Below are 113192 nucleotides of genomic sequence, written 5' to 3' on the forward strand. Positions count from 1 at the left end.
TTCGAGGGCGGGTTCAACGTCACGATCATGATCAGCTTCCTGGACCGGCTGGTGCGGCACCTGGACCGCAAGATCCATCTGATCGTGGACGGTCATCCCTCCCATCGGGCGGGAGTGCTCAAGACCTGGCTGACCGAGCGGGAAGAGCGGATCGAGATGCACTTCCTGCCCGGCTACAGCCCCGAACTCAACCCCGTCGAACTCCTCAACGGAGACCTCAAACACCACGTCACCGCAACACAAAGCCCCCGATCCAAACAGGACCTCGCCGCAGGAGCCCGCACCCACCTACGCCGCCGCCAGAACCAACCCGACCACGTGAAAGCCTTCTTCGGCAAGGAAGAAGTCCGCTACGCCGCAGACTGACCACGCCACATTTGCCTTACGGATCAATAGAACGACCCACATCACTCACGACCCCCTCGCCACACCCCGCAACTCGCCCAAATCAGGCACATTTGTCCCGAGAAGTGTCCCTTATGGACAGTCGGGAGCCAGGTGAGGCCCCTTTGCGTGAACCCGCTCCCGCCGGGTCCGCCACGACACGTTCGCCTTGACCCACGCTAGCAATGGAGCCGACCAGCAGTTATGCGACTTTGCCGGGACCCTGTACCTAGGCGCAAGGAAGGGGGCCTTCATGTACTTGAGTCAGCCCTTCAGGGCCTCGGTCAGCTTGATGCGGCTGCCGACCCGCAGGACGCTGTTCTGGTAGATCCGCGCGCCCAGCCAGGTGAACAGGGCGATCGCGCCCACGGTCAGCCCCAACGACAGCGCGACTTCCCACATCTCGACGGTCCCGGCCGCGATCCGCGCGGGCATCAGCACCGGGGAAAGCAACGGCACCAGCGAAAGGATCTTCGTCCCTGTCCCGTCCGGCGCCTGCGCCAGCAGGTTGAACCCGACGATGAAACCGAGGATCAGCACGATGTTGACCGGGCCGATGACCGACTGCGTGTCCTCCTGGCGGGAGACCAGTGAGCCCATCGCGCCGTACACCGTGGCGTACAAGAGGAATCCGAGCAGGTACCAGAGCACGCCCCACAGCAGCGCGCTCGTCGCGACGCCGGACAGCGTCAGGACGTCGGTGGCCGAAGCGACGATCAATCCGGCGCCGCCGATGATCACCAGCTGGGCCAGCCCGACCAGGCCGAGCCCGATCACCTTGCCCAGCAACAGATGCCACGGCCGGACGGTGGACAGCAGGATCTCCACGACCCGGCTGGACTTCTCTTCGACCACGCCCTGTGCGACCAGCGTCCCGTAGGTCACGATGCTCATGTACAGCAGCACGGCCACGATCAGTCCGATCACCATCCGCTGCGACTTCTCGGGGTCCGGCGGTTTGATCGAGTCGACCTCGACCTGGGTCTGCTGGACCGTGCGCATCACCTGCTCTGGCGACTTCTGGGCCTCGGAGAGTATGCCGTTCAGCACTTCCTGCTGCGAAACGCCGTTCAGCACGGTGCGGAGCTTGTTGTCCAACTCGGACTTGACGACCACCTTCAGCTCGGTGGCGTTGCCGGACACCAGCGCGTCGAGGTCACCGTTCTCGACCTGCGAACGGCCCTGCGCCGGGTCGGCGACCGTGACGGTCTCGATCTTCTCGCCGAGTGCCGCGCCCGCCGTCTGCAGCTGTTGCGCGATCCCGGTGGCCTGGCCGGTGAGCCCGATCTTGCTCTTGTCCTCGTTGCTGATCAGCGTGGACTGCAGCAGGACGTAGCCCATCAGCATGACCAGCAGCACGGCGGTGCCGATCACGAAGGACCTGGTGCGCAGGCGGGTGTTCAGCTCACGTTTGGCGATGAGCCAGACCGCGCGCCACGAAGAGACGGTGTTCATGCGGAAACTCCTTGTGCGGCAGGCCGTTCGGCGGCGGGCTTCTCGGCGACGGCGTCGCGGAACAGCTCGGTCAGCGATCGCCTGCGCTTGCTGAATTCGGTGACCGGGCCGGTTGCCAGCGCCGCGGCGAGCACGGCCTGATCGTCGGCGTGGTCTTCGAGTTCGAGGACCGTCGTCGGCCCGTTCTGCTCGACCACCCGCGCGCCGGGCACGACCGACGCCCAGCCGGGTGCCGCGTTCGGCGCGGTGACGACGAGGCCGTTGCCCGCGCCCGCCGTCAGGTCCGCGACGGTGCCGGAGGCGACCATCCGTCCACTTCGGATGATGCCGACCCGGTCGCACAACCGCTCGACCAGATCCAGCTGGTGACTGGAGAACACCACCGGAACACCGGTCGCGGCCTTCTCCCGCAACACGCCGCTCATCACGTCCACGGCCAGCGGGTCGAGTCCGGAGAACGGCTCGTCGAGCACCAGCACCCTGGGGTCGTGCACCAGCGCGGCCGCCAGCTGCACACGCTGCTGGTTGCCGAGGCTCAGTTTCTGGACCTCGTCCTTGCGGCGTTCGCCGAGACCGAGCCGGGAGATCCAGTTCTCCGCGCTGCGGTGGGCGTCGTTGGCCGACATCCCGTGCAGCTCCGCGAGGTAGACCAGTTGCTCCAGCACCTTCATCTTCGGGTACAGCCCGCGTTCTTCCGGCATGTACCCGATATGGGTGCGGGTCTCGTGTGTGATCGGTGTGCCACCGAACCGCACCTGCCCGGAATCGGCGGCCAGCACCCCGAGGACGATCCGCATCGTGGTGGTCTTGCCTGCCCCGTTGCTGCCGACGAACCCGAACAGTTCGCCGGGCTGGACCTCGAAGCTCACCTGATCCAGCGCGACCTTCGCGCCGTAGTTCTTGGAGATCCGGTCGATCTCCAGTTTCCCCTCGCTCATTTCCATTTCCCCTCCTCGAAATACCGCACCAGCGCCGTCAAACCCCGGTGTACGCCGGAGAACGTGCGGTTTCGCTGGATCACTCCATCCAGCTTGACGTTGCTCACCACCGAAGTGGCCCGATACACCAGGACCGCCCGTCCCGCGCCGGTGACGATCCCGCCCGCCACCAGCGCGACGGCGACCACCCCGATGGACACCTTGTAGCGCTTCTTGCCCCCGGTCATCCCGGAGCCACCCCCTCGTCGAAGTCTTCGGGATCGTCGTCCGGCAGCTTCCAGGCGAGCCAGAGCGCCGGCAGCGACGTTCCGAAGACGAGCAACGCCGCCGTCATCGCGGCCAGCAGGGAACCGGCATCCGGTTGCGCCGCCGCGTAAAGCCCATAGCCGAGGTCCACCACCATAAGGAGGCAGATCCCCTGGAAGGCGCTGTAGTGCGCCCTGTCACGCAAAAGCAGCTCACGCTCGTCGAGGTCGCCCGCCGCGGAACCGGGTCTGCCGACGGCCTTGCGCAGTACCGCGGCGGTGGCGACGCAGAGGCAAAGGCCGGGCACCATCAGGCCGACGGCGAACCACAGTGTCGGTTCGCGGAGCAGGGCCGCCCCGACGATCACCACGAGATGGCCGATCACGGCGGAAACGGCGAGGCGACGGCGGTCCGACCGCGTCCGGGTGACGGTCACGTGGGGTTCACCTCTTCGAAGTCTTCGGGATCGTCGTCCGGCAGCGTCCAGCCGAGGATGACGCCGGACAGCGTGGTGCCGGTGACCAGCAGCGCACAGGTCATCATCGCGCCGCGGGCACCGCCGTGGTCGGTCCCGGCGATGATCAGGCTGTAGAGCACCGAACCGAACATCAGCACCACCAGCACCTGGTAGCTGACGAAGGTGACACGGTGGCGCCATTCCCGCTCGCGCTCGTCGAGCCGTAAGGAGAAGCCGCCGCTCATCTTGCCGGTGAGGATCCGCAGCAGGTAGTGGGCGAGCCCGGCGATCACCGCGCCGCCGAACCAGGCCAGGACGAAGTACAGCTCCGGTTGCCGGTGGAACAGGGTCGCGCCGACGATCAGGATCAGGTCGCCGACCACCACCAGCGCGCTCAAGGTCCGGCGGCGTTTGCGCGTGCGCCAGGCAGGCAGCCGCCGGGCACGTTTGTGTTCCACTTCCTCCCAGCGTTCCTGCTGACGTTCCCAGTAGGCCGCGAGGCGGCCCTGCTTGTCGCTCATGTTCCCCCCTCCCGGTAGACCTGAGTGGACAGTGGCGTGAACGGTTCGCGGCTGAACACGGCCTCGACCGGCAGGTCGAAGACCGCGCAGATGCGGAACGCCAGGTCCAGGCTCGGGTAGTGATCTCCCCGTTCGAGCGCGCCGATGGTCTGCGGGTTGACTTCGACCGCCGCCGCGAGGGCGGACCTGCTCAGCCCGCGCTCCGCCCGGAGCACCGGGAGCCGGTTGTAGATCGGCAGCTCTTTGCCGCGTCTGACCGGGCTCATAGAACATACTGTTGCAAAAACCCAACGACTCGTCAAGCTGAGGGCACACCGCGCCCGCATTTAGAGGACTAAATGCGGTAGTTGGCGATACGAACCACCGCGTTTAGAGGACTAAACGCGAGGTCAGGTGAGGCCGGCGAGCGACTTGTCGACAAGTTCCTGGACGCGGGGCCGGGCTGCCTCGGTGTCCGCGGTGATCAGGCCGAGCCGGGTGCGGCGCTCCAGGACGTCCTCGACGTCGAGTGCGCCTTCGTGCCGCACGGCCCAGACGACCTCGGCCGCGGTGATCTCGGTGCCGTCGAACAGCGGCAGACCCAGTTCCGGGTCGACCTCGCCGAGCGCGGCGATCCGGGGCGCTTCGGTGCCGTACTTCGCGACCAGCCGCGCGGGCGCGTCCACAGTGGACAGACGACTCCGCAGGGCCGCGCCGAGCAAGGGAAGCCGGGAGGTGGTCGACGGCCCGGCATGGAGTCCGGACCGTTCCAACGCGGCATCGACGGCGTCCTCGGCCATCTTCCGGTACGTCGTCAGCTTGCCGCCGACGACGGTGAGCACGCCGTCGGCGCCGGTCACCACGGCGTGTTTACGCGAAAGATCCGCACTGCGTCCGCCGTCGCCTTCGACCAGCGGTCGCAGTCCGGCGAAGGAGCCGTCGACGTCGTCGCGGGTCAGCGGGCGGGTGAACGCCGTCGACGCCACTTCGAGCAGGAAGTCCACATCGGACTCCGGCACGGAAGGTATACGCGGGATCGGGCCGTCGATCGGTTCGTCGGTGACGCCGACGAAGACGCGCCCGTCCGGTTGCGGCAGCAGGAAGACGAAGCGGTTGTTCTCGCCGGGGACGGGCACGTTGACCGACGTGGCGCCGATCCGGGCGGCCCCCGAAGCCAGAATGAGGTGGGAACCGCGGGACGGCCGCAGCCGCACCGACTCCGCCAGTTCGCCTGCCCAGACACCGGTCGCGTTGATCACCTGACCGGCCTGGATCTCCACTTCTGCTCCGGTGAGCCTGTCACGGGCCAGTGCCGAACCCGCGTCGAGCCGGAGCGCCTCGACCCTGGTCAGGATCTTCGCGCCGCGCGACGCCGCCGTGCGGGCGAGGTTCACCACGAGCCGCGCGTCGTCGGTCAGCGCGCCGTCGTAGGCGAGCAGCGCGCCGCGCAGGCCTTGGGGCGACAGGCCGGGAGCGAGTGCCAGCGCCTCCGCGGCCGGGATCGACCTCGGCCGGGGCAGCACCGACGCCGGGGTTCCGGCCGCGCGACGGAGTCCGTCACCGGCGACCAGCCCGGTCATGATGAACGCCTGCTGACCGCGGGAGGTCTTGCGGTACATGGGGAACAGCTGCGGGATCGCCCTGGTGAGATGCGGCGCGGTGCGGGTCATCAATATCCCGCGTTCCACGGCGCTTTCGTGCGCCAGCGCCAAGTCGCCCTTCGCGAGGTAGCGAAGCCCGCCGTGGACCAGCTTGCTCGACCAGCGCGAGGTGCCGTAAGCCAGGTCGTACGCCTCGACGAGGGCCACCGAAAGCCCGCGCGCGGCCGCGTCCAGCGCGATCCCCGCGCCGGTGACGCCGCCACCGATCACCACCAGGTCGACCCGCTCACCGCCGGCCAGTGCCGCGAGTTCCCGTTCGCGGCGGCGGGCGTTGAGCGAGCCCGGGGTCACGGGCGCAGCGCCGCGTCGAGCACCTGCGCGAATTCCGTCATCAGGTCGTTCTCGTTGACGTCCGCGGTCGCGGGGCGCAGCGAGAAGGCGAAGGACTGGATGAGCAGCAACAGGGTGCGCGCTTGCGCGGGCAGGTCGCCCTTACGGATCGAACCGTCTTCGTGGCCGGACTTGAGCAGGTGCAGGATCACACCCTCGGCGAAGCGCTGGGTCTTGCCGAGCCGCTCGACGATGTAGGGCAGGACGAGTTCGGGATCGAGGTCCAGCAGCGTGCGGAACAGCGGGTCGCCCGACAGCGCGGCGACGGCGGCCGCGGAACTGTGCACCAGCCGTTCGCGGAAGTTGGCCGGTTCGGCGCCCGGTTCGGCGGCGCCTTGCAGCAGGCCGCCGAACTCGCGGGTCATGAGGGTGGCGAGCACGCTGCGCACGTCCGGGAACCGGCGGTAGACGGTCATCCGGCTGACCTTCGCGGTCCGCGCGATCTCGGCGAGCGTGGTCCGCCTCACGCCGACGGCGAGCACGCATTTCTTCGCCGCGTCGAGCAGAACGTCGTCGGACACGCGGGTCGAGGCCTGGCGGGATCGGGTATCCGCCAGTGCCGAACCGCCTGTTTCCGCAGGTGAGTGACGTTTTACGTCCATATGTAACACTGTAGTCGTGACGGAGCCTATTGACCACCTGTTAAGACGAGCGTGGACGCCCGAGGCCGGTGACGCGGCCCACCTTCCGTCGAAGGCGCTCAGGTGGCTCGTCCAGCGTATCGGCCCGCTGGGCCCGGTGGCGCCGTTCACGCCGGATTCGGCGCTGTCCGTTCCCGATTCGGCGCTGGGCGAACAACCGAAACAGGACCTCGAGGAGGTCGTCGGCGCCGAGCACGTCCTGCTGGCGCGAGGGGAACGGCTCGCGCGGGCGAGTGGCTTGTCCTATCTGGACCTGATGCGACGCCGGGGGTTCGGTGACTTTCCGGTACCGGACGCCGTCGTCCTGCCGGGAGATCCCGGCGAAGTCCAGTCGGTACTGGAAATCTGCGCACGGCACGACGTCGGTGTCGTCCCGTTCGGCGGCGGGACGTCGGTGGTCGGCGGGGTTTCGGCGCTGCGCGGGGACAAGAGCGCGGTGCTCGCCCTCGACCTCACCCGGCTCGACGACCTGGTCTCGCTCGACCCGGTGTCGCGGATCGCGGTCCTGCAGGCTGGCGTGACCGGCCCGGCGGCCGATCGGCTGCTCGCCGCGCACGGCTTCACCCTCGGGCACGTGCCCCAGTCCTACGAACGCGCCACCATCGGCGGGTTCGCCGCGACCCGGTCCGCCGGGCAGGCTTCGTCGGGTTACGGCCGGTTCGAGGACATGGTCGCGGGTGTCCGGCTCGCCACGCCGCGTGGCGAATGGAAACTCGGTGTCGCGCCGGCGTCGGCGGCCGGACCCGACCTGCGGCAGCTCGCGGTCGGCAGCGAAGGCACGCTCGGCGTGATCACCGAGGTGGCCCTCCGTGTCCGCCCGGTGCCGGAAGTGCGCCGCTACGAGGGCTATGTCCTCGACGGCTGGGAGAACGGCACCGCCGCGGTGCGTGAACTCGCCCAGCGGCACGCGCTCGCGGACGTCACCCGGCTGTCCGACGCGGACGAAAGCGAGGTCTCGCTGGAGCTCAACGGCGGCTGGAAGACCAAGGCGCTGCGCCGGTATCTCCGTCTGCGCGGGGTTTCGAATCCGTGCCTGCTGATCGTCGGCTGGGAAGGCGCGTCGAAACGCGAGGTCGCGCGGCGGCGTCAGGACACCACCCGGGTGCTGGAGCCGTTCGGCGCCGTCCGCATCGGAGCGGCGCTCGGCGAATCCTGGCGCCGTGGCCGGTTCTCCGGCCCTCGGCAGCGGGATGCCTTGCTGGACAACGGCGTCTGCGTGGAAACCCTGGAGACGGCCGCGTACTGGGCCGAGCTGAGCGACCTGCGCGACGCCGTGCGCGCCGCGCTCACCGCCACGCTCGGCAGGGCGATCATCATGTGCCACGTCTCCCACGCCTACGAAACAGGCGCGTCACTGTATTTCACCGTGCTCACCGCGCGAGACGAGGACGACCCGATCCGGCAGTGGCGGCGCGCCAAGGCCGCGGCGTCGGAGGCGATCACCGGGATCGGCACCATCTCGCACCACCACGCCGTCGGTGTCGACCACGCGCCCTACCTGGCGGCGGAAATCGGTGAAATCGGGGTCGAGGTGTTGCGAGCGGCGAAGAAGGCCGTCGACCCCTCCGGGATCCTCAATCCCGGGAAGCTTCTCTGACCAGCGTTCCGGCGTCGACCAGCGTGCAGTCCAGGCCGTGCGTCTCGGCGGGGATGCCCTGCAGTGCCGCGGCCCGGCGTTGTTCGAGGTCGGCGACGCGGATGTGCCTGCCGTCCACGAGGATCGGCAGGCGGATGTCCGCGGCGCCGACGTAGGCCACCACGTCGTCGAGCACGGTGCCGTCGTCGAGGGTGATGGCGGGCGCGGTCAGCCGCACCAGGTTGTAGCGCTGGCCGTTGCCCTCGCATCGGTGGAGGACGGCGAGCTGATCGGGCGTCGCGAACCAGACGGAGTGCTCCTCGACGACCCCCGGTGCCGCGGCGAGGGTGGCGGGCCGCTGCCCGTCACGGAACCGCAGGCCGGATGCCCAGACCGCGGCGAGGTCACTGCAGCGCGCGTGGCAGACGACGACAGGACCGGTCAGGCCCATGTTCTCCCGCAGCCAGGTGATCTTGGCCGGACACGCGTTCGAGCCGTAGGCGAGCACGGCCTGACGTTCGCGCCAGCCCTCCGGCGCGGTGTCGAGGCTGTGCCCCACGCCGTCGAAGTGGACGAACGAATGCCCTGGCCGCGCTCCCGGGTACGGGTCGGCGGGGAAATCGGCGTCGGTGAAGAGTTTCACCACGTCACCACGCTGCGGAGGACGTCACCATGGTGCATGCGTTCGAAGGCCTTCTCGACACCGTCGAGCGGGATCCGCTCGGTGACGAACTTGTCGAGCGGAAGCCTGCCCTGGAGGTAGAGGTCGATCAGCATCGGGAAATCGCGTGAGGGCAGGCAATCGCCGTACCACGACGATTTGAGCGAGCCGCCGCGGGAGAAGAAGTCGATCAGCGGCAGATCCAGGCGCATGTCCGGGGTCGGGACGCCGACGAGCACGACGGTGCCTGCCAGATCGCGGCCGTAGAAGGCCTGCCGCCAGGTTTCCGGCCTGCCGACCGCGTCGATCACGACGTCCGCGCCGAAGCCGCCGGTGAACCCCTGGAGCGCTTCGACGACCTGGTCTTCGTCGAGCCCCTTGCTGTTAAGCGTGTGCGTGGCACCGAACTCCTTGGCCCAGGCCAGTTTCCGGTCGTCGGTGTCGACGGCGACGATGGTCTTCGCGCCGGCCAGGTTCGACCCGGCGATGGCGGCGTCGCCGACACCGCCGCAGCCGATGACCGCGACGGAATCGCCGCGGCTCACCGCGCCGGTGTTCAGTGCCGCGCCGAGACCGGCCATCACCCCGCAGCCGAGCAGGCCGGCGACTGCGGGTTCGGCGGCGGGGTCGACCTTCGTGCATTGTCCACTGTGGACAAGAGTTTTTTCGAGGAAGGCGCCGACACCGAGTGCGGGTGACAGGGCGGTGCCGTCGGCCAGTGTCATCGGCCGGTCGGCGTTGAACGTCGAGAAGCAGTACCAGGGCCTGCCCCGGCGGCAGGCCCGGCAGGTGCCGCAGACCGCGCGCCAGTTCAGGATCACGTAGTCGCCGGGTTCGAGGTCCTGGACGCCCTCACCGACCCGCTCCACGAAACCCGCGGCCTCGTGCCCGAGCAGGAACGGGAATTCGTCGTTGATCCCGCCCTCGCGATAGTGCAGGTCGGTATGGCAGACGCCGCACGCCTTGACCGAGACGACGGCCTCGCCGGGCCCGGGATCGGGCACGATCACGGATTCCAGCGAGACCGGTTCGCCCTTGGCGCGGGAAACGACGCCCTGCACCTCGTACGGCATGCCCACCTCCGAGTAGTCGACTCCGTAGCTTGCCACGGAACGACCCCGGGTCGCGACATCCGCATGGGTGGGGAAACGATTCAGTGCGGCGTGATGATGTAGACGATCCCGCCGGGGCCGCCGGAGACGCCGCCGGTGGTGTTGTACCGCTTGGTGCGCTGCCAGATCGTCTCGAACTGGTGTCGCTTGTAGACATGCCGGACGCGGTCGTTGCTGCTCGCGGCCGGATCGTTCGCGATCACGTCACCGTCCTTCGTGAAGCCGACGACGACCATGATGTGCCCGGCGGTGCCGTAGCCCGCGCCGTCGAGTTCCTCGGCCTTGAACGACTGCGATGTGATCACCGGAATGCCGCGGGCGATGTAGTTTTCGAGTTCGTTCAAGGAGTGCAAACGGGTGATGTGCCCACGCAGACCGAGTGAAGCGGCATACGCGGTGTTGAACGGCCAGTTGCCGGTTCCGTCGTAGGCGTAATCGAAGGTGTGGCGGGCCGCGTACGCGACGGTCGGATCGACGTAACCCTCCGGGATCCACGCCATGTCCTCGCGCTTGGGCCGTTTGCCCCAGTACTCGGCGACCATTTCGGTGGACGTCGGGCTGCACCAGTTCTCCCCGCCGCCGCCGTATTCGGGGAACTGTCCTTTGTGGAGGTTCTGGGCGTACGCGGGCACCTTGAGTTCGATCCCGGTGGCACGGCCCGGTTTCGTCGCCTTGACCTCGAACCGGTCCGGGACCAGCGACGTCATCGCGCCGACCGAGGTCACCGACGGCGTGGCGCGTGACCCGGCCTCGCGGTACAGGCTGACCCGCAGCTGGTACGACCGGAGCGCGACGCCGGCCTTCATGACCAGCGTGTCCACGTCGACGGCCGCGTTGGCGTCGCTCTGGCCGTCGACGCTGGTGCGTTTGATGTCGGTGTCGCCGCTCGCCCAGCGGCCCATGACGTACCAGGTGGTCTCGGCGCCCGTGGCGGTGCGGCCCTTCGCCTCGATCTTGAGCCAGGTCTTGGCCGGTGTCTTCGCGTTCCACGAGGCGACCAGCTGCGAGGCGACGAAGCCCTGCGTGTGACTCCTCGACGTCCATTGGCCGTACTCGTAGGTCTTCGTGGTGCCGAGTACGGGTTCGGTGTGCTCGATGGTGCCGATCGGTCGGTCGATGCGCAGTGCGCCGTGTTCGAGGTCGAGCCCTTCCAGCCTGCCGTCACGGAATCCGTGGTGACCGGACCATTCGTGGTAGTCGATCGACTCGTCGTCGTCCGGGCGACCCGGGCTCGCGTCCGCCGTCTGCGCTGTCACCACGGTCATCGTCGCTATCGTCAGCAGTGTGAGCAGCCCTCGTACGCGCATCCCGGCTCCATCCCTCGTGTCCACCCAGTAGGCAAGAGATTTTCTCGGGTCGCGCAAGCTATGTAAACACTTGCCCACCAGACGTCGGCATTTCGTCCTCTGAATGCAGGGGCCGGCGAGCGGTCGGATCAGGCGAGGGGGTTCGGCAACAGGAGTTCCGTGTTCTGGTCCTGAGCCGTGCCGACCGCGCTCAGCGAAGCGTGGATGTCGTTGTACGAGAATTCCCGGTACAACGACGCAAGCGCTTGCGTCGAGGTGTCGGAGTACTCCACCTCGTAGGGCGCTTCGGCTTCGATCAGGGTCGTGAACAGCGACAACGTGCCGTCGGCGTTGTCGGCGATCTCGATGATCCGTGCGTGCTGCGGGAAGTCGATATGCGACGCGGTGTTGATCTCCCAGAAGCCCTGCTTCGCCGTCTTGCCGGGGTGCGGGGTGATCTTGTTGCGATGCGTGTGCCCGTTGACCCACGCCAGCACGTTCGGGAACCGGTGCAACAGCGAGACGAAGGTGTCGCCGTTGAGCCGCGGCTCCAGTGGATGCCGCGCGTCCGGCAGCACGTTGCCCATCGTGTCGCTGGTGTGGTGGCTGAACAGGATGAACAGCTCGTCCGTCACGTTCTGCGTGACCTTGCGCCCGAAGAAGTCGTAGTACGTCGAGCTGTTGCGCCTGAGCGTGTTCTCCACCCAGGTGAACTGGCCGAGCCCGATCGAACCGTCGGCCAGCCCGGCCATCGTCGTGGTGTCGAGGCTGATCCCGACGACACCCGGTGCGATGCGGAAGGTGTAGTACACGTTCCGGCCATCGGCGTTGTTGTCGCTGAACCCGTGGCCAACCGGACCGGGGCCGGTGTTGGCGGCGTCGAGGTGGTGCCGCACGAACTCCGCGGTGCTGAACGGCCGCCGTCGCTCGTCCGGGGTGATCTCGCGGATCGTGCCCGAACCGCCGAACAGCTCCGTGATCGGGACACCGGAGCCGGAGTCGATCGCGTTGGCGAGTTTCCGTGACGTCGTCTCGTCCTTGCCGATCACCTTGAAACGCCCGGTGTACCAGGCGTCCATCCCCGGCAGATCCGGCAGCGAGCCGACGATGCTGTCGTCGTGGTTGCCGAAGGTGCAGAACCACGGGACGTCGAGACCGGGTGAGGTGAAGGTGTTCGACGCCGCGCCGAGCAGGCCGGGCACCTGCGGGAAACCCTTCTTCGTGTACTCGTCGTCCAGTGCCTTGCCGGGATTCCAGTAGTGCGCCGACCCGGACGTCTGGACACCTTCGTGCCGGTTCGGGTCGCCCGAGGTCGGGGTCACCGTGCCGCCGTTGAGCACCTTGAGGAACCACTCGAGTTCGATCAGTTCGTGGTTGTCGGTGTTGTCGCCGGTGGTCACCATGAAGTCGATCGGCCTGCCGGTGAACGGGCCCGCCTTCAGGCTGTTCACCCGTTCGACGAGCGCCGTCGTCGCGACCGGGCCGAGCGTCTCCTGCGGCCGGTGCGCCGAACCGATGAACGGGTGCAGGTACTCGAACCGCGCCGGGCTCTCGGCGTCGGTGAAGTGCAGGTCGGTGAACTGCGCGAACGAAGCCATCGCGCGGCGGCGGTCGTCGCGGCCGGACTTCGGTGCGGCGAGGTCGCCGCGGACCACGAGCGGCCAGCCGGGACCCGCGGTCAGCCGGGTGTAGCCGGGGCCGCTTTTCAGTGGTGCCGCGGTGGATTCGAGCGTGGTGCCCGCGGTGCGCACCGCGCGGCCGGTGGTGCGCGCCAGTGCCCGGTCGAGCGCGTTGGCGCTCGGAGTGCACAGCAGGAGGCCGACGCCGGCGGCGCCCGCCGCGGTGAAGGTGCGCCTGGAGATGTCGGACATGGCGGTGCCCCCAGTCGTCGCGGGTGGATGTCGTGGAAGGACGATGCCGGAAGACGTTAGCCGTGGGGTGAACGCCAGAAAAGGGTAATGCGAAAATTTGTCACGTTCGGCCGAATATCAAAGCATCCCCGGCCGCGCTCGTTACGCTGGCCGCTTGGCGAGTGAGGAGGTGGCCCGGTGGGAGCTTCGGCCTGGTCGGTCCGTGGCCGGTTCGACGGCGACCCGGAAGCGGCACTGGACGCGATGAAGGCACGCGTCTTCGAGGAGGGTGACTACCTCTGGGAAGAGGAAGAACTTGGCCGCCCGGATTCGCTCGAGGAGCTGTACGAGGTCGAAAGCGTCCAGGAGTCCGGGACCCATTCCGTGCTCGACGTCCACGAGTTCATCAGCGCCACCGGTGAAGACGACTTCGGCACGATCCGGCCCTTGACCGACGCCGAACTCCTCATCGCCTTCGGCACCGAGGAGCCGTCTGTCGCCACCTTCGACGAACTCGACAAGGCGGGACGGCTGCCCTACGAACGCCGTCCGCGCTGGAGCGCGAACTGCGCGCTGCTCTACGAGGACGACGTCGCCGTCGAGCTGGCGATCTGGGGAGTTTCCGGCGACTGAAGGTGCCGTGAGTCCGTGAAGGCTTTGCTCTTCCCGAAGTATGAAGGTCGAGTTTCCTCGGCTGAGCCGAGGAAGGGGGCCTTCACGCGCAGTCGGTGTGACTGGTGGTACTGCTGAGGCTCGTGACGGCCTCCCGGGGCGGGTGAGGGGAACTTTGAGGGACTCTGAGTCCCTCAAGGAGGCCTTCACGGACTTACTTCTGACCTGGACGAGGGTGGTGGTCGTCGCCCCGGTCTCACACCTTGATCAACGGAAGGTCCGGGACACTCAACGTCCCCGATCTTCCGTTGATCAAGCTCGTGTCCCTCACGATCTGTGGACCGGCCACACCGGCCACCCGCACAAGCTCCACACCAGTGGGTAAACAAAGACAAGTCCTCCAAGGAGTCCTTCACGACCCGGCCGCTACCATGCTCACCCGCGTAGACACCCTTGGCCATGACCCTCATTACCGCTCAGGCTCGACGCGAAAGCGGTGGTTCACGCGGACAGGCGACCCAGTTCGGCTTTGACGGCCTCGATCGCCGTCTTCGTCTCGGCGGCCGGGTCGGCGCCGTCGCGGGCGATCCGGCCCAGCGCGTCGACGAGTGCGGTGTTCGCCGCCGGTGTCCACAGTGGACCGGCGGCGCGGCCGTTCTCCTTGACCAGACGGGCGGCGTCGTTCGCCGGGGCGAGCTTGTCGAGGACGCTGAGCCGCGCGGGCAGGTGGAAGCCGAACTTCGTGGCGAACTCCTGCTGGAAGTCGGTCCGTTCCAGCCACAGCCAACTGACGAAGTCCTTGGCGGCGTTGGGGTTCAGGCTCTTCGAATGCACCATCGCGCTCATGCCGCCGACCGTGACCGAGTCCGTTCCGGCCGCGTCGAGTTTGGGGAAGGCCAGAACGCCGACGTCGTCCTTCATGGTGTCTTGGATCTTCGGCAGATTCGCCAGCCAGGTCCACTGCATCGCCGCGAGGCCGTCGATGAACGGGATCGGATCCGCCCAGTCCACCGGGGCGCCCAGCAGCAGCGAACCGTTGAGGTCACGCAGTTTCCCGAACACGGTCGCGGCGCGAGGATCGTCGAAGCCGACGGACTTGCCGTCCTTGACGTAGTCGAGACCCGCGGCCCACAGCAACGGTCCGGCGAGCGCCGCCGCGCCCGCGTCGTTGCCGGCGAACAGCCCTTTGACGCCGTCCTTGGACAGTTTCCGTGCCGCGTCGACGAGTTCGTCGAGCGTCTGCGGCGGCTGTACGCCGGCCTCCTGCAGGAAACTCTTGCGGTAGAAGAGAACCTGGGTGTCGAGCGCCTGCGGGATCCCGTAGGTCTTGCCGTCCACGGTCTGTGCCGCGAGCACCGAAGGATTGAAGTCGCCGCGCACGGGTGCGAGGATGTCGTCGAGCGGGACCAGAAGATTCTGCCGGACGCGGTCGAGGGTGACCTGGCCTTCGAAGATGTCCGGCACCGGGCCGGCCTGCAGTGCCGCGGCGAGTTTCGTTTCGTAGTCGTCGGGATTCCACTGCACCGCGACCTTGGACTTCTGGTACGCGGCCGCGTACCGCGTGACGGCTTCCTGGACCCCGGTTTCGGGATAGGGGTGGTACCACTGCGAAAGGTCGACCGGCTTCGGCTTCGGTCTGGTCGCGGCGGCGGAGAAGGCCGTCGAGGGCGGCGGCTTTCCCGATTGGACGGTGTTGGACCCGCAGGCGGAGAGCGCGGTGGCCCCCGCCAGCGCCAGGAACGCGCGCCTGCTTGTCTTACGCACCAAATGAAACCCTTCGCCAAAGCCGTGAAGCGCATCTTGGGGACAGCGTCCCTCAAGATGCGCTTCACGGAAGGGCAGGCGCGCGGGAGATTAACCCGTTAGAGCTGACTGATGTCGAGCTTTCCCTCGGAGTGGAAGGCCCGCAGCCGCTTCTTGTCGAACTTGCCGACACTGGTCTTGGGGACTTCGTCCACAAAGGTCCAGTTCTCCGGGAGCTGCCACTTCGCGACCTTGTCGGCCAGGAAGGCGCGCAGTTCCTCGGCCGTGACGCTCTGGCCCTCCTTGACCACGACGGCGACCAGCGGGCGCTCGTCCCACTTCTCGTCGGGGATGCCGACGACGGCGGCTTCGGCGACCGCCGGATGCGCCATCACCTGGTTCTCCAGGTCCACCGACGAGATCCACTCGCCGCCGGATTTGATGACGTCCTTCGCGCGGTCGGTCAGCGTGAGGTAGCCGTCCGGGCTGATCTTGCCGACGTCGCCGGTGCGCAGCCAGCCGTCGTGGAACTTCTCCGGGTCGGGCTCTTCACCGCTCGTGCCGCTGTAGTACGACGCCGCGATCCACGGGCCCTGTACTTCGAGTTCGCCGACGCTTTCGTTGTCCCACGGCAGTTCCTCGCCGTTGTCGCCGATCAGCCTGGCGCTGACGGACGCCGGGAACCGGCCCTGCGTGTAGCGGTACTCCCAGGCCTTCTCGCCGGTCGCGGCCGCCGGGGGACGCGCGACGCTGCCCAGCGGCGACGTCTCGGTCATGCCCCAGGCGTGCAGGATCGGCACGTTGTAGCGGTCTTCGAACGCGTGCATCAGCGACGGCGGCGCGGCCGAACCGCCGACCACGACCTCGCGCAGGTGCGAGATGTCCTGAGGGTTCGCGTCGAGGTGCGAGAGCAGGCCCTGCCAGATGGTGGGGACGGCACCGGCGAAGGTCGGCTTCTCCGCGTCGAGCATCTGCGCGATGGGGGCGGGCTGGAGGAACCTGTCCGGCATCAGCAGCGAAGCGCCGACCATCAGCGCCGCGTACGGCATGCCCCACGCCATCGCGTGGAACATCGGGACGATGGCGAGGGCCTTGTCGTGCTGGGCCAGCCGCATGCTGTCGGACATGGTGACCTGCATCGAGTGCAGCCAGATCGACCGGTGGGAGTACGCGACGCCCTTCGGGTCACCCGTGGTGCCCGAGGTGTAACACATCGCGGCGGCCGACCGCTCGTCCACTTCGGGCCAGTCGAAGGTGTCGGGCTGGCCTGCCAGCAGTTCGCTGTAGGAGTGCACCTGGACGCCTTCGGGCGCCGCGAGGGTGGAGGGGTCGCCGTTGGCCACGATGACGTGACGGACCGTCTTCAGCTCGGGGAGCTGCTTGGCCAGCAGCGGGACCAGGGTGCCGTCGACGATGACGACCTGGTCCTCGGCGTGGTTGGCGACGAAGACCAGCTGCTCCGGGAACAGCCGGATGTTCAGCGTGTGCAGCACCGCGCCCATGGCGGGGATGGCCACGTAGGCGGCCATGTGCTCGGCGTTGTTCCACATGAAGGTGCCGACCCGCTGGTCACCCGTGACGCCCAGGCTCCGGAGGGCGTTGGCGAGCCGCGCGGCGTGCTTGCCGAGTTCACCGTAGGTCTCGCGCCGGGCTTCTGAACCGGTCCAGGTGATCACCTCGCTCCCCGAGTGCACCGTCGTGCCGTGGCGGAGCAGCCTGGCCAACGACAGCTGTCCGTCCTGCATCGTGCTCAACATCGCGTACTCCCGTGGTGCTCGCTCTCCGGTGAACTGGGGTTGGGCCGACTCTAATGCGGGTGGGGTGAACTGGTCAGTAACGTCGGAGGCAACCGTTCGGTCACAGTGTCGCGCTAACGGGTGGCGGCCGGTTCGGGGCAAGATCGTCAATAATTCGTCTTTTTCTTACCGTCAAACGAAAAATGGCTGACAGCGCGAAGTGGCGGTATCGCTCATAAGGGTGATGAACGCCATCGAATCGCCGCCCGAATGGCGTGTTTCCGCAGGCTGGGGCGGGTTGCCCAGGGCGTGGTCGAGGGGTAATAAGTGCGTGTCGGTTTCACGGCCACGGAACAGGTGGCGTTTACTGGGGCCGTGGTACAGAGACGGCTGGCCAGCGCTTGCGGCTGCAAGCACGGGTAAATGGCCGTCGGCCGCGAAAGCGGAGACCTGAGATGAAAGGACTACTACGTTGGCTCTGCCCACGTTGACTCCGGAGCAGCGCGCCGATGCCCTCGCCAAGGCGGCTGAGGCTCGCAAGGCGCGCTCCGAGCTGCTTGCGTCGATCAAGTCCGGCAAGGAGAGCATCGACAAGGTGCTCAAGCAGGCCAAGGAGAACAAGACCATCGGCAAGACGAAGGTCACGCAGCTGCTGAAGGCCGTGCCCGGCCTGGGCGCGGTCAAGGTCGCCGCCCTGCTGGAGCAGGCCGGCATCGACCCGGACCGGCGCGCCGCCGGCCTGGGCGAGCGGCAGCGTGAAGCCCTCCTCGAGGCGCTGAAGTAACGCTTCCGCCCAGATCACGGGCTGTCCAAGGGAAGGTGTTGCCGGAGAGGCTGTTGCCCGGGCAACACTTTCCCCTGGTCTCAGCCGGAGCCTGGGAGGCTGGTGGGGTGACGACCAGTACCGCACCGGCGACCCCGGCAGACCTGGCCGCCCGCTACGAGCGGGGCGACTTCCTCCTGGCCACCGCGCGGCACGCGCTCCTCGCGAGCGGGGCCGCGGCCACCGCGACCGAAACCGATCCGGCGCGGCTGTCCCGGGCGCTGCCCGGGCTGTTCGCCGAGTCGGGTGCCCCGATCGCGGTCGGTGTGCTGCCCTTCGACACCAGCGAGGGCACGTCCACGCCGGGACATCTGGTCCTGCCGCGCGCGGTCCATCGCGCGTCGTCCGGCCAGGCCGTCGTACCGCCGCGTACCGCGCTTCCGCAGCCGGTGAAGGTCACTCCGGTGCCTGAACCGGAGGCGCATCTGGCCGCCGTCCGCGCGGCCGTCTCGGCGCTGGGCGAACGCGACCTGCGCAAGGTCGTGCTGGCCCGCGCGCTCGACCTCGATTTCGCCGAAGCCGTTCCGGTCACCGACGTCGTCCGGAACCTGGCGAACGGCAACCCCCGGCACACCACGTACGCCGTGCAGCTTCCCGGCGGGCGCACGCTCGTCGGCGCCACCCCCGAACTCCTGGTGTCCCGCACCGGCGGCTCCGTCCTGTCGCGGCCGCATGCCGGGTCGATGCCCCGGTCGGCGGACCCGGCGATCGACAAGGCCAACGGTGAGGCGCTTCTGGCGTCCGAAAAGGACCACCTCGAACACGCCGTGGTGGTGGAATCCGTCGTCGAGATCCTCCGGCCGTTCTGCCGCACGCTCGACGTCCGCGGTCCCGAACTGGTCTCGACACCGGCGATTTGGCATCTTTCGACGACCGTCACCGGCGAGCTGCTCGACCAGGACGTGACCGCACTGGATCTTGCCGCCGCACTGCACCCGACACCCGCCGTCTGCGGCACCCCGACCGACGCGGCCCGCTCGCTGGTGGGGGAGCTCGAACCGTTCGATCGCGCGTACTACGCGGGCGCAGTCGGCTGGGTCGACGCGGCCGGAGACGGCGAATGGGCCGTCGGGATCCGGTGCGCGGAGATCGCCGACACCTCCATGCGGCTGTACGCCGGTGGCGGCATCGTGCCCGCTTCCGACCCCCGGACCGAGCTGGACGAGACGTCGGCGAAGTTCCGCACCCTGCTGGCCGCGATGGGCCTGGAGGTCTAGCTCCCCGCGCGTTTAGTCCTCTGAATGCGGTAGTTGCACACGCAAGTACCGCATCTAGAGGACGAAACGCGTCTCGCTCACCGAGATCTCGTCGGAAGTGAGGAGCGCGACAGCGGCCCGGTAGCCCTCGGCCGCCTTCAGGTCCACTAGCCGCGTCCGCGCCGGGTCGAGGGCCGGGTCGCCCGAGGAGACCAGTCGCGCCTCCTCGTCGTGCCCGGAGAACGTGATGCTTTGCAGCGGGATCTTCAGGCCCTTCCCGGTGGCCTTCATGACGGCTTCCTTGCGCGTCCAGTAGGTGAAGAACGCCGTCGTCCGCTGTTCGGGGAGCAGACCGGACACCGCCGCCCGCTCGGCCGGGCTCAGCGCGTACTCGATGAGCGAATCGTCGGCCCGCCTGGTGGCGGTCTCGACGTCGAGGCCGACCGGGGTGCCCGCGGTGGCCGCGACGCCGATGAGGTCGCCGGAATGCGAGATCGACAGCATCAGCGGCGCGCCGGGCACCCTGGGGCGGCCGTGCGGTTTGCCGCAGTCGTCGCAGGTCGCGTCGAAGCTCACGTCCTCGACGGCCAGACCGAGCCGCTCGGCGGTGATGGTCTTCGCCAGCACACGGCCGGTCAGGAACCTGCGTTTGTCGATGTCCTGGCGATAGGTGTCGTACCGGCCCTGCTCGAGCCTGTCGAGCAGCTTCATGAACCGGGGTTCAGCGGGCAGGGGCTCCGACCAGCGGACCGCACATTCGATCACGTCTCCTTCTTACCCGATTCCACACCGGCCTCACTCGAATTCTCATCGAGCAGCGTCGCTTCGTCGAACGGCGACTCGCCGTTCAGGGTCCGGTCCAGCTGCTCGCGGTCGATCTCCTTGGTCCAGGTGCCGATGAGCACGGTCGCGACGGCGTTGCCCGCGAAGTTCGTCAGCGCGCGGGCCTCCGACATGAACCGGTCGATGCCGACGATGAACCCGACACCGTCGACCAGTTCCGGCCGGTGTGAGGACAACCCACCCGCCAGCGTCGCGAGCCCGGCGCCGGTGACCCCGGCCGCGCCCTTCGACGCGATGATCATGAACACCAGCAGGGAGATCTGCTCGCCGATGGTCAGCGGTTTGTCGAGCGCGTCGGCGATGAAGATGGACGCCATCGTCAGGTAGATCGCGGTGCCGTCGAGGTTGAACGAGTACCCGGTCGGCACGGTGATGCCGACCACCGGTTTGGAGACGCCGGCGTGCTCCATCTTCGCGATCAGCCGCGGCAGCGCCGATTCCGACGACGACGTCGACAGGATCAGCAGGAACTCGCGGCCGAGGTACTTCAGCAGCTTGAAGATGTTGACCCTGGCCAGTACGCCGATGAGCAGCCCGAGCACCACGAACACGAACAGGGCGCAGGTGATGTAGAAGCCGAGCATGATCACCGCGAGGCTCTGCAGTGCCTTCCAGCCGGTGCTGCCGACGACGGCGGCGATCGCGCCGAACGCGCCGATCGGGGCCGCCCACATGATCATCGCGAGGATCCGGAACACGAGCCGCTGGATGTGCTCGATGCCGCGGCGGATCGGCTCGCCCTTCGTGCCCAGTTTCTGCAGCGCGAACCCGGCGAGCAGGGCGACCAGCAGCGTCTGCAGCACTTCGCCCTCGGTGAAGGCCGAAACCAGTGTCTTCGGGATGATGCCGAGCAGGAAGTCGACCGTGCCCTCGCTCTTGGCGATCTGGTCCTGGCCCTTTTCGGCGATCTCCGGGGTCAGGTGCAGTCCGGCGCCGGGCTGCAGCAGATTGCCGACGACCAGGCCGATGACGAGCGCGACCGTCGACATCACCAGGAAGTAGCCGATCGCGAGCCCGCCGACGCGGCCGACCTTCGCGGCCTTGGCCACCGAGCCGACGCCGAGCACGATCGTGCAGAAGATGATCGGCGAGATCATCATCTTGATGAGGTTCACGAAGCCGGTGCCGAGCGGCTTCAGTTCCTTGCCGAATTCCGGGAACAGGATGCCGACCGCGATGCCGAGCAGTACGGCGGCGATCACGGCCAGGTAGAGGTAATGCGTCCGGTCCCGCTTCGTCGCGGGTTCCTGCGTGCTCATGGGTGCCCTTCGACGAGACGAGAACAGGTTGCGAAAACTTATGACAGGTCCTCGGTGTTCGACAACCTAAGCGGTACGCTGGGCTAAGCAAGCGCTTAGTAATGTCGAGGAGGAGCGGGCCGACCATGGATTTCTCTCTCAGCGTCGAGGAACGCGAAGTGCGCGACTGGGTCCGCACGTTCGTCCAGCGTGAGCTGATGCCGCGTGAGCAGGAGGTGCTGCGCCGCGAACGCGCCGGTCAGCCCGGCCTCACCTCCGACGAGCTTCGCGAGCTGCAGCTGAAGGCCAAGGAGTCCGGGTTCTGGGGCGTGCAGACGCCCGAGGAGTACGGCGGCATGGGCCTGTCCGCGGTGATGACGGCGTTGCTGGAGGCCGAACTCGGCCGCACGTTCGTCCCGTTCCGCTTCGGCGGCACGGCGGACAACATCCTGTACTACGCCAACGACGAGCAGAAGGAGCGCTACCTGCTCCCGACGATCGCGGGCGAGCGCAAATCCTGCTTCGCGATCACCGAACCCGGCGCGGGCTCGGACGCGAAGGCCATCCGGACCTCCGCCCGCAAGGACGGCACCGACTGGGTCATCAACGGCGAGAAGACCTTCATCACCGGCGGTAACGAGGCCGACTTCGTGATGGTCTTCGCCATCACCGACCCGGAGAAGGGTGCGAACGGCGGCGTCACCTGCTTCCTCGTCGACCGCGACGCGGGCTGGAAGTCCGAGTACATCGACACCATGGGCGAATGGGGCCCGGCGTCACTGGTCTTCGAGGACGTCCGCGTGCCGGAGACGCAGATCCTCGGCGAGCTCGGCCACGGTTTCGATCTGGCCATGCAGTGGATCGGCGCCGGCCGCTACCTGCTGCCCGCCCGCGCGATCGGTTCGTGCGAGCGGCTGATCTCGATGGCCATCGAGCACGCCAACACGCGGGAGACGTTCGGGCAGAAGATCGCCGAGCGCCAGGCGATCCAGTGGATGATCGCGGACTCCGGCGTCGAGCTGGAGGCGCTGCGCTGGCTGGTGCTGCACGCCGCCTGGCAGGTCGACCGGAAGCTGGATTCCCGGCACGCGCAGTCGATGGCGAAGCTTTACGGCGGGGTGAAGGCGAACGAGATCGTCGACCGCGTCCTGCAGATCCACGGCGGGATGGGCTACACGCGGGAACTGCCGGTCGAGCGGTGGTACCGCGAACTGCGGCTGCTGCGGATCTACGAGGGCACCGACGAGATCCAGCGCCGGACCATCGCCCGCAACCTGCTGAAGGGGCACGTCAAGGTCGGCGGCACCCTGGGCTGACCCGTGCCCGGCCCTGCCTGAGCCGCCCAAGTGCGATGAAAGGTCCTTTCCTTGCAAAATTTGCAAGGAAAGGACCTTTCGTCGCGTCGGTCTCTCTAGCTCTCGTCCTCGTCGTCGTCCTTCTGGTTCCGCATCGCGATCGGGACCCCGGCCAGGTCCTCTTCGTTGCAGAGAAGTTTCACGTCGTAATACGGCGAACCCTTGCGGTCGTCGTAGTCGAGATGGACGGCCAGTACGTCGACCGGTTCCCCGAGCCACTCCTGAGCCTGGCGTAGCCATGTCGCGCACCGTTCGAGCGCCGTGGGCAGGTCGTCGTCGCGGAAGCCCACCGGGCGGTAGGGGACGTCCTGCACCTGATCACGGGGGTTCGAAGGCACCGGCAACGCCGGCGAGAGACCCGAGTCGTCCAGTTCGAGTTGGATCGTTTGCTCAGTCACCCTTCGAGCGTCCCCCAGACAAGCCGTCTGAGCAAGGCGTACCGGGTAGGAGTCGCCGTTAAACGGGCACTCGCCACACTCCTGAGACCACTTCACGGCAGTTTTGCAGGTGGGCGGGCCCCAGCGGGGCGGCGCAGCCGAGCGCCCGCAGCGCCAGTTCCGCGTAGTGCGAGGCCAGCTGGTCCAGGGTGAGCGGCCCGTGCGGCGAGTACCAGCGCGCGACCCCGCTGCACATCTCCACCAGCGCGAGCCGGGTGACCGAAGGCTGATCGGTGTGGAAGACCCCTGCCGCGACACCGTCTTCGATGGCGTCCGCCCACAGCCGTTCGTAGGCGTCGCGCAGCTCCACCACCTCGGCCCTGGCGCCGGGGGTGAGCGCGTGGACCTCGTTGTCCACCACGCGGGTGTCATCCGGCTGGATGGCGTGCGCGAGGACGTGCAACGCCACCAGGGATCCGAGCCGCGACACGGGATCGGCCAGTCCGGCGGTCGCCTGCTCCGCCGCGTCGAGCAGCCGTCGCAGCGACTCGTTCATGATGGCCACCAGCAGATCCTCTTTGGTGCCCATGTAGTGGTAGAGGCTGGCCGACGACAGCTCGGCCTCCTGGGCGAGGTCCCGGATGCCGGTGCCGTGGAAACCCTTGGTGGCGAACAGTTTCACCGCCGCCTGGCGGACCCTTTCGCGGGTGGTCACAGCCATGAGCCGGTGGTCCTGTCCCACGACCCGGCACGCGGGTCGGCCACCTTCTTCAGCTCGCCCTTGGCGACCCGCTCCGACGGGGTCATCGGCAGTTCCTCCCGCACCGCCCAGAAGCGGGGAACCTTGAAGTAGGCCAGTTTCGCCGAGCAGAACTCCGCCAGTTCGGCCGGTTCGCACTCGTGTCCCTCGTTTTCGTCGAGGACGATGTACGCCTTGACCTCCTCGCCGCGGATCTCGTCCGGTACCGCGACGACGGCGGCGAGCTTGACCGCCGGATGCAGCTGAAGGGCTCGTTCGACCTCGTCGGCGGAGATGTTCTCGCCGCTGCGCCGGATCATGTCCTTGGTGCGGCCCACGTAGTACACGCGGCCCTCGACGTCCATTGTGGCCAGATCGCCGGTGTGGAACCAGCCGCCTTCGAACGCGCGTGCGGTGGCATCGGGGTCGTCGTGGTAGCCGTGCATCAGGCCGACCCCTCGGATCAGGAGCTCCCCGGTTTCGCCGCGCGGCAGGGGTTTGCCGTCCGCGCCGGCGATCATCACCTCGCGGGTGGGCGCGGGCCTGCCGAGGCAGCCGGTGCCGATCGTCTCCTCGTGATCCGCCGGGTACATCCGGATGTCACCGCCGGTTTCGGTCATGCCGAAGGCCTCGTACCACGGCGTGTTCCAGCGGGCTTCGAGCGCGGCGTGCAGGTCGCGCGGGATGGCCGACGCGCAGATCGCGCGGACCTGGTGCGCGGTGTCCAGTTCGCTTTCCGGCTGCCGCAGCAGGAGCGTGGGCATCAGGCCGAGGCAGTAGAACCAGGTGACGCCGTGTTCGCGGACCTTCTCCCAGAACGTGGACGGATGGAAGCGGTCGAGCACCACCAGTGTCGCGCCGCCCGCGAGCCCCAGCGCGACGTTCCACTGTGGATCGATGTAGTGGAACGGTTGCGCGGTCAGGATGACGTCGTCCGCGCCGATCATGGGGAAGTCCGTAGCCAGGCTGATGGACAGGGTCGTCCAGTACCGGTTCGGCAGGACGCAACCCTTGGGGGCGCCCGTGGTGCCCGACGTGTACTGGATGTTGACCGGACGCTCGCCTTCGGTCGCGAAGGTCACGTCGGCGCCGCTCGGTTCGCCGAGTTCGCCGGGGGTGAGCACCCGTTCCAGCGCGGTCTCCGGCGCGATCTTGCCGAGCAGCTCCAGGAACTCTTCGGCGGCGACGGCGAACCTGGCGCCGGAATGCCGGAGCACGTGGGCGCCGTCGAACTCGCGGTAGCCGGTGTTGACCGGGACGAGGACGCCGCCGATCTTGGCCAGCGCCAGCCACAGCAACGGGAACTCCGGCTGGTTCCGCAGCATCACGGCGACCCGGTCGCCCGGTTCGACGCCGAGGTCCAGGAGCGCGCGGGCGAACGCCGTGCTGCGCCTGTCGACGTCGGTGAAGGTGAAGCGTTCGCCGGTGGCGTCGAAGATCCACGCCGTCTTGTCGGGCCACAGTGCCGCGGCGCGGGTGGTCAGTCCGAGAAGGGTGTCGATCCCGGCGAGCGAGGTCATGTGCGGCTCCGGAACGCTTCGGCCGAGGCGAGGACGGCGGCGGAGTGTTCGGTGATCAGCGCGTGGCTGACTTCCAGTTCGAGTGCGGCGTCGAGCGAACTGTCGATGCCGGAATCGAGGGCGCGTTTGGCCATGGTGGCCGCGGCGGCCGGATGGGCGGCGATCCGGCCCGCCCAGTCGAGCGCGGTGTCCATCAGCTCGCCGGCGGGCAGGGCGGCGTTGACCAGGCCGAGTTCGTGCGCCTTGGCACCGCTCACCCGCTCACCCAGCAGGAGCAGTTCCTTGGCCTTCAGCGGGCCGACCAGCAGCGGCAGCAGCCGTGAGGCCGCGCCGGTGACGCTCAGACCCAGTGAGACCTCAGGGAAGGCGAACACCGCGTCGTCGGCGGCGAGGATCAGATCGCAGCCCATCGCGAACTCGGCGCCCGCGCCGATCGCGTAGCCGTGGACCGCGGCGATGACCGGCTGGCGGAGCCCGCGAAGGCGGCGCGTCACGTCCTGTAGCCGGTCGAGTCGCGGGCGTGAATCACCCTCGGGGGTGGGCTCTTTGAGATCGTGCCCGGCGCAGAAGGCGCGTCCGCGACCGGCGAGCACCACCGCTCGCGCGTCGGACCGGGCGACCGCGTCGAGCGCCTCCAGCAGGTCGTCCACCAGTTCGGCGACCACCGCGTTGAGCCGCTCCGGGCGATTCAGCCAGATCACTGCGATGCCATCGTCGAGTGCGTAGTCCACGGTGCTCATGACGCCGAGCCTAGACGACCGATCGATCGATCGATAGGGTCGGATTCATGCGGGTCGACACGGTCTACGAGAACGCTCGGTTCCTCACCGGAGCGGAGGAATCCGTAGCGCTTGCGGCACTGAACGGGCGCATTGTCGCGTTGGGCGAAGATGCGGCAGCGCTTTCCGCAAAACGCCGGGTCGACCTCGGCGGCGCCGTGGTGGTGCCCGGTTTCCACGACGCGCACAACCACATGGCCTGGTTCGGGATGGCGCTCGACGACGTCCCGTTGTCCGATTGCCGCAGCGTGGACGAGGTGTACGACGCCGTCGCGCGGCGCGCGGCCGACACCCCGCCGGGCGGTTGGATCATCGGCAGCGGCTACGACCAAAACAAGCTCGTGGGCGGCCATCCGACGAGGCAGGGGCTCGATCGCGCGGCCCCGGGTCACCTCGTGCGGCTCAAGCACACGTCCGGGCATATGACCGTGGTCAACTCGGCGGTATTGGAGCGCCTGGACCTGGCGAAGGTGCCGGTGGGCGGCGACGTCGTCCGCGACGGGGACGGCTCGCCGACCGGTCTCCTGCGGGAGCAGGCCCAGCTGTTGCTGCGGCCGCTGACCTATCCGACGCCGGTGGAAACCGTCGCGCGCGGCCTGGACCGGGCGAGCGAGCGGTACCTGGCCGAGGGGATCACGAGCGTCCAGGAGGCCGGGATCGGCGGGGGGCTGGTGGGGGAGACCCCCGCCGAACTCGCCGCCTACCAGCTCGCCCGCGACCGCGGGGTGTTGCGGGTGCGGAGCACGGTCATGGTCGCGGCGAGTGTGCTGCACGACCTCGACGCCGGAGCACGCTCCGAGGCACGCTTTCCCGCCGAGGAGCCATCAGCGCTGTACGGTCTTGACCTGGGGATGCGCACCGGTTTCGGCGACGAATGGCTGCGGATCGGCGCGATGAAGCTGTTCGCCGACGGTTCGCTGATCGGCCGCACCTGCGCGATGCACGAGCCGTTCGCAGGTGAGCCGGACAACGTCGGCTACTTCCAGGTGCCGGAGGACGAGATCGCGCGGACGATCGGCGCCGCGCACCGGGCAGGCTGGCAGATCGCGACGCACGCCATCGGCGACCGCGCGATCACGGTCGTGCTCGACGCCTACGAAGCCGCGCTGAAGGCGGATCCGCGGCCCGATCACCGGCACCGCATCGAGCATTGCGCGGTGCTGCGGCCCGAGGAGCTGAAGCGACTGGCCTCGCTGGGGCTCATCGCCTCGCCACAGGGCCGGTTCGTCAACGAGATCGGCGACGGGATGCGGGCCGCGCTCGGCCCCGAACGCGAACCGTGGTGCTACCGGCTCAAGAGCCTGCTCGACGCGGGATGCGTGCTCCCCGCCAGCTCGGACCGGCCGGTCGTCGAAGGCGCGCCACTGCTCGCGCTCGCCGACATGGTGCGGCGGAAGACGGCGTCCGGTGTGGTGCTGGGTCCCGATGAGCGGCTCACCCCGGCCGAGGCGTTGCGGGCCTACACCTACGGCTCCGCGTACGCCGCTTTCGCCGAGAAGGACCTGGGCACGCTGGAGCCGGGCAAGCTCGCGGACTTCGCCGTCCTCTCGGCCGACCCGACCGACGAGTCCACTTTGGATTCGATCCACGTCGTCGCCACCGCCGTCGGCGGCGACATCGTCTACGAACGGAGCTGAAACGGATGCCGGTACGGGACGCCGTCGCGGACGACATCGAGGAGATCTGCGCGCTCATCGAGGAGCACGCGGTCTACGAGGACAAACACGATCTGAAGCTCGACCGCCAGGAGATGGCCGGGTTCCTCTTCGGGCCCGATCCGAAGGCATGGGTGCTGCTCGCCACCCCGCCGGGGGAGCCGGGCAAGATCGCCGGCTTCGCCTTCTGCAGCTGGAACTTCTCCACCTGGGAGGCCAAACCGGGGATCTGGCTCGACGACCTGTTCGTCCGCCCCGACCACCGCCGCTTCGGCCTCGGGCGGGAGCTGCTCGACGAGCTGAGCGCCCGCACGCCGGGCCGGGTCGAATGGGACATGCAGGAGGGCAACGAGAAGGGTGAGGCGTTCTACGCCCAGCTCGGCGCCGAACCCGTCCCCGGCTGGATCCGGTACCGCTGGCGGCCGCACGCGGGGTGAGCCACGCCGTAAACTCCAGGGTATGGGTGAAGGGGCAAGCCGCAGGTCGTCGTCCGTTGAGGACTACGTCCGGGTGATCTACGGGCTGGTGGAACGCGGTGAGGCCGTCACCAACACGTCGCTGGCCGGACGGTTGGAGGTCAGCCCGTCGTCCGCGTCCGGCATGGTCACCAAGCTGTCCCAGCTGGGGCTGGTCGCGCACGTCCCGTACCGCGGGATCGAACTCACCACCGAAGGCAGGCTGCTCGCCCGCTCGGTGCTCCGCCGCCACCGGCTGATCGAGACCTACCTGGTCTCCGAGCTCGGCTACACCTGGGACGAAGTGCACGCCGAGGCCGACGCGCTCGAACACGCGGTGTCGGACAGGCTCGTCGAGCGGATCGCGGCGAAACTCGGCAACCCGGTACGCGACCCGCACGGCGACCCCATCCCCGCCCCCGACGGCAGCGTCGAGGAGCTGCCGATGCGCATCCTCGACGACCTCCCGCCCGGCGCGGTCGGCGAGATCGTCCGCGTCTGGGACACCGATCCGGAGCTCCTGCGCTACCTCACCGAGCACGCCATCGGCCTCGGCGAGCGGATCGAGGTCGTCGAGCGCCAGCCCTTCGGCGGCCCGATGGTGGTCAAGGTCGGCTCGCCGCCGGACGCGGCGACGCACGCCATCGGCAAGGAGATCGCGCAGGCGCTGTCGGTCGAGCTACGCTGATCCGTGTCCACTGTGGACACATTTCGGCCGGGCCGCGCGGTGGGAATTTTCCCTACGTCCCTGCATAATTCGCGCCCGCGACACGTCACCCGCCTGCCGGGCGGATAGGTGATCTAAGGCCCTTCCGATCACGTGTTCGCGCGCCTAGGCTGCGCTATTCCGGGTGGCTAGCGAGCGTACGAAGGCGATGACAATGACCGGTCAGCGGACACACACCATCGACCGGGGGGTAGCGGAAGGACGTGAACTCAGGCGGCTGCTGGAGAACGGGCCGTTCGCGGACGCCCTCAGAGCGGCGATCAGGGCGAGGGGTCTCGGTCTCGACCGGATCCGGTACCGGCTGCGCGGGCGGGGGTGCTCGGTCAGTCTCGCGACGTTGAGTCACTGGCAGTCCGGGCGCTGTCGCCCCGAACGGCCGGAATCCCTGCTGGTGCTCAAGAATCTCGAGGAGGTCCTCGGGGTGCCGTCGGACTCCCTGTCCCGGCTTCTGGGCTCACCGCGGCCGTCGCGCTCGCCGCGCGGGCGCGCGGGCCGGTGTACGGTGCCCGGCGAGAGCCTGGTGATGCAGCGAGGCCGGGAGACGTAGAGGAGAGCCGGTGCGGGCGGTCGTCTTCGAGGAGTTCGGGGTACTGCCCGAGGTACGCGAGGTGCCGGATCCGTCCGTGCCGCCCGGCGGGGTGGTGATCGCCGTCGACGCGACCGGGGTGTGCCGCAGCGACTGGCACTCCTGGCAGGGTCACGACGCGTCGGTGAAGCTGCCGCACGTCGCCGGGCACGAACTCGCCGGCCGGATCGCGTCGCTCGGCGAGGGCGTCCGCGGCTGGTCGGTCGGGGACCGCGTGACCGTCCCGTTCGTCTGCGCCTGCGGCACCTGCGCTCAGTGCGCCGCCGGTGACCAGCAGATCTGCGACCGCGAGTTCCAGCCGGGCGCGACCCACTGGGGCTCGTTCGCCGAGTACGTCGCCATCGAGAACGCCGAGGTCAACCTCGTGGCGCTGCCGGATTCGCTGTCCGCGGCCGAGGCGGCCGCGCTGGGCTGCCGGTTCGGGACGGCGTTCCGCGCGGTGCTGCGCCAAGGCGGGGTCCGGCCTGGCCAGTGGGTCGCGGTCTACGGCTGCGGCGGGGTCGGCGTCTCGGCGATCCTGCTCGCCGTCGCGGCAGGCGCTTCGGTGGTCGCCGTCGACCCGTCTCCGCAGGCCAGAGCGCTGGCGTCGCGCATGGGCGCGGCCGTGACCGTGGACGCGTCCGCGTTCGAAGGCCACGAAGCCGTCGCCGCGCACGTCCGCGACCTGACCGGCGGCGGCGCGCACGTCTCACTCGACTGCCTCGGCTCGCCGACCACCTGCGCTGCCTCGATCGGCAGCCTGCGGAAACGCGGACGGCACGTCCAGGCCGGCCTGATGCCGCCCGCGCAGGGCGTCGCGCCGATCCCGATGCACCGGGTGATCGGCGGGGAGCTGGAAATCGTGGGCATCCACGGGCTGCAAGCGCACGAGTACCCCGAGATGCTGCGGGTGGTGGAGACCGCCGGGATCGATCTCGCCGGGATGATCGGCAAGCGGGTCGGCCTCGACGACGTCCCCGCGGTGCTGGCGGCGATGAACGACCCGGTCCCCGCTCAGGCCGGGGTGACCGTGGTCGAATTCGGTGATTCGCTGTGACCGGGTGAACGCGGTGTGGTCAACCGGCCGATCGGAGTAGTCCGAAAGGTGGCTTCTCTCGGCTAAATGTGCCACCTTTCCCGCTGTGACAGTCACGGACACTCCGTCTCGCCCGCGCTTCTTCCAGCGGGTCCTGAGGTGGTTCGCCGCGGCCGGGGTCATGGTTCGAGGCCACCGGATCATCGGCGCTCGGCCTCGCTCCGACGTTTGACAGACTCGGTGCGTGGACGCGCTGATCCCTCGCCCGCGTGCCGAAGTCGCACCCGGTGCCGTGCATATCCCCGACTGGCTCGATTTCGACGCGCAACGCCGTCTGGTCGAAGCCTGTCGCGGCTGGCGTGGTTACCGGCGGACACGGTTGCCGAACGGCGGCGTGATGTCCGTGCGGACGGTCTGCCTCGGCTGGCACTGGCACCCGTACCGGTATTCGCGGGTGACCGACGACGGCTCCCCGGTGCTTCCGTTTCCTTCGTGGCTGGGCGATCTCGGGCGGCGGGCGGTTTCCGCCGCTTATGGTCCGGCGCCGTACGAGCCGGACATCGCGCTGGTGAACTTCTACGACTCCGCCGCGAAGATGGGACTGCATCAGGACAAGGACGAGGCGTCGCTGGAGCCCGTCGTCTCGCTGAGCCTGGGGGACGCGTGCGTCTTCCGGTTCGGGAACACGGAGAACCGCGGGCGGCCGTACACGGACGTCGATCTGCGGTCGGGGGATCTGTTCGTGTTCGGCGGGGAGTCGCGGCTGGCCTACCACGGGGTGCCGCGGGTGCTGCCCGGGACCGCCGACCCGGCACTGGGGCTGACGGGACGGCTGAACCTCACTTTGCGGGTTTCGGGTCTTGCGTCGCGTCCGTCGGTATAAGTACACGCGAGTTGCGGCCGGGGCACGTGACGTCCGCTCCCGGTCTCTCACGCGAGCTTCACGGAGTCACTTCTCTAGCGGTGGCCATGGTGGCCCGCCATCGAGAGGGTGCGAGGTGTGGCGGCCTCGGTTCCCGGCTCGACGATCACGAACTGGCCCATCATGCCCTTGTCCTCGTGTTTCAGAATGTGGCAGTGGTACATGTACGGCGTCGCGGGATCGACGTGGCGGCCGAATTCGACGGCCAGCCGCACCTTGGTCTTGCCGGGTACGAACACCGTGTCCTTCGGGCCGCGAAGGTGCTCGGGTGGCTGTTCGCCGTCAATGTCGAGGATCCGGAACGTCACCTCGTGAATATGGAAGTTGTGCGAGAAGGTGATGTTGTCCAGCTCCCAGATCTCGTGCGCGCCGGCGGGGACGACTTCGTCGATGCGGGCCATGTCCATCTGTTGCCCGTTGATTTCGTCCCCGCCGAGCCTGAAGCGACGGACCGTCCTGCCCTCGACCGGCAGCCCCGAATCCCCGAGCTTGCCGGGGAGCGCGGCCGACGGGGAGAGCTGCGGCGCTGTGACGAGTTTGAGCAGGTCGTAGTCGCCGTCTTCGATCTCGGAGTCACCGTCGAAGCCCTTCAGCAACACCTGCTCGCCGGGGGCGAACTCGGCCACGATCTCGAACCGTTCGCCGGGACTGATCTGGAACCGTTGCACGGCAACGGGTTTGTCGAGAAGGCCGGCGTCGTTGGCGACGACATGGAACTTGCGTTCGTCCGCGAACCCGATGTTGTAGACGTGCGCGTTGGAGCCGTTGAGAACTCGGAAGCGGACACGGGTGGTGGTGACGCGAAAGAACGGATCGTAGGTGCCGTTGACCAGGATTCGATCACCCAGCAGACCGAAGGTACCGCCGAAGTTTTCCGCCAGCTCGCCGTTCTCGCCGAACTTCTTGTCCTGGAGGATGAGCGGGACATCATCGGTACCGTAGGAATCGGGCAGGCCGCTCGGCCGGTCGTCGTCCAGGATGAACATCCCGGCCAGACCACGGTAGACGTGCCGCGAGGTCAATCCGTGTGGATGCGGGTGGTACCAGGTCGTGGCGGCCCGCTGCTCCACCGTCCATTCCGGACTCCACGTCCCGCCAGGCTGGATCATCTGATGCGGCCCGCCGTCCATCACCGCGGGCAGCCGCATTCCGTGCCAGTGCAGGGTGCTCGCTTCGCCGAGGGTGTTCGTCACCGCCATCGCCACCCGGTCGCCGCGTTTGGCGCGCAGCGTCGGGCCGAGGTAGCCGCCGTTGACGCCCCACGTCCTCGCGGGCTTCCCCGGCAGGAACTCGGTGTGTCCTTCCTGGAGCCGCAACGGGAAACGCTTGACGCCGTCCGGACCGGGGGCCGGGTCGAGCACGGGCGGGATGTGCAGTGGGGTGGCGAAGGTGAGGGTGCCCGCGTTGCCTTCCGCGCCACCGCATCCGGTCAGCGCGAGGCCCAGCACCAGTCCGGACAGGGCGAGGAAGCTGCGTCGTCTCATGGTGACGAATCCTGCGGGAATCCCAGGCCGGGCACGTCGGCCCGGAACGGCAACTCGGCGGTACATCCCCGGCGGTAGCGTCATCCCCTGGAGGTAGGCGCGGGGTGTCCTCGCTGGGCCGACGCGGTTACCGGCTCCCGACCGGCAGTGTCGTCGCCATGAAACGACTTCTGATTCCGCTGCTCGCCGCCTCCCTGCTGGCCATCGCCCCACCGGCGCAAGCGTCCTCCCGCCAGGACGTCGACATCGTGGTCACCCCGGACGGGTTCGACGCACCGCGCACGTTGCGGGCCGGGCGAGTGACCTTGCGGGCGCGGTCCACCGACCCGGCGGGGGCGTGGCTGGGACTGGTCCGGCCGCGACCGGGAGTCACCCTGGAGCGGTACCTCGGTGATCTGGAGCGGGCACTCGGTGACGACCCGGTCGAGGGCGGCAAGGCCGTGACACGGGACGTGGAGATGCTCGGCGGCGTCGCCGTCGCACACGTATCCGCGTCGGCGACACTCCATGTCTCGCCTGGCGACTACTACCTGGTCGACTTCCGCGACGTCGGGCTCCCCGACCTGGCCCGTCGGGTGCGTCCGGTGCGGGTGCTGCCGGGGAACACCGGTGCCGCTCCGGAACCATCGGCGCACATCACCATGGCCGACGGGAGGTTCTTGGCGCCGAGTGTGCTGAACGGCCCGGTCCGAGTGGTCAACCTTTCGCGGCAGTACAACGAGGCGATGCTGATGCCGGTGCGCCCTGGAACCTCGCTGACGGACCTGGACGCGTTCTTCACCGAGGTGGACGCCGGGCGCTACCCGGCCGAATCGCCCTTCACCGGCGGCCCGACGGGCGTGGTCCCGATGTCGCCGGGACGATCCGCCACCCTGTCCACCGCCTTGCCGCCCGGCGCATACGCGGTGGTCACCTGGGTTCGCGATCTGCGGACGAGCACAATGTTCGCGGCGCGGGGAATGCGCGCGCTGATCACAGTGAAGGGGTAGGACGTGCCACGTGCCACCGACATCGCCTTGAGCGCCGGGCTCGTCGTCCTGGTGCTGGCGGCCAGCCTGCTCGAGGTGGGGCCGCCGGGACCGTCCGGCCCGCTGGACTGGGGTGCGGTCCTGCTCACGGTGGCCGCCGGTACCGCCGTGGCGGTACGGCGGCGGTTTCCGGCAGGCTGTTTGATCACGGTCAACCTGATCACGGCGGCGTGGTTCCTGTTCGACTACCACGGCAGGCTGATCACCATCGCGCCGCTGATCGGTTGTTACACGCTCGCCGCGCACCGGGGGTGGAAGGCGGGAGCGGTGGGTGGCCTGCTGACCGCCGCCGTCACGGTACTGACCGTGCGGCTGGCGTTCGACGGGGAATGGTTCGGCGACCAGGTGTTCAACGCCGTCCCGCTGGAAGCCGCCGCGACCGCACTGGGCGCGGCGGTGTTCTCCCACCGGGCCTTCGCCGCGGGCGCACGCGAGCGGACCGAACAGATCGCCGAGGCGCGCTCCGCTGGAGTCCGCAGGCAAGCCGCCGAGGAACGGCTGGAGATCGCCAGGGATCTGCACGACGTGTTCGGTCATACGATGGCGGCGATCAGCGTACAGGCCGGCGTCGCCGTGCACGTGATGCGACGCAAACCCGAGCAGGCCGCCGACGCGTTGCACACGATCAAGCGGATCAGCGATGAGGGGCTAGCCGAGGTGCAGGTCCTGCTCGGCGCGATGCGGTCACCGGATCTGCGCACGGCCACCGGTGGCCTGGCGCAGCTGGACAAACTGCTCGACACCGCCGGGATCGACGTCGAACTGGTGGTGCGCGGCGAGGACCGGGCGGTGCCGGTGGCCGTGGATCTGGCGGCCTTCCGCATCATCCAGGAGTCCTTGACCAACGTCCGGCGGCACGCCCGCGCGACTACCGTCCAGGTGCTGCTGGTCTATGCCGACACCCTGGAGATCACAGTGCGCGACAACGGGAAGCCCGGCGATACGGTCACGACGGTCGGCGGGCACGGCTTGGCGGGAATGCAGGCACGAGCGGAGAAGCTCGGCGGGACACTGACCGCCGGTGCCCTGCCCGAGGGCGGATTCGAAGTACGGTGCGTCATACCGATCCGGAAGGACGTTCCTTGATCAAGGTCCTCATCGCCGACGACCAGGCTCTGGTGCGCGGCGGTTTCCGTGTGCTGATCGAGAACGAACCGGATATGACGGTGGTCGGCGAAGCGAGCGACGGCGCGGCCGCGGCCGAACTGGCCCGTTCGACCGGACCTGACGTCATCCTGATGGACGTGCAGATGCCCGGTGTCGACGGGATCGAAGGTATCCGGCGGGTGGTGGCGGACCCGGCACTGGCGGGCGTGCGGATCCTCATCCTCACCACCTTCGACGAGGACGACTACGCCATTGCCGGCCTGAACGCGGGGGCGAGCGGCTTCCTGCTCAAGAACACCGACCCGGCACAGCTCCTCCACGGCATCCGGGTGGTCGCGGGCGGCGAGGAGCTGCTGTCACCGGGCCTGACCCGGCGGTTGATCGCCCGGATGACCACGCGATCCACGTCGGTCGACCATGAGGTGTTCGGCAGGCTCACCACGCGGGAGCGTGAGGTCGTCGCGCTCGCCGCGCAGGGGTTGAGCAACGGCGAGATCACCGCTGAGCTGGTCATCAGCCCGGCCACCACCAAGACGCATATCAGCCGCGCGCTGGCCAAGCTCGGGGCGCGGGACCGGGCACAACTCGTGGCACTGGCCTACCGGCACGGGCTCGTGCGGCCCGGCTGAACCACCGCTCATTCCCGACGGAACCGGACCCGTTGCCCCGGCCGCACCTGCGCGGCCAGGTCCAGATCCGCCTCCTCGACCACCGCGATCACCGGATAGCCCCCGGTCACCGGATGGTCGGCCAGGAACAGGATCGGCTGCCCTGAAGGAGGGACCTGCACCGCGCCGGGCACGGCGGCCTCGGGCGGCAGCTCACCGTCACGCGCCCGCGAAAGCTCGGGCCCTTCCAGGCGTACACCCACGCGATCGACGTCGGCGGTGGCCACGAACGCGGAAGTGATCAAAGTGGACAGTGCGCCGGGTACGAACCAGGACACCCGGGGCCCGGCGGTCACCCGCAGCACCGGCTCCTCCGCCAGAGGAGCACCGGGTGCGAGGTCTACACCGGGATGAGGCAAAACCCGGTGCCCCACCGGCAAGGTCATTCCGGCGGACAGCACGGGCGGGCCCAGTTTGCCGAGGGTGTCGGTCGCGCGGGAGCCCAGCACCGGAGCGACGTCGATGCCGCCCCGTACGGCGACATAGCAACGCAAACCCCGGGAGGCCATGCCGAGGACGAGTTCGTCGCCAGTGCCGACCGGAATCGGGGAGTCCGGGCCGAAAGCCCGACCACCGACGGTGATCGAGCAGGGCGCGCCGGTGACGGCGACGGTCGCCGGAGCCGAGAACCGCAGGACGAGGCCGCCCAGGACGCACTCCAGAGCCGCGTGGCTCTCGGGGTTCCCTACCAGCCGGTTGGCCAGCCGCAGCGAACCGCGGTCGGCGGCGCCGGACCGGCCGACGCCGATCGCGGCCAGCCCCGGCCGCCCGAGGTCCTGAACGGTGGCGAAGATCCCCGGGCGGACGACTTCGATCTTCGCGGTCATGACGTGAACCGGATCCGCGTGCCCGGCGCCAGCAGGTTCGGCGGATCCCGGTCGACGTCCCACACCGGCAGGGTGGTCCGCCCGATCAGCTGCCATCCACCCGGCGAGGCGTGCGGGTAGACCGCCGTGTACTCACCCGCGATCGCGACCGAACCGGCGGGCACCCTGGTGCGCGGGCTCGACCGGCGCGGCAGGTGCAGCGCCGGATCGAGTCCGGTCAAGTAGGCGAAACCCGGTGCGAAGCCACAGAACGCCGAGACATAGGTGCCGTCCTCGTGCCGCCGGACGACCGCTTCGGCCGACATACCCGCGGCCGCCGCGACGTCGGCCAGGTCCGGGCCGTCGTAGCGCACCGGCACGACGATCTCCGCCGTCTCACGGGGTGATACGTCCACAGTGGACCGATCGAGGATCGCGCCGGCGAGCCGGTCGTGATGCGTCCGGCCGGGGTCGAACCGGACCAGGAGCGTCCGCGCGGCCGGGACCAGCTCCACGACACCGTCCAGCGGATCCTGCTCCAGTGAGGCGTGCAGCCCGAGTACCTCCGACGGATCGTCGAAGTCGACCATGGCCGCACGTGCCCCGTAGGGCTGCACTCGCATCACGCGGCCTCGAGGAACGATCCGAGGTGGACGCCCGACGCGCTGAGTCCCGCGCGGATCCGTCGCGCCAGCTCGACGGCACCAGGCGTGTCACCGTGTACGCACAGCGAATGCGGCTGGAGCGTCAGCTCGCTTCCGTCGTCGGCGATGACCTTGCCGGTGGTCGCCATCGCGACCGCCCTCATCGTCACCTCGTCGGCGTCGTGCAGGACGGCACCCGGCAGTTTCCGTGACACCAGAAGGCCTTCCGGCGTGTACGCGCGGTCCGCGAAAGCCTCGGCGTATGCGGGGAACCCGGCGTTTTCGGCCTGCTTGGCCATTTCCGAGTCCGGCGGGCACAGCAGCGCGAGCGCGGGAAAGAACCGGCGGATGCCTTCGACCACCGCGGCCGCCTGCTCCGGATCCACGGAAGCGGTGTTGTACAACGCCCCGTGCGGTTTGACGTACCGCACCCGCGTCCCCGCCGCCCGTGCGAACGCGTCGAGCGCGCCGATCTGGTAGAGCACGTCGTCGGTCAGATCGGCGGGTGCGACGTCCATCGCCCGCCGCCCGAATCCGGCCAGATCGCGGTAGGCGACGTGGGCCCCGATGACGACACCGCGTTCCGCCGCGCGTTCGCAGACGCGCCGCATCACCGAAGGGTCACCGGCGTGGAAGCCGCACGCGACATTCGCGCTGGTGACGATGTCGAGCATGGCGTCGTCGTCGCCCATCTTCCAGGCGCCGAACCCCTCGCCCAGGTCACTGTTGAGGTCCATCAGAACACCTTGAACTCACTGTCGAGTTTGTCGGTCACGAACATGTAGCCCGGCGCGTGCGTGATCGCGAACGGCGGCCGCGAGGCCATCAGCGCCGCCTGCGGGGTCACGCCGCACGCCCAGAACACCGGCACGTCACCGGGTTCCGCGTCGACCGGATCGCCGAAATCGGGTTTGCCGAGATCGGCGATGCCGAGCGCGCCGGGGTCACCGACGTGCACGGGCGCGCCGTGCACGGACGGCATCGCGCGGGTGATCCGCACGGCGTCGTCGACGCGGTCTTCGGGGATCTGCCGCATCGAGACCACCATCGGCCCGTGCAGCCGCCCGGCCGGGACGCACTCGTGGTTCGTCACGTACATCGCCACGTTGCGGCCCTGGTCGACGTGCCGCAGCGGGATCCCTTCCGCGGCCAGCGCCGATTCGAAGGTGAAACTGCAGCCGATCGAGAACGCGACCATGTCACTGCGCCACAGCCCGCTCGCGTCCGAGATCTCGCCGGACAGCGCGCCGTTCTGCCACACGCGGTAACGCGGCAGGTCGGTGCGCAGATCCGCGCCGGGCGCCAGCCGCGTCGACGGGTCGCCGGGGTCGCTGACGTCGAGCACCGGGCAGGGCTGCGGGTTCCGCTGGCAGAACAGCAGGACGTCGTAGGCCCAGTCCTCGGGGACGGCGATCAGATTGGTCTGGGTGAACCCGTTCGCCCAGCCGGTGGTCGGGCGGGCGGTACCCGCGCGGAACAGGGCGCGGGCCTCGCCGGGGGTCATCGTCGCCGGTTCGTCGAAGGTGGTCATCGCGGTGCCTCCTCTTCCGATTGTCGTCACAGAAGTTCGCGGCCGCGAGTCTCGGGCAGGCCGAGCAGCGCCAGTACGGCGATGCCGTAGCCGACCGCGCCGAACACCATCGCACCGCCGGCGCCGAGGAAACCGACCACGGCGGGGAAGGTCGCGCCGATGGCCCGGCCGAGGTTGTAGGTGAAGCCCTGCCCGGTCCCGCGCAGCGCCGACGGGTACAGCTCGGCGAGGAACGCGCCGAACCCGCTGAAGATCGCGGACATCGAGAACCCGAGCGGGAAGCCGAGGAACAGCACGAGCGTGTTCGCGCCCGCCGGGATCTGCGTGTAGGCGATGATGAGACCCGCCGACAACACGGAGAACAGCAGGAAGGTTTTCTTGCGGCCCAAGAGATCCGTGAGATAACCGCCGGTGACGTAGCCGATGAACGCGCCGGAGATCAGGAACGCCAGATAGCCGCCGGTGCCGATGACGGTCAGGCCGCGAGTGGTCTTCAGGTAGCTCGGCAGCCAGGTCGCGAGCGTGTAGTACCCGCCCTGGACGCCGGTGGCGAGCAGCGCGGCGAAGAACGTCGTGCGCAGCAGATCCGGTTTGAAGATGCCCGCGAGCGAACCACGTTCCTTCTTCGTGGCCCTGGCGGCTTCCGCGACGGGCGCGTCCTGGACGTTGCGGCGGACCCACAGCACCAGCAGCGCGGGGATGACGCCGGTCCAGAACATGACGCGCCACGCGATGTCCGGGCTCCAGATGCTGAAGACGACGGTGTAGACGACGACCGAGAGCGCCCAGCCGACCGCCCACGCGCTCTGCACGAAGGCGACCGTGCGGCCGCGGTACTTCGCCTGCGAATACTCCGCCACCAGCGCGGCACCGGCGGCCCACTCGCCGCCGAAACCGAGTCCCTGCAGGGCACGGAAGATCAGGAGTGTTTCGAAGTTCGGCGCGAAACCGCAGAGCACGGTGAAGATCGTGTACATCGCGATGGTGATCTGGAGGGTGCGGACGCGGCCGATGCGGTCGGCCAGCACGCCGGCGCCGATGCCGCCGATCGCCGAGACCACCAGCGTCGTCGTGCCGAGCAGACCGGCCTCCCCACCGGAGAGGCCGTAGTAGGCGGTGATGGCGGCCAGGCCCAGCGGCAGTGTCTGGTAGTCGAACGAGTCGAGCCCGTACCCGCCGAACGCGCCGACGAAGGCCCGGCGGCCTCGCGAACCGAGCGTGCGGAACCAGGCGAAGGGGCGTGTGTCTTCGGTGGTTGCTGTCGCGTCCATCGGCACCTCCAGTGGGTGGATCTCATCGTGGCACGGGTCACATGGAAAGCCACTGTAGGTATTGTTCAACAATTCCACAAGAGGATCCTTGGCTTGCTCTCTTGTGTGTAGGTAGGATCGGTCACGTGACGATCGCGGAGGGTGGTCCTGCATCGGTGCAAGGACTCGAAGCGGATCGCGGCATGATCAGCCGCACCAGCACCGCCGAGCGGGTCGCGGGCGTCCTGCGCACGCGGATCGCGGAAGGGTTCTTCCTGCCGGGGGTGCGGCTTTCGGAGCACGACATCGGCTCGGCGCTCGGCGTCTCGCGGAACACGCTGCGCGAGGCGTTCCGGCTGCTCACACACGAGCGGCTGTTGACCCATGAGCTCAACCGCGGCGTTTTCGTGCGGGTGCTTTCGGTAGAGGACGTCGTCGACCTCTACAAGGTGCGCAAGGTCGTCGAGTGCTCGGCGGTCCGCGCGGTGACGGAGAAGCCGCCGACGTTCGCGAAGCTCGCGCGCATGGTGGAGGATGGCAGGCTCGCCGAGCGAAGCGAGCGTTGGCAGGACCTCGGCACCGCGAACATCCGGTTCCATTCGGCGATCGCGGAACTCGGTGGCAGCGAACGGATCGACGAGCTGATGCGCGGCATCTTCGCCGAGCTGCGGCTGGTGTTCCACATGATGGCCGACCCCCGGCGCTTCCACGAGCCGTACCTCAAACGCAACGCGGAGATCCTCGAGCGGATCGAGGCAGGCGACGGCGCCGGTGCGGAAGCGCTCCTGGCGCAGTACCTCGCCGATGCTGAAGCCCAGCTCGTCGAGGCCTACGCGGAACGCGCCTGAACGCGTTTAGTCCTCTAAACGCGGCAGTTCGCATCACGAACCACCGCATTTAGAGGACTAAACGCGGTGGTCCGGGATGCGAACTAGCGCATTTAGAGGACTAAATGCGTGGGGTCGGGCGGGTCAGGGCGTGGTCCACTTCTGGTTGGCGGTACCGGCACAGGTCCAGAGCTGAAGCCGGGTCCCGTTCGCCGACGAGTTCCCGGTGGCGTCGAGGCACTTGTTCGCCTGCGGGTTGACGATGTCCCTCGCTCCGCTGACCGTCCACTTCTGCGCGCCGGAACCGTTGCAGTCCCAGAGTTGTACGGGCGCGCCGTCTGCGGTCGAGCCGCCGGAGACGTCCATGCACTTGCCCAGCGCGCGGATCGTGCCGTCGCCGCCGACGGTCCAGTTCTGGGCGGCGTTGCCGTTGCAGTCGGTGAGCTGGATCGGCGTTCCGTTGGCGGTGTTCGCACCGGCGACGTCGACGCATTTGCCGCCGATGCCGGTGATCCGCCCGGTGTTCCCGGCGGTGCCGCTGGAGTTGACGTGCACGTAGTCGACGACGAGGCGCTGCGGGAAGACGGTGCTGGAGTTCGGGTCACCCGGCCAGTACCCGCCGACGGCGAGGTTCAAGATCAGGTAGAAGGGGTGGTCGAAGACCCAGCGGTTGCCGTTGAGATCGGCAGGAGTCCTTGTCTGGTAAAGGTTTCCGTCCACGTACCACTTGATCTGGTTCGGCGCCCAGTCCACGGCGTAGGTGTGGAAGTCGTCGGAGAAGTTCGGGCCGTTGTAGGCCGCGCCGATACCGCCCGCGCCGGAGTAGCCGGGGCCGTGGAGGGTGCCGTGCACCGTGTTCGGCTCGAAGCCGACGTTCTCCATGATGTCGATCTCGCCGCTGTTGGGCCAGCCGACGTTGCCGATGTCGGCGCCGAGCATCCAGAACGCGGGCCACATCCCCTGTCCACGCGGCAGTTTCATCCGCGTTTCGAACCGGCCGTACGTCTGCGTGAACTGGCCCTGCGTGGACAGTCTCGCCGAGGTGTACTCGCAGCGGCCGTACCAGCAGTTGTAGTTGCCGGGGTTCTCCTTCTTCGCGGTGATGACCAGGTTGCCCTGGCCGTCGAGCGCCGCGTTGTCGGTCCCGGACGTGTACCACTGGCGCTCGTGGTTGTTCACGTTGTCGCCGGTCTCGAAGTGCCATTTCGAGGTGTCGATCCCGGCGCCCGCGGGACCGTTGAAGTCGTCGGTGAAGGTGGCGGCCAAGACCGCGGCCTCGGAAGCCGGAGCCTGGGTCGTGGCCGGAAGTGAACCGAGGAGGACGCCGACAGCGAGGAGCGCCGTCCAGCGGATTCGCGATGAGATGGACATCGTTGTCGCCTCTCTGACCGTTGGGGACCCCGCGCGGCAGCGGACGCGGGAGAACGGAAAGCGCGTGGCAGAACTACTTTGTTGTGCCTGGCAACAAAGTATGCATGGTCTCTACCACTGCGACAAGATGTATTTTTCGAACTCGAATTAAGGTCAGGCGGCCGTCCCGCGCTTCGATCCGGCCGTCCGCGGGTCCGCGCCCTGCTCCAGGAGAACCGCGACCGGGAGCGTGGCGGCTCCTATGGCGACGGCGTCCGGTCCGAGCTGGCCGAGTTCGATCTCGGTCTGGTCGAAAACGTGCTTCAGCGCGTGCTCGCCCGCCGCGCGCCGGATCTCGGGCAGGTGCCCCTCGCCGAGCGCGAGCCCTGCCCAACCGCCCAGCACGATCCGTTCCGGGTTGAACAGGTTGATCAGGTTGCCGATCCCGGCACCGAGATAACCCGCGGTCTCCTCGAGCACCTTGGCCGCGGTCTTGGACTTGCCTGCCGACTCCAGCAGGGCGGCGAACTGCGACTGCTCGTCCTCGCCCGCGGCGGTTTTTCCACCACGCGCCTTGCGATAGCGCGCGAGGACGCCCTCCGCGCCGACGTAGGACTCGAGACAGCCCCGCGATCCGCAGCGGCATTCCTGTCCGCCGTAGACGATCGTCGTATGGCCCCATTCGCCCGCGCTGCTGGTGGAGCCGCGGTAGGTGGTGCCGTCGGTGACCACGGCCGCGCCGACCCCGGATCCGATCAGGACGATCACCGCGTGCCGGGCACCGCGTCCGGCGCCGAACCACATTTCCCCCTGTCCCTGGGTTTTCGCGCCGTTGTCGACGAACAGCGGCAGCTCGACCCCCTGCGCGCGCAGCAGATCCGTCAGCGGGACCTCTTCCCAGCCGATGGTGGGCGCGTGTACGCGGAGTGCTTCGCCCTGCTCGACGGTGCCGGGAACGCCGACGCCGACACCGAGCACGGTCGCCTCGTCGACACCCGCTTCCATGATCACTTCCCGGAGCCCGGACGCCACCTGGGCGACGGCCGCCGCCGCGTCGGGCCGCGGCGAGGCGAAGGGATGTTCGACGGTGGCGATCCGGTTCATGGTGAGGTCGAACAGTTCGACCTTCACCCCGGTCTCGCCGATGTCCACGCCGGCGACGTGGCCGTACGCGGGGTCGACGCGGAGCAGGACGCGCGGCCTGCCGCCGTCGGACTCGACCAAACCGGCTTCGACGATGAGGCGTTCTTCGCCGAGCTCGGCGGTCACGTTGCTGACGGTCGCGGCGCTCAAACCGGTCAGACCGCTCAATTCGTGGCGGCTGAGCGGGCCGTCGAAGTAGAGTTTCGACAGCAGGAGGGAACGGTTGTGCCGCCGCAGGTCACGGACGGTGGTGCGCTTGGCAGGCATGCGGTACCCATCTTGTGGCGGCGAAGCTTCCAGGATGCCCCACGACCTTAGCCTCTGCCATGTATTAACTGGTGAAATAAGGCGGCGGACCCACCCGATCGAAGGTGTACCTCGTCCGGGCCGCACGGCGGTAGGGCCTGCCCCACCGCCGGACCGGCGGCTCACTCCATTCTCCGCGGTACCGCCCGGCCCCTAGCGTCAGCACCGAAAAATCCTGCTGGCACTGGGAAAATGTGGGGGATCGGCGATGACCGTCCGACTGGGGCACCGCGACCGACCGGAAACCGAATCGAGGAAGCCCTGGTGGCGACGGCCGTGGCTGGCACCGCTGGCCGTCGTCGTAGTGGTGTTCCTGGCCTTCTCGTTGCCGCCGTATCTGGCGATGGATCCCTCGCGATCACGTGTGCCGCAGCCGCCGGGCTTCACGTCGCACTACTGGTTCCTTGTCGGACACGTCCTGTTCGGCACCATCGCGATGGTCGGGGCGCTGATCCAGATCTGGCCGTGGTTCCGCGCCAGGTACCCGGCGGTGCACCGCAAGGTCGGACGGGCCTACGTGTTCGCCGGGGTGCTCCCGGCGGGGCTGATGGCGCTGACGATCGGGGCACTGAGCCCGTTCGGCCCGGCGACCCGGGTGGCGAACGTGCTGATGGCGGTGCTGTGGCTGGGCTGTACGTTCGCCGGCTGGCGCGCGGCGCGGGAACGCCGGTTCGGTGAGCACCGGCGGTGGATGATCCGCAGTTTCGCGCTGACCATGTCGATCATCGTGAGCCGCGTGATCACGCCGATCGCGATGATCGTGCTGGAACCGCGAATCCCGACCACGTTCGGTGGCAGCGAACTCGCCTACCAGCAGTCGGTTGCCGCGATCGCGGCCTGGTCGAGCGGGACGCTGGTCCTGCTCGTCACGCAGTGGTACCTCGACCGCCGTCCGGCGAAGAAGAAGCCAGCGATCGCGCGATGATCGTCCGCTGGACCTCGGAGGCACCTTCGTAGATACGCGGTGCGCGGACCTCGCGGTAGAGGTGTTCGAGCAGATGTCCTCGCCGCAGCGCCCGCGCGCCGTGGATCTGCACGGCCGAGTCGACGACGTACTGGGCTGTCTCGGTGGCGAACAGCTTCGCCATCGCGGCCCGCCCGGCGAGGTTCCGTTCGCCCGCGTCGTAGGCGGCGGCCGCCGCGTAGACGAGCAGCCGGGACGCCTCGGTCCTGGTCGCCATTTCGGCGAGGGTGTGCGCCACGGTCTGCTGTTTGAGCAGCGGCCCGCCGAACGCGATCCGGGTCTGGGCGTGGGCGACGGCGGCGTCGAGCGCGGCCTGCGCCATGCCGACGGCGAACGCGCCGACGCTGGGCCGGAACAGGTCCAGCGTCCGCATCGCGACGCCGAAGCCGCGGTCCTGTTCGCCGAGCAGTTCGTCCCGCTCGACCCGGACGCCGTCGAAGACGAGGGTGCCGATGGGGTGCGGGCTGACGAGATCGAGATGCTCGCCGGAAAGCCCGGCGCGATCGGCGGGGACGACGAACGCCGAGACACCGCGCGAGCCCGCTTCCGGTGTGGTGCGGGCGAAAACACTGTAGAAATCGGCCTCGGGGGCGTTGGAGATCCACATCTTCTCGCCGGTCAGGCGCCAGCCGTCGCCGTCGGGCTCGGCGGAAAGTTCCAAGGCCGCCGCGTCCGAGCCCGCGTTCGGTTCGGTCAGCGCGAAGGCGGCGACGGCGTCACCCGCGGCCACCGCAGGAACCCACTTCGAGACTTGCGAGTCCTGCCCGGACTGCAGTACCGGATACGTGCCCAAGCCCTGCAGGGCCAACGCGGTCTCGGCCTCGGTGCTCTGGCTCGCGAGGGATTCCCGCAGGATGCAGAGATCCGTCGCGGCCGCCTCCCTGCTCGGGCTGCCGCCGTCGACGCCGGGGAACAGCCGGGAAAGCAGGCCGAGGGCACCCATTTCCTTGAGCAGCGGCCGGTTCACCGCGCCTTCGGTGCCGGATTCGGCCAGCGGACGGAGTTTCTCGGCGCCCAGCCGTCGCACCTCGTCGGCGAAGGCCTGCTGCTGCGGGTTCAACGCGAAGGCGGTCATCGATCGCTCCCAGGTCGCCAGCGGGCGTGCGCCGTGCCGGGTTCCCCCGACCGCAACAGTTCCAGCCGTGGTTTCGGTCCGTCGGTCCGGCCGCCCTGTGGTTTCCGGCTGCCCGCCGCGTACTGCTTGGGCCACGGCATCGGATAGTCCTGCTCGGCGGCGGCGTGCAATGTCCACTGTGGATCATAGAGATGGGTCCGGCCGAGTGCGCACAGATCCGCGCGGCCCGCCAGGATGAGCGAGTTGACGTCGTCGTAGGAGGAGATCGCGCCGACGGCGATCACCGCGATGCCGTACTCGCGCCCGATCTCGTTGCGGATCCGGTCCGCGTAAGGCGTCTGGTAGCTGCGGCCGTACTGGGGTTTCTCCTCGCTGACGACCTGGCCGGTCGAGACGTCGATCCCGGCCGCGCCGTGCTCGGCGAACGCTCGGGCGATCTCGACGGCGTCGTCGACGTCGATCCCGCCTTCGTGCCAGTCTGTCGCGGAGATGCGGACCGTCATCGGCCGCTCGGCGGGCCATGCCGCGCGGACCGCGTCGAAGACTTCGAGCGGGAAGCGCAACCGGTTCTCCAGCGAGCCGCCGTATTCGTCGGTGCGCCGGTTGGTGAGCGGGGACAGGAAGGACGAAAGCAGGTATCCGTGCGCGCAGTGGAGTTCGAGCAGGTCGAATCCGGCGCGCGCGGCGGCGCGCGCGGAGTTCGCGAACTGGTCGCGGATTTCCGCCAGCTCGGGTTTCGTGAGTTCGCGCGGGGTCTGATTCGCTTCGCCGTACGGGATCGCGGACGGGGCGCAGATCTCCCAGTTGCCCTCCGGTAGCGGCTGGTCGATCCCGTCCCACATCAGTTTCGTCGAACCCTTGCGGCCGGAATGGCCCAGCTGGACCCCGATCCGCGCGGGGGTGTTCCCGTGCACGAAGTCGGTGATCCTGGCCCAAGCCCGCTCTTGTTCCTCGGTGTAGAGACCGCCGCAGCCGGGGGTGATGCGGCCGGTCCCGGAGACGCAGACCATCTCGGTCATCACCAGCCCGGCGCCGCCGAGTGCCTTGCTTCCCAGATGTACCAAGTGGAAATCGGTCGGCACACCGTCTTCGGAGGAGTACATGTCCATCGGCGAGACGACGACGCGGTTCGGCAGATCGAGGTTCCCGATACGGAACGGCTGGAACATCGGCGGCCGGACTTCGGTGTCCAAAGTGGACGCGAACCAGGTGTCCAGCTCGGCGGCGAATTCGGGATCTCGCAGCTTGAGATTGTCATAGGTGACGCGGCGGCTGCGGGTCAGGATGTTGAACGCGAACTGCGCCGGATCCTGATGCGTGTACTGGCCGAGGTTTTCGAACCACTCCAGGCTCGCCTGCGCGGCACGCTGGGTCGAGGTGACGACGGGACGGCGCTCGGCTTCGTACGCGCTCAGCGCGCTGCCGGTGTCGGGCTGTTCGTGCAGGCAAGCGGCGAGCGCGAGCGCGTCCTCCATGGCGAGCTTCGTGCCGGAACCGATGGAGAAATGCGCGGTGTGCGCGGCGTCGCCGAGCAGGACGACGTTCTCGTGCCGCCAGCTCGCGCAGCGCACGGTGGCGAACGCGGTCCACTTCGAGTTGTTGGCGAACACCTGGTGCCCGTCGAGGACGTCCGCGCACAGTTCCCGGATGAGGGCGATCGACTTCTCGTCGCTTTCCCCCGGCGCGAGCGAGGTCGCGGCGATCCCGCCGAACGCGCGCTGCCAGACGTCCTCGTGCAGTTCGAGGATGAACGTGCTCGCGGTGTCGCTGTAGGGATAGCCGTGGATCTGCATGATCCCGTGCGGGGTTTCCAGCACGTGGAACTTGAAGGCGTCGAAGACCAGATCCGTGCCGAGCCAGATGTACTTGCAGCGGCGGGTCTGGATGTCCGGCCGGAAGCTCTCGGCGAGAGCGGTACGGGTCGGCGAGTTGACGCCGTCCGCCGCGACGACGAGGTCGTATTCCGCGCTCGCCTCGGCCGCGCTCGGCGCCTGTGTGCGGAACCGCACGTCCACGCCGAGTTCGGCGCAGCGCTCCTGGAGGATGCCGAGCAGTCGTTTGCGGCTCATCGCGGCGAACCCGTGCCCGCCGGAGGTGTGCACGGTGCCGCGGAAATGGACGTCGATGTCGTCCCAGCGCGCGAACTCGCGCCGCATGGCGGCGTGGATGGCCGGGTCGGCGTGCTCGATGCCACCAAGGGTCTCGTCGGAGAACACCACCCCGAACCCGAAGGTGTCGTCGGGCGCGTTGCGCTCCCAGGCGGTGATCTCGTGATCGGGATGGAGCTGTTTCGCCAGCGTGGCGAAGTAGAGCCCCGCCGGGCCGCCGCCTAACACCGCGATACGCACGCCGTTCAGGGTATGTCGCGGTATGTACGACCGTCAACGATACGGGATATGCTCACCGGTATGGAGCGCATCAATCCGCCCGAGCTCGGCCGTCCTTCCGGCTTCTCGCACGCAGTCGCGGCGAGCGGGCGGTTCGTCTTCCTCGCCGGTCAGACGGCGTTGGACGAGGAGAACCGCATCGTCGGCGACGGCGTGGTCGAGCAGTTCGAACGCGCACTGTTCAACCTGCTGACGGCGTTGCGCGCGGCGGGCGGGCAGCCGTCGGACCTGTGCAGCGTGACCATCTACATCGTCGACATGAACGACTACCGCGCCCACGCGCGCGAGATCGGCGCGGTGTGGAAACGGCTGGCCGGGAGCGAATACCCGGCGATGGCGGGGATCGGCGTCAGCCGGCTTTGGGACGCCGAGGCGCTGGTCGAGGTGCAAGGCTTCGCGGTGGTCGCGTAAGTGAGAGATTCGGCCCGCGTCGCGGTCTGATGTCCCCGAGCACATGAGGGTGTCGTGTTCGCGGGTTTAAAGCGGTGGTTCGGGTCGGCGGTTTCGCGTACCCGGATGGACGACACGCGGTGAGCCGTCCCTTCCGGATAGCCGGGCCGCCACGACCGGCCCGGCTCGTTCATCTCACGTCGGGCAGCGTGTGCGAGACGTGCGCGGCCGCGGCCTCGCCCAGCCGCGAATGCAGCGTGAAGAAGAGGTCCGCCGCCCGGATCCCGGCCCAGCCGGACGGCAGAAGTTCGGCCGGGAGGCCAGGGTCTAGGTAGGGCAGCCGCCGCCAGTCGGTCAGCACCCGGACGTAGTCGGCGAACGCTTCGGCCTCGTCCGTGGTCTTGCGCCGCTGCCACCGGCGCAGCGCGGGCGTGTGCTCGTCGAGGAAGGCGGTGTACAGCGCCTCGAGCTGGTCGAGGTCCCACCACTCACGGATCTTCTCCCGCACGTCACCGAACGCGAGATGCTCGGCGTGGAAGAGATCGGCGTAACCCTCCAGTTCGAGCCGTCGAAGCATGTCTGAGGTCGCGTCGCGCAGGTGCGCCGGCGCGATCCAGACGCCGGACGACGCGGTCCCGAAGCCGAGCCGGGCGAGCTGTGTGCGAAGAACGTGCCTTTTGTGCCGTTCGGCCTCCGGGACGGAGAACACCGCGAGCAGCCAGCCGTCACCGGGGGTGGCGCGTTCGCGGCGGAAGATCCGTTCGTCGCCTTCGCGCAGGATCGCCAGCGCGGTCTCGGAAAGTTCGTACCCGGCCGCACCGTTCCGGCGGACCGCGGAAAGGATCCCGCGCCGCTTCAACCGGGAGATCGACGACCGGACGGCGGGTTCCTCGACGTCCACGCCGGCCAGCAGGTCGATCAGGGACCGGACCGAAAGCCAGCCGCCTTCGCCGCGCGAGTACAGGCCGTACACGGTCACGATGAGCTGGCGCGGTTGCGCCGTTCGCCCCGCGCCGTCGACTTCGGTTGCCTCCGACACGGCCGTCACCCGGTCACCATAACAACGAGCCACCCGCTTCCGCGCCGTCGGCGTTTCGGCCGTGACCGAAGTGTTCCGCACTTAACGTCACGGTATGGAGAATCCCCTGACCGAAGCCCCTGTCCCGCCGGTGCCCTGCGACGTCGAGCCGGGAGGCGTCCGGTGGCTGCGGGCGAACGTCGCCCGGTTCAGCCGTCCGGAAGACCACCCGCGGCGGCGCGCGCTCGTGCTCGCGGATTTGGCGACGATGGGGTCCGTGCGGGCCAAGGCCTTCGCGTTCACCCAGGAACTACGGCACGAAACGGTCGACCGGATCGTGTGGACGGTCCCGGTCGCCGTGCTGGCGGCCGAACTCGGCCTGCCGGACGTTTCCCGCGACATCGCAACGGTTTCAGCCTGCTACCACCCGCATACTGAACCCGGGGCCCACGCCGACGAGGCCATGGCGCGGCTGATCGAGGTCTGCGGCGGCGACGCCGACGAGCGGACGGCCGCGCGGATCGGGTTGCTGGTGCAGGCCTGCGACGCCACGGCCAAGTTGCTCACCAAGGCGTTGGCCGCGCACCGGCCCGGCGAGGACGCCGCGAGCCTGCTCGATCGGGTCCTGCGGGAGGATCCGCCGGTCCGGATCACCCGACGGTGGGTCGGCGGCGAGGTCGTCGAGGTGGATATCTCGGATCGGCCGTTCGGAGCAGGGCCGAAGCGGTGCCCGGGACAGGCACTGGCGCTCGCGGTGGCCACGGGAATTCTCGACGTCCTCTTGTGCTAATACTTACCCCGGTCATCTGGAACTGGGGAGTTTTCCATGCTGTATTTCAATGGTCTATTCGGCGTTCTGACGCTCGGCCTGTGGATTTTCTGCATCGTCGACGTGATCACCACCGACGAGGGTTCGTGCCGCAACATGCCCAAGGGGATGTGGCTCCTGCTGGTGCTGCTGGTCCCGCTGATCGGCTCGATCGTCTGGCTGGTCGCCGGTCGTCCGCAGCATGCCGTCCGCGCGCCGCGCGGCCGCTACGAACGCGAGTCCCCGGCGTTCCCGGAATACGACCGGCCTGGCCGCTTCGCGGCGACGAGCCCTGAGGACGACGAAGAGTTCTTGCGCAAGTGTCGTGAGCGTGCGGAAGCGCAGCGCCGCAAGGCCCGCGAGAGCGGCTCTGAGTAGCCTCGGTGGAGGGAACGACACTGGAGGAAAGAATGTCCGACACGCTCGACTGGAACAAGAACATCATCAAGGAGTTCCGCGAGAACGAGGGGAAGGTGGGCGGCCCGTTCGAGGGCGGCTCCCTGCTGCTGCTCACCACCATCGGCGCGAAGAGCGGCGAGCCGCGGACGTCGCCGCTCGCGTACGCGGAGGAAGACGGCAAGTACATCGTCGCCGCGTCGTACGCCGGAGCCGACAAGAATCCGGCCTGGTACCACAACATCGTGGCGAACCCGAAGGTCACCATCGAGGTCGGCACGGAGAAGTTCGAGGCGACCGCGACAGTCGTACTCGAAGACCGCGCCGAGCGCGACAGGCTCTACGCCAAGATGATCAGCCTCATGCCGGGCTTCGCCGACTACCAGGAGAAGACCGACCGGGTCATCCCGATCGTCACGCTCTCCCGCTGACCCGTCGCATCTAGTCCTCTGAATGCGGTAGTTGCCGACGCCGACTACCGCATTCAGAGGACGAAACGCAGGGGGTCAGCGCGCGGCGCTGGGTGCTTCGACGGCGGCGCTGGGGGCCTTGAGTTCGGCCTCGGCCGCACGCAGGGCCTTGCGCTCCTGGCGGCGCGCGATCAGCTTCTTGCCGGTGGTGATCATCGGCTGCTCGACCCAGCGGTGGATCAGGTCCGCGATCCCCAGCCCGACCGCGAACACGGTCAGCGCGCTGATCATCCGGTGCTCGCCCAGCGGCGGGATCGCCGCGACCACGGCGAAGTGCACCGGACCCTGCAGCAGGTAGAGCGAGTACGACCGTTCACCGACGAAGCGCATCGGCTTGGTCGCCAGCAGCCAGCGCAGCGGCCCCGGCGAGACCAGCACGACCAGCAACATCGCCGAGAGCAGGCCGTAGGCGATCAGCAGGCCCAGGTTGCTGTCGGTCTTCCACCACAGGCTTTCCATGTTGACGTGCAGGACGGCGAACGCGCCGAACACGGGGATCGCCGCGAGCGGGTGGGTCAGCGGTTTGACCACCGCGTAGGACCGGCGGTAGTGCATCGCGATCGCCAGCACGCAGCCGATCAGCAGGATCGCGTAGTGCACGGTCGACCGGTAGATCGGCACCTGCGGGCCGTTGAGCACCCAGCCGCTGGTGACGCCGACCAGGCCGGCCATCAGCGCGAAAGCGGCGATCGCCAGCGCCAGCTTGCGCCAGGCCGCGGCCAGCCCGACGGCGCCCGCGACCACCAGCAGGAACGGCCAGACCAGGTAGAACTTCTCCTCGATGCCCAGCGTCCACGAGCCGCTGAAGAAGTTGTCCGCGCCGTTCGGCTTGCTGCCGGGCAGGAACTCGTTGAAGAACGTCAAGTAGTACTTCAGCGCGTGCGGGAACTCGCGGACGAAGAACTCGCCGCGCAGCCACACGAACACGATGATCCCGCCGAGGATCACCAGGTACGGCGGCAGGATCCGGAACACCCGGCGCAGGTAGAACGCCGAAAGCGAGATCCGTCCCGTCCGGTCCTGTTCACGCAGCAGCAGCGTCGTGATCAGGAACCCGGACAGCACGAAGAAGATGTAGACACCCACCCAGCCGGACAGCCAGCTCCACTTCGGACCCGCGAAGTGGAAGAGGATCACGATGGTGGCCGCGATGGCGCGCAGCCCGTCGAGCGCGGGGAAGCGACGCATGGCGAGGAACTCGTCATGGCCCAATGTGCGCACAGTGCCCCCTAATGGCGGTGTCGGCCCGGAAGTATACGGGGGCCGACCACTGTGCCTTCGCCCCGGATGGGGGCCTCCTACCTGCGGATTTCGGAGATCACCCAGCGTCACGCGCAGGCTTGACGTTATGCGTCAGCCGGAACCTGTTCGCCGGGTCGACGGCCGCCTTGACTTCGGCGAGGCGCCGCAGATCCGCTGGGGAGTACACCTTGGACGCTTCGTCGCCCGCGTCGCTCTCGCCGTAGACGAAGGTCAGCAGTTTGCCGGTCGACCAGGGCTTCAGCGCGTCGAACAGCTTCCCGTGCGCGGCCTTGATCTCGGGCAGCGCCGCGTCATCCACTACGGACAGTGCGCGCACGGTGAAGGCGGCTTCACGGTCCCAGCCGACGCCAGGGTGCTCGGGCGCGTCGGACAGCGCGCCGCCGAGCAGGTCCAGCAGGATGACGGTCGGCACCGGGGCGCCGGGGCCGGCGTGTTCGAGGATCGCGTCGAGCATCGTGTCGTTCAGTTCGGGCACGGTGACGTTGTCGGCGCGGTAGCCGTGCGGGAACGGCGGCTCGTTCGCGATCGAGCCGGATTCGGTGAACGGGATCTCGGCGAGCGTGTCACCCAGCACCGGGGCGACGGCGCGCAGCGGCGCGACGAGGCGTTCGCCCTCGGCGGCGTCGCCGAGGTAGGCGATCCGGATCTGGGCGACGTGCTTACCGCGCAGCGGCTCGGGCACCATCGGCAGATCCGGCATCGGGACCATGCCCAGCGACGACGTCATCTCGCGGGGCATCCCGGCCGCCCAGTCGCGCCAGGCGCGGAGCACCGTCGCCAGCGATTCGGTGCCGAACTGCAGGCTGCCGCCATACAGATGGGTGACGGGGACGAGCCGGAATTCGAGCGCGGTGACGATCCCGAAGTTGTCGCGGCCGCCACGCAGGGCCCAGAACAGGTCCTGCTCGGTGTCCGGGGTGGCGCGCCGGAGTTCGCCGTCGGCGGTCACGACCTCGATGGCGGTGACGTGGTCGGCGGCGAGGCCGTACTTCCGCCCGAGCAGGCTGAACCCGCCGCCGAGGGTGTAGCCGACGACACCGACGCCGGGGAACGAACCGCTCAGCGGCGCGAGCCCGTGCTCGGCGGCCGCCTCGATGACCGCTTTCCAGCGGACGCCGGCGTCGACCCTGGCGATCTCGCCGTCGACGCGGATGCCGGTCATGCGCCGCGTGGTGATCAGCACGCCGCCTTCGAAGGGGACGCCCACACCGTGCCCGGTCGAGTGGACCGCGACCGGCAGGTCGTGCTCGGCGGCGTATCGGACCGCCTCGACGACGTCGGCGGCCGAAGCGGCGGCCACGATCACATCGGGGCGCCGGGATACCGCGGTCTGGAAGCCGGTGAGTTCGTCGTCGTAGCCGGAGTCGCCGGGGCGGAGCATCGTGGTCATGGGACCAGCCTGGTCTCGATCCGACCAGAAGTCCAAGATCTAGTTCGTCTGGCAACTAGAATCGCCGGTTATGGAACTGCGTCAGCTCGAATACTTCGTCGCGGTGGCCGAGGAAGCCAACTTCACCCGCGCCGCCGAGCGGCTGCACGTCGCCCAGCCCGGGGTCAGCGCCCAGATCCGCCGCCTCGAACGCGAACTCGGGCAACCGTTGCTCGACCGGTCGGCCCGCGCGGTGCGGCTGACCGAGGTCGGCGCGGCCGCGCTGCCGCGCGCGCGGGCCGCGCTCGCCGCCGTCGCCGGGGTGCGGCAGGCGGTCGACGAACTCACCGGACTGGTCCGCGGCCAGGTCTCGATGGGCATGGTGTCCTCGCGCGGGCCGGTCAATCTGCCGGATCTGCTTGCGCGGTTCCACGAACGCCATCCCGCGGTGGACATCACGCTCGCCGAGGCGACTTCCGACATCCTGCTCGCGGGCGTCGCCGACGGCCGGTTCGACGTCGCGCTGATCGGGCTCTCCGGTGAACCGCCGCCGGGGATCGGCTTCGAGGTCGTCCTCGACGAACCGCTCGTCGCCATTTCCGGGCCGGACGATGCGCTCACTTCGCGAGCCACGATCACGCTGTCGGAATTGGAGAGCCGGTCACTGGTGAGCCTGCCGAAGGGCACCGGAATGCGCGCGATCGTCGACGCGGCGTTCCTCGCCGACAGCGCGCAGCCGAGGGTGACGCTGGAGGCGGGCGACCCGAACGTCGTCGCCGAACTGGTCGGTCGCGGGCTCGGTGTCGCCGTGGTGCCGATGTCGCTGGCCACCTACTACGAGAACCTGCACGCCATGGAGATCACCCGGCCTGCCGGGCTGCGGGCGAAACTGGCGCTGGCCTGGCGGACGGAGGGGCCGGTCAGCCCCGCCGCCCGCGTGTTCATCAGTCAGGCACGGGCGCTGCTCGCCTTGTGAGCTTCCACAGTGTGGTCACTTCCTTCGCTCGCGCGGCGTGCAGCGGATCGGTCGGATCGGTGGCGCGCGGATGCTTCGGCCGGGTGGCCTCTCGTCCGCGGACTTCGAGCCCGGAGCGCCGGAACGCCGCGAGCAGCTGGTCACGCGTGCGCAGGCCCAGCAGTTCGGCGAGGTCGGACAGGATCAGCCAGGCCTCCCCGCCGGGGGTGAGATGCCGGGGCAGCCGGTCCAGGAAGGCGTGGAGCATCCGGCTACCCGGGTCGTAGACGGCCCGTTCGAGCGGGGTGTGCGCGCGAGCCGGCAGCCAAGGTGGGTTGCAGACGATCAGCGGCGCGCGTCCTGGCGGGAACAAATCCGTTTCGAGGGTTTCGATTCCCTCGAAACCGAGGCGCTCGAAATTCTCGCGTGCGCAGGCGAGCGCGCGGGGTTCGGTGTCCGTCGCCACCACTCGTTTCACCCCGCGATGGGCGAGAACCGCGGCGAGCACGCCCGTTCCGGTGCCGATGTCGAAGGCCAGTTCCGTCGCGGGTAACGGGGTTTTCGCCACCAGATCGACGTACTCGCCGCGGATGGGGGAGAAGACGCCGTGATGCGGATGGATCTTCGCGTCGAGCGCCGGGATTTCGACGCCCTTGACCCGCCACTCGTGCGCGCCGACCACGCCGAGCAGTTCGGGCAAGGACACCAGCGACGCGGTTTCCGAAGGCCCGTAGACCTCGGTGCAGGCCGCACGGACATCCGGACCGCGACGCAGCGGCAGGACGTGTCCCGGTTCCAGCGGAACCAGCAGCCTGCCGAGGATCCGCGCTCGGCGTGCTTGGTGATTTCGCTTGTCCTGAAACGTTTTTCCGGTCGTCGCCGGACAGCGGCGGCCCATCGCGGCGAGCAGGTTCCGCGCGTTCGGGAAATCGCCGTGCCAGGTGAGACCGGTGCCTGACACGGCGAGCCGATACGCCTCGTCGGCGGTGAGTTCGTCGCCGACTTCGACGACGTGGCGTGGTGGATTCGTACCGGTGGTGGTCAGCCAGCGCCGACCACCACCGTCCATTATGGACAGGGAGTTCATGAGGTTCCGTTCCTGTTTCCGCCCACGGCGAAGAGACCCGCGAGCGTTGTTCCGTCGGGCGTTTCAGGAACGGCGGCTAGTGAACGGCCGCGGCATGAACCGGTGTCGACACGAATCCGATGCTACCGGAAGGCGGCGGCGTGGTCGGCCGCCCAGACCTCGAAGTCCAGCGCCGGCCTGCCGGTGACGTCCTCGACGGTCGAGGTGACCTCACCGGGCTCTTTCACCAGTGCGCGGAACCCGGCCAGCATCGTGTCGACGACGAAGTCCGGCATGTTCGCGAGCATGGCCGCCCTGGCCTCGTCCAGGGGAATCTCCTCCCAGTGAGCCGGACGCCCGGCGGCCTCGCCGATGAGCCGCACCTGGTCGATGTGGGTGAGCGGCCGTGTGCCCGTGAGGACGTACTTCGCTCCCGCATGCCCGTCGCCGGTCAGGGCCTCGACGGCCACCGCGGCGATGTCGCGTTCGTGGATCAGCGACATCGCCGCTTCGCCGTATGCCCCGCGGACGACGCCGTCCGAACGGATCGACGGCGCCCAGGCGAGGGTATTGGTCGCGAACCCTTGCGGTCGCAGGAACGTCCAGTCCACGCCGGTGTTTTCGATCGCCTCCTCGACGACCCGGTGCCAGGCACCGATCGGATTGTTCTGTTCCGCCGAGGAATCGTCGACGGCGCCGGAGGAAAGGAACACCACGCGTTTCACCCGTTCGCCCAGCAGCGACACCGTGGGCAGGAGCGCTTCAGCCGAGCCGGAGAGCATCAGGAACACCGTGTCGACGCCGTCGAGCGCCGGTGCGATCGTTTCGGGTTTCGCCAGGTCACCGCGGACGCCGTCGCCCGATGGGTTCCTGCTCAACGCCCGGACCGGAATGGCCCTCGCCCGCAATTGGCCGACTATCTGCGCGCCGACGTTCCCCGTCGCACCGGTCACCAGGATCGGCTTCATGCCGCCACCGCCGACACGACCGGGCGGTACCGCTTGACCGTCGAGCTCTTCATACCCGGGTGCTGACGAACCGCCTTCCAGGCGTCGGTCGTACCGATGCCGCCGCTGTCGCCCGGCGCCTCCAGCGCGGCGATATGGGCTGCCTCGCTGACCCATTCGGCGTAGTTCAGCATCCGGCGGCCGTCGGTGCTGAGGTGGAAGAAGCCCGAAACGCCGCCGGATGCCGGGGTGGGTTCCGAGTCCAGCGCCGCGAAGACGAGGTCGACCCATTCGCGCTGCTGCCGCTCGTCGGCACGGTCGAACTCGACCGAGACGACCACGAGCACCCCGGGCTCGCCCTCGCCGCGTCCGCCGCGGTAAAGGCGGTACACCGGCGCGCCGTGCAAGTCCTTGATGGCGTCTTCGCTGGTCCACTGCTCGTAGGTGAAGGCACCGTCGTGGCCGACTCCCTCGTACGCGGTGACGGAGACGAGGCCTTCGGCTCCGTTCGCTCGCGCCTCGAACGCCGCCTGCGCCGCGTCGGCGTCCGGGTGTTCCCGTGCCACCGCGACCAGCCCGTCCGCCGGTGTCGGCCAATCTCCCTTGTGGATGGTCATTTTCGCGATCCCCTGTGCTGTCATGCCTCCAGCTTGGAACTTAAACAAGGGTTTAAGTCAAGCTAGGATGGCGGACATGTCCGAACTGCCGTCCGAACTCACCATCGGGGAGCTGTCCCGGCGCAGTGGGGTCGCCACCTCCGCCTTGCGGTTCTACGAGCGCCAGGGCCTCATCAGCAGCAGGCGTACCAGCGGAAACCAGCGCCGGTACCCGCGGGCGACGCTGCGGTTGGTCGCGTTCATCCGCGCGTCGCACACCCTCGGCATCCCCTTGGAGGTGATCGGCTCCGTGCTCTCCTTCCTGCCGGAGGGTGCCGCGCCGGACCACGCGTTCTGGCGGCGTGCCTCCGAATGCTGGAGCGCCGAACTCAACAAACGCATCGAGCAGCTGGAGTGCATGCGCGACCGGTTCACCGAATGCATCGGCTGTGGCTGCCTGTCCTTCGATCAGTGCGTGCTGGTCAATCCCGCCGACTTCCTCGCCGCGAAGGGACCAGGCCCGGCCCGGCTGATCAAGGACTGACCGCGGCCAGTTTCCGTTCCAGCAGACGGCGTTCGGCGCTGTTCTCCGCCTGCCGGATCGCCGCCTCGTACGCCAGCGCCGATTCCGCCTCGCGGCCGAGCCGGTGCAGCAGATCGGCGCGGATGGCGTGGTACAGATGGTATTTCTCCAGCCGCAGGCCATCGACGACGTCGAGTGCCGAGCCGGGACCGTCCACTTCGGCCACCGCGACGGCCCGGTTGAGCGCGACGATCGGGGTCGGGTTCATCGTCAGCAACAGGTCGTACAGCTGCACGATCTGCGACCAGTCGGTGCTTTCCGCGTCGGCGGCGTCGCTGTGGACGGCGTTGATCGCCGCCTGGATCTGGTACGGCCCCGGCTGATTCCGCCGCAGGCAGGCGCGGATCAGCGTCTGCCCCTCGTCGATCAGTTCCCGGTTCCATCGCGACCGATCCTGTTCGGCCAGGAGTACGACGTCGCCGTCCGTGCCGGTGCGGGCGGCGCGGCGGGACTCGGTGAGCAGCATCAGCGCCAGCAATCCGGTGATTTCGGGTTCGTCGGGCATCAGTTCGGCGAGCAGCCTGCCGAGCCGGATCGCTTCGGCGCACAGGTCCTCCCGCACCAGCCGGTCACCGGAACTGGCCGTGTACCCCTCGTTGAACACGAGGTACACCACGGCGAGCACCGAACGCAGCCGGTCCGGCAGGTCGGCGTCTTCCGGGACGCGGTAGGGGATCTTCGCGTCGCGGATCTTGCCCTTCGCCCGGACCAGCCGCTGCGCCATCGTCGTTTCGGGAATGAAGAAGGCGTGCGCGATCTCGCCGGTGGTCAGCCCGCCCAGCAGTTTCAACGTCAGCGCGACCTGCGCGGTGACGGCGAGCGCGGGATGGCAGCAGGTGAAGATCAGCCTCAAGCGATCATCGCGCACGGGACCCTCCTCCTCGGCTTCGTCACCCGCGTGGATGAGCGCGGCTTGCGCGTGTTTGTCGTCGCGCGCGGCTTCCCGGCGCAGCCGGTCGATGCCCTTGTTGCGGGCGGTCGTGATGATCCAGCCCGCCGGGCTCGGTGGCAGACCGGTGGACGGCCACCGGTCCACGGCCGCGGCGAAGGCGTCCTGGACCGCCTCTTCGGCGATGTCGATGCTGCCGAAGACGCGGACCAGGACCGCCACCGCGCGCCCGTACTCCTCGGTGAAGATCCGGGCGATGTCCTCGCTGGTCAGGGGACGCACGAAGGGTCTTCCTCGCCTTGGAACGGCCGGACCTCGATCGGCAGGTAGGTGATCTCGGCGATCCGGCGGCCCCATGCGAGTGCGGCGTCCAGATCCGGCGCCTCGACGATGGTGAACCCGCCGAGATGCTCCTTGCCCTCGACGTACGGGCCGTCCGTCATCACGATGTCGCCGCTCTCCTTGGCCTGGAGCACCGTCGCGGTGGTCGGCGGGTGCAGCCCGGCGGCGAACACCCAGGCACCCGCCGCCCGCATTTCTTCGTTAAGCGCCCGGAGCTTGCGGGCGATCGGTTCGAGGAACTCCGGCGGCGGGGTGGGGCCGTCGGGCTGGTACAGGCTGATGAGGTACTGGGTCATGGCGTCCTCCTTGTTCGGAGCGGCTTGTCACCCCCTATACGAAGGGCGTCCCGCCGATTCGACAGCGGCGGCGATATTTTCCCGGATTTTTCTTCGCCGACGTATTGTCGCAGGTCAAACTAGCTTGTAGTGCTATCTAGGTAGTACTGCTACATTGCTCGTCGTGGATCAGGACCGGCGAGGCCAGTGGTTGCGGGGAGTGCTGGCACCGTGCGTGCTGGCGCTGGTCGCCGAGCGCGAGTCCTACGGCTACGAGCTGGCCCAGTCGCTCGACGCCGCCGGGCTCGGCCCCATCCAGGGCGGCACGCTCTACCCGGTGCTGTTGCGGTTGCAGCGGTTCGGCCTGGTCACCGCGAGCTGGCGGGACGGGACGGCCGGGCCCGCGCGCAAGTACTACCGGATCACCGCGGCAGGCCGGGAAACGCTGCGGCACGCCACCGCCGACTGGCAGGAGTTCTCCGCCGGGGTGGCCTCGATCTTGCGGGAGGGAAGATGAACCACGACGCATGGCTCACCGCGCTGGCGCACGAACTACGCCGTCGCGGCGTCGGGGAGGACGCCGCGCGGCAGGTGGTCGCGGAGGCCGCGGTGCATCTACGGGAGAGCGGCGGGGATCCGATGCGGGTCTTCGGGCCGCCGCCCGCGTACGCCTCGGCTGTCGCCGAAAGCGTGGGGCGGCCACGGCGCCGTCCGGGCGAGGTGCTGCTGGAAGCGCGCGGCATCACGAAGAAGTACGGCCGCCAGACGGTGCTGAACGGGGTGGACCTCGTCGTGCGGTCGGGGGAGGTCGCCGCGGTGATCGGCGCGAACGGCTGCGGCAAGAGCACGTTCTTGAGCATCTGCGCCGGGCTGACCGGCGCGGACAAGGGCGAGGTCCGCGTCCGCGGTTCGCTCGGCTACTGCCCGCAGGACGGCGGCACGGCGGACTTCCTCGACGCGGGTGAGCATTTCGTCCTGATCGGGGCGGGCCGCGGGATGAGCCGTGAGGAGTCGGCCCGGATCGGTGGAGCCCGAGCCTCGGCGCTGGATTGGACGCCGGGGCGGGGAAAACAAGCGCGGCATCTGTCCGGCGGGACACGGCAGAAACTGAACCTGGTACTGGCCGGGCTCGGCGAACCGGACGTCCTCCTGCTCGACGAGCCCTACCAGGGTTTCGACAAAGGCACCTACCTCGACTTCTGGCACCAGGTCTGGCAATGGCGGGAGGCGGGCAAGGCCATCGTCGTGGTCACCCACCTGCTCAACCAGCTCGACCGGGTGGACACCGTGCTCGAACTCTCCCCGGCCCGGAAGGCGGTCGCGTGAAGAAGGTACTGACGGTCGCCGAAATGGCGCTGCGCGAACTTCTGCGCCGCCGGGCGGTCCTGCTGATCCTCCTGTTGCTGCCGCTGGTGTTCTACCTGAGCAGGCGCGGTGACCACCTCGGCCAGTCGATCCGGTTCGTCTGCCTCGGCCTCGGCTGGGCGCTGAGCACCGCCGCGCTGTTCGCCGGCAGCGCGAGCCGTGCCATGGAACCCCGGCTGCGGCTTTCGGGCTACGGCTCCCATCACCTGTACCTCGGCCGGTTGAGTGCACTGTGGACGGTCGGATTGGTCTTGTCCGCGCCGTACTTCGTGCTGATCCTCGTCGACCAGCACGACGTCCGGTACGGCTCGGTCGGCCTGATCATGGTGCTGACGGTCGCCGTGTCGGCGCCGTTCGGGCTCGCGCTCAGTTCGGTGCTGCCGCGCGAACTCGAAGGGACGCTGGTCCTGCTGGTGGTCGTCGGCCTGCAGATGATGGCCGATCCGTCGAGCCTGGTCGCACGGCTGCTGCCGTTCTGGTCGAGCCGGGAGATCGGGACCTACGCCATCGACCACACCGACTCCGGCTATCTGACCAGGGGGATCGCGCACGGGGTGATCTCGATGGCGGTACTGCTCGCGGCGGTCGCCGTCGCTTCGGGATTCCGGCTGCGGCGCCGCTCGCATCTCAAGTTCGTTTAACCGTTTTCTCCAGTAGCCGGGCGGTTTCCTGATGGAGCCGCTCGGCTTCTTCGTGGGTGGCGGTGTCGAGTTCGACGCGCTTGTCGCGGATGTAGGCGCTCAACGGTGCTTCGGGCCGGTTCTCGATGAGATCGAGCATCGGCCGGATGGCCTTTTCGGGTGGAGTGCCGAGGACCTTCGCGAGAACGCCGACCATCGCGCGCGACGTCCTGCCGAGCGCGCCCTGATGACTCGTGCGAACGAAGCCGGGGTTGTAGAGCACGTACCGCACGTGGTCGGACGCCAGCCGGAACGCGGACAACAGGCCGAGCCGACGGCTCTGGAGATTCGCGATCTTCCAGCTATGGTCCCGTTCCAGCTGGAGATCGGCCCAGTGGACGGCGTCTGCCGGTGCGCCGGGGACGGTGGTGTCGAGGATCAGCGGCCGCTCGGCGGCGCCGAGGGCTCCCTGGAGTTCCGACGCGAAGATGTGGCGACTCAGGTAGTAGAGCGCGAAGTTGTGCTCGAAGCCTTCGCTGGTCAGCTGTCGGTCTCGGTGCACGTACGCGGCACCGAGCACCAGCGTGTCGACGACGGGGAACCGTGCGGCGATCTCCTTGGTGACACGCAGGTTTTCCGCGACTTCGCGAAGGTCGGCCTTCAAGAAGTGCGCGTCGCCGTTCCTTGCCAGCTCACGGAATTTCGCTTCGCTGCGGCCCACCACGACGACGGTGTGGCCTGCACCGAGCCGGTCGGCCGCCAGTGCGCGGCCGAGGCCGTCGGTTCCCCCGGTGATCACGAACGTGGACATGGTCTCCTCCTGTTCCGGAACACTTGTTCCGGAATGCACTCTATCCGAAACATTCGTTCCGGAACAGCTAGGATCGCGACATGACCACTTCGCGACGTCAGCGCTGGGACGCGGCGCGGAACCGGGCGCAGGTACTGGACGCCGCGCGCGAGACCTTCGCCGAACGCGGTCTCGCGACCGACGTCCGGGAGATCGCGCGGCGGGCCGGCGTCGGCGTCGCCACCCTGTACCGGCACTTCCCGACCAAGGACGACCTGGTCGAAGCCGTGCTGGCGGAGGATGTCGCCGAATGGACGGCCGTTTCCGAGCGCGCGAAGGCCGCCGAGGACGCGTGGGAGGGGATCGGCCTGTTCGTCGAGCGGACGCTGGCGATGATGGCCCGTCACCGGGCCTTCCTCGACGGGCTCACCGTCACCGAAGGCGCGCTCGAAGCTTGCCGCGCACACCTCGCCGAGAGTCTCGACGACCTGGTCGAACGCGCGCTACGAGAGGGCCGCCTGCGGGCCGGGATCACCTCCGCCGACATCGGCCTGCAGATCCTCGCCCTCGGCCGGATCGTCGAACTGACCTCTTCGCAGGGCGATGACGTCTGGCGCAAGCACGCCGCTCTCGTACTCGGCGCGCTCGCGGCCTGAGGTCCTGGCTGGTACTGCCGGACCTAGGTTGAGCAGACCGTTCCTTCTCTCCGCCCTGAGCGGTTTCCTGGACTCAGAACGCGATAACGAGTCCACTTAGGAGAGACAGAGATGACGAACTCCCCGGCACGACACGCGAACAGGGTCGCCGTCGTCACCGGCGCGTCCAGCGGCATCGGCGAGGCGGCCGCACGACGGCTCGCCGCCTCCGGCGCGGCGGTCGCGCTCATCGCCCGCCGGGCGGACAGGCTGGAAACGCTCGCCAAGGAGATCGAACAGGACGGTGGTACCGCGCTCGTACTCGCGGCCGACGTCGCCGACGCCGACGCGATGCGGGCCGCGGCGGCCGAGGTCGAAGCGAAGCTGGGCCGTGCCGACCTGCTGTTCAACAACGCGGGCGTGATGCTGGCCGCGCCGATCGACGAACTCGCGACCGGCGACTGGCAGCGCATGATCGACGTCAACATGTCGGGCCTGATGAACGCGATCGGTGCCTTCGTCCCGCAGCTGGTCGCTTCGGCGGACGAAAAGGGCGTGGCCGACCTGGTGAACACCTCGTCCATCGGCGCGCAGGCCGTCTTCCCGTCCTTCGCCGTCTACGTGGCGTCGAAGGCGTTTGTCACGCACCTTTCGAAGAACCTTCGCGCGGATCTCGGCCCGAAGGGTGTGCGGGTCGCGGCCGTCGAGCCCGGTCTGGTCAAGACCGAGCTGCAAGGCCACGTCACCGACCCCGGCGCGCTCGAATGGCTGGACGGCGTGCGCGAGACGCTGACCTGGCTGGAGCCGGACGACATCGCGGAGACCGTGGCGTTCCTGACCTCGCTTCCGGCGCGGGTGAACCTCCAGCAGGTCACCGTGATGCCCACCGGTCAGGTCTGAGCCGAGGTTCCGGAGAAGAGGATCCGGGCGATCGCACGGGCGGCGGTGTCCGCATCCTCGAGATGCTCGGCACGCAGCGCGCCGGTGAGCCACAGGTTCGCGAAACCGTGCATCAGCGACCACGCGGCGACTCCCGCCATCCCGTCGTCGCTGACCGACGACGCTCCGCTGGTCAGCAGGTGACCCGCGCGGTCGCGGGCGGCGACCAGCGCCGCGTCGTCCTCGCGGTGGAGTTCGGGACGGAACATCACCTCGAAATGCGCGCGATGCTCGATCGCGAACCGCACGTAGGCCACCCCGACCTCCACGAAGTCACGCGTGCGCTCCTCGGCGGCGGCGAGGGCGTCCGCGAGCAGTCCGAACCCCTCGGCGGCCAGTGCGGTGAGCACCCCGGCCTTGTCGCCGAAGTGGTGTACCGGTCCGGCGTGGGAAACACCCGCGCGCCGGGCCAGGTCGCGGAGGCTGATCCCCGCCGGGCCGTGTTCGGTGATGGCCGCGATGGCGGCGTCGAGGACGGCCCGGCGAAGGTCGCCATGGTGGTACGGACTCATGCCGATGAATCTAGTCATTGACAAGATGAGCCGCAACAGCGCATCTTGTCAGTGGAAAGTTTCTCCGTCCGGAAGGCATCGGTCATGGATCCCGGTCTCGTACCCGTCCTCATGTTGGTCGTCGTCACGGCGACGTTGTTCCTGCTCGGGGCGGCGGGCGTGCGGCGTCTGCGGCCCTGGCCGGTGGCCGTGCGCGGCGGCGTCGCGGCACTGTTCGTCACGACCGGCCTCGCGCATTTCATCGGTATGCGTGAGGAGCTCGTCGCGATGGTGCCGCCGGCGTTGCCCGCGCCCGGGTTGCTGGTCACGATCACCGGTGTCCTCGAACTGGCGGGCGCCGCGGGAGTGCTGTGGTCGTGCACGGCGCCGTGGGCGGCAGGCGGGCTGACCGTCCTGCTGCTGGGGATGTTCCCGGCGAACGTGTACAAAGCCCTGAACGGGCCGGTGACTTCGACGATGGACGAACTGGTGCCGCGGAGCCTGATGCAAGTGGTCTTCCTGGCCGCGACGGTCTCCCTGGTGGTGCATTACGCGCGTACGCCGACCAGTCCCTTTTCCCAAAGGAGACCTTAAGTCTTTCCCAAGTACGGGCCCGGCGGTGGAGTACGGCCCTACCATCTGGGAATGAAGATCTCATTGTGGATCGGATTCTGTGGGCTGTGCATCCTCGCCGGGCACATGCTTCTCGGTGCGGTCGGTCTCGTACTGCTGATGAGCTGTCTCCCGGCGGGGCACGATCACGAATCCGGTGACAGAACAGGGAAAGCGCCCGTACGGCTGGTCTGAAGGCCGCACGGGAGGTTTCACCCCATGGTGCTCGCGAAAGCGAGCGCGCCCAGTGCCGGAATGGCCAGGGCCGTCAACAACACCGTCTTCCGATCCGGTTTGGGACTTTCCAGTAATGTTCGGATACCGGCCGGAACCAACGCGACGCAAAGCCCGGCGGTACCGATGATCGACACGATTTCGGTTCCCTTCAACACGCCCAGTGGCAGAAGTCCCATCGTGGCCAGCGCTATCGACCGCGCGATGCCGAGCACCTTCGCGCGATAAGCGGCGAAGGCGAGCAGATACCAGCCGAACATGATGGTGAACGAAAGAAAACTGAACAGGTGCAGGTCCTGATACGACTCGCTGACCACGCTCTCGGCGAAGCCGGCGCCGCGTCGTTCGGCGAGGCCCAGCGCGGCCTGGTCGATCCCGGCATGGAAGGTCCGCTCGAAGAGTCCAATGAGGACAAAGATGCCCGCCCAGGTGGCCAGCGCCGGCCGGGTCCGTCCGATCTTCGTGGCGAGCGCGACGATCGCGGGCCACAGTAGGACGGTGCCCGCCAGGAAACAGGTGTAGGCAGCGGTCATCAGTGCGGGATGTTCGCTCATCGCCCTGAGCTGGCTGGGGAAGAAGAAGTCGAATCGCGAGCGCAGCAGCGTTCCGGTGAGCAGCAGGATCGGGCCCAGCACCATCGAGACCGCGGCGGCGCGGCGGCCGGGGAAGACGTAATCGGTTGGCATACCGGTAAGTCTGTCGATCCGGGCGCCCGCGCGGATCGGCCCGCGGTCGGACTCCGGCGGCTCAGACCGTGGGTGGACTGGTCGTTGGAGCCTGCGCGAGCTGTCGTCGTTTTTCGGCGATGAAGGGTTTCGTCCGCCGGTCGGGAGCCGGAGCGACTTTGACTGTCAGCGCTACACATCGGCTGTACCCGGTCGCGATCGCCGTTTCCCGGCAACGGCGCTCAGAACGGTGGCGGTTCGCCGGCCAGAGGGCCTTCGGTGCGGGGTTCGTGCAGGGGCGGTGGTGTGCTGTCGGAGCTGTGTCCGGTGGGGGTGGTGACGGTCAGGGTGCCGTCAGGGGCGAGGCGATAGGTCCAGCCGGGTTCGTCTTTGAGGCGGTGGTCGCGGCGGCAGAGGTCGATCAACTCGTCGGCGTTGGTGTGGCCGCCGAACTGCCACGGCACCACATGGTCCAGATCGCAGGCCTGCGCCGGACGCCCGCAGCCGGGTCTTCGACACTCACGATCCCGCACCCGCACAAACTCGCCCAGCCCCGCCGACGGCCGATACCGATCCCGCCCCAGATCCAGCACCTGCCCCGACAACGGATCCGTGACGATCCGGCGCAACACCGTGTCCGGCCCGGTCGCGATGTGCCGGGCCAACCCCGCCGGAATATGGCCATGCCCAGCCAGCTCCGCCGGATCGTTGTTCAGCCCGAGATAGGTGAACAGATCCATGTACAGGAACACCTCGGTACGTTCACTGGTACCGCCCTGCCCGCCGAGCAGCAGATCGAGCGCGATATCCGCACGCAACTGATCCAGCGTCCGGGTCTCCCCATCCTTCCGCAAGGCGCGGGCTTCACGATCGATCCGCCGGTAAGCAGCGGTGACCTTCTCGGCGGGACCGTCCTCGACCTCGATCGACGCCACCCCGGTCTCGCCCTGCCGCAACCTGAGACGACGCCCCTCCCGGTTATGCTTCGCACGCTTATCCGCACCATCACGATCCACCATGTTCGCCGCGTGATTCGCCGCCTTCCGGATCTGATCGGCATTCCTGCCCGGCGACCGATCCTCCAGCACCGCATCCACAGCACGCGCGTTCTCATCCGACAACCACGCCGTGGCAGCGACGACCTTCATCGCACCGAAACCAGACAGCTTCCCCCGATCCATCAACGCCAGCGTGCAAGGCAGACGCGTGGTCAACGCGGCCGCGGCGGAGACCATCGCACCCGCGTGATTGTCCATAAAAGACAACTCGACCGCGACTTCCTGCACCACACTCCCCGCACCCCCACGATGCCGGCTCAGCTGAGCCAACGCCCGAAACCGCACCGCCTCCAACCGCGCGATCCCTGCCGACGCAGCCTTCGCCACAGCCACGGAATCCTTATCTCCCAACGAAACTACCGAAGCATTGACCAACTCCAAAAGGTCAGGATCAACAATGTCCTCGAGAAGCGCCACAGGCGCCGCCTTGTAGGTATCCACCCGACGAACATACGATCGACCACCGACAGTTTCCGATCACACGCCCACCGTAAGACGTTGCCGATTTCCGACAACGGGGAATGCCTCACGACCCGCCACGTGTCAGGACAGCCGCTCAGCCTAATGCCCGGCAGGCTGGAGGTCGTGCCCGTTCCAGGTGAACCGGGCCGTGGTCACCGCGTCGTCACCGTCGCCCCCGGTGATCAGCTGATGGATCCCGACGCCGCTGAGTTCGGCGTAGGTGCACCATTCGTGGTCCGACGTCAGCATCAGGTCCAGGTCGAGCGCGGACAGCAACCCGAACACCTGCCCCCGGTTGGTGGTGTCGACGCCGACGAACACCTCGTCGAGCAGGATCACCCTCGGTGCCTCCGGCACGGCCTGATAGTGCGCGGCGACGGCGGCGAACAGCGGCAGGTGCAACGCGATCGCCTTCTCCCCACCGGAAAGCGCGCCGTGCAGTTTCTTGGTCAGCAGCTGCCAGCCCGCTCCGTTGGCACGGTCCACCTTGACCACGAACCGGTGCCAGGAGGTGTAGTCGAAGACCTGCGCGAGCTGCTGCTCCCAGCTGGTCGCGGTGTCGTCGGCCTTCGCCTGTTCGACGCGTTCACGGAAGAACTTGTGCAGTGATTCGCGGTCCTCCGTGGTCAGCTGGTCCGGGTCCTTCAGCAGGAGATCCCGCGCGGTCTTGGTGCCCGGCGGCAGGTCGGGTGAGACCTGCCAGACCAGCCGGACGGCGACCCGCGACGCGGTCCGCACCCGTTCCAGACGCGCGTTCATCCCGTCGACGAGGTCGTTGGCCTGCCGGATGCGGGCCGCGAGATGACGGCGGGTGTCACCGGTCAGCGTCTTGTCGAACAGGTCGCTTTCGCGGTCGGTGATCTCGTGCCTGCTCTGTTCCGCCTCCGCGTAAAGGATCTTCAGCAGTTCGGCCGCGCCGACCCGCAGCCCGTCGACGACGGCGGTGAAGATCTGGACGTCTTCGTCGGTCTCCAGATCGAGTTCCGCGCGCGAACTGAGCGTGTTCCGGCAGGTGTGCACGGCTTCGGAAAGCCGGTGCAGTGCCTCGCCGAGGTTGCTCGGGGCGTGCGGCACGGACGGCCACGCCGCGGCGACCAGCCGGGCGGTGTCGAGCGCGGACCGCACTCCTTCGGACGCGGACAGGGTGGCCTGGAACTTCGGCAGGTCCTCGATCCCGCCGTCCGCCGGGAAGACCCCGGTGGCGAGCTTCCGGAACCGGTGCGCGGCCGCGTCCTGCTTGGCCGCGGCGTCTTCGCGGGCGTTCGCGTCGGTCGTGCGCTGGACACCGAGCGCGCCCAGCCGCACCGCCAGATCCGTGGCCGTCCGGTTCGCGGTCCGCAGTTCGTCGCCGAGTTCGCGCAGTTTCGTGCGCAGGGCCTCGACTTCGGCGAGCACCTCGCGCTGCCCGGTGCCGACGGTGCCTTCGATCGCTTCGAGCATCGCGGCGAGTTTGGTGCGCTCGGCCTCCGCCTCGGTGGCCTCCTCCTCGCGCCGGGCCGCGTTCGCTTCCGAGCGCGCCGCCTGCTCGGCGAAGGTCTCGGCCCGCTGGGTCGCCGTGAGCAGGACGCCGTGCTCGTACAACCAGTTCTCACCCTGGTCGGAGTAGGTCCGCAGTGCCGTGGCGAGCGCGGTCAGCGGTGCGCGTTCGGTCGGCAGCCCGCTTTCCGAAGCCTGTGCGGTCAGCTCGTGCAGGGCGGTCTTGGCCTCGATCTCCAATGCGGAGACGGTCGTCTCGCGCTGCCGGACGGCGGTGTCCGCGGCGGTCAGGTCGGCCTCGGCCCTGGTCAATTCCCCAGTCGCGGCAAGAAGATCCTCGTGACTGGGGCGAGCGGCGCGTTCGATCTTGATCAGCTCGCGCCTGCCACGCAGGGCGGCCAACTCGCCTTCCAGTTCGGCGATCGTCTTCTCGCGGCCGGAAATCTCGTCCCGCAGTTCGGCGATCCGGAGTTCTCGCGCGTGCAGCCGAGCCGAGGAACCGATGTACGCGGCCCTCTTCTTCGTCCAGCTTCCGGCCAGGCTGCCCATCCGCCAGCTGCCGTCGGCGCCGATCGCGGCGGGCCCCGCGGGCAGCGTGTCGTCGAAAGCGATCACTTCCAGTACCCGCCGGATCTTCGCCGGGGAGAGCTCCGCGTCGAGTTCCGGTACGAGGACGTCGGCGAGCGAACGCCCCGAAACCACCGGCAGCGTCCCGGTTTCCGCGAGTACGTCGTGTCCCTCGACGACACCGTGGGAGTTGATCCAGGCGTCCAGCAGACCGGCGCCTTCGAGCGCGGCTTCGATGCCGGCGTGGGCGTCTTCCCCTACCGACGCGGCGAAATCGACAAGTCGCCACAGCGGTGCGCCGCTCATCTCGGTCCGGTCCGCCGTCCGGGTGCGCGGCGACGCGGGGGTGAGGACGTCCTCCGTTTCGAGCATACCGGCCTCGACGAGGAGTTCGTCATGCTCGGCGCGCACGGCGGTCAGCGCGGTGCCCGTCGCCGCTTCCTGGCGGATGATGTCTTCGAGCACCGTCTCGGCGACCGCGCTGACCTTGTCCAGCAGCGCGGCTTCCGCTTCCGCCTCCCGCACGAGCGCTTCCACGTCGGGGAAGCGCAGCTCACGGCAGCCGATCGCCCACTCGGCGAGCCTGGTGCGCAGGTCGCTCAACGCGAGTTCGCGGGTGGCCGTCGTGAGATCCAGTTTGTCCTGCGCTGCCGAGAAATCCGACCTCGCCTGGTCCAGATCCGCCTCCGCCTGGTGACGGCGGCTGACGGCGCGTTCGTGTTTGTCCAGCGTCTTGGCGACGGCCTCGACCTGGTCGCGTTTGCCGCGGATCGCGGCCTGCAGCAACGGACGGAGCCGGGCCGGTTCGTCCAGTCCGGCGACGAGTTCGTCGTGCACTCCGGCCAGATTCGCGCGGGTCGCGGCGGCTCGGACCTCGGTCTCCTGCGCGCGGACGAGGTCGGCCTGCCGTTTCGCGACCTGCCGCGCCGCTCGCGACCGCTCCTCGTCGGCGTCCGCTTCGGCGCGGAGCCGGTCGGCGTCCGCACGGAGCGATTCTGCCTGTTCACGCGCGGAACGGGTCCGTTGCCGCAGCTTGTCGAGCTCTTGGCCCTTTTGGTACGACTCGGATTCGGTCAACCCCGAGATACGGGCCTCGGCTTCTTCGACGTCCTTTTCGAGCTGCGCCGCGCGTTTCTCGGCGGCTTCCTTCTTCGCGGCGACCTCGTCGTACTCCTCGGCCGACCGGCGGGCGGCCGCGGCGAGTTCGTCGAGTTCGGTGGTCGCGGCGATGAGGTTCGCGGCACCCGCGCGCAGGACACGCTGGGCGTAGGTCTTCTGCCGCGCGGCGAGCGCACGGGTCGCGTCGACCTCGGTCTCCAGCGAACCCAGCCGTTCGCGCTGCGCGTCGAGCCGTTCGAACCCCTCGGCGAGGTCCGCGATCTCCTGCTGCCCCAACGGCGGGAGCGCGCGGGACAGCAGGTTGGACAGCAGGCTCGGGTCGAGCCGCTGCGAGAGTTTGGGCATCCGCAACTGGAGGAGCGCGGTGATCAACGCGTCGTAGCGCTGCTCGCTCAAGCCGGGGAACAGTTTCGTGCGGATCTCGGTGCGGTATTCGGCCGCGCCGGCGTGCACCGTCCCGCGTTCGCCGAGATGCTCCTCCAGCGCGTTCTTGGTCAGCGGCTGACCCGCTTCGTTGACCAGCGGAAGACCGTCACCGACGCGCAGTCCGGTGGTGAAGAAGTCGGCGTGCACCGTGCTGGTGTGCGTGCTCGCCTGCAGCCGCGCGCCGCAGGTGAACCACTTGTCCTCGCCCATCCGGAATTCGAGCCAGACATACCCGACGCGTGTGGCGCCGGAAGCGCCTTCGCCCATCAGGTTCCAGTGCATGCTGCGCTCGCTGGTGCCGAAGGTCGACAGCCGGTTGGCGCGCAGGCTCGCGTCGAACAGGAACGGCAGCAGCAGCTCCAGCGCCTTCGACTTCCCGCTCCCGTTGGGGCCGCGCAACAGCAGGCGCCCGTCGTGGAACTCGAAGATCTCGTCGTAGTAGCGCCAGATGTTGAGGATGCCCGCGCGGGACGGGATCCACCTCGTCACGGTCACGTCGCCTCCTCGTTTCGGCCGGGATCCCGGTCGGTGTATCTCGCGGCGGCCGGGAGCGGCCGGACGAGTTCGCCTTCGACGCGGACCAGCCCGAAACCGGTCAGTACCGCGAGCGCGTCCACGGTCAGCCGTCGCACGCCGTCCTTGCCGCGGTAGGTCTTGGCCCAGCGCGGGAACCGTTTCAGCAGTTTCGCGGTGGCCTTCTGCAGATATTCGGTCGTTCTCGGCTCGTCGAGCGCGTCGAGCAGCAGGAGCGCGGCGACCTTGGCGTTGCTGCCGTCGTCCGGGAACTTCTCGTCGGTGGCCAGCCCGTCGACGTCGACGAGCAGCACCCCCTCGGCCCGCTCTTCCAGGACGAATCCACCCTGCTCCGCGGCACGCCGCAGCAACTGGCGTCCGGTCGGCGACGCGAGGTACGCGCGCTCCTCCGCGGTCAGTTCGGCGAAGTACAGCACGGGATCGTCGACGAGACGGCGGAAGACCGAATGCCGGAGCCACAGATTCCGCTGGACGTCGGACGCGTTCGGCGTGTCCTCGTGGCGCCCCGACGAGAGGCCGTAGCGCTGCTCGTACGACACCGCGTCCAGCAGTTCTTCGAACCGCAGCGCGACGTCGTCGGCGGGTACGGCGAGCTGCGACGGCCCGACCGGGGCCGCGAGCATCCGCAACAGCAACGTCGCGTCGACCCGGAACAGCACCTTCGCCGTCACTTCGTCCACAAAGGACTCCGGATCGCCGTCGGCGACGCTCAGGACACCGAAGGACTCCAGCAGCTTGAGGACGTCCACGAACGCGATGCGCTCGGCCCTGGCGGCGACGTCGAACGTGGTGACGAGGTCGTCGGCGGCACTCGCGCGGCCGACTCGGTCGGCGAGCAGGCCGATGGTGGTCACCGGCACCGTCAGCAGTTCGGCCGCCACCACGCAGAGCAGGACGTAACGCCGCCGGTCGAAGGGCGCCCGGCCGGACCGCAGCCGCCGGGCGGGACGGCTGGGATCGGCGGCCGCGCGGACCTTGACCAGCCGGGCGTAGCCGAGCCGGGGTTCGACGGTGAGCGTCCAGCCGCAGTAGTAGTCGAACCACTGCCGGATGGGCTCGCGGCGGCGGCGGACGAGGTCGAAGGTCTCGGGGGAGCCACGTTCGCCGATCAGCGGCGTGGCCAGCATCGCCCGGATCCCGCGGGCGACCTCTTCGCGCTCCGCGATGACCAGCTGGTTTGTCAGGCTCACGCGCCGCCTCCGGCCGTGCTGATCTCGATCTCGTAGTCGGGTCCGCGGAAGACGCCGCTTGTGGTGGTCAGACGCGCGACCGCGCCGTTCCGCGGCGGCCGCAGGATGATCTCGATCTGACCATCGGACGTGGTGCTCCGCCGGGCGCCGCCCGTGCCGGGAGTGCTGCCGAGCGCCTGTCCCAGCAGATCCAGCAACCGCTCGAAAACGGTGTGGTCCAGCTTCTCGAACGCGGAAAGCCGCACCACGCCGCCGGTGTCGAGCATGCTCCAGGCCGCCTCGAGTTCGGCGCGTTCTTCCACCGCTCGTTCGGCTCTCGCCGCCCTGAGCGCGGAGACGTCACGGACCCTGCCGGTCCGGGTGAAGCGCTCGGTGCGGCCCGCGGAGCGGAGCAGTTCGGAAACCTCGACCGCGGGCGCGTCGAGCCACGACGCCGTCGTGCTGACCACCTCGGGGTCCGCGTGAGCGAGATGCGCGTGCCGCGCGGAACTGAGCCCGAACATCGTCGACCACAGGCGATGCAGATCCTCCTGCGCGGGAACGACGGTGAACCACCGCGCCAGCTCACGGAAATCGGCGACCGCGCTGCTCGCCCGTCGTCGCGACTCGGTGATCCGGTCCAGGACCTGCAGAAGCGTGATGATCGCGCGCCGGGCGACCTGGTGGAGATCCTCGACCCGCGGCGTCGCCCCGTCTTCGGGCAGGAACCACGCGCGAAGCCCTTCCCAACGCGCCTTGCGGAGTTCCAGCCAGCGCTGATCCGGACTCGGAAGGGCGGCGCCGTTGAGCGCGCGCCGGTGCAGCAGCGTGACGCCGTACTCGTCGATCTCCTTGATCCGGGTGGCGATGGTGTGCGTGTGGTGCTCCAGGTCGTTCAGGAATTCCTGGAGGTACGCGACCGTCGACGCCTTGACCTCGTGAAACGTCGAGAGGTCGGCTTCGGCGCGCAGGAGGCGCTGGAGATCGCCGTTGAATCGCTTCGTGTTGTCGCGGAACGCTTCGAGGTGACTTTCGGCTTCGGCCAACGTGCTGAAAACGCGCCTGTCGGTGCCGTCTTCGAGCTGCTTCACGAGCTCACCGAGCCGCTCGCCCAGCGCGTCGAGCGTCGCCGTCTGCAACGCGCCGGTGGAATTGAGCACTTCGTTCGCGCGAATGATGCCCGCGTACGCCGCTTCACCCTGCCGTGTGAGCGAATACTGAAGGTTCCGGCGCTCGTACTCGGAGGCCGTCCGGTAGTCGCCCGCGTGATTCTGGACGACGTCGAGATGCCCGTGGCCACGCAGCTGATCCAGCGTCTTGACCAGCTCTTCGTCGTCCAGCGTCTCCAGCCAGCCGACCGCGCGCAGCCTCGTGCGGAGTTCGTCGATGCCGAGGGCCGTCTCGAGCCGTTCGTTCGCCTCGCCGAAGGCGTGCAGGATCGCCAGGGGAAGCCCGGACCTGCTGCCGTCGGTGAAACGGAACATTTCGGGCGGTACACGGATCGGATCCATGCGGCCTCCGGCGGATGGTGCGTGGAGCTACACGTTAGGGGGTCACCCAGGCGAGTCCGAACGGCCCATCTTTTTCACGCTGCGTGCTCAGGTCGTGAACAGCTCGAGGTGCACGGTCGTGCCATCGATCTTCACCTTGCGGTAGACATGGCGACCGTCGACGAGCCGGTCGTCCTCCTTGACGCCGGGGGCGAAGTTCGAGGCCCTGAGCAGCTCGGGCACGTCCTCCGCCGGAAGGGTGAGGACGACTTCGTATCTCGTGTCGATACCCCTGTCGGACTTCGTCTCCAGCACCTTGCCGCTCACGGGCATCGAGATCCCGCCGAACCGGAACGCCTCCTCCGGCGTCGGGGACGCTTCAGTACTGGTCGAACACACTGTCAAGAGCAGGGCCAGTGCCGCGAGCAGGATCTTCACCTAGCGTGAGACGCACCGCGGACGTAAGCGTTCCGTCACACTTGGACGGGGATGACAGGGACGGCCGGACGCGTTGTACTGGTTGTCAACGACCAGAGGAGATCAACAGTGACGGAAAAGGCTGTTCTCGCGGGCGGCTGCTTCTGGGGTATGCAGGACCTGTTCCGCCGGCACCCCGGGGTCGTCTCCACCAGGGTCGGCTACACCGGCGGCGACGTGCCGAACGCGACCTACCGCAACCACGGCTCGCACGCCGAAGGCATCGAGATCGTCTTCGACCCGGCGCAACTGTCGTACCGGCAGATCCTGGAGTTCTTCTTCCAGATCCACGACCCGACGACGCGCGACCGCCAGGGCAACGACATCGGCACCAGCTACCGCTCGGCGATCTTCTACACCGACGACACCCAGAAACAGATCGCCGAACAGACGATCGCCGACGTCGACGCCTCCGGCAAATGGCCGGGCAAGGTCGTCACCGAGGTGACCCAGGCCGGCGACTTCTGGGAAGCCGAGCCCGAGCACCAGGACTACCTGGAGCGCATCCCGAACGGCTACACCTGCCACTACGTGCGGCCGGAATGGCAACTGGGCGAGCGCTGATCGTCGCGCTGCACGTCTCATCCGTGCACGCTTACGAGGGCCGTCCCTCCTTGGGGGCGCGCCCTGATCCGCTGCCGGTCTCGCGCGACCTCGTCGAGGTGCGCGCGGGACTGGGGCTGGTGGGGGACCGGTACTTCAACCATCCCGCGCATCGCTCGGCCGCCGTGACGCTTTTCTCGGCGTCTGTTCCCGGTGACCCGCTTTTGGCTCGGCGGAACATCGTGCTGTCGGGGTTCGACGTGGACGCTTTGCCTCGGGGCTCTGTTGTCACGTTGGACTCCGGCGATGGTCCGGTGCGGTTCGAGGTCCACCGGCCCGCTAATCCGTGCGCTTGGATGGACGTCGTCTACGAACCCGGCACCTTTGCCGCTCTGCGCGGGCGCGGCGGGAAGCGATGCGTGCCGCTGGATGACGGGGTCCTACGGGTGGGGCCGGTGGAGATCCCCCTGGGCGACCTCGATCGGCCTTAAGCCCCTTCTGACCTGCGACGACAACTTGTCGGTCTCGAAAAGGTCTGGTGCGATCACGAACGGTGGGTGTGCCGGCAACCCGACCTCGCGGAGGCGGAAATCTTCCAGCGCTGCCTGAGCCGCACTTTGCAGGATCCCGGTCCGCACCGCGCTGACCGGGATAGGGCCGGGTATCAGGACCTCCGCTTGGTCGTCCGTCGGCCACCACGACGGGTGCTCAGGATCGCGTGGACGTAGCCCCACACGATCGGCGAACATCGCTTTGAAGCCGTCGAGGCCGTCCTGGATTCCGCTGCCGGAACGCCTTGCGGCGTTGTGTGGGCAGAACCTGGTGCCAGGCGTGCCCAGCAGCACCGGATCCACTGTCAGCACCACCCACTCGAGGAACTGGTCGTCTCGCTTGCGAGCCTCCTTGAAATACCAGGCATTCGGGTATTCGAGGCTGAAGGAGATATGACCGAGGTGTCCGTCCAGCCGCCGATCGTCGGTCGGCCGGTAGGCATCGGCAGAATCTCGCAGGTCCTCGACGTCCCGCAAGGTTCCACTCGCGAGGATGTGCGCCAGGCTAGCCGCCCTGGTGAAGTGGCACAACCTGCTGATCCCTCGCTGTCTGACTTCGTTGACGACCTCGTTCATGAGCTCATCAGTTCGTAGATACCGGACTCGGCTCCGGGAAGCACGCTTGCCAGCCGGCCGTGATGGATGAGGACAACGTCGGTACGGGCCCGCGTCACGGCGACATACAACTCACGCGCCTGTCGCACTTTGGCCTCCTCCAGCCCAAAGGCTTCAATGCTCGATTCCAACGGCAACTCGTCCTCAGCGCGGAAAGGGAGTACGACCGTGTCGAACTCCAGACCCCGTGCCTCGCTGTATGGGCCGTAGTAGACACCTGGAGACTGATCCCATTTCGTCATGCCTTTGTGTAGCTTGATCGTTCGCTGCCGGTCCACCAGTCTGGCGATTCGCTCCGTGAGTGCGCCATCCCTGGAGAGCACGGCCACGCGCTGGTCCTTCGCCTGGGTATTCCGATCGATACATAGGTTCGTTGCGAAGTGCGCTGCTACTTCGATCAGTCGGATGTCAGAGTCGACGTCGGTCAGGAGAGGGGGCTTGCCACTGCGGACAGGGGCGGCAGGCTTCACCAGTTCGATTCCGTCACCGAACCTCGGATGATCGGATATAGCCTTTGCGAGCTGTGCGATCTGGCGCGTGTTGCGGTAGTTCCGATCGAATCGCACCAGCCTTCCGCCGGTGACCTTGAGTCCGAGAGACTTCCAAGACATCCGGCTTCCATAGAGCTGCTGTGCGTAGTCGCCGAAGAAGGTCAGTGAGCCATCGTCGGGTATCAACGCGGCTAGCGACCGGATCATCTCAGGGGTGAAGTCCTGCCCCTCGTCCACAACGACATGCCGGTAGCCGTGCATGGCCACTTCGCTGTTCAGGGTGCGCAAGAGGTCGCTTGCCAGGCCCGACCAGTCGAGATCGAAGCCGGCGTTGGCAAGGAGTTCCTGATATCGACGGTAGACCTTGTAAACGACCAGCCGGTCTGCCTTGAGCAGGTTCGATCCGCGTCCGACCCGTTCGAGCTCACCGCTCAGGTAATCACCGAAATCATCGATGCCGTTGCCGGTGAGCCAATCGAACTCTTCCGCGAAGAATCGCACTGGCTTCCTGAAGGCGGCGGAGCGCTCGGTGGTGTCGAGTCGAACATCCTTCAAGGCTCGCGCTATCAAGTTGTCCCGGGTGGTGAAGTCGCAGATCCGCGGATTCGTCTCGAAAAACTCGCGAAGGACACGATGCGCGAACACGTGATACTGCTCGACAGTGACACCAGATCCTTCGTCCACCAGACTCTTCAAGTAAGTGACCAGGGCTCCGTTGAACGTGATGAGCAAGGTCGGCCCGCCCAGGCCAGGTACGGTCGCCAGGTAACGGGCTCGCCGAACCGCCATGACCGTCTTCCCGCTACCGGCTACCCCCAGTGCGACGCAATGTCCTTTGCCTCGCAGATAGACCACCTCACGCTGCTGTCCCTGCGGTTCAGGAAGCTTGTTCCCCATTCCGGGATTATTGCATGTTGATCAAGCCTCGCTTGCATGTCATGCAATTACGAAAATAGTAGATATTGAAGCGCAAAGCTTCGGATTCAGTGGAGGTGTATCGGTCACAGACTTCTTAGGCCGCGTTTAATACGTTCCGTTTTCATGCCACTTTGTCGCTGGTAGATGTACTGGGCCGCCGCCAGCGGCGCGAGCAACGCATCCGCCCGGAAGTGCGCGTCCGCGTCCGGATCGATCTCGCCGATCCGTGCGACCAAGTGGCTGTGGTTCAGCCGGTACGCGCTGGTCACGAACCGTGCCACCGGCGTCTCAGTCGCCGCGCCCATAAGCAACCCGCCATGTGTCTCGAGTCTGTCGACGTACGCCTCCATGAACGCTCGGAGCCGTTCCCTTGGTGGCGCTCCGGGCAACCAAGGGCGGCGGCCCGCTGATGAACGCCTCCCAGAACTCGCGCTCGTTCTCATCGAGCAGCGCCTGTGCCAACGCTCCTTTGTCGGGGAACCGTCGATACGCGATCCCGATCCCGACGCCCGCTTTCGCCACGATCTCGTCAAGCGCGAGCCCGGCGATCCCCTTGGCAGCCACAAGCTTGGCCGCCGCGCGGACGATCTTCTGTCGGTTGCGGGCCGCGTCCGCCCGTTCGAACGGCCCGTATCCTGCGATGGGAAGCACCTGGTCAGTCTAGTCGGTGAACAAGCGGAACTTTTCCGTTGTGATAAGTGGAGAAAATTCCAGTTAAGGAGTTCAGACGTCCGTCGACACTTCACGAGCGGTGACGCTTCGACCTGGGTTCAACGGCTCGAACAGCAGATCTTCTTGGCCGACGTCCTCTCGCAGGGCAGCGGCGCGGCGATGTCCGTCGGCTTCGCTCGCTACGGAAAGGTGAGAACAACCCATGGACGTTGACCTACGACGAGACTCTGGTCATCACTTCCGGAGCTTTCACCGTCAAGGGGCCATCGGGATCGGTAACGGCGCGAGCCGGCGACGTGATCTACCTACAGGCGGAGACTGAACTCGTCTACGTGGCCGATGAGGACACGGAATTGGTCCATGTCGCCTATCCGGATTGGCTGGCCGCTGCGGAATCGTCAGCCGAAGCCCATCACCTCGCCGACTTCCATGAGGCCTAGCGGAGATCCTCCAACAAGGCAGGAAGAACCAGCTCCTCTTCGACGCGCAACCCGCGTCGCTCAAGGGCCGGCCGTAGTTCCGGATCCCAGCTCGCGTCCACCGGCCTGCCCGCCAACGGACCGCCGGCCGCGGTCGTCGCGGTGTACGCCGCGGCGTCGAAGCGCCATGGCTGCCAGGGAATCCGGTCTCGCAGGGTGTTGCCGATCCGGACGCCGCCCCAGTCGAAGTCGCCGTGATACCTGAACCGGGCACCGTCCGCCGCGAGGAGTTCGAGCAGACGCCACACCGCGGCCGATGGCTGGCCGTTGACACAGACCAGCGGTGGGCAGCCGGGACCCAGTTCGTCGGCCGCGGAGGCGAGGACGATCGGGTTCTCGCAGACCGACACGATCCCGTCCTCGACGCCGAGGCTCGCGGTGTTCAACTGGCGCAGCGTCAGCACACACGGTTCGCCGGATTCCTTGGACAGCGCCAAGATCCGGCCGGTCACCGTGCCGGTACCGCCGGGCAAACCGAGGCACAACACCGACGAGGACAGCTCGTCACGGTGTACGCCGACGGCAGCCCAAGAGCGACGGCGTTCGCCCGCTGAGCCGTCTCCGGCGGGCGGGGTACCGCGCAGGCACCTCGCCGCCGACAGGACGATCGTCGCCAAAGGGCGTCCGTCGTCCAAGCCGTGCGCGTCGCCGGCGGTTTCGGCGGCGAGCCGTCCCAGCGCGATGCCTTCCGAAGGCAGCTCGGCGAGAACGCGGATCGTCAGGGTGATCAACGTCGAAGCGGTCTCCGGATCCGAAGCCAACCTCCGGACCATTCCGGTCGAGTCCAACCATCCTCGCCACGCCCCCAGCACCGGACGTCGCGCGACCAGTTCGTCCAGGGGCTGGAAAGCCGCCGCCCATGCCGCTGCCTCGGCCGCCCGGTCCGGTACGGTTCCGATCAGCAGCCGTGCCGCGTCGGCGAGCCCCTCCGGCGCCGAACCGCTCCGGCGAAGCACCGCGTCGACTTCGTCGAGAGAAACGCTCAGGGAAGTACCAGTACCGGCCCGGCGACCGAGCAATCGCTCGATGGCCCTGCGCTGGTCCTGTGTCGCCGAGCCGAGGGTGACGACACCGCTCAACGGCTTGCCGTTGCTCATCCGGCGGCGCAAGCGGTCGAGCAGCCACGCCGTGTCCTCACCGCCTAAGAGCCTGCGGAGGCGATCAAGATCGGCCATCAGGCTGTCGGGACGTAGGGGAGCGGTCGTTCTCGCTGGACACGCTCACGGCCGTCCCACTGCCAAGGGGTCACCAGCACGGCGTCGATACCGTCGCGCCGCGCGAGCTGGGCGATGGCCAGACCGGGCACCTGCGGGTAGCAACCCCATTCGCGTTCGCTGGTCATCACGACGTCGAGATCGAACGCGGCGAGCAGGCCGAGACACTTGGCCCGGGAGTCGTCGTCGACACCGGCGAACGCTTCGTCGAGCGCGACAAGCCGCGGGGTGTGGGGATTGGCCGACGACGAGTAGAAGGAAGACGCTGCGGCGAAGAGAGGAACCGACGCGGCGAGCACCCGTTCACCGCCGGAGGCCGGTCCGGTCGCGGACCGCCATTGGCCGTCCTGGTAGCGCTGGATCGCGAATTCGTGCCAGGACCGGTAATCCAACGCGCGGGTGAGTTGCTCGACCCAGCCACCAGCCGCGTCTTCGGCGTGCTCGCGGTTGATCTGCTCCTGCAGGAACCCGCCGACCGCGGTCCGGTCCTCCACACTCCAGGCGTCGGCGGTCTGCCGTAACAACCGGTCTCGGACCCTGTCCAGCCCGTCGGGCGCCGTCCGCGAAGTGCGCCATTGCAGCCGCAGGCGCATTCCGGTGGACGTCGGCCGGGCATCCAGATCGAGGTTGATGGACCGGACCTGATCCTCTGCGTTTCCGATCAATTCTTGTAGCGTGCCTGCCACTTCGTTGATGAGGTGGTTCTCGAGGATCTCGCGCTCCTTCGCCGAAAGCAGGTTCGCTCGCTGCTCGTTCTCCACCTCCAAGGCTGCCACCAGCGTCGGAATGTCCTGGGTGCGCCCTTGGAACAGCACGTCGACGACGATGATCCCGTCTCGTACGGTCATCCCGACCGAATGGCCATGCCTGGACAAGGCGTCGGTCAGGAGCTTGTGTTCGGCCGACACACGCTGCTGCACCAGCTCCCAAGGCCGGTCCGCGTCGTCCACGCCGTCCAGCGCGGCGTTGATGGCCCGTGCGAGGGCGACAGCCGGATTGGGCGCCCACTCCTTGGCGGGATCAGGGAATTCCAATTCGGGAATGGCTGTCGTCAACAGTCCCGTATTCGCGAAGGCCCTCAGCTCACCGATGGCCTGGTCACGTTCGGCCACGGCGGTCGAGATCGAATCGCGAAGCGTCTCGCGCCGCCCGTTTGCCGTTCCCCGTTCTTCACGCACGACTTGTTCGTCATGTCGCACTTGCTTCTCGCGGGCGTCTCGCTCGTCGAGTTCCGCGGCGACCGCGGCCAGTTTCCGGTACAGCTCATCGACTCCCGCGCCCGCGGTCTCGACCAGTACCCGATGACGTTCCGCCACGACTTCGGCTTCAGCGCGGGCCTCGGTGGCCGCTTCCTGTGCTTCACCGTGGTGTTCGGCGGCGGCTCGCAGTTCGTGCTCCGCCTTGGCCGATCCCGCCAGCGCCCGAGCCAGCGCCCGCGCCGCGGGCCAAAGCCCGGCGAGGGCGACCCGGTAGTCACCAACGGCTTTGCGTACCCGGGCCAGTTCCTCGGGATCCGTCGGCAGACCGACGTCACCGGCGAATTCGATGACCTTTCCGCGAGCCTGCTCGGCCGCGTCGGCACATTCTTCGGAGTCCGTGACGGCTTCGTCGAGACGGGCGTCGATCCGGCGTTTCGAATCGTGCTCGCCAGCGAGCCTGACATGAGCATCGCGGAGATCGTTGTCCTGCGGTTGAGCCCGGTGTTCCACGGTGAGGGCGGCTCGCCGGGCAGCCAGGCTGTCCAGCGCGTCCGCCACTTCGGCAAGGCGCCGATCCAGCCGGGCGACTTCTTCCCGCAGCCGCCGGACTCGTTCCCTGCGCGCGGCCTCGCGCGCGCCCTCGCCCAGGTAACCGGCCGTGTCCTTGTGCCACGCTCCGCTCAGCACACCGACGGCGAACCTGCCGTCCACCGCGACCCAGGTGTCCGCGCCGGGACCGAGACCGATCGCGCGCAAAACCGATCGGACCACGTCGTCATCCAGGGTCGCGGCCTGCGGGTCGGCCCGGTCCACCGCCGGCGTGAGCACCGCGGTGAGGCCGCCCGCCGGTGCGGGGTCGCCGGGTTTGACGACCACGTCGCCGGTCAGCGTGCTGTGCAGTTCACCGTCCGGGGTCACCCAAGCGTCCAGAACGCCCGCGGCCTCCAACGCCGCTTCGAGGCCGGCCCGGTGCTCCGCGTCGACGCCGGGGAGGAAGTCCACGACCTTCCACAGTGGAGCGCCAGGACGGCCTGCCCGTGCGTCTTCGTCACGGGTGTACGGCCTTGGCGGAGCGTCGTGCCCGCCCGCTTCGAGCCGTGCGATCTCGTCGATGATCGCTTGCCGCTCGCTTCCCGCCGCTGCTCGCTCGGCGTCGAGGGCGGCTTGCTCGCGACCTAGTTCGGTGGTCGCCCGGAGCACGGCTTCTCCCACCGCCGATGTCGCGGGGTTGGCACCGGTGAGCGTCTCGGTCCACGCGTCCAGCGAGTCGAGCACTCCGTCCACATCGGACAGTGTGAACTGCTTCGTGTTGGCCAGGTAGGAGCGGTAAGAGGCGACGAGCGCGGCACCGCGTTCAGCGATGCCTTCCTCGGCGGCCGTGATCCGCTCGGCGGCACCCTGCTGCTCGCCGGTGATCCGGTCCACGTTTTCGCGTGCCGAACGCAACGCGGCCTCGGCCTGTGTCGCGGCGTTGAGCAACCGTTGCAGCTGCTCGACAGCCTTGGTCTGCCGTTCGATCAGCGCCTGCCCGGCCCGCTCGTCTTCGTCGGCGACAACTGCGGCATGCCCCTCTGCCACGTACGCGGCCTCGGCGGCTTCTCGGGCGGTTTCCTTGGCCTGCTCCAAAATCACCGAGTCGGCTTCGGTCGTTCGTCGCGCCGTTTCGGCTTGCTCTTCACGGAGCCGAAGGTTCTCGACGGCCGATGCCAGATCGCGTTCTCGCGACGCGGCGAATTTGCTGAGCTTGTCGGCCTCTGCCCCTACCTGTTTCAGGGTCTCGGCGTCCCGCATTTCCGGGCTGCTCTGCAGCGCGGCACGTCGTGCCTCCAACTGGTCTTTCGCCGTGGTCAGCTCATCAAGCTGTCGTTGTGCTTCTTCGAGTGCCAGCGTCGCCTTTTCGTAAGCGGCTTCGGCTTCCCCGAGGTCACGTCCGAGCTGCTCGTACCTGCTGTGGGTATGGCGAACCGGCGCCGCCCGGCGTTTGGCCGCGATCCGGGAATACCGCCGGTAATGAGTGAGGAACTGTTCCGCCGCCGTCTTGGCCTCGGCGAGCGCGCGTAAGGTCTCTCGCTCTTCGTCCAGCCCGCGAAAAGCTTCCGCGACCGTGGCCACCAAGGCCGGGTCGAGCGGCGGAAGCGCCTCGGTGAGCGCTCGGGACAGCAGTTTCTCGTCCGGTTTCTTCGACAGCTGTGGTTGCCGTAGCTGGATCAGGAGATTGACGAGGGCTTCGTAGCGATGTGTTCCCAGCCCGAACAAGGCCTCGTCCACCGCTCGCCGGTATTCCGACGCGGTGTCGTACACCTGGCCATGCCCCTCGACGGCGTCCTTGAGCTTCTCCCTGGTCAACGCCACCCGGGTCGGGCTCACCAGAGAGAGGTCCCGGCCGATGCGCTGGTCGGTGACGAAGAACCAGTGCCTGGCGATGCCGCGGCCGGCGACGGCCTTGAGACCGCAGCCGATCGTCCGGTACTCGGTGCTCCCATCGGGAAGGGCGCGGCCGAATTCCAGCCAGGTGTAACCGAGGCGTTCATTGTGCGGATGTTTCCCGCCGAGCAGCAGGTTCCATTCCATGCGCTTGTTGCGATCGCCGTCCGGCTCGACCCGGTGCGCCGACAGTTCGCCATCGAGCAGGAACGGCAGGGTGAGCGCGAGTACCTTGGATTTGCCGGTCCCGTTGTTGCCGCGCAACAACAGGCGGCCGTCGTGGAAATGGAACTCTTCGAGGTCATAGTAGAACAGGTCGACCAGTCCGGCGCGGAGTGGCTGCCAGCGGGCCCTGTCCGGGATGGGCAAGGTCATTTCCGGGTCTTCCTCTCCCGAATGGTGGGCGCGTCGAGCCGGTAACGGCCGATCGCGGGCAGCGCACGCACCATCGGCGGCTCCCCCGCGGAATCCTCGACGAGCCTCAGTGCACGCAACTTGTGCAACGCGATGGCGAGGAGTTCCTCGTCCGCGCCTTCTTCGGTGACTCCGCGGCGCCAGAAGGTGGCGTGCTCACGGGCGATCTTCCTGACATACGCCAGCATCCGCTCGATCGGCACCGGCTCTTTCCGTGCCGCGAGATACTCGGCGACGAGCAAAGTGACGTGGCCGTCGGTGCGCTGCTCCGGCATGCGCACGTCGGTCAGCTCGTCGTCGGGGTCGACCATCGCGATGCCCTCCGCGCGGACTTCGGCGACCAGCCCGGTGGCGTTCTCGATCCGGCGCGTGATCGCGTGCCGCTGGCTGGTCAGGTACGCGCGTTCGTCTTCGGCCAGCTCGTCGTAATAGACCACTGGGTCGTCGAGCAGGCGGCGGGTCAGCCGGTGGCGCAGGGCTCGATTGCGCAAGTCGTCAGTGTCGGCGACGGGCTCGTGGGCGAGTTCTTCGAGCCTGGTTTCGAAATCGGCGGCGTTGATCGTCGAAGGGCCGCGACCACTGGTCAAAAGCGTGGCCAGCACCCGGCGTTGCACGTCGTACAGGACGTCTCCGTTGTCGCTCAGGTAGGCGTCTTCCTCGCCGGCGACGCGTTCGAGTACACCCCAGGTGAGCAGCAAGCGGACCGCGGCGACGAGATCCGAACGTTCGTCACGCCTGCTCAGCGTGAACGACACACCCGCGTCGACGAGTTCGGGTTCATTCGCCGCGGCGAGCACGCCTTCAGCGAGGCGGCCGAGGGTGATCTGCGCGTCGGCTCGCTCCAAGACGGACAGTGCCAAGCAGAGCAGGACGTACCTGCGACGGCCGAACGGTGGTTTGCCTTTGCCGTCCGTCGCAGGATGGGTCTGATCGGTCAACGTCGGCGCGGTCTTGAACAGCCGGGCGGATTCGGCGCCGACCGTCAGCCGCCAGCCCGTTTCGGTGGCGAGCCAATCACGCAGTTCCGCCGCGTGGCGCCGGACCAACCGCAGTACTTCGTCGTCCGCTCCCGCTGTCAGCAACGGTTTGGCGAGCAGCGCACGCAGAGCTTTTCGCTTCTGGGCAACGCTTTCGTCGACGGGCGTGGTCATGCGATCGCTTCCACTCGGTCGCGGCCGACCAGGTCGATGATCTCGATCAGGTGTTCCGGCCCGCTCAGCACACCGTCCTCGGTGTCGATTCGCACCGTTCCGCCACCACGCACGAGGGCAAGCCGGATCTCCATCGTGCCGTCGCTCGTGGTCGTGCGGACTTCGTGGTCGCCAGGGGCGCGGGCCGAGAGCGCGTCGCCGAGAAGACCGAGGAAAAGCCGGAACGCCCGCGCGTCGAGCTCACCCAGAGCCGACAGCCGCGTCGGCCCCGGCGTGGCCAGCCGCGCACGCGCTTCGGCGACCTGCTCGGATTCCAAAGCCGCCTGCTCGGCGAGAACGCGCCGCTGCTCCGTGCGATCCGAGACCCGGTTGGGCTGCCCGCGCCGCTCGTAAGATCCGGTTTTGCGCAGTTGCGGGCTGATGTGCACCCCGGGTGCCTCCCGCCACGCGGTATTCGGCGCCGGCTGTACTTCTTCCCACGTGGCAATGGTTTCGTGGTCGACAGTGAGGTGTCTCGCGGAACTGAGCCCGAACGCCGTCCGCCACAGGCGATGCGCCGCGCCGTCGTCCGGGGCCTGGGCGAACCACCGCGCCAAGGTACGGAAATCCGCCGAGCGATCGGAACGCCCGGACCGGCGTTCGTTGAGCGCGGCCACTGTGTCGATGAGCTGGGTGATCGCCGTGACGGCGGCGCCTCGGAGCAGTCGCGCTTGCGACTGACGGCGAGAATCGGCCGAGACGAACCAGTCGTGCAGCCCCCGCCAGCGATTTCGCCAAGTGTCATAACAGTTTTCGATGGCGGCGGCGTTCTCGTGATCGTCCGGCGCGACATCCGCCGCCTCGCGTTTCGCGGCCACCATGAGCAGCTCTTTCACGCCGATTTCCTCGATCCGGCCGAGCAAAGTGGCGATTTCCGCGCCCCGGTTGGCAAGGTCGGCGATGAACCGGTTCACGTAGTCGATCAGCCGCTGCTTGTAGGCGACGAACGCCTCCACGTCCCCGTCGGCGAAATCAATCACGCGGCGTAGCGACGCCATGAACGCCTGCGCGTTGTCGGCCAAGCCGGTGAACCGCTCGGCGAGCGCGAGCAACAGCAGATGCACCTTCGCCGGGTCGAGTTCCCGCGCCCCGGCCAGCTCCACGAGTGCCCGCAGTTGCGCCGCGATGTCCTCCAGCGCCACCGACTGCAACGACCCGCGGCGGCCCAGCGCCTGGTCATAGACGGCGAGTGCCTCTTCAGCGGCCTGACCTGCCGCGGTGAGCTGGTACAGATACCGGGCGCGATGGAAGTCGGCGACACTGGTCACCCGGCTCGTGTCCGGATCGGCACGCAAGTTGCCCCAGTCGACCAGCTTGTCCAGCGCGTCCGCGACCTGCTCGATATCGCCCGGCCTGCCCAAGTCCGTCGTGACGTCCTCCGGACGCATGTGCACGATGAACCGGTCCCGCGCCCGCGCGAACGTCAGCAGGACGTCGCGATAGAGCGCCGCGTTCGGCGCGCTCAGGTGCGCGAACGGCTGGGGCTCCTGTCGGTCGGTCACGATCCCATTATGGAGAGGGCACCGACAGTTCCGATGGCACCCCACCGGGCGCCTGGTCAGCCGACATATCCAGGACGTAGCCGAGCTTCAGCAGCGCCTTGCGGAACTTCGTCTCCTGGCCGAGCGGAACAGCGAGATGGCGTTCGCCGAGTAGCCTGCACAATCCGCGCAGGCCGCGGTCGCGGGCGATGAGCATGGCCACCGCCGGATCGCCGCATTCGATCACCCGAGCGTGCCCCAGGTCGGTCAGTTCGCTGACTCGCCGGGTGACGTCATCCAGCAAGGTCGTCAAGGTCGCGGGCATTTCGTTCTCGGCAAGGCGGTTCAGCAACGCGCTGAACTCGGCCAAACCACGGCCCGAGTCGACCGCGGTGAGCAGACTTCGAGCCGAAACCGTCCAGACCCGATCGCTCGTCTGCTCGGCATAGGCCGAAAGCGTGAGTTCGTCCGCGGGTGCCAGCGCGCCGGTGGCGACGATGTCGAGGTTGGGCAGAACCTTCACCACACCCGCATCCGGCTCCACCGGCATCGGCCGGTATTGCTCGGTGAGTCCGAGGATATGGCTGCCCAGCGCGGTGAGGCGGATGCGCTGAAGACCGTCATAGCGGCTCAACGCTTCGAGAGCGTCGCCGCCCCAATTCTCCCGGAAGTCATCGCGCGCCCAAGCCGCCTCGGTGTATTCGAGGTCGAACATCCCCAGCGTGGCCGCGTACTCGAACAGCAGGGCCAGCGTGTAGCGGCCTTCGAGCATGTCCCACTGGTAGTAACCGTCGTAGCCGAGACTGCCGTACTCGGCTTCGACGAGGTACAACTTCCACAATGCCCGGTCGCTTCGAGCGATGGTGGGGTTCAGGCCGCGGGTGCGCATGATCGAGAACAGCGTTTCCACGAACAGCCACTCGTCCTGCGGGCATTCGGCCAACGCCCGTCCCACGGTTTGGCGCCGTGGTTTGGCCGCGGTCAAAACGTTGCTGATGCGCTGCCCTTTGATCTCCTCGACCCGGCTGAATTCGTCGATCACCGCATGGGAAAGCCAACGCTGCCACAAAAGACGCAAGACCTCGCCCGGCGCCTTGCGCATGGCGTCCCGGCCCTTCGAGGTCAGCTGGAGCTTTCCGCCCTCGAGTTTGGCGAGCCCGCCCGCCTGCAGGAGCAACGGCCACGCGAACGCCATGATCGGGTCGTGGTCGTAGAAGTCGCCGTTCGCGAGATTGTCCGTGATCGTGCGAACCGTGGCAGCGGAGGGGCGGCCGGTCTTTTCGCTGCACCGCACCTTGCCGGCCGCGCACAGCTCCAGCATGGTGCGGAGATTGAGCTGGGCGTCGTGCTCGGTGAGCCGGGTCCGGGGCGTTTCCTTGGCCGTCACGGGGCCAACGATAACCTCCCGCTGTGACACGCTCGCCCATTACTGTGTGGCCTTCGACCGGATTCGCGGGAACGCGAAATGGGCCGGTGAAGGACGGCCAGTGACCCCCAAGGGTGTCTTGCGTCCGGCAGACCTCAAGCACGCGAGTACGGCGATCGGGGCACCGATGCCGGACGCTTTTGTTCGGCGGCTGAGGTGCCGAGCTGGAACCGGCTACCCGAGGACGAAGGCTGCCTCGCCTACCCCGCTGCGGCTGCGATCGTGGCCTTCAGACCGCGTGGGGACTATCACTGCCACGATTGGGCTGCCGGGTACAACGGGATCACGGCCTGAACGGGGATGCCCGTTAGATAGACGCGTGTTGACGACGTTAACGGTTTGGAGTGTTGGTTGAAGTACCTCTACGTGTACAGTTGTGCGCATGGCTCTGGAGTCTTCATCGCTGGTCACGGCCGCGGAGATAGCGCAACTGGCCAAGGTGACGCGGGCTGCTGTCTCTAATTGGCGTAAGCGTTATCCGGACTTCCCTAAGCCATCAAGCGGGACCGGCGGTCGGGTCCTGTATGCACGACCTGAGGTGGATGCGTGGCTCAGCCGCTACGGCAAGGGCGATGACGTTTCTCTTGAGGTTCTGGTTTGGCAGGCTTTGCGCAGCCAGTACGACGAGGGCGTGCTTTCGGGCCTCGCCGACGTCTGTGAGCTCCTGGCCACCGGCGATTCCAAGGTGTTGGAGCCAGGGCTTCGGGCGCTGGTGCTCGAATTCGTGGAAGAACGCTCATCAGCCGAGGTGGTTGCCGCACTCACAGAGAGGCTTCTTAGCTCGTCTGGGCGGGCCGCCACGGACCACGGGTCGTCGGATCGTCTCGTTCATGCGATCCGCCATTTCGCAGGCCGGGTCAGCGGCACCATTTTCGATCCGGCTTGTGGGGTCGGTTCCCTGCTGCTCGCACTTGGGAGCAGCCAGGGAACGACACTGGCGGCTCAAGAGCTGGACCCGGCAGCCGCGCGGTTCACGTCCTTGCGCGCGGCGATCGGCCGGAACACTTCTGTCACGATCAAGGTCGGTGACTCGCTCCGGAACGATCAATGGCCAGATCTTCGTGCGACGCTCGTAGTGTGTGACCCGCCGGCCACAGTGTCGGATTGGGGGCGTGAGGAGTTGCTTCTCGACCCTCGATGGGAATTCGGCGTGCCGACTCGTGCTGAAAGTGAGCTGGCTTGGTTGCAGCATTGCTACGCGCACGTCGCGCCAGGCGGTCAGGCGGTGGTGGCGATGCCGGCTTCCGTCGCTTATCGGAAGGCAGGACGCCGGATCCGGGCGGAGCTGGTACGCCGCGGCGTAATCTCCCAGGTCGTCGCGTTGCCGTCGGGGGTGGCGGTGTCGCATTCGCAGCCGGTTCACCTGTGGTTGCTTGCACGGCCGACCGCCTCAGGCCTGGCCACGTCGTCCGTGCGCATGGTGGACCTCTCAGCCAATGCCCCTGAGGGTCCTTTCGAGCCAGAGTCGAACCAGGTCGTGGATGTGCCGCTGGTGGACCTGCTCGACGAGGAAGTCGACTTGACGCCTGCCCGTCATGTCCTTGCGTCACGGATGGATCACCTGGCCGACTACCTCGCCACCTGCGACCTACTGGGCCGGCGACTCCGAGAGCTGCGGGGTCTGTTGCCGTCGCTGACATCAGGGCCCGGGACAATCGACGGTGCGACGGTCAGGATGGCCGACTTGATCCGAGCCGGGCTCGTGGAGGTTTCCGACGGTGCGGCGGTGGCCGTTACTGATCAGCTCGACACCGGCTACTTGAACGGGTTTCTGCGCAGTACGGCGAATGCCAAGCGTGCGACCAGCGGCAGCGGCAGTTTCCGGGTCGATGTTCGTGGTGCACGTGTCCCCCAGATGAGCATCGATGACCAACGGACCTATGGTGATGCCTTCCGTGCGCTCGACGACTTTGAACGGCGTCTGGCCGATCTCGCGAAACTGGGTGAGCGCGCCGCTTCGTTGGCGCGCGATGGCCTGACCCATGGCACCCTTCTCCCGGAATCGGAGATGCCCCGGCAACCCCGCCAGACAGGCGACAGCACCAGGGCTCAGTAGCGACTGTTGGTAGTCGGCAGGAGCGGGCTGGGTGATCCGCTCCAGGAGACTGCCAGCGCTTCGCGCGCTCGGGTGCACGCCACGAAGAGCAGGCAGCGTTCTTTGAGTAAATCGCTCTCGTGCTGATGGCGATCAACCTCCAAAGGTGTGATCTCCTTCGCGAACGGAATGGCTTTCGCGGTCACCCCGGTCACTGCCACACAGCGGAACTCGAGTCCTTTCATTGCATGCATGGTGGCCAGCCGCACTCCGACTACTCCAGCGTGCGGCTGATCCCGGACCCGAACGGTGGGTATCCCCGCTGCTTTCAGCCCGTCATTCACCTTGTCCAGCATCAGGTTGAAGCGGGTACAGACGGCGATCTCGCTGGGGAGCACGCCCTGGTCGATCCATTCTTGGACGCGCTGCGTCAGCCCGATGACCTCGGACTGCTCGGAGGGATGACCGGCAAGGCTCGGCCGTTTGCCGTGCAGTAGTGACCGGTAGCCAGCCAGGTGATCGTCACCGTCGCCGCTGAGTTCTTCGACGGGCGTCTCGGCCATCACGCCGGTCGACCAGGCCAGGATCTCAGCTGTGCTGCGATAGTTGATGCGCAACCGGCTGCTACGGCCGGTTACCGAGATACCGAGCGCCCGGAGGGAGACGCGCGAATCGTAGATGCGCTGGTGCGGATCACCGGTGATGAAGAGGTCATCCGGGCCGGCCGGCACCGCGGCGCGCAGTACACGCCATTGCACCGGATGAAGGTCTTGTGCCTCGTCGACGACCACGTGATCGAAGCGGTGTCGATCGGCGCCGTCGAGTTTCTCGGCTGCGTGGACACAGACTTCGAGATGAGTGGTTTTACGTGCGGCGCGCAGTTCCGCGAGGAACATCTCCACGGCACGCCAAAGTTGCTTCCGCTGTACCGGACGCAGCGCCGAACCGCGACCGCGCCGCTCGACGAGCAGGTACTCCGCCTCGGAGGTGACGTGCTGAGCGAGCACGACGTGGCGGTACTCCTGCATCAGGAACTGTTCGGACCACGGAAGTCCGAGCTGACGGACGATTCGTCGCCAGACCGGCCGCTCTTCGGTGTCTGTGATGGGAGAGGGTGCCACTCCGGTGGTATCCCGGACAACACGATTCGCGAAGGCATCGACTGTGGTGACCTGTACTCGGGCAAGCAGATCGTCGTCGTCAAGAAGGAGGGCCAGGTTCTCGCGCAGGGTTCGGGCCAGCGCATTGGTGAACGTGGTGAGCAGGACTTGGCTGTCCGGAGAGCGAGACAACAGATGTTTGACGCGGTGCAGCGCGACCACCGTCTTACCGGTACCCGGGCCGCCCGTTACCTGTGCTGGTCCGTTGAAGGAGATCCTGTAGGCGACGCGGCGCTGGGACGGGTGTAGGAACACACGCCATGCAGCGAAAGGTTTGTCGAGGATGTCGGTGAGCTCATCCGGGCTCGTGACGAGTGTGATACGGCCGGCCGTGTTGACGATTGCCCTTGCCAAACTGTCGTCTGTGTCGTCGACGACATCAGTCGGACGGCGTTCGACAACAACGTCCCGGTAGACCTCCTCCGGTGTGAAGCCCTCGGCGAGAAATTGCAAGACCTCGAACTGGTCTTCGGGCAGCAGACCGCCGAACGCATCCAGTTGCGGCTTGTCCGTGATCGCTCGTGCGGCGCGCAATACCTGGGCGTCGATGCCGAGGTCGCGCAGCACGGTGTCGGAATGCTTGGCGAACAACAGGCTCGGCGCTGCAGCCGCTGCCTGTTCCAGGGGAGGGGTGAGCTGCTCGATGGCGACGACGTTTCGTACCTCGAGTGCTCGTGTGGCGGTATTGACGGTGTATATGCGTTTGGCCGCCCAAGTGTATGCGTCGTCGTGAGCTACCACGTTCAGTAGCAGGAAAATGTCGCTTCCATCGTCAGGTGCGAGGACGACGCCGCGCCAGAAGTCGGTGATCCGGATGGTGCGCATCCGTGGGTCGCGTGCCTTGTCCACCGATTCCAGGTGTAGGCCCTTGTCCGCATACAGCTCCGCGACGGTCAGCAGCTGGAATTTCTCCATCGCCTTGCGCACGCCGGCCTTGACTTGCTTTTCCAGCACGTCGTAGGTCTGCCAGAAGCTATTGGCGAACGCGAGATGCGGCATGGTTCAAGATCCTATCTCCGGGGCGAGGTGACGGGCCAGGCCTTCGATCTCACGACGCAGTTCTGTCGGCGGCAGGTCGAGTTCGAGCGTGTGTTGATGGATGGTGACTCCCGCGTGCTTGACGCGGTGAGAACCGTGGATGGCATTGCCCTTTGCATAGATGAGGTGGCCGTTCGAGAGATTCAAGGCAGTGCAGTATGCCAGCATCTGGTAGAGATCGGCATCGGGGAATCCCTCGGGCTTCTCGGCCTTGTACTTCGCGTCAGCGACAGCGATCGGGGTTCCGTCTTCGGCATAGCGGACGAAATCGGGGATCACGCGGATGGCGTTGCGCTCGTCAAGGTGGTGTCTGGCCTGTAGGACACAGTGGCCGCGGCTCGTGGCCAGTGCGTCACGCAGAGCTGTTGTGACGAAGTCTTCGAAGACCCGTGCCATGTCGAAAAGGAAACCGTTCACCGTCACGTCGCCTGGGTCGTGCTCGACCGAAGCTCCGCGGAGAACAATGTCGGCCAACCGCAATACCCGGTGGTAACGCGCGTTGAGCCGGCTCGGTAGCCACGGTGGCAGGTTCTCGCCGCGTCGGATTGCCGTGATGTCAGCCAACCGGGTGCGCAGTCGTAGGAGTCGTTCGCGAACGGCGGCGGGAATTTCGTCAGATAATCGGAGCAGCCGTTCGCATGCGGTGCGGATCAAGCGGTTTTCGGCGATGTCACTGGTGAATTCGTCGTGTCCGATCTCCAGTGGGACGAGCCGGCCGTGATGTCGGCGAACCTGCTCCGACATGAGAACCCGACCTCGCATGACGAGAGCGGTCTCCTCGGTGTGCCGGTAACCCTTGAGCAGTCCTTGGCGCAGCGCTTCGTCGGCCTGCGCGGTGAACAGCCGTGCGAGCACCGGAAGCAGGTCGCTGTCTTCCTTTACCTGCACATCCTCGGTGCGCCATCCTTTCGCGCTCCTGCTGAATCCGATGAGGAACAGAAGCCTGGCGACGGGAATCTTCGGCGCGATCCGGAGTGTGACCGTGCCACCGTCGGGCACGTGGATTGTGGCCACTCCGACCGTACCTTTGGCCCGCACACGCCATTGCCCGGCAGCGAACGGGTCCGGTGTTGCTTCGACAACCCGAGAAGCGGCGAGCGCGCGACCGGCGATGTCGTCGAGTGATACCGACACCGTGGCGCCGTGCTCAGCAAGCCGAAGGACGGTCACGGTGGAGTGGGCTCTTCCGTCTTGGGCGATGGTGCGAGGGAGGCCCGGAGTGCGCGCAAACCGTACCGCTGCTCGACGTTCACGTCCTCGCCGTAGTGATGTTCTTCGAGGAGGGGAAGAATTTTCGTCCGCCAGGTCCGTTCCAACCCGCCGTCGCGGTAGACGCCCTTCTTCATCAGGTAGGAAGGGCCGACCTGGAAGTCCGGGTCGGTAATGCGGGCGTTCACGGCTTCAAGCAGGTCTGCGGGTTCGGTGTTCCGGCCCTCCCGGTAGAGCCAGCGGCGCAGCAACCCACTGGCCGGCTCCGTCTCAGGGGAAAGCTCGACGAAGGAGAAGCGGCGGCGCATCGCGGCGTCCACGAGTGCGATGGAGCGGTCGGCCGTGTTCATGGTGCCGATGAGGAACAGGTTCGACGGCAGCGCGAAATCGTTGCCCGAGTATGTGAGCCGTACCGACTTGTTGCGGTACTCCAGCAGGAAGTACAGCTCACCGAATACCTTCGCGAGATTGGCGCGGTTGATCTCGTCGATCACGAGGAAGTGGGGTATGTGTCGATTGCCTTCGCGAGAAGCAAGGTCGGCGAGTTCGCGTAGTGGCCCGTCGGTGATCCGGAAGGCGACCTCGCGAGTTTTTGGATCCTCCTGAGGGCGAAAGCCTTCGAAGAAGTCCTCGTAGGCGTAGGAGGGATGGAACTGCACGAGCTTGACTTGCTCGGGGCCACCACCGAAGTACTCTGCCAGCTTGAGCGCCAGGTATGTCTTGCCGGTTCCCGGCGGTCCGTAGAAGATGAGCTGCCGATCGTCCCAGAGCAGATTCCGGACTTCCCGAAGCCACTCGACGTCGTGGACGAGCAGCTCATCCGCAAGTTCCTTGGACGGTTCGGGCAACTCCAATTCTCGGCGAGCCACCAGCGCGGCCAGCTCCGCGCTGGAATCCCCCTCGGACTCCTCGGCTTCTTCTGACAGTTCCTGGTCACTGCGGCCGAGCCCGGTGACGAGCGCACCGACTGATGTGAGGTCGACAAGGTCGTGCTGGATGGACAGCTTCTGCTGAAGTTCCTCTGGGAGTTTGTCGTAGGGATAGCCAACGCTCTGCCACTCCGCAGGGCGTCGGAGGTTAGATCGCGCTCCGTCCGATGCGATCTGCTCTGCCTCGCCGGTGATCTCGCCGACGTACAGCAGTCCGTTGGAGATCGTGCAGACCGTGTCGCCCGGTTTCATCTTCGAGAGGAATGCGTGTACCTCCTCGGCGAGCCGAAGTCGCTGGCTGTACGTCAGGGTGGATTCGTAGTCCTCGTCGACGATGGTACGAAGCTCGTCCTTGGTCGTGCCTTGTTCGAGGCTCTCGCGCAGGCGGCCGGCCGCGACGCTCACCCGTCCTTCAGGCAACCACAGCCGTTGGACGAGGTCGAAGCCGGACACGTTGGATCCGCGGACCAACCATGTCCGAGCTGGACCATGCGATGGGGACTTGATGTAGTCGCCGAGCGGATAGCCGTCGGCTGTCTTCCATTCAAGCCAGCCGTTGGCGGCCCGGCCGAGCAAGATCTCTGCGGCGGCAGAGGGTGAATTACAGGTGATGTCCTCGGTCGTCTCGAGGTAATCCGTCCACGTGCTCGAATCAATGATCTTGCCATCGGCAATGAGCCGCTTTCGAAGCGCGTCGGACGAGGTCATGTGGACCGGGAACGACGGCATGACGTTCGGCCGAACGGGAGAACCTCTGCCAACGACGAACTTCTGACTGCCGTTGGTGCCTTTCTCCGCGAGCAGACGCCCGCGTGCGATCGGGCCGCCGCGAGGTAGGCGGAGCTGGAACTCGGGGTATTGGTCGGCCATCAGGCTTCCTCACCGGACGCCGTGTCGGGCGCTGCCGGGTGGCGGGGGCCGTGGCCGGGAGGCGGATTGAGAGTGGAGGTGTAGCTCTCGCCGTCGATCAGTGGCGTGGTGAGGCTGACTCCGGCAGCTGCCATGCGGTCGTACTCGGCGAGGATCAGGTCCTTAGTGCGGTAGGTACCGTACTTGGCGATTTCGTTGTTCTTGAGGCCGCCACCTGAATCAGACTGGAAGGTCTCCAGAATGTAGTCGGTGTCGGTTCGGTCAATCCCGTATAGGTGGAAGAAGTACGCGTCCAGTTCCGCTCGGATTTGTGCCCGGCGTTCTTCATTCCACTGGAACGGTTCGCCGACATCGTCGAGGTCGCGCGCAAGCCCTGCCATGTCATAGGCGGTGTGAACGAGTTCGAGGACGCGCGGGGTGATGAACGATGTGTGCGGCTCCATCGTTTCGGGGGTAGGAACAGGCAGCTGCTTCCAAATGAAGAGTCCCATGCTCGTACTGCCAATTTTCTGACGACTCACATAGTCGAAGACTAAGGAACTCTGGACGGCGACCAGTGCTACGGAGAGCTTGCTCGAGACGCGCACCAACATCAACGGAAACTTATGTCCGACCGCTGTGCGCGGAAGGAGAGCAGGAATCGCCGTCCGTTCGTTGGTTGACGACGTTACATCGCACCATCCGCAAAGCCAACTGCGGTCCCACTTTGCCTCGTCCAGTCGCAGATCAACGCCGGGTACCTCTACCTCCTTGTTTTTCCTGCGAGTAGAGATGAGTCCGCTCTCGGAAACCCAATTCAGGGGCAAGGCTAGCCGTTCCGCGCTCCTCAGTTCTTCATGTGTCAGGTAACGGGGTTGGTTTTGCCTGCTTACCGCGGTCTCGCTCTTGACGACGTCGGCAGCGCGGTGATTGAAGAAGTCGACCATCTTCGCTTCATACAGTGGCAGCATTCGCTTGCCATTTCGAACAAAGGTGTTGCCCTTAAGAGTCCAGCCCTCCGCTTCCAGTCGCTGGCGAGTCCGGAAAAGATCCGAGTCGTCCGTCATGTCGAATAGGCGCTTGAAGGTCACACTCCAAGGGTTTCCGTTCTTCTTTTTCTCGTTCCATAGTGCCGGAGTTCGATGGTAAATTGACGCGGTAAGGTCGGCATCCCGGCGACTGCGGAAGATTGGGAGAGTGCCGGTGTTAGGGTTGATAAGGGTGATTTCCTCGGGGCTGAGCGCGAAGATTCGATCAGCCTGGTCGAGGTCGGTGGTGTCAGCTAGGAAGAAGGCAAAAGCTGAGGCTGGCTCGCGGAGATCTCGACCGACAAGCGACAGCAGGCAAAACTTGTAGCTGGCGTGTACGCCAACGAATAGAGGCTTCCGATTCTCGAAGTCATAAAGGAGGGAAATGGCGCCGCGTTGGGTGAAGTCGCTGAGCAGGTGCTGTGCCCCTGCGCCAGTCGCGATTGCGGTCGGGATAATGCACCCGACGCGCCCAGTGGGTGCGACGATGGCTGCGAATCGCTCGGCGAAGAGTTGGTCGGTCTGGAGGGAATTGACCCCCTTGACTGTCAACCCCTTGCCGCACAGAGGGAACGCGCCTGAGCTGCCAGCGAAAAGAAACGTGGACTTCTGCTTGCGGCGCTCGGCTCGGTATCGCTCACCCGCGTGGGGGTTCTCTTCCGCCCACTCGACGATCCGTGAACGCCGGGCAGTGCCGGAGATCGCTGCAATCGACGGTTCAACTACGCTGAAGTACTTCTTGTCCTCGAAGTCGACCTTGTCCCACGGCGGGTTTCCGAGTACACACGAGAAGCCGCCCGCCCAACCGGTGGCGGGATCCACTCCCGTGCCGTCCTCGGGGACAGCGAAGACGTCCGGGAACGCCAGATGCCAGTGAAAGAAGTGGTATTGATCGCGTAGTCGGACGATCTCCTCGTGGGTGGCTTGAGAAGCAGCGGACGCAGCTGGATCCTGGAGGGCGCGGAACACGTTCTGGGTGACCGGTGTGGGGGCATCCCTGGTCTTGTACCACATGAATGCCGCGCACCAGGCATCGGCGACATGCCGCGCATGCTGGTATTCGCCGGAGGTTTCCCAGCCTCGATAATTCACGGCTTGCTGACGAACCTCCGCGAGGTTGCTGGATGGTGCGCTCGTGATGCGGTAAAGGTCGGAAGCGAAAGCGGCGTTGGCCACCTTCACTTCGACAGGCAGGTCGAGTGATAACTGACCGGCCTGTTCCTTGTCGTTCATCCTGCTCAGTAGCCTGGCGTAGGTGTCGTCGTCTCCCTCTACGCTCTTGAACGCCGTGCTGGGAATACCACCTCGCAAAAGGGCGGGAGTTGCTCCGATCAGTCCGTTGCCGTGCTTGATGTGAGCGTCAAGGAAGCTGAGAGGCGTGCCCGGCTCCAGTGCTTCCAGCCACAGCGCGACCTTCGCGAGTTCGACGGCCATGGGGTTGAGGTCGACGCCATAGACGCATCGCGCGATGACCTCGTGCAGGGCGTGCCTGACCGCATCGAGGGTGGGTTCCGGGTTGTTCTCCCGTACCGCGGCCACGCGTTTGGCGATGCGACGGGCCGCGGCAACCAGGAAGTGGCCCGAACCACAAGCTGGATCGCAGACCGTGAGCGACAGCAGTTCCGCGACGATGTGTTCAGCAGGATCAGGCGCGCCGTCAGTCGACGCGCGTTGTTCACCTCGTTTTTGCGCGTCGTCGATGACTGGGTCAAGGGTGGAGTCGAGCAGGGTTTCGATCAAAGAGCTCGGCGTGTAGTACGAGCCCGTCTTCTTACGATCGTTGCCGAGGCGGTTGATCAGCTCGAAGGTGCCGTCGACGGCGCTGTGCTTGGGTACGGACTCCAGCAACGACTCGTAGATGGAACCCAGTTCCTCCGCGCCCATGTTGCGGTAGTCGACGGGACGCCAGCGCGCATCGTCCCGGACCCGGGAGAGGTGGCGGACCGCGGTCAGCAAGTACTCATTCGACAGCGATAGCCCCCGCAGCGGGGCATCAGCATCCGTGTCGTCGAAGATGCCACCGAGACCGGGCAGGCCAAGTTCGGGGCGGCCGTTCTCGTCACCGAGTGCGTCGAGGACGATCCGCAGCCCTTGATAGAGATCGTCGTGTGCGCTGCCCCGACGCCGCCGTGCGTGAGTTCGTAGTCTCGACGTCGAGAAATACGTGGCATAGCGCTCACGAGCTTGGGCTCCAGCCTTCGGATGATGCAATGCTTCCCGGTCTTCGGCGACGAAGACGAACAGCAGGCGGTAGACGAGCCGAAGCAAAGCGTTGTGGAGCGCGGTGACGTCGACGTTCTCCCGCAGGCTGGAGTTGGCCGGGTGCTTGAGAAAACCCGTACCGAGCGTCGTGATCGCCTTCTCCACACCGTCGCGGAGATGGTCCAGGGCTCGCGTTCCGGAGGTGATCGCGTCGAGACGCCACTTCTCGAGCCAGCAGGTCGAGGGTGCCGCACCTTCGGCTGTATCGAAACGGGAAACGTGCAGCAGCCGGTACAACAGGACGAACTCGCTGAACAGCTCGCCGTCGAAGATGGCTTCCAGGTCGAATTCGACGTACGAAGCGGTGGCGAGAGCGCTGGAGTCGCGGAGCAGCCGGAGCTGACGGCCATTGGTGACGACACCCCACAGGTGAGCGCTCGCACGGTTCAGGAGCTCCTGAACCAGCGATTGGGGCGGCACGGTGCCGGCGCCACCTGGCCGCTTATCGAGGGACTTACTCCATGCCGTCAAGTGAACGGGCACGTGGTTCCAGCGGTGGCTGACCGGGAACGTCTTGGTGCCGTCGTCGGATGTGATACCCGAGGCGCCGAGCGCGGTCAGCGCGCCGAAGCCGAACTCGTTGAAGAGCGGCATGAGCCATTGGGTGACGGCCAAGCCGGTGGGGTCGGCCGGTGCGTCGGCGTCCGGAGCGACCGGAAGCTGCTCCCGCAGTTCAGTCCAGACCGACTTGAGGTAGTCCCAGTGTCGCTCGGCTTCGTCGCGTACGGAACGCGCGCCGACAACGCGGTAGTCGGCCGGTCGGCTGCCCTTGACGTCCTTGCCTTCGGAAATGCGCACCAGCATGTCGGCCGGCAGCAGGCCGCCGATGGTGTGGACCGCGGAAAAAACCTGGTTACGAGTGACAGCGGACATCAGGCGACTCCTCCAGCGACCGGCAGGTAGACGTAGGCGCCGAGAATGTCGGCCGGTTTCTGGGCGGTGACGTTCACACCACGGACGATCTCTGCGGACGCGAGGCGAACCCGGCGATGCGACGCGAGTAGCTCGGCCGCGAGTTCGTCTCCGTAGGCCTCAAGATGTGGCTTAGTGGCGGGCAGGGCGTCAAGTACTCGGGCCATGGTCCGGGCGCCGAAGTCCCGGTCGGTGTTCTCGTCGGCGGTCAGGTCCAGCAGGCGGATGGCTTCCTCGCCAGACAGCCAGGTCGCGTTGGCAGGCGCTCCCTGGAAGGCGACCAAGCGGGCGTCCTCAGCGACCAGCTGTCGTTCGCCCACCCTGGACGGAAGAGTGAGGTGGAAGCGATACCGCAACAGCAACAGAGTCGTGCGGGTGCCGACGCCCTTCGTGCGGATCACACCACACCGCCGGGCCGGCCGAGGCCCACCCGCCTTGTCGTCCAAAGCCGCATTGAGGACGAAGCCCGCGATCGAGCCGACTACCGGGTCAGTACGAACTAAGGCCGCTTCTCCGCGCGCCACAGCCGCAGTCGCACGAAACGGTATCGGACGGCCTCGTTCGATCGCTTCACCGCCGACGACTGGAGCGAGAGCGTCCCGGAGGCCGACGGGCGCACCGCTTACGTCCGCGGTGAAGTCACTGCCTTCGTTCCGAAGGACAGCTTCCAGTGCGGCCAGTGACTGCCGGGTGAAGTCCCGGACCTCGTCGGCGCGTCCCAGCGTCTCCCGGATGGCGGTGACTTCCTTGGCGACTTCGTCCGGGCGGATGGCTCGCTGAGCGAACCGAGAGCGTGAGGTCGTTTCCCGTTCGGCGGCGGACTTCCAGTCCGCGTCCAGCTGTTCGGCCCTATCGTTGATCGTCTCCATCTCGAACAGGCTCGCCTGCTCCGGCCGATCGTTGCGCATCAACAACCATTCGACGATCGCGTCCGTGACGCCGGACGAGGCGGCGTCGGGCACGGAGACCGAAATACCCAGGTCCTTCCGGATCTGTCGGTGCTTCTTGATGAGGACTTCGAGGACCTTGCCGTCGATGCCGTTGTCGCTGCCGTAGAGGGTGATGACCTTGACGGTGTCCCGCTTCTGACCGTAGCGGTCGACGCGGCCCTCTCGCTGGTCGTGCCTGGTGGGATTCCACGCCAGGTCGTAGTGGACCACGGCGTCGAAGTAGTGCTGAAGGTTCACACCCTCAGACAGGCAGTCGGTTGCCACCAGTACGCGACGGGCCGCAGCGTCGTCCCCGGCCTCCTCGGCCAGATCCTCGATGCGCTGCAGCCGCTGTTGAGGGGACAGCGTCCCCGTCACTGCGCGCACGACGGTCTTGCGGCCGAGCTTGCCTTCCAGATGCTCGGCGACGTACTCGGCTGTCGGGATGTAGCGGCAGAAGACGATCGGGTGATAGCCGTCCGCGAGGAGTGCTTTGAGTTGCTTGACCAAGGTCGCCAGCTTGCGGTCCTCGTCCATGCCTTCCAGCAGCAATGCCCGTTCGGCGAGCTCGGCGAGCCGTGCGCCGGCTACCTCGGTTTCGGCGCCTGGCGCGACGTCGAGACCTTCCAGTGCGTCGCTGTCCGCGGCGTCCCGGGTCAACGGAGCACCGAGTCGGTCGGCTTCCTCGGCGCTCGCGGCGGACGCTGCGGCGGACCGGGTTCGCAAGGTCTGTGTGGCGGCCCGTGGCGAAGACACCAGAGAGCGCAGCAGTGCGATCGCCGACCACCAGGCGATCCGCACCTCACGTTTGCCCTGGTCGCCGGCTGCTGTCACACGCTCACTCGCGTAAGCGATCGCGTCATCGAGCAGGGCGCGGTAAGCCGGAGTGAGCTTGTAGGTCTCGTCTTTGAAGAAGCGGTCCGATGGGAACGCGGTGTCCTCACGCAGGTTGTCGTCGGCTAAGCCGTCGTTCGTCGTGAGGAATTGGCGTACGTCGGCACGCTTGCGCTGTACGAAGTGTGCCGCTAGCAACCGGCGGCCCGCATCAGTCTCCAGATGGGCCTCGGCGAGCTCCGGCTTGACCAGACCGAGGAGTGCGCGGAAGGCGCTTTCTTTGCCGCTGTGCGGGGTCGCGGTCACCAGGAGCAGGTGTCGCTCAGTATCGGCCGCGACCTTCTGCAGCAGTTCGTAGCGCAGCTGATTTTGTTTGGACGTGCTGTCATCGGCGGTGACACACGTGTGTGCCTCATCGACGATGACGAGATCCGGGCAGTGTTTGACGAAGTCGTCCCGGTGTCGGGTCGACTTGATGAAATCCGTGGAGACCACCACATGCGGATGCCTGTCAAACAGCGATTGGCCCAGGTCGAGCCCGCGTTCCAGCCTGGATACGGTGGAAGCCAACACTAGCTCTGCGTCGATGCCGAACTTGGCGCGCAGCTCGTCTTGCCACTGTTCGGCCAGGGCGGGTGAACACAGTACGGCCAGGCCCTTCGCGCTTCCCTGGGCAAGGAGTTCACTGGCGATGAGACCGGCCTCGACAGTCTTGCCGATCCCGACGTCGTCCGAGATCAGCAAGCGTACGACCCGCTGCCGCAAGGCCATCATAAGTGGGACGAGCTGGTATGCCCGTGGCTCGACGGCGATCCCCGCCAGCGAACGGAAGGGCCCCGCGCCGGAACGGAAGCCGATGCGCAAAGCGGAGCGGAGGAGGCCGGCGGCGAGTGCGTCGCCGAGATCGTCCGCGGACGGGGACGGGAACTCGGCGCTGCGTACATCCTCGAAGGCGGGAAAGACCGCCGCAACGTCGTCGTCCGCGCCGCCCAACGGGCGCAGGACGAGCATGTCGGTGGCACTTTCCGGCAGCACGACCCAATCGCGTCCGCGTGCGGAAACCAGCGAGCCTGGGGTGAAGGTGGTCATCAGGAGAATGGTCTCTTTCGTTGTCAGACGCCCACGCCGGGCCCGAAGTAACGCTCGAACTGTTTCGCGATGGCCGACCAGTCGGCGTCGTGCGGGAACCGCACCACGTCCCAGCCTTTGTCGAACAAGCGCTCCTCCGCGTCGAAATCGCGTTGCGCCACCGCCGGATACTCGTGCACCGGGCCGTCGACGAAGACCGCAACGTTCACGCCCTCCAACCGGTAGACGTAGTCGGGCCGGGCCAGAGCCTCAGGCACGAAGGTCTGGGCTTCATCGGGAAGCCGTAGACCGTGCTCCTTCAACCATTGGATGAGCCGAACCTCCAGTTGGGTCTCCGCCTGACTGCCAAGGCGCGTCAATTGTTCCGAACGGGATTCCCCCTGACCCGTCGTCAGAGCTTGAGCACCGGCGAAACGCAACAGTAGCTCCCGAACGGAGTGCCGGTCGATCGCACCGTGGTTGCCCTGGTTGCCATAAGTCAGAAGGCATTCGTAGCAGCCCTGTGCACAAAGCCGGTTGGGGTGCGGGCCCCCGAGGTCCGTGCCGTCGGCACCGAAGTGACAAATTTCGAGAGCCATGGCCGCTGCACGCCTCAGCGCGTTCGGATCCGACTGCATCAGGCGTAGTACGCCGGCTCCACCCTCGGCGGCTTCGGTGAACAGGATCCGGTCTCGGGGGCCATCGTCGGGTGGCAGCAGCTCGCTGGTCAGTTCGGAGTCCTCCAGCTCGAAAGCCGCTTCGATTCCCCGCTCCAAGGCGTACATGAGCGAAAGCGCCACCGGTTCTTCCAACGGGTCGGTGAGCTTGAAGACCAAGATGTTGCGGCGATCTTCGACATAGGGGATCACGCGTTTCTTGCGGCGTGACTCGTTGCCGTCGGCATCGATGACCGGCATTTCGCTCGAGTCGCCTGACGCGTCGGCGGCATCGCGCTCGTTCATCCATCGGCCGTCAGCCGGGTCAAGCCAGAAGCCGTCCGGCTCGTCGACTTTGGCGCGTAGGCGGCCGACGTTGGTGATGCGCACAGTCGCTGAATCACCGTAAGCCACCGTGGCGATCTTACCGTCGTCGTCGGTGATGAGTGCGTCCCGACGGCCGGGCCTGGCGCCGTGGTCGTGGAACCGGTACGACGTCACCAGCCGGAAGCCGGCGCGCCGGCGTTCCTCCTCGTCGGAGGAAATCCGCTCCCGTCGCTTGGTGTAAACGGTGCTCAGCTTGAGCAACCCCACTGTCCGCTCACGCAAGGGTTCAGCGCACATCTGGCAGTTGTCGGCGTTGACCTGTTCGTCGTGGTGATAGCCACAGGCAGCACATCGCCTCGCAGTTGAGGTGACCACGTCCCCCGTTTCATCAGGGGTCAACTGGATCCGGGTGACCTGGTAGCGGGAGCCCTCGTGGTAAATGAGCGCGCCAGGGCCGAATTCGCGGATGGCGAGAAAACGCGGACGCTGGAGGTAGTCACCGTCACCGAAGCGGCGGCCGGAGGTAGGGATGTACGCGGCGAGAGGTAAGCGGGGAAAAGAATATCCCGGCAGGAAGCCCTCGCTGGCGAGGTAGCGGTAGGGGTTGAAGTCTGACAGCACCGAGTTGCTGTCTGCGCTCTCGTTCTTGAGCAGATTGAGCTGTGTTTCAGCTTCTTTCCGCCGCCCGACGGCGATTCTGCGGTCGCGTTCGGAAAGTGTGTGGTCCAGCACCCGGCGGTTCTGCTCGGCCTGATCCACCAGAGCGGCCTTGAACAGCTTGCGCCAGCGGTCGAAACCCTTGTCGAACCGTTCGCCGGCCGCGCGAGCCGTTTCTTCGAGCCACTGGTCGTGCCACCACGCCGTTTTCGTGAATTCGGCCAACAGTCCGCCGAACACCTGTCGAGCGGCCGTGACGGCGCGGCGCTGGGCATCCACATCGTGCCGCTTCAGGTCGACGTCGTCATGCAGGGGGAGCGCCGGATTCGGCAGGCGCGCGTCTTCGTTGTAGCTGATGTCGATGATCTCAGGGATGGCACGGCCCAGCTTGAGGCTGGATTCTGCCAACCAGATCGCTTGGACGTGTGAGCGCACCAGATCCTCGTTCGTGAGGTCGAGGCGCGGCCGGTTGATGATCCCGGCGACCATCCGATCCGAGCGACGGAAGTAGTACTGGTCATGACTGTTGCCGGTAGCGCAATAGGTGGTGACCAGGGCTGGTTGTCCGGATCGGCCTGCGCGGCCGCTGCGCTGTGCGTAGTTCGCGGGTGTGGGAGGAACATTGCGCATCATTACCGCGTTCAGTTCGGCGATATCGACACCCAGCTCCATCGTCGGGGAGCAATATAGCAGCTTGAGTTCTCCCTTGCGGAAGGCGTCTTCGCGACGCTCCCGCTCTAGAGGGTCAACCTGGGCAGTGTGCTCCCTGGCCGCCAGCCCACCGAGCGCGCCGGCCGCGCCACGGTAGAGATCACGGAAAAAGGTATTGACGCGTGGGCCGTCGCCGCTGCCATACGTGCGCGTCAACGGGTCGTGCGTTCCTGTCTCGCCTGTGCCGGCTTTCCAGATCAGACTTCGAGCTGAGACGCGGTAGCCGGTGATCGTTGAACTCGTAGCGCGACGAAACCGGCCAGAGCGCTGCGGGGTCATGTCGATTTCCGCCACCAGCCCGGCATCACTGAGCACTTTGAGGAGATCCGCGATGACCTGCTGTGCATCGTCGGTGGACAACTCCTTGAAATGAACGCGGCGAAGGTACTTCCCGAACTTGCCCCGGCCCGACACGAACAGACCAGCGCGGTCCATGCCTGGCCTGGAGCCGCGGGGATAAGCGGTGCCGACCTGCGGCCGGTCACTCAGGGACAGCACCCAAGGGTCGACGAGGCGCTCTTCGCTGGCCCGCTGAAGAGTGTCGAAGTCGTCGCGGAAATGCTGCACGTCGATAGCGAGACCTCGGCGAAGGTGGTCAAGGAGGACCCGCATGATCTCCGCGCGTCGACCGGGATCGGCGTCACGCATATTCGGGTGCGTGGCGGCCCACCGATCGTGTTCACCGGCGAGCCAATCGAGGTCCTCGTAGTCCATCTCCAGCAGGCCGGTCTGTTCCAGGTTGGGCATGGTGATTCGCCAACCGCGTTGCAGATCCACGTAGAGCCGGAATGCGATGACATCCTGGAGTGTCTTGGCGGCGTTGCGCTTCAGCGCGGGAGCGAGATCCGCGTTGCCCGCATAGTCAGCGAGTTCCAAACCCAAAGCCGCCGAGACACGTGACGCGATCTCCTCGTGCCGGATACCGTCTTCGCCTGCGTCAACCACGGCGCGATACAGGGCCGCGCGTAACTGCGTGATCTGTACGAAGTCGTTGAAGTGCCCTGCCTGCAACGATGCGTCCTGGCGGTTGTCGACGAAGGTGAGAAGCTTGCGTGCCCTCTTGTCGAGGGCATCGGCAGGAGCGTCCTTGAGCGAGCGGACAATGGACGTGGACACGAGCGAGGTCGCGGAGGAACGTCCCTCCTGATCCAGGGTCGCAAGTTTCGCGAAGTCCTTCCCCCTAGTCTGTTCGTAGCTCACGTTGCAATGAAGGCAGAACAGGAAGGGTGCTGGGATGAACGCCGCATCCAATTCGCCTTGGCCTTCGATGCCGTACGAGTCCACCTTGACAGCGATCGGCAGGCGTTTCAGGTAGGAGTCGGCCACGACTTCCTCTCCCTGGTCGTCGATGTCGAGCCAGGATTCGGGAAGTCGTCGGTCGGCGATGGCTTCCTTGGAGCTGCTCGGCCAAGGACGGTCGTGGTCGACGTACAGGTAGCCGTCCCCGGCGCGGCCGCCGGTCGCGTTGGTGTCCCGCCGCGGCTCGTAGCGGAAGCTGCCGTCTCGCTCTTGCCGCCAGACTGTCAGGTACTCCTGCCCGCATTCACGGCAGAACGCGAGTGGCAGAAGGATCTTGCCGTTCGATCCCGGTTGGACGAGCTGGTAGTCGCGGGTCAGATGGCGGGTCTGCTTGTCTTCCAGGGTCACATAGACCGTGTCGCCTTTCGACAGGAACTGGTGCAGCCGGAATGCGAACAGCGGCCGTTCGGTGACCGGGTGCCGGGCCTCCGAACCCGCCTTGAGAGTGCGCCGGATCGCCTCGACACAAGTCGCCTCGGTCTCTCCGCTCTCCTCGGCTAGTTCTGCCGCAGCCTCCTCGATTTTGGCGGGCTTCTGCCGAACCAAGTGACCCGAGCCTTCCGTGGCAAGGCCGAAACGGGTCTCGATCCAGCGCGCGAGAGGGTCGTTCACGAGGTCGGCGTAAGCAGTCGGGGCTTCGAGCGCTCGAAGCCGCTCTGCCGGGATTGTCAGTGGTGAATCGTCCGTAGCGCGCACGAGTGTCTCGCCGATGACATTGTCCGGGTTCACCTCGGTGCCGAACAGTGTGGTCGCGACGTCGGCGACGACCTTCCTTTGGTCGTCGAAGGTGTCCTCGCTCGACATCGTGGCGGATGTACCCACGCATTGCACATTTTCGGCTTGGCAAGCTTCGCGAACCCTGCGGATGAGCAGGGCGACGTCTGCCCCTTGGCGGCCACGGTAGGTGTGCAACTCGTCGAAGACCAGGAATTCGAGACCCTTCGCCATCTTGATCAGCGATCGACGGTCGTCAGGCCTGGTGAGCATGAGCTCGAGCATCACGTAGTTGGTGAGCAGGATGTCCGGCGGGCTGTCGCGGATCTCCTTACGACGCTCATCGCTTTCTTGACCGGTATAACGGGCATAGGTCACCGGTTCACGGCCCTTGCCGTAGCCGTCGAGAAGATATTTATCGAGCTCTTTGAGCTGGCTGTTTGCCAGGGCGTTCATCGGATAGACGATGATCGCTCGCACACGCTTACGGGCGCGAGAGCCTTCGGCCTGGCGGTCCTTCAGGACCTTGTCGACGATCGGCACGATGTACGAAAGGGACTTGCCGGACCCCGTGCCTGTCGTGAGGACGTAGGAAGAGCCGGACTGCGCGACGTCGATCGCCTCACGTTGGTGACGGTGGAGCGTGAGAGGCCTGCCGTCGCAGACCGTTCCGCCTTCGGTTTTACCCGCTTGAAAGATACGCGCGCACTCCGGATGTAAGACACCTTCGGCCGTCAGTTCGAGAAGAGTGCCGCCTGAAGCGAAGAACGGGTTCAGGGAAACCCAAGGGTCAGGCCACTGCGATTTTGCGTCCAAGTCTTTTTCGACGAACTCCTCGATCCGCTTGTCGCGGATGATCGTGCCGCCTTCGGTGAAAGCGCGGTAGTCGTCGATGAGCTTCCGATGTACGCCGAAAACATCCATTCCGGATGTCGATCGCTGGGCCAGGGACGCGCTCGGCGGTCCGGTTGTCTTCGCCTTTCGGGTCTCGGTGAGCCATCGTGCTGGATTCAAGTCGTCCCATCCCGGCACAGACTCGATGCTCTTGACCAATGGCAGCAGTGCTTCGCGGACTGCGACGGCGTCATCGGGACGGTCCGCGGGTTCCTTTGCCAGCAGTCGTTCGACCAGGAGAGCCAGCTCGTTGGGTATGTCAGAACGCATGAGCTGTACCGAAGGCGCTTGCTCGTTGATGTGCTTCTGGCCGAGTTCATGGGCGGACCCGCTGTGAAACGGTGGCACTCCGGTCAGGAGCTCGAACAATACACACCCGAGAGCGTAAAGGTCGGCTGCCTGCGCAACAGCCGAATCCCCGAATTGCTCGGGTGCCATATAGCGGGCAGTACCGACGGTGACGCCGGTACTGGTGACCTTGTCGCTCTCGGTGTCGTCGATGACCCGGCCCATGCCGAAGTCGAGAACCTTGACGGCACCGCCGTGGAGCACCATCACATTGGACGGCTTGAGGTCGCGATGCACGACGCCTTTGACGTGTGCTGCCGACAAGCCACTCGCAATCTGCGCGCCGATGGCCGCGGCCCAGGAGGCTGGCAGCTGGGGGCGTTCCGAAATAAGGTCGCGGAGCGAGCGTCCGTCGAGAAATTCCATCGCCAGGTACGGCACGCCGGAGTTGTCGACGCCGCCATCGATGGTGTGGGGCAGGTTCGGGTGGTCGAGCTGGCGCATGATCCGGACTTCGCGAGCGAATCGCTCGGTCGTCTTGTCGGCGTGTGCAGAGTCGAGGACGATTCCGGCGCGGTTACGCAGAATGAGCTTCACAGCGACGATGCCGGTCCCGTGAGGTTCAGTGGCCGCCAAGTCCTCGGCGCGATGGACTTCGCCCATGTTGCCCCTGCCGACTGGACCCACCAGCCTGAATCGACCTGCTACTACTTCCGGATTCGCTGTCACCGTCGCCCTCCCGCGATGATCGACAAGTTTCCACGAGCTGTACGTCGTTCGAAGTGTGCTTAGTGCAACAGAGTACACGAGGTGCCCAGTTTTGAAACAAGTCGGTCTGTTGGCGACGTCAACAGACCGACTCGACGGTGTAGCGCAGCTGTGGTCGGAGGTTTGAGCAACCGTCATGCACGAGCGAGATGGGAAATGTTGAAGGCGCAGCCTAAGCCTCGTGCAGGACTGTCCGGAGTGGTCTGGAATTGCCAGTCCTGGTACTGAGTCGCTCGCGATGTTTCGCTTGCATTAATAGCTCAGTATGTCGTTGCAGGTGAAGTGCCCCCGGCAGGATTCGAACCTGCGACACCCGCTTTAGGAGAGCGGTGCTCTATCCCCTGAGCTACGAGGGCATGTACTGCCACGCGCAGCCTACCGGGTCACCGCCCCCAGGCGAACACGAGGGCTCAGTCACACGGAGCACCCGAACGGCGGTAGCACCCAGGCCGCTGCCGCAACCAGTCCCATGAGCAGGCCGAACCCGGACACTGGCCGTCTAGTGACACCCGACCTGCGGATCGGTCGACGAGCAGCCACACTCTCCACCAGCAAAACAGGGTCTGAATCGAGCCCTAGATCGACACAGATGACCCGCGAGGGTCACTCGTACGTGTCTGGTTTCGAAACCCTGAACAACAGTAGGTAATCTTCGTTAACGGGACGCGGTACCCACGCTCCCCCGGCTGCCGGAGGGCTTAGTTGATCAAGCTCATGTTCGCCGACGACGAGGAACTGGTCCGTTCGGGCCTGCGTGCCATGATGTCGGGCGCTGCCGACATCGAGATCGTGGGCGAGGCGAGTGACGGGAGATCAGCGGTCGAGGTCGCCCGGCGGTACCACCCTGACGTCGCCCTGCTCGACATCAAGATGCGGTCGCCTGACGACGGTATCCGCGCGCTCAGGGCCATCCTCGCGTTGCCGGATCCGCCGACCGTGGCCATGTTGACCACGTTCGACATCGACGACTACGTCAGTCTCGCCCTCCGGCTCGGGGCCAACGGCTTCCTGCTGAAGGACATCGATCCCGCCGCGTTGCTGCGGGCGGTCCGTGACCTGGCGCGTGGGGGTGCGGTGCTCGATCCGGGGGTCGCGGCGCGCATGGTCCAGACGCATCGGGACGAGCAGCGGGCCGCGCAGCCGGCGCGCAAGCTGCTCGCGTCGTTGTCCGATCGGGAGCGTGAGGTCGTGGGGCTGATCGGGCAGGGGTTGTCGAACGCGGAGATCGGCGGGCGGCTTCACCTGTCCGAGGCCACGGTCAAGGGTTACGTCTCGGCCGTCCTGTCCAAGATCGGCGCGGCGAACCGGGTGCAGGCCGCGCTGCTGGCCTATCGCGGTGGCCTGCTCGACCAGTAATGATCCTCACCGCGCTCGAGTTCCTCGGCTTGATCGCGTTCGCGGCTTCGGGTGCGCTCGCGGCGGTGCGGTCCAGGTTGGACGTCTTCGGAGTGGTCGTCGTGGGGCTCACGACGGCCCTCGGCGGCGGGATCATCCGTGACGTCCTCCTCGGGATCACGCCGCCGACGACCCTGCGGACCTGGCCGTACCTCGCGGTCTGTGGTGGGACGGCGCTGGTCGTGTTCGTCTTCCATCCGCAGATCGCGAAGCTGCGGCGTGGTGTGCTCCTCGCTGACGCGCTCGGGCTCGGGGTGTTCGCGACGGCGGGTACCACGATCGCGTTGAACGCGGGGGCTACTCCCTACGCGGCGTGCTTGATCGGGATGACGACGGGTATCGGTGGCGGCGCGGTGCGTGATCTTCTGCTGCGCGAAATCCCGCTCGTGCTGCGGAAGGAGATCTACGCGGTCGCGGCGCTCGCGGGGGCCGTGCTGGTCGTGATCGGTCACGCTCTGCGACTGTCGCCGGGGCCGGTCACGGCCGTAGCAGCCGCGGCCGTCGTGGGGGTTCGGATGCTCGCTTTGTGGCGTAGATGGAACGCACCTGTTGCAAAAGGGCCCGAGACCGGCTGAAACGTCTTGCGGACTGCCGGATTTCCTTTGTTTGTTCTGTGTGTGTTCTTAGGCGAGTCTCAGCACGCTGCGTAAGACTGTGGTCATGCGCATCCTCGTAGTGGACGACGACAGGGCCGTCCGTGAATCACTCAGGCGATCCCTTGAGTTCAACGGGTACCAGGTCGAACTGGCCGGGGACGGCGCGCAGGCCCTGGAAGCGATCATCGCCAACAGACCCGACGCGATGGTCCTCGACGTGATGATGCCGCGGCTCGACGGCCTGGAGGTCGCTCGACGCCTTCGCAGCACCGGTGACGACCTGCCGATTCTCGTGCTGACGGCGCGGGACACCGTCTCCGACCGGGTCTCCGGTCTCGACGCCGGCGCCGACGACTACCTGCCGAAGCCCTTCGCGCTCGAAGAGCTTCTCGCTCGCCTTCGCGCGCTGCTGCGCCGGGCGATCCCGGATCCGCAGGCGGCGCAGAACGCCGAGCTGCTGTCGTTCGCGGACCTCACCCTGGACCCCGGGACGCGTGAGGTGCGCCGGGCCGGCCGGGAGATCAGTCTCACGAGGACCGAATTCGCGCTGCTGGAGCTGTTCCTCTCCTATCCGAAACACGTCCTGACTCGCAGCCGGATCCTGGAGGAAGTATGGGGATACGACTTCCCGACGTCGGGCAACGCGCTGGAGGTCTACGTCGGCTATTTGCGCCGAAAGACCGAGGCTGGGAACGAACCGAGGCTGATCCACACGGTCAGGGGAGTGGGCTACGTGCTGAGGGAAACCCCGCCGTGACAGACCCGGCCCAGGTCGCCGACGGGTCCGAAAAGGATCCGCGCGGCGACCGCTGGGGCACGCGGCGCTTCTCGCTCCGCGGCCGGGTGACGCTGCTCGCGGCCGCTTCGGTGGCGGGCGCGGTGGCCTTGGTGTCACTGGGCGCGTATCTCGTCGTGAAGGAAAACCTCTACCAGCAGGTCGACGACAACCTGCTCGCCCGCGCGCAGGCCGCCGTCGACTCGCCGCAGGTGCAGACCGAGTTGCAGCAGGTGCCCGGCGCCTTCCTGGCCAGCGCGGACCTGCAGATCGGCCAGCTGACGGTCGGGGAGAAGATCCGGCTGACCTATCCGCAGTCCGGAAGCCGCCCGCCCTACGGCGCCGACGAGATCGCGGTCGCTTCGGGGACCTCGCCGTTCTCGCTGCGCACCGACCCGAGGACCGACAGCCGGGTCGTCGCCCTCCCGCAGGGCGCCGGGCAGGCGATGGTGCTCGCCCAGTCGCTCGGCCCGACCAAGCGCACCCTGAACGAACTCTCCGTCGTCCTGTTCCTGATCGGCGGCGCCGGGATCCTGGTCGCCGCGGCGGCGGGGACAGCCGTCGCGAGAGCGGGCCTGCGGCCGGTCGACCGGCTGACGTCGGCGGCGGAACGCGTCGCCACCACGGGTGACCTGCGGCCGATCCCGGTCAGCGGCGACGACGAACTCGCCCGCCTCACCCAGAGTTTCAACACGATGCTCGGCACGGTCGCCGAATCGCAGGAACGGCAACGGCAGCTCGTCGCCGACGCCGGCCACGAGCTCCGGACCCCGCTGACGTCGCTTCGCACGAACCTGGAACTCCTGTTGTCCGCGAGCAGGCCGGGGGCGCGCACGCTGTCCGATGAGGACCGCAGTGACATCGAGGCCGACATCCGCGGCCAGCTCGACGAGCTGACCCAGCTGATCGGCGACCTCGTCGAACTCGCACGCCAGGACGAGCCGCGGATCGAGCACGAGCGGGTCGAGATGGTCGACGTCGTCGAGCGCGCGCTCGACCGGGCGCGCCGCCGCGCCGGCGAGATCGAATTCGACGTTTCGCTGCAGCCGTGGGTACTGACCGGCGACACCAGCGCGCTGGAACGCGCGGTGCTGAACCTGCTGGACAACGCGGTCAAGTTCTCGCCGGAGGGCTCGACGGTCGGGGTCCGGCTGTACCCGGTCGGCGACGGCACCGCGGTGCTCGAGGTCGAGGACTCCGGGCCGGGGATCGCCGACGAGGACCTGCCGAAGGTGTTCGACCGCTTCTACCGCTCGTCCGAGGCGCGGACGCTGCCCGGTTCGGGGCTCGGCCTCGCCATCGTGCAGCACGCCGCGCAGCGGCACGGCGGCGACGTCTACGCGGGACGCGCTCCCGCGGGCGGTGCGCTGATGACCCTGCGACTCCCGGGAGCCCCTGCCTGATGGGTGATTACGACAAGGGACTGGAACTGCTGCGCCTTCTCGGCGGCGTCGAGGATCCTGCCGTGCTGGAGCTGTTCGAAAGCGTCGGTGCGACGGACTTCGGCGCGGAGGCCGTCGCTTTCGTCTACGGCGGTGTCTACCAGCGTGCGGGGCTTTCGCTCGCGCAGCGGCAGCTGGTGACGGTCGCGGCGCTGGAAGCCTTGGGGTACGCGGAGGCGCAACTCGAGTTCCACCGGACCGCCGTGGTGAACGTCGGTGGTGACCTTGACTCCGGTGACGAAACGACCAGGCGGCTCAAGCGGATCGCGGTGTACACGGCGAAGGGCGGGGTGGCGCCGGAGCTGGCCGACGTCCT

General features: G+C 67.3%; 100 protein-coding genes and 1 tRNA gene (1 of these 101 running past the window's edge). 39 read left to right on the forward strand and 62 right to left on the reverse strand.

Features of this window, described 5'->3' with window-relative positions; translation table 11 throughout:
* On the forward strand, positions 1-366 hold a 366-nt coding region (locus ACZ7KI_RS20235), incomplete at its 5' end, for a transposase (RefSeq protein ID WP_470274648.1).
* A 282-nt stretch (positions 367-648) separates the two neighbouring features.
* Here ACZ7KI_RS20235 and ACZ7KI_RS20240 read toward each other — a convergent pair.
* The 8 genes from ACZ7KI_RS20240 to ACZ7KI_RS20275 form a co-directional block, all read right to left on the reverse strand.
* Positions 649-1839 (reverse strand): ABC transporter permease, encoded by a 1191-nt coding sequence (locus tag ACZ7KI_RS20240; protein ID WP_470274649.1) that lies wholly within the window; start codon positions 1837-1839, stop codon positions 649-651.
* A complete protein-coding gene (locus ACZ7KI_RS20245; RefSeq protein WP_470274811.1) occupies positions 1836-2777 on the reverse strand; it encodes an ABC transporter ATP-binding protein in 942 nt (313 codons plus the stop codon). Before ACZ7KI_RS20245 ends, ACZ7KI_RS20240 begins: the two co-directional genes overlap by 4 nt.
* On the reverse strand, positions 2774-3004 hold the full coding sequence (locus ACZ7KI_RS20250; protein WP_470274650.1) for a hypothetical protein: 231 nt from the start codon (positions 3002-3004) through the stop codon (positions 2774-2776). The genes ACZ7KI_RS20245 and ACZ7KI_RS20250 overlap by 4 nt, the downstream gene beginning before the upstream one ends.
* Positions 3001-3459, reverse strand: coding sequence for a hypothetical protein (locus ACZ7KI_RS20255; RefSeq protein ID WP_470274651.1), 459 nt, complete (start codon positions 3457-3459; stop codon positions 3001-3003). The genes ACZ7KI_RS20250 and ACZ7KI_RS20255 overlap by 4 nt, the downstream gene beginning before the upstream one ends.
* Entirely contained in the window at positions 3456-4001 is a 546-nt protein-coding gene (locus ACZ7KI_RS20260) for a hypothetical protein (RefSeq protein ID WP_470274652.1), read from the reverse strand. The genes ACZ7KI_RS20255 and ACZ7KI_RS20260 overlap by 4 nt, the downstream gene beginning before the upstream one ends.
* Entirely contained in the window at positions 3998-4267 is a 270-nt protein-coding gene (locus ACZ7KI_RS20265; protein WP_470274653.1) for a helix-turn-helix transcriptional regulator, read from the reverse strand. Before ACZ7KI_RS20265 ends, ACZ7KI_RS20260 begins: the two co-directional genes overlap by 4 nt.
* A 123-nt stretch (positions 4268-4390) precedes the next feature.
* Positions 4391-5932 (reverse strand): glycerol-3-phosphate dehydrogenase/oxidase, encoded by a 1542-nt coding sequence (locus tag ACZ7KI_RS20270; RefSeq protein WP_470274654.1) that lies wholly within the window; start codon positions 5930-5932, stop codon positions 4391-4393.
* Positions 5929-6492 (reverse strand): TetR/AcrR family transcriptional regulator, encoded by a 564-nt coding sequence (locus tag ACZ7KI_RS20275; RefSeq protein WP_465464067.1) that lies wholly within the window; start codon positions 6490-6492, stop codon positions 5929-5931. Before ACZ7KI_RS20275 ends, ACZ7KI_RS20270 begins: the two co-directional genes overlap by 4 nt.
* Positions 6493-6589: 97 nt before the next feature.
* Here ACZ7KI_RS20275 and ACZ7KI_RS20280 point away from each other — a divergent pair, with 97 nt between their 5' ends.
* Positions 6590-8209, forward strand: a complete 1620-nt coding sequence (locus ACZ7KI_RS20280) for an FAD-binding oxidoreductase (protein WP_470274655.1) — start codon at positions 6590-6592, stop codon at positions 8207-8209.
* Here the strand turns inward: ACZ7KI_RS20280 and ACZ7KI_RS20285 are convergent.
* From ACZ7KI_RS20285 to ACZ7KI_RS20300, 4 genes are all read right to left on the reverse strand, one after another.
* A complete protein-coding gene (locus tag ACZ7KI_RS20285; protein WP_470274656.1) occupies positions 8187-8834 on the reverse strand; it encodes a gamma-glutamylcyclotransferase in 648 nt (215 codons plus the stop codon). The two genes, ACZ7KI_RS20280 and ACZ7KI_RS20285, sit on opposite strands and share 23 nt — an antisense overlap.
* Positions 8828-9922 (reverse strand): S-(hydroxymethyl)mycothiol dehydrogenase, encoded by a 1095-nt coding sequence (locus tag ACZ7KI_RS20290; RefSeq protein WP_470274812.1) that lies wholly within the window; start codon positions 9920-9922, stop codon positions 8828-8830. Before ACZ7KI_RS20290 ends, ACZ7KI_RS20285 begins: the two co-directional genes overlap by 7 nt.
* Positions 9923-10002: 80 nt before the next feature.
* Complete coding sequence (locus ACZ7KI_RS20295) at positions 10003-11268, reverse strand: peptidase C39 family protein (protein WP_470274657.1); 1266 nt, start codon at positions 11266-11268, stop codon at positions 10003-10005.
* Between the two features lie 128 nt (positions 11269-11396).
* Positions 11397-13118: a TIGR03767 family metallophosphoesterase gene (locus ACZ7KI_RS20300; protein ID WP_470274658.1), complete on the reverse strand. Its 1722-nt coding sequence runs from the start codon at positions 13116-13118 to the stop codon at positions 11397-11399.
* 177 nt (positions 13119-13295) lie between these two features.
* Here ACZ7KI_RS20300 and ACZ7KI_RS20305 point away from each other — a divergent pair, with 177 nt between their 5' ends.
* Positions 13296-13730, forward strand: a complete 435-nt coding sequence (locus ACZ7KI_RS20305; RefSeq protein ID WP_470274659.1) for a hypothetical protein — start codon at positions 13296-13298, stop codon at positions 13728-13730.
* A 480-nt stretch (positions 13731-14210) separates the two neighbouring features.
* On the opposite strand, the gene ACZ7KI_RS20310 is transcribed toward ACZ7KI_RS20305, so the two are convergent.
* Together ACZ7KI_RS20310 and ACZ7KI_RS20315 are read right to left on the reverse strand one after the other, a co-directional pair.
* Positions 14211-15473: an ABC transporter substrate-binding protein gene (locus ACZ7KI_RS20310; protein WP_470274660.1), complete on the reverse strand. Its 1263-nt coding sequence runs from the start codon at positions 15471-15473 to the stop codon at positions 14211-14213.
* 98 nt (positions 15474-15571) lie between these two features.
* A complete protein-coding gene (locus ACZ7KI_RS20315; RefSeq protein ID WP_470274661.1) occupies positions 15572-17209 on the reverse strand; it encodes a long-chain fatty acid--CoA ligase in 1638 nt (545 codons plus the stop codon).
* 451 nt (positions 17210-17660) lie between these two features.
* On the opposite strand from ACZ7KI_RS20315, the gene mihF reads away from it, so the two are divergent.
* Together mihF and ACZ7KI_RS20325 are read left to right on the forward strand one after the other, a co-directional pair.
* Positions 17661-17972, forward strand: a complete 312-nt coding sequence (gene mihF, locus ACZ7KI_RS20320; protein WP_005155963.1) for an integration host factor, actinobacterial type — start codon at positions 17661-17663, stop codon at positions 17970-17972.
* Between the two features lie 107 nt (positions 17973-18079).
* Entirely contained in the window at positions 18080-19228 is a 1149-nt protein-coding gene (locus ACZ7KI_RS20325; RefSeq protein ID WP_470274662.1) for an isochorismate synthase, read from the forward strand.
* Positions 19229-19282: 54 nt separating this feature from the next.
* Here the strand turns inward: ACZ7KI_RS20325 and ACZ7KI_RS20330 are convergent, their stop codons facing one another.
* Together ACZ7KI_RS20330 and ACZ7KI_RS20335 are read right to left on the reverse strand one after the other, a co-directional pair.
* Positions 19283-19972 (reverse strand): 4'-phosphopantetheinyl transferase family protein, encoded by a 690-nt coding sequence (locus ACZ7KI_RS20330; RefSeq protein ID WP_470274663.1) that lies wholly within the window; start codon positions 19970-19972, stop codon positions 19283-19285.
* Positions 19969-21309 (reverse strand): cation:dicarboxylate symporter family transporter, encoded by a 1341-nt coding sequence (locus ACZ7KI_RS20335; protein WP_470274664.1) that lies wholly within the window; start codon positions 21307-21309, stop codon positions 19969-19971. Before ACZ7KI_RS20335 ends, ACZ7KI_RS20330 begins: the two co-directional genes overlap by 4 nt.
* 125 nt (positions 21310-21434) lie before the next feature.
* Between ACZ7KI_RS20335 and ACZ7KI_RS20340 the strand changes: the two genes are divergently transcribed.
* Positions 21435-22604 carry an acyl-CoA dehydrogenase family protein gene (locus ACZ7KI_RS20340; RefSeq protein WP_470274665.1) on the forward strand — a complete coding sequence of 390 codons (1170 nt, stop codon included), beginning with the start codon at positions 21435-21437 and terminating at the stop codon, positions 22602-22604.
* A 95-nt stretch (positions 22605-22699) separates the two neighbouring features.
* Here the strand turns inward: ACZ7KI_RS20340 and ACZ7KI_RS20345 are convergent, their stop codons facing one another.
* From ACZ7KI_RS20345 to ACZ7KI_RS20360, 4 genes are read right to left on the reverse strand one after another with little or no spacing between them, the layout of a single operon-like run.
* The gene (locus ACZ7KI_RS20345) at positions 22700-23041 is read right to left on the reverse strand and encodes a hypothetical protein (RefSeq protein ID WP_465502489.1); all 342 of its coding nucleotides are present in this window, start codon (positions 23039-23041) and stop codon (positions 22700-22702) included.
* Between the two features lie 58 nt (positions 23042-23099).
* The gene (locus tag ACZ7KI_RS20350; RefSeq protein ID WP_470274666.1) at positions 23100-23741 is read right to left on the reverse strand and encodes a TetR/AcrR family transcriptional regulator; all 642 of its coding nucleotides are present in this window, start codon (positions 23739-23741) and stop codon (positions 23100-23102) included.
* Positions 23732-25279 (reverse strand): AMP-binding protein, encoded by a 1548-nt coding sequence (locus ACZ7KI_RS20355; protein WP_470274667.1) that lies wholly within the window; start codon positions 25277-25279, stop codon positions 23732-23734. Before ACZ7KI_RS20355 ends, ACZ7KI_RS20350 begins: the two co-directional genes overlap by 10 nt.
* Positions 25276-26019 (reverse strand): enoyl-CoA hydratase/isomerase family protein, encoded by a 744-nt coding sequence (locus tag ACZ7KI_RS20360; protein ID WP_470274668.1) that lies wholly within the window; start codon positions 26017-26019, stop codon positions 25276-25278. The genes ACZ7KI_RS20355 and ACZ7KI_RS20360 overlap by 4 nt, the downstream gene beginning before the upstream one ends.
* 47 nt (positions 26020-26066) lie before the next feature.
* On the opposite strand from ACZ7KI_RS20360, the gene ACZ7KI_RS20365 reads away from it, so the two are divergent.
* From ACZ7KI_RS20365 to ACZ7KI_RS20390, 6 genes are all read left to right on the forward strand, one after another.
* Positions 26067-27695, forward strand: a complete 1629-nt coding sequence (locus tag ACZ7KI_RS20365; RefSeq protein WP_470274669.1) for an amidohydrolase — start codon at positions 26067-26069, stop codon at positions 27693-27695.
* Positions 27696-27700: 5 nt separating this feature from the next.
* Positions 27701-28150, forward strand: a complete 450-nt coding sequence (locus ACZ7KI_RS20370) for a GNAT family N-acetyltransferase (RefSeq protein ID WP_470274670.1) — start codon at positions 27701-27703, stop codon at positions 28148-28150.
* Between the two features lie 22 nt (positions 28151-28172).
* A complete protein-coding gene (locus tag ACZ7KI_RS20375; protein ID WP_465502495.1) occupies positions 28173-28856 on the forward strand; it encodes a metal-dependent transcriptional regulator in 684 nt (227 codons plus the stop codon).
* 193 nt (positions 28857-29049) lie between these two features.
* Positions 29050-29442 carry a transcriptional regulator gene (locus ACZ7KI_RS20380; protein WP_470274671.1) on the forward strand — a complete coding sequence of 131 codons (393 nt, stop codon included), beginning with the start codon at positions 29050-29052 and terminating at the stop codon, positions 29440-29442.
* A 10-nt stretch (positions 29443-29452) separates the two neighbouring features.
* On the forward strand, positions 29453-30517 hold the full coding sequence (locus ACZ7KI_RS20385; protein ID WP_470274672.1) for a zinc-dependent alcohol dehydrogenase family protein: 1065 nt from the start codon (positions 29453-29455) through the stop codon (positions 30515-30517).
* A 223-nt stretch (positions 30518-30740) separates the two neighbouring features.
* The gene (locus ACZ7KI_RS20390; RefSeq protein WP_470274673.1) at positions 30741-31379 is read left to right on the forward strand and encodes an alpha-ketoglutarate-dependent dioxygenase AlkB family protein; all 639 of its coding nucleotides are present in this window, start codon (positions 30741-30743) and stop codon (positions 31377-31379) included.
* A gap of 74 nt (positions 31380-31453) precedes the next feature.
* On the opposite strand, the gene ACZ7KI_RS20395 is transcribed toward ACZ7KI_RS20390, so the two are convergent.
* Positions 31454-32902, reverse strand: a complete 1449-nt coding sequence (locus ACZ7KI_RS20395; protein WP_470274674.1) for a multicopper oxidase family protein — start codon at positions 32900-32902, stop codon at positions 31454-31456.
* A 158-nt stretch (positions 32903-33060) separates the two neighbouring features.
* Here ACZ7KI_RS20395 and ACZ7KI_RS20400 point away from each other — a divergent pair, with 158 nt between their 5' ends.
* From ACZ7KI_RS20400 to ACZ7KI_RS20410, 3 genes are read left to right on the forward strand one after another with little or no spacing between them, the layout of a single operon-like run.
* Positions 33061-33891, forward strand: coding sequence for a hypothetical protein (locus ACZ7KI_RS20400; protein WP_470274675.1), 831 nt, complete (start codon positions 33061-33063; stop codon positions 33889-33891).
* A 3-nt stretch (positions 33892-33894) separates the two neighbouring features.
* Positions 33895-35016, forward strand: coding sequence for a sensor histidine kinase (locus ACZ7KI_RS20405; protein WP_470274676.1), 1122 nt, complete (start codon positions 33895-33897; stop codon positions 35014-35016).
* Positions 35013-35666 (forward strand): response regulator, encoded by a 654-nt coding sequence (locus ACZ7KI_RS20410; RefSeq protein ID WP_465494296.1) that lies wholly within the window; start codon positions 35013-35015, stop codon positions 35664-35666. Before ACZ7KI_RS20405 ends, ACZ7KI_RS20410 begins: the two co-directional genes overlap by 4 nt.
* Before the next feature lie 8 nt (positions 35667-35674).
* Here ACZ7KI_RS20410 and ACZ7KI_RS20415 read toward each other — a convergent pair whose 3' ends face one another.
* Genes ACZ7KI_RS20415 through ACZ7KI_RS20435 form a run of 5 tightly spaced genes read right to left on the reverse strand, consistent with a single transcriptional unit; the run spans position 35675 to position 39957 of the window.
* The gene (locus ACZ7KI_RS20415; RefSeq protein WP_470274677.1) at positions 35675-36532 is read right to left on the reverse strand and encodes a 5-oxoprolinase subunit C family protein; all 858 of its coding nucleotides are present in this window, start codon (positions 36530-36532) and stop codon (positions 35675-35677) included.
* Complete coding sequence (gene pxpB, locus ACZ7KI_RS20420; protein WP_470274678.1) at positions 36529-37134, reverse strand: 5-oxoprolinase subunit PxpB; 606 nt, start codon at positions 37132-37134, stop codon at positions 36529-36531. The genes ACZ7KI_RS20415 and pxpB overlap by 4 nt, the downstream gene beginning before the upstream one ends.
* Positions 37134-37892: a LamB/YcsF family protein gene (locus ACZ7KI_RS20425; protein WP_470274679.1), complete on the reverse strand. Its 759-nt coding sequence runs from the start codon at positions 37890-37892 to the stop codon at positions 37134-37136. The genes pxpB and ACZ7KI_RS20425 overlap by 1 nt, the downstream gene beginning before the upstream one ends.
* A complete protein-coding gene (locus ACZ7KI_RS20430; protein ID WP_470274813.1) occupies positions 37892-38659 on the reverse strand; it encodes a putative hydro-lyase in 768 nt (255 codons plus the stop codon). Before ACZ7KI_RS20430 ends, ACZ7KI_RS20425 begins: the two co-directional genes overlap by 1 nt.
* Positions 38660-38712: 53 nt before the next feature.
* A complete protein-coding gene (locus tag ACZ7KI_RS20435) occupies positions 38713-39957 on the reverse strand; it encodes an MFS transporter (protein ID WP_037317707.1) in 1245 nt (414 codons plus the stop codon).
* Positions 39958-40139: 182 nt separating this feature from the next.
* Between ACZ7KI_RS20435 and ACZ7KI_RS20440 the strand changes: the two genes are divergently transcribed.
* Positions 40140-40784, forward strand: a complete 645-nt coding sequence (locus ACZ7KI_RS20440; protein ID WP_470274814.1) for a GntR family transcriptional regulator — start codon at positions 40140-40142, stop codon at positions 40782-40784.
* A 123-nt stretch (positions 40785-40907) separates the two neighbouring features.
* Here ACZ7KI_RS20440 and ACZ7KI_RS20445 read toward each other — a convergent pair whose 3' ends face one another.
* Positions 40908-42134: an RICIN domain-containing protein gene (locus tag ACZ7KI_RS20445; RefSeq protein ID WP_470274680.1), complete on the reverse strand. Its 1227-nt coding sequence runs from the start codon at positions 42132-42134 to the stop codon at positions 40908-40910.
* 153 nt (positions 42135-42287) lie between these two features.
* On the reverse strand, positions 42288-43523 hold the full coding sequence (locus ACZ7KI_RS20450) for an ROK family transcriptional regulator (protein ID WP_470274681.1): 1236 nt from the start codon (positions 43521-43523) through the stop codon (positions 42288-42290).
* Between the two features lie 247 nt (positions 43524-43770).
* On the opposite strand from ACZ7KI_RS20450, the gene ACZ7KI_RS20455 reads away from it, so the two are divergent.
* On the forward strand, positions 43771-44487 hold the full coding sequence (locus ACZ7KI_RS20455; protein ID WP_470274682.1) for a DUF2306 domain-containing protein: 717 nt from the start codon (positions 43771-43773) through the stop codon (positions 44485-44487).
* On the opposite strand, the gene ACZ7KI_RS20460 is transcribed toward ACZ7KI_RS20455, so the two are convergent.
* Both ACZ7KI_RS20460 and ACZ7KI_RS20465 read right to left on the reverse strand, forming a co-directional pair.
* Positions 44429-45601, reverse strand: coding sequence for an acyl-CoA dehydrogenase family protein (locus tag ACZ7KI_RS20460; protein WP_470274683.1), 1173 nt, complete (start codon positions 45599-45601; stop codon positions 44429-44431). The genes ACZ7KI_RS20455 and ACZ7KI_RS20460 overlap by 59 nt on opposite strands.
* Positions 45598-47949 (reverse strand): bifunctional salicylyl-CoA 5-hydroxylase/oxidoreductase, encoded by a 2352-nt coding sequence (locus ACZ7KI_RS20465; RefSeq protein WP_470274684.1) that lies wholly within the window; start codon positions 47947-47949, stop codon positions 45598-45600. Before ACZ7KI_RS20465 ends, ACZ7KI_RS20460 begins: the two co-directional genes overlap by 4 nt.
* Before the next feature lie 48 nt (positions 47950-47997).
* Between ACZ7KI_RS20465 and ACZ7KI_RS20470 the strand changes: the two genes are divergently transcribed.
* Positions 47998-48399: a RidA family protein gene (locus tag ACZ7KI_RS20470; protein ID WP_470274685.1), complete on the forward strand. Its 402-nt coding sequence runs from the start codon at positions 47998-48000 to the stop codon at positions 48397-48399.
* A 169-nt stretch (positions 48400-48568) separates the two neighbouring features.
* On the opposite strand, the gene ACZ7KI_RS20475 is transcribed toward ACZ7KI_RS20470, so the two are convergent.
* Entirely contained in the window at positions 48569-49426 is an 858-nt protein-coding gene (locus ACZ7KI_RS20475; RefSeq protein WP_470274815.1) for a PaaX family transcriptional regulator, read from the reverse strand.
* Positions 49427-49511: 85 nt separating this feature from the next.
* On the opposite strand from ACZ7KI_RS20475, the gene ACZ7KI_RS20480 reads away from it, so the two are divergent.
* Genes ACZ7KI_RS20480 through ACZ7KI_RS20490 form a run of 3 tightly spaced genes read left to right on the forward strand, consistent with a single transcriptional unit; the run spans position 49512 to position 51031 of the window.
* The gene (locus tag ACZ7KI_RS20480; RefSeq protein ID WP_470274686.1) at positions 49512-50186 is read left to right on the forward strand and encodes a cytochrome P450 family protein; all 675 of its coding nucleotides are present in this window, start codon (positions 49512-49514) and stop codon (positions 50184-50186) included.
* A 36-nt stretch (positions 50187-50222) separates the two neighbouring features.
* On the forward strand, positions 50223-50582 hold the full coding sequence (locus ACZ7KI_RS20485) for a PLDc N-terminal domain-containing protein (protein ID WP_465502510.1): 360 nt from the start codon (positions 50223-50225) through the stop codon (positions 50580-50582).
* A gap of 32 nt (positions 50583-50614) precedes the next feature.
* Positions 50615-51031 (forward strand): nitroreductase family deazaflavin-dependent oxidoreductase, encoded by a 417-nt coding sequence (locus tag ACZ7KI_RS20490; RefSeq protein WP_470274687.1) that lies wholly within the window; start codon positions 50615-50617, stop codon positions 51029-51031.
* A gap of 75 nt (positions 51032-51106) precedes the next feature.
* On the opposite strand, the gene ACZ7KI_RS20495 is transcribed toward ACZ7KI_RS20490, so the two are convergent.
* Both ACZ7KI_RS20495 and ACZ7KI_RS20500 read right to left on the reverse strand, forming a co-directional pair.
* A complete protein-coding gene (locus tag ACZ7KI_RS20495) occupies positions 51107-52291 on the reverse strand; it encodes an acyltransferase family protein (protein ID WP_470274688.1) in 1185 nt (394 codons plus the stop codon).
* A 97-nt stretch (positions 52292-52388) separates the two neighbouring features.
* A complete protein-coding gene (locus ACZ7KI_RS20500; protein ID WP_470274689.1) occupies positions 52389-53723 on the reverse strand; it encodes an FAD-binding oxidoreductase in 1335 nt (444 codons plus the stop codon).
* Between the two features lie 70 nt (positions 53724-53793).
* Here ACZ7KI_RS20500 and ACZ7KI_RS20505 point away from each other — a divergent pair, with 70 nt between their 5' ends.
* Entirely contained in the window at positions 53794-54678 is an 885-nt protein-coding gene (locus tag ACZ7KI_RS20505) for a LysR family transcriptional regulator (protein ID WP_470274690.1), read from the forward strand.
* On the opposite strand, the gene ACZ7KI_RS20510 is transcribed toward ACZ7KI_RS20505, so the two are convergent.
* From ACZ7KI_RS20510 to ACZ7KI_RS20520, 3 genes are all read right to left on the reverse strand, one after another.
* Positions 54647-55744 (reverse strand): methyltransferase, encoded by a 1098-nt coding sequence (locus ACZ7KI_RS20510; protein WP_470274691.1) that lies wholly within the window; start codon positions 55742-55744, stop codon positions 54647-54649. The two genes, ACZ7KI_RS20505 and ACZ7KI_RS20510, sit on opposite strands and share 32 nt — an antisense overlap.
* 122 nt (positions 55745-55866) lie before the next feature.
* A complete protein-coding gene (locus ACZ7KI_RS20515; RefSeq protein WP_470274692.1) occupies positions 55867-56691 on the reverse strand; it encodes an NAD(P)H-binding protein in 825 nt (274 codons plus the stop codon).
* Positions 56688-57311 (reverse strand): hypothetical protein, encoded by a 624-nt coding sequence (locus ACZ7KI_RS20520; RefSeq protein WP_470274693.1) that lies wholly within the window; start codon positions 57309-57311, stop codon positions 56688-56690. The genes ACZ7KI_RS20515 and ACZ7KI_RS20520 overlap by 4 nt, the downstream gene beginning before the upstream one ends.
* 52 nt (positions 57312-57363) lie before the next feature.
* Between ACZ7KI_RS20520 and soxR the strand changes: the two genes are divergently transcribed.
* On the forward strand, positions 57364-57810 hold the full coding sequence (gene soxR / locus ACZ7KI_RS20525; RefSeq protein WP_470274694.1) for a redox-sensitive transcriptional activator SoxR: 447 nt from the start codon (positions 57364-57366) through the stop codon (positions 57808-57810).
* On the opposite strand, the gene ACZ7KI_RS20530 is transcribed toward soxR, so the two are convergent.
* Positions 57800-59020 carry an RNA polymerase sigma factor gene (locus tag ACZ7KI_RS20530; RefSeq protein ID WP_470274695.1) on the reverse strand — a complete coding sequence of 407 codons (1221 nt, stop codon included), beginning with the start codon at positions 59018-59020 and terminating at the stop codon, positions 57800-57802. The two genes, soxR and ACZ7KI_RS20530, sit on opposite strands and share 11 nt — an antisense overlap.
* Positions 59008-59376, reverse strand: a complete 369-nt coding sequence (locus ACZ7KI_RS20535) for a YciI family protein (RefSeq protein ID WP_470274696.1) — start codon at positions 59374-59376, stop codon at positions 59008-59010. The genes ACZ7KI_RS20530 and ACZ7KI_RS20535 overlap by 13 nt, the downstream gene beginning before the upstream one ends.
* Positions 59377-59539: 163 nt before the next feature.
* Between ACZ7KI_RS20535 and ACZ7KI_RS20540 the strand changes: the two genes are divergently transcribed.
* From ACZ7KI_RS20540 to ACZ7KI_RS20550, 3 genes are read left to right on the forward strand one after another with little or no spacing between them, the layout of a single operon-like run.
* Positions 59540-59872 (forward strand): PadR family transcriptional regulator, encoded by a 333-nt coding sequence (locus ACZ7KI_RS20540; RefSeq protein WP_037317652.1) that lies wholly within the window; start codon positions 59540-59542, stop codon positions 59870-59872.
* Positions 59869-60681: an ATP-binding cassette domain-containing protein gene (locus ACZ7KI_RS20545; RefSeq protein ID WP_470274697.1), complete on the forward strand. Its 813-nt coding sequence runs from the start codon at positions 59869-59871 to the stop codon at positions 60679-60681. Before ACZ7KI_RS20540 ends, ACZ7KI_RS20545 begins: the two co-directional genes overlap by 4 nt.
* Complete coding sequence (locus ACZ7KI_RS20550) at positions 60678-61361, forward strand: hypothetical protein (protein ID WP_470274698.1); 684 nt, start codon at positions 60678-60680, stop codon at positions 61359-61361. Before ACZ7KI_RS20545 ends, ACZ7KI_RS20550 begins: the two co-directional genes overlap by 4 nt.
* Here the strand turns inward: ACZ7KI_RS20550 and ACZ7KI_RS20555 are convergent.
* Positions 61348-62151: an SDR family NAD(P)-dependent oxidoreductase gene (locus tag ACZ7KI_RS20555; protein ID WP_470274699.1), complete on the reverse strand. Its 804-nt coding sequence runs from the start codon at positions 62149-62151 to the stop codon at positions 61348-61350. The genes ACZ7KI_RS20550 and ACZ7KI_RS20555 overlap by 14 nt on opposite strands.
* Positions 62152-62231: 80 nt before the next feature.
* Here ACZ7KI_RS20555 and ACZ7KI_RS20560 point away from each other — a divergent pair, with 80 nt between their 5' ends.
* Both ACZ7KI_RS20560 and ACZ7KI_RS20565 read left to right on the forward strand, forming a co-directional pair.
* Positions 62232-62786 carry a TetR/AcrR family transcriptional regulator gene (locus ACZ7KI_RS20560; protein WP_470274700.1) on the forward strand — a complete coding sequence of 185 codons (555 nt, stop codon included), beginning with the start codon at positions 62232-62234 and terminating at the stop codon, positions 62784-62786.
* Positions 62787-62897: 111 nt separating this feature from the next.
* Complete coding sequence (locus ACZ7KI_RS20565; RefSeq protein ID WP_470274701.1) at positions 62898-63665, forward strand: SDR family oxidoreductase; 768 nt, start codon at positions 62898-62900, stop codon at positions 63663-63665.
* Here the strand turns inward: ACZ7KI_RS20565 and ACZ7KI_RS20570 are convergent.
* Positions 63656-64216, reverse strand: a complete 561-nt coding sequence (locus tag ACZ7KI_RS20570; protein WP_470274702.1) for a TetR/AcrR family transcriptional regulator — start codon at positions 64214-64216, stop codon at positions 63656-63658. The genes ACZ7KI_RS20565 and ACZ7KI_RS20570 overlap by 10 nt on opposite strands.
* Positions 64217-64300: 84 nt before the next feature.
* Between ACZ7KI_RS20570 and ACZ7KI_RS20575 the strand changes: the two genes are divergently transcribed.
* Both ACZ7KI_RS20575 and ACZ7KI_RS20580 read left to right on the forward strand, forming a co-directional pair.
* Entirely contained in the window at positions 64301-64789 is a 489-nt protein-coding gene (locus ACZ7KI_RS20575; RefSeq protein ID WP_470274703.1) for a DoxX family protein, read from the forward strand.
* A 51-nt stretch (positions 64790-64840) separates the two neighbouring features.
* Entirely contained in the window at positions 64841-65002 is a 162-nt protein-coding gene (locus tag ACZ7KI_RS20580) for a hypothetical protein (protein ID WP_470274704.1), read from the forward strand.
* A gap of 17 nt (positions 65003-65019) precedes the next feature.
* Here the strand turns inward: ACZ7KI_RS20580 and ACZ7KI_RS20585 are convergent, their stop codons facing one another.
* From ACZ7KI_RS20585 to ACZ7KI_RS20610, 6 genes are all read right to left on the reverse strand, one after another.
* Positions 65020-65727 carry a hypothetical protein gene (locus ACZ7KI_RS20585; RefSeq protein ID WP_470274705.1) on the reverse strand — a complete coding sequence of 236 codons (708 nt, stop codon included), beginning with the start codon at positions 65725-65727 and terminating at the stop codon, positions 65020-65022.
* Positions 65728-65948: 221 nt separating this feature from the next.
* Positions 65949-67205, reverse strand: coding sequence for an HNH endonuclease signature motif containing protein (locus ACZ7KI_RS20590; RefSeq protein ID WP_470274706.1), 1257 nt, complete (start codon positions 67203-67205; stop codon positions 65949-65951).
* 120 nt (positions 67206-67325) lie between these two features.
* On the reverse strand, positions 67326-71309 hold the full coding sequence (locus tag ACZ7KI_RS20595; protein WP_470274707.1) for a TIGR02680 family protein: 3984 nt from the start codon (positions 71307-71309) through the stop codon (positions 67326-67328).
* Positions 71306-72538, reverse strand: a complete 1233-nt coding sequence (locus ACZ7KI_RS20600; protein WP_470274708.1) for a TIGR02678 family protein — start codon at positions 72536-72538, stop codon at positions 71306-71308. The genes ACZ7KI_RS20595 and ACZ7KI_RS20600 overlap by 4 nt, the downstream gene beginning before the upstream one ends.
* The gene (locus ACZ7KI_RS20605) at positions 72535-74028 is read right to left on the reverse strand and encodes a TIGR02677 family protein (RefSeq protein WP_470274709.1); all 1494 of its coding nucleotides are present in this window, start codon (positions 74026-74028) and stop codon (positions 72535-72537) included. Before ACZ7KI_RS20605 ends, ACZ7KI_RS20600 begins: the two co-directional genes overlap by 4 nt.
* An 87-nt stretch (positions 74029-74115) precedes the next feature.
* Complete coding sequence (locus ACZ7KI_RS20610) at positions 74116-74445, reverse strand: hypothetical protein (RefSeq protein WP_470274710.1); 330 nt, start codon at positions 74443-74445, stop codon at positions 74116-74118.
* Between the two features lie 108 nt (positions 74446-74553).
* On the opposite strand from ACZ7KI_RS20610, the gene msrA reads away from it, so the two are divergent.
* Complete coding sequence (gene msrA / locus ACZ7KI_RS20615; RefSeq protein WP_470274711.1) at positions 74554-75048, forward strand: peptide-methionine (S)-S-oxide reductase MsrA; 495 nt, start codon at positions 74554-74556, stop codon at positions 75046-75048.
* A complete protein-coding gene (locus ACZ7KI_RS20620) occupies positions 75027-75518 on the forward strand; it encodes a molybdenum cofactor biosysynthesis protein (protein ID WP_470274712.1) in 492 nt (163 codons plus the stop codon). The genes msrA and ACZ7KI_RS20620 overlap by 22 nt, the downstream gene beginning before the upstream one ends.
* On the opposite strand, the gene ACZ7KI_RS20625 is transcribed toward ACZ7KI_RS20620, so the two are convergent.
* The 4 genes from ACZ7KI_RS20625 to ACZ7KI_RS20640 all read right to left on the reverse strand — a co-directional run bounded on the left by ACZ7KI_RS20625 (position 75468) and on the right by ACZ7KI_RS20640 (position 78253).
* Positions 75468-76154, reverse strand: coding sequence for a DarT ssDNA thymidine ADP-ribosyltransferase family protein (locus ACZ7KI_RS20625; protein WP_470274713.1), 687 nt, complete (start codon positions 76152-76154; stop codon positions 75468-75470). The two genes, ACZ7KI_RS20620 and ACZ7KI_RS20625, sit on opposite strands and share 51 nt — an antisense overlap.
* Entirely contained in the window at positions 76151-77581 is a 1431-nt protein-coding gene (locus ACZ7KI_RS20630) for a UvrD-helicase domain-containing protein (RefSeq protein ID WP_470274714.1), read from the reverse strand. Before ACZ7KI_RS20630 ends, ACZ7KI_RS20625 begins: the two co-directional genes overlap by 4 nt.
* A gap of 104 nt (positions 77582-77685) precedes the next feature.
* Positions 77686-77871, reverse strand: a complete 186-nt coding sequence (locus ACZ7KI_RS20635; protein ID WP_470274715.1) for a hypothetical protein — start codon at positions 77869-77871, stop codon at positions 77686-77688.
* A gap of 19 nt (positions 77872-77890) precedes the next feature.
* Positions 77891-78253 (reverse strand): TetR/AcrR family transcriptional regulator, encoded by a 363-nt coding sequence (locus tag ACZ7KI_RS20640; RefSeq protein WP_470274716.1) that lies wholly within the window; start codon positions 78251-78253, stop codon positions 77891-77893.
* Positions 78254-78483: 230 nt separating this feature from the next.
* Here ACZ7KI_RS20640 and ACZ7KI_RS20645 point away from each other — a divergent pair, with 230 nt between their 5' ends.
* Complete coding sequence (locus tag ACZ7KI_RS20645) at positions 78484-78714, forward strand: hypothetical protein (protein ID WP_470274717.1); 231 nt, start codon at positions 78484-78486, stop codon at positions 78712-78714.
* Here ACZ7KI_RS20645 and ACZ7KI_RS20650 read toward each other — a convergent pair.
* The 5 genes from ACZ7KI_RS20650 to ACZ7KI_RS20670 are packed head-to-tail and all read right to left on the reverse strand — an operon-like array spanning position 78711 to position 88062.
* Positions 78711-79928 carry a TIGR02679 family protein gene (locus tag ACZ7KI_RS20650; protein ID WP_470274718.1) on the reverse strand — a complete coding sequence of 406 codons (1218 nt, stop codon included), beginning with the start codon at positions 79926-79928 and terminating at the stop codon, positions 78711-78713. The genes ACZ7KI_RS20645 and ACZ7KI_RS20650 overlap by 4 nt on opposite strands.
* Positions 79928-83965 carry a TIGR02680 family protein gene (locus tag ACZ7KI_RS20655; protein WP_470274719.1) on the reverse strand — a complete coding sequence of 1346 codons (4038 nt, stop codon included), beginning with the start codon at positions 83963-83965 and terminating at the stop codon, positions 79928-79930. Before ACZ7KI_RS20655 ends, ACZ7KI_RS20650 begins: the two co-directional genes overlap by 1 nt.
* Entirely contained in the window at positions 83962-85155 is a 1194-nt protein-coding gene (locus ACZ7KI_RS20660; protein ID WP_470274720.1) for a TIGR02678 family protein, read from the reverse strand. Before ACZ7KI_RS20660 ends, ACZ7KI_RS20655 begins: the two co-directional genes overlap by 4 nt.
* Positions 85152-86696, reverse strand: coding sequence for a TIGR02677 family protein (locus ACZ7KI_RS20665; protein WP_470274721.1), 1545 nt, complete (start codon positions 86694-86696; stop codon positions 85152-85154). The genes ACZ7KI_RS20660 and ACZ7KI_RS20665 overlap by 4 nt, the downstream gene beginning before the upstream one ends.
* Before the next feature lie 7 nt (positions 86697-86703).
* On the reverse strand, positions 86704-88062 hold the full coding sequence (locus tag ACZ7KI_RS20670) for a helicase-associated domain-containing protein (protein WP_470274722.1): 1359 nt from the start codon (positions 88060-88062) through the stop codon (positions 86704-86706).
* A gap of 421 nt (positions 88063-88483) precedes the next feature.
* Here ACZ7KI_RS20670 and ACZ7KI_RS20675 point away from each other — a divergent pair, with 421 nt between their 5' ends.
* The gene (locus ACZ7KI_RS20675) at positions 88484-90157 is read left to right on the forward strand and encodes an N-6 DNA methylase (RefSeq protein WP_470274723.1); all 1674 of its coding nucleotides are present in this window, start codon (positions 88484-88486) and stop codon (positions 90155-90157) included.
* Here the strand turns inward: ACZ7KI_RS20675 and ACZ7KI_RS20680 are convergent.
* The 7 genes from ACZ7KI_RS20680 to ACZ7KI_RS20710 form a co-directional block, all read right to left on the reverse strand.
* Positions 90151-92295 carry a UvrD-helicase domain-containing protein gene (locus ACZ7KI_RS20680; RefSeq protein WP_470274724.1) on the reverse strand — a complete coding sequence of 715 codons (2145 nt, stop codon included), beginning with the start codon at positions 92293-92295 and terminating at the stop codon, positions 90151-90153. The two genes, ACZ7KI_RS20675 and ACZ7KI_RS20680, sit on opposite strands and share 7 nt — an antisense overlap.
* Before the next feature lie 3 nt (positions 92296-92298).
* A complete protein-coding gene (locus ACZ7KI_RS20685; RefSeq protein ID WP_470274725.1) occupies positions 92299-93504 on the reverse strand; it encodes an McrC family protein in 1206 nt (401 codons plus the stop codon).
* The gene (locus ACZ7KI_RS20690; RefSeq protein ID WP_470274726.1) at positions 93501-95342 is read right to left on the reverse strand and encodes a DUF4357 domain-containing protein; all 1842 of its coding nucleotides are present in this window, start codon (positions 95340-95342) and stop codon (positions 93501-93503) included. Before ACZ7KI_RS20690 ends, ACZ7KI_RS20685 begins: the two co-directional genes overlap by 4 nt.
* Complete coding sequence (locus ACZ7KI_RS20695) at positions 95342-99484, reverse strand: Eco57I restriction-modification methylase domain-containing protein (protein WP_470274727.1); 4143 nt, start codon at positions 99482-99484, stop codon at positions 95342-95344. Before ACZ7KI_RS20695 ends, ACZ7KI_RS20690 begins: the two co-directional genes overlap by 1 nt.
* Positions 99484-102375, reverse strand: a complete 2892-nt coding sequence (locus ACZ7KI_RS20700; protein WP_470274728.1) for a helicase-related protein — start codon at positions 102373-102375, stop codon at positions 99484-99486. The genes ACZ7KI_RS20695 and ACZ7KI_RS20700 overlap by 1 nt, the downstream gene beginning before the upstream one ends.
* A gap of 23 nt (positions 102376-102398) precedes the next feature.
* Positions 102399-108629, reverse strand: a complete 6231-nt coding sequence (locus ACZ7KI_RS20705) for a protein kinase domain-containing protein (RefSeq protein WP_470274729.1) — start codon at positions 108627-108629, stop codon at positions 102399-102401.
* Positions 108630-108951: 322 nt separating this feature from the next.
* Positions 108952-109024 (reverse strand) — tRNA-Arg (locus tag ACZ7KI_RS20710).
* A 346-nt stretch (positions 109025-109370) separates the two neighbouring features.
* Between ACZ7KI_RS20710 and ACZ7KI_RS20715 the strand changes: the two genes are divergently transcribed.
* From ACZ7KI_RS20715 to ACZ7KI_RS20735, 5 genes are all read left to right on the forward strand, one after another.
* The gene (locus ACZ7KI_RS20715) at positions 109371-110024 is read left to right on the forward strand and encodes a response regulator (RefSeq protein WP_465464045.1); all 654 of its coding nucleotides are present in this window, start codon (positions 109371-109373) and stop codon (positions 110022-110024) included.
* Positions 110024-110638, forward strand: coding sequence for a trimeric intracellular cation channel family protein (locus ACZ7KI_RS20720; protein WP_470274730.1), 615 nt, complete (start codon positions 110024-110026; stop codon positions 110636-110638). Before ACZ7KI_RS20715 ends, ACZ7KI_RS20720 begins: the two co-directional genes overlap by 1 nt.
* Positions 110639-110723: 85 nt before the next feature.
* Positions 110724-111416 carry a response regulator transcription factor gene (locus tag ACZ7KI_RS20725; protein WP_470274731.1) on the forward strand — a complete coding sequence of 231 codons (693 nt, stop codon included), beginning with the start codon at positions 110724-110726 and terminating at the stop codon, positions 111414-111416.
* Positions 111413-112837, forward strand: coding sequence for a sensor histidine kinase (locus ACZ7KI_RS20730; RefSeq protein WP_470274732.1), 1425 nt, complete (start codon positions 111413-111415; stop codon positions 112835-112837). The genes ACZ7KI_RS20725 and ACZ7KI_RS20730 overlap by 4 nt, the downstream gene beginning before the upstream one ends.
* On the forward strand, positions 112837-113192 hold the 5' portion of the coding sequence (locus ACZ7KI_RS20735; protein WP_470274733.1) for a carboxymuconolactone decarboxylase family protein. 145 nt of this gene lie beyond the right edge of the window; the window shows 356 of its 501 coding nt (coding positions 1-356); the start codon lies at positions 112837-112839; its stop codon lies off the right edge, out of view. The genes ACZ7KI_RS20730 and ACZ7KI_RS20735 overlap by 1 nt, the downstream gene beginning before the upstream one ends.

This window comes from Amycolatopsis sp. NPDC039088 (assembly GCF_055598845.1).

Bases quoted from the DNA above. Each gene is read 5' to 3' on its own strand.
- ACZ7KI_RS20340 (WP_470274665.1), top strand. From the start codon at position 21,435: ATGGATTTCTCTCTCAGCGTCGAGGAACGCGAAGTGCGCGACTGGGTC.
- ACZ7KI_RS20585 (WP_470274705.1), bottom strand. From the start codon at position 65,727: ATGCCAACCGATTACGTCTTCCCCGGCCGCCGCGCCGCCGCGGTCTCG.
- ACZ7KI_RS20295 (WP_470274657.1), bottom strand. From the start codon at position 11,268: ATGCGCGTACGAGGGCTGCTCACACTGCTGACGATAGCGACGATGACC.
- ACZ7KI_RS20680 (WP_470274724.1), bottom strand. From the start codon at position 92,295: ATGCCGCATCTCGCGTTCGCCAATAGCTTCTGGCAGACCTACGACGTG.
- ACZ7KI_RS20400 (WP_470274675.1), top strand. From the start codon at position 33,061: ATGAAACGACTTCTGATTCCGCTGCTCGCCGCCTCCCTGCTGGCCATC.
- ACZ7KI_RS20315 (WP_470274661.1), bottom strand. From the start codon at position 17,209: ATGTTGAGCACGATGCAGGACGGACAGCTGTCGTTGGCCAGGCTGCTC.
- ACZ7KI_RS20655 (WP_470274719.1), bottom strand. From the start codon at position 83,965: ATGACCTTGCCCATCCCGGACAGGGCCCGCTGGCAGCCACTCCGCGCC.
- ACZ7KI_RS20455 (WP_470274682.1), top strand. From the start codon at position 43,771: ATGACCGTCCGACTGGGGCACCGCGACCGACCGGAAACCGAATCGAGG.
- ACZ7KI_RS20500 (WP_470274689.1), bottom strand. From the start codon at position 53,723: ATGACCACGATGCTCCGCCCCGGCGACTCCGGCTACGACGACGAACTC.
- ACZ7KI_RS20370 (WP_470274670.1), top strand. From the start codon at position 27,701: ATGCCGGTACGGGACGCCGTCGCGGACGACATCGAGGAGATCTGCGCG.
- ACZ7KI_RS20480 (WP_470274686.1), top strand. From the start codon at position 49,512: ATGGAGAATCCCCTGACCGAAGCCCCTGTCCCGCCGGTGCCCTGCGAC.
- ACZ7KI_RS20445 (WP_470274680.1), bottom strand. From the start codon at position 42,134: ATGTCCATCTCATCGCGAATCCGCTGGACGGCGCTCCTCGCTGTCGGC.
- ACZ7KI_RS20625 (WP_470274713.1), bottom strand. From the start codon at position 76,154: ATGAACGAGGTCGTCAACGAAGTCAGACAGCGAGGGATCAGCAGGTTG.
- ACZ7KI_RS20290 (WP_470274812.1), bottom strand. From the start codon at position 9,922: ATGCCGTACGAGGTGCAGGGCGTCGTTTCCCGCGCCAAGGGCGAACCG.
- ACZ7KI_RS20510 (WP_470274691.1), bottom strand. From the start codon at position 55,744: ATGAACTCCCTGTCCATAATGGACGGTGGTGGTCGGCGCTGGCTGACC.
- ACZ7KI_RS20700 (WP_470274728.1), bottom strand. From the start codon at position 102,375: ATGACCACCTTCACCCCAGGCTCGCTGGTTTCCGCACGCGGACGCGAT.
- ACZ7KI_RS20460 (WP_470274683.1), bottom strand. From the start codon at position 45,601: ATGACCGCCTTCGCGTTGAACCCGCAGCAGCAGGCCTTCGCCGACGAG.
- ACZ7KI_RS20580 (WP_470274704.1), top strand. From the start codon at position 64,841: ATGAAGATCTCATTGTGGATCGGATTCTGTGGGCTGTGCATCCTCGCC.
- ACZ7KI_RS20485 (WP_465502510.1), top strand. From the start codon at position 50,223: ATGCTGTATTTCAATGGTCTATTCGGCGTTCTGACGCTCGGCCTGTGG.
- ACZ7KI_RS20620 (WP_470274712.1), top strand. From the start codon at position 75,027: ATGGCAACTGGGCGAGCGCTGATCGTCGCGCTGCACGTCTCATCCGTG.
- ACZ7KI_RS20415 (WP_470274677.1), bottom strand. From the start codon at position 36,532: ATGACCGCGAAGATCGAAGTCGTCCGCCCGGGGATCTTCGCCACCGTT.
- ACZ7KI_RS20630 (WP_470274714.1), bottom strand. From the start codon at position 77,581: ATGGGGAACAAGCTTCCTGAACCGCAGGGACAGCAGCGTGAGGTGGTC.
- ACZ7KI_RS20720 (WP_470274730.1), top strand. From the start codon at position 110,024: ATGATCCTCACCGCGCTCGAGTTCCTCGGCTTGATCGCGTTCGCGGCT.
- ACZ7KI_RS20360 (WP_470274668.1), bottom strand. From the start codon at position 26,019: ATGAGCACCGTGGACTACGCACTCGACGATGGCATCGCAGTGATCTGG.
- ACZ7KI_RS20555 (WP_470274699.1), bottom strand. From the start codon at position 62,151: ATGTCCACGTTCGTGATCACCGGGGGAACCGACGGCCTCGGCCGCGCA.
- ACZ7KI_RS20245 (WP_470274811.1), bottom strand. From the start codon at position 2,777: ATGAGCGAGGGGAAACTGGAGATCGACCGGATCTCCAAGAACTACGGC.
- ACZ7KI_RS20435 (WP_037317707.1), bottom strand. From the start codon at position 39,957: ATGGACGCGACAGCAACCACCGAAGACACACGCCCCTTCGCCTGGTTC.
- ACZ7KI_RS20650 (WP_470274718.1), bottom strand. From the start codon at position 79,928: ATGGCCGATCTTGATCGCCTCCGCAGGCTCTTAGGCGGTGAGGACACG.
- ACZ7KI_RS20470 (WP_470274685.1), top strand. From the start codon at position 47,998: ATGCTCACCGGTATGGAGCGCATCAATCCGCCCGAGCTCGGCCGTCCT.
- ACZ7KI_RS20355 (WP_470274667.1), bottom strand. From the start codon at position 25,279: ATGACCTCGCTCGCCGGGATCGACACCCTTCTCGGACTGACCACCCGC.
- ACZ7KI_RS20260 (WP_470274652.1), bottom strand. From the start codon at position 4,001: ATGAGCGACAAGCAGGGCCGCCTCGCGGCCTACTGGGAACGTCAGCAG.
- ACZ7KI_RS20375 (WP_465502495.1), top strand. From the start codon at position 28,173: ATGGGTGAAGGGGCAAGCCGCAGGTCGTCGTCCGTTGAGGACTACGTC.
- soxR (WP_470274694.1), top strand. From the start codon at position 57,364: ATGTCCGAACTGCCGTCCGAACTCACCATCGGGGAGCTGTCCCGGCGC.
- pxpB (WP_470274678.1), bottom strand. From the start codon at position 37,134: ATGCGAGTGCAGCCCTACGGGGCACGTGCGGCCATGGTCGACTTCGAC.
- ACZ7KI_RS20545 (WP_470274697.1), top strand. From the start codon at position 59,869: ATGAACCACGACGCATGGCTCACCGCGCTGGCGCACGAACTACGCCGT.
- ACZ7KI_RS20675 (WP_470274723.1), top strand. From the start codon at position 88,484: ATGGCTCTGGAGTCTTCATCGCTGGTCACGGCCGCGGAGATAGCGCAA.
- ACZ7KI_RS20535 (WP_470274696.1), bottom strand. From the start codon at position 59,376: ATGACCCAGTACCTCATCAGCCTGTACCAGCCCGACGGCCCCACCCCG.
- ACZ7KI_RS20440 (WP_470274814.1), top strand. From the start codon at position 40,140: ATGATCAGCCGCACCAGCACCGCCGAGCGGGTCGCGGGCGTCCTGCGC.
- ACZ7KI_RS20430 (WP_470274813.1), bottom strand. From the start codon at position 38,659: ATGACCCCCGGCGAGGCCCGCGCCCTGTTCCGCGCGGGTACCGCCCGC.
- ACZ7KI_RS20575 (WP_470274703.1), top strand. From the start codon at position 64,301: ATGGATCCCGGTCTCGTACCCGTCCTCATGTTGGTCGTCGTCACGGCG.
- ACZ7KI_RS20250 (WP_470274650.1), bottom strand. From the start codon at position 3,004: ATGACCGGGGGCAAGAAGCGCTACAAGGTGTCCATCGGGGTGGTCGCC.
- ACZ7KI_RS20725 (WP_470274731.1), top strand. From the start codon at position 110,724: ATGCGCATCCTCGTAGTGGACGACGACAGGGCCGTCCGTGAATCACTC.
- ACZ7KI_RS20450 (WP_470274681.1), bottom strand. From the start codon at position 43,523: ATGCCTGCCAAGCGCACCACCGTCCGTGACCTGCGGCGGCACAACCGT.
- ACZ7KI_RS20350 (WP_470274666.1), bottom strand. From the start codon at position 23,741: ATGGCTGTGACCACCCGCGAAAGGGTCCGCCAGGCGGCGGTGAAACTG.
- ACZ7KI_RS20505 (WP_470274690.1), top strand. From the start codon at position 53,794: ATGGAACTGCGTCAGCTCGAATACTTCGTCGCGGTGGCCGAGGAAGCC.
- ACZ7KI_RS20565 (WP_470274701.1), top strand. From the start codon at position 62,898: ATGACGAACTCCCCGGCACGACACGCGAACAGGGTCGCCGTCGTCACC.
- ACZ7KI_RS20570 (WP_470274702.1), bottom strand. From the start codon at position 64,216: ATGAGTCCGTACCACCATGGCGACCTTCGCCGGGCCGTCCTCGACGCC.
- ACZ7KI_RS20695 (WP_470274727.1), bottom strand. From the start codon at position 99,484: ATGTCCGCTGTCACTCGTAACCAGGTTTTTTCCGCGGTCCACACCATC.
- ACZ7KI_RS20395 (WP_470274674.1), bottom strand. From the start codon at position 32,902: ATGAGACGACGCAGCTTCCTCGCCCTGTCCGGACTGGTGCTGGGCCTC.
- ACZ7KI_RS20690 (WP_470274726.1), bottom strand. From the start codon at position 95,342: ATGGCCGACCAATACCCCGAGTTCCAGCTCCGCCTACCTCGCGGCGGC.
- ACZ7KI_RS20240 (WP_470274649.1), bottom strand. From the start codon at position 1,839: ATGAACACCGTCTCTTCGTGGCGCGCGGTCTGGCTCATCGCCAAACGT.
- ACZ7KI_RS20605 (WP_470274709.1), bottom strand. From the start codon at position 74,028: ATGGATCCGATCCGTGTACCGCCCGAAATGTTCCGTTTCACCGACGGC.
- ACZ7KI_RS20560 (WP_470274700.1), top strand. From the start codon at position 62,232: ATGACCACTTCGCGACGTCAGCGCTGGGACGCGGCGCGGAACCGGGCG.
- ACZ7KI_RS20335 (WP_470274664.1), bottom strand. From the start codon at position 21,309: ATGAGCACGCAGGAACCCGCGACGAAGCGGGACCGGACGCATTACCTC.
- ACZ7KI_RS20380 (WP_470274671.1), top strand. From the start codon at position 29,050: ATGACCGGTCAGCGGACACACACCATCGACCGGGGGGTAGCGGAAGGA.
- ACZ7KI_RS20265 (WP_470274653.1), bottom strand. From the start codon at position 4,267: ATGAGCCCGGTCAGACGCGGCAAAGAGCTGCCGATCTACAACCGGCTC.
- ACZ7KI_RS20490 (WP_470274687.1), top strand. From the start codon at position 50,615: ATGTCCGACACGCTCGACTGGAACAAGAACATCATCAAGGAGTTCCGC.
- ACZ7KI_RS20660 (WP_470274720.1), bottom strand. From the start codon at position 85,155: ATGACCACGCCCGTCGACGAAAGCGTTGCCCAGAAGCGAAAAGCTCTG.
- ACZ7KI_RS20515 (WP_470274692.1), bottom strand. From the start codon at position 56,691: ATGAAGCCGATCCTGGTGACCGGTGCGACGGGGAACGTCGGCGCGCAG.
- ACZ7KI_RS20300 (WP_470274658.1), bottom strand. From the start codon at position 13,118: ATGTCCGACATCTCCAGGCGCACCTTCACCGCGGCGGGCGCCGCCGGC.
- ACZ7KI_RS20425 (WP_470274679.1), bottom strand. From the start codon at position 37,892: ATGGACCTCAACAGTGACCTGGGCGAGGGGTTCGGCGCCTGGAAGATG.
- ACZ7KI_RS20520 (WP_470274693.1), bottom strand. From the start codon at position 57,311: ATGACAGCACAGGGGATCGCGAAAATGACCATCCACAAGGGAGATTGG.
- ACZ7KI_RS20365 (WP_470274669.1), top strand. From the start codon at position 26,067: ATGCGGGTCGACACGGTCTACGAGAACGCTCGGTTCCTCACCGGAGCG.